General features: G+C 72.7%; 102 protein-coding genes and 1 tRNA gene. 29 read left to right on the forward strand and 74 right to left on the reverse strand.

What is annotated here, in order from left to right; translation table 11 throughout:
• Positions 1–163: 163 nt before the first annotated feature.
• Positions 164–1,741, reverse strand: coding sequence for an MDR family MFS transporter (locus ACFC0G_RS24815; RefSeq protein WP_376406795.1), 1,578 nt, complete (start codon positions 1,739–1,741; stop codon positions 164–166).
• Between the two features lie 103 nt (positions 1,742–1,844).
• Here ACFC0G_RS24815 and ACFC0G_RS24820 point away from each other — a divergent pair, with 103 nt between their 5' ends.
• Positions 1,845–2,408, forward strand: a complete 564-nt coding sequence (locus tag ACFC0G_RS24820) for a TetR/AcrR family transcriptional regulator (RefSeq protein WP_376406797.1) — start codon at positions 1,845–1,847, stop codon at positions 2,406–2,408.
• 22 nt (positions 2,409–2,430) lie between these two features.
• Here ACFC0G_RS24820 and ACFC0G_RS24825 read toward each other — a convergent pair whose 3' ends face one another.
• A complete protein-coding gene (locus tag ACFC0G_RS24825; protein ID WP_376406799.1) occupies positions 2,431–3,147 on the reverse strand; it encodes a M23 family metallopeptidase in 717 nt (238 codons plus the stop codon).
• A 476-nt stretch (positions 3,148–3,623) separates the two neighbouring features.
• On the opposite strand from ACFC0G_RS24825, the gene ACFC0G_RS24830 reads away from it, so the two are divergent.
• Complete coding sequence (locus tag ACFC0G_RS24830) at positions 3,624–6,632, forward strand: NACHT domain-containing protein (protein ID WP_376406801.1); 3,009 nt, start codon at positions 3,624–3,626, stop codon at positions 6,630–6,632.
• 76 nt (positions 6,633–6,708) lie between these two features.
• Here ACFC0G_RS24830 and ACFC0G_RS24835 read toward each other — a convergent pair whose 3' ends face one another.
• The gene (locus tag ACFC0G_RS24835) at positions 6,709–9,231 is read right to left on the reverse strand and encodes an ATP-dependent Clp protease ATP-binding subunit (RefSeq protein ID WP_376406803.1); all 2,523 of its coding nucleotides are present in this window, start codon (positions 9,229–9,231) and stop codon (positions 6,709–6,711) included.
• Positions 9,232–9,749: 518 nt separating this feature from the next.
• On the opposite strand from ACFC0G_RS24835, the gene ACFC0G_RS24840 reads away from it, so the two are divergent.
• On the forward strand, positions 9,750–10,364 hold the full coding sequence (locus ACFC0G_RS24840) for an SCO3374 family protein (RefSeq protein ID WP_376406805.1): 615 nt from the start codon (positions 9,750–9,752) through the stop codon (positions 10,362–10,364).
• Here ACFC0G_RS24840 and ACFC0G_RS24845 read toward each other — a convergent pair.
• From ACFC0G_RS24845 to ACFC0G_RS24890, 10 genes are all read right to left on the reverse strand, one after another.
• A complete protein-coding gene (locus tag ACFC0G_RS24845; RefSeq protein ID WP_017240029.1) occupies positions 10,343–10,675 on the reverse strand; it encodes an Lsr2 family protein in 333 nt (110 codons plus the stop codon). The genes ACFC0G_RS24840 and ACFC0G_RS24845 overlap by 22 nt on opposite strands.
• Before the next feature lie 189 nt (positions 10,676–10,864).
• Entirely contained in the window at positions 10,865–11,410 is a 546-nt protein-coding gene (locus ACFC0G_RS24850) for an amino-acid N-acetyltransferase (protein ID WP_376406807.1), read from the reverse strand.
• A gap of 9 nt (positions 11,411–11,419) precedes the next feature.
• Positions 11,420–11,890, reverse strand: coding sequence for a BlaI/MecI/CopY family transcriptional regulator (locus ACFC0G_RS24855; RefSeq protein ID WP_376406809.1), 471 nt, complete (start codon positions 11,888–11,890; stop codon positions 11,420–11,422).
• A 121-nt stretch (positions 11,891–12,011) separates the two neighbouring features.
• Entirely contained in the window at positions 12,012–12,191 is a 180-nt protein-coding gene (locus ACFC0G_RS24860; RefSeq protein WP_376406811.1) for a hypothetical protein, read from the reverse strand.
• A 14-nt stretch (positions 12,192–12,205) separates the two neighbouring features.
• The gene (locus tag ACFC0G_RS24865; RefSeq protein WP_376406813.1) at positions 12,206–12,805 is read right to left on the reverse strand and encodes a hypothetical protein; all 600 of its coding nucleotides are present in this window, start codon (positions 12,803–12,805) and stop codon (positions 12,206–12,208) included.
• Positions 12,806–12,946: 141 nt separating this feature from the next.
• Positions 12,947–13,753, reverse strand: a complete 807-nt coding sequence (locus ACFC0G_RS24870) for a type III pantothenate kinase (protein ID WP_376406815.1) — start codon at positions 13,751–13,753, stop codon at positions 12,947–12,949.
• The gene (gene nadC / locus ACFC0G_RS24875) at positions 13,753–14,775 is read right to left on the reverse strand and encodes a carboxylating nicotinate-nucleotide diphosphorylase (RefSeq protein WP_376406817.1); all 1,023 of its coding nucleotides are present in this window, start codon (positions 14,773–14,775) and stop codon (positions 13,753–13,755) included. Before nadC ends, ACFC0G_RS24870 begins: the two co-directional genes overlap by 1 nt.
• On the reverse strand, positions 14,776–16,470 hold the full coding sequence (locus tag ACFC0G_RS24880; protein ID WP_376406819.1) for an L-aspartate oxidase: 1,695 nt from the start codon (positions 16,468–16,470) through the stop codon (positions 14,776–14,778).
• Positions 16,467–17,402: a pantoate--beta-alanine ligase gene (gene panC, locus ACFC0G_RS24885; RefSeq protein WP_376407210.1), complete on the reverse strand. Its 936-nt coding sequence runs from the start codon at positions 17,400–17,402 to the stop codon at positions 16,467–16,469. Before panC ends, ACFC0G_RS24880 begins: the two co-directional genes overlap by 4 nt.
• 158 nt (positions 17,403–17,560) lie before the next feature.
• Positions 17,561–18,523: a Rossmann-like and DUF2520 domain-containing protein gene (locus ACFC0G_RS24890; RefSeq protein WP_376406821.1), complete on the reverse strand. Its 963-nt coding sequence runs from the start codon at positions 18,521–18,523 to the stop codon at positions 17,561–17,563.
• A gap of 125 nt (positions 18,524–18,648) precedes the next feature.
• On the opposite strand from ACFC0G_RS24890, the gene ACFC0G_RS24895 reads away from it, so the two are divergent.
• Positions 18,649–19,824: a threonine aldolase family protein gene (locus ACFC0G_RS24895; RefSeq protein ID WP_376406823.1), complete on the forward strand. Its 1,176-nt coding sequence runs from the start codon at positions 18,649–18,651 to the stop codon at positions 19,822–19,824.
• 37 nt (positions 19,825–19,861) lie between these two features.
• Here ACFC0G_RS24895 and ACFC0G_RS24900 read toward each other — a convergent pair whose 3' ends face one another.
• Entirely contained in the window at positions 19,862–20,062 is a 201-nt protein-coding gene (locus ACFC0G_RS24900) for a hypothetical protein (protein ID WP_376406825.1), read from the reverse strand.
• Between the two features lie 106 nt (positions 20,063–20,168).
• Between ACFC0G_RS24900 and ACFC0G_RS24905 the strand changes: the two genes are divergently transcribed.
• Positions 20,169–21,251 carry a DUF5937 family protein gene (locus ACFC0G_RS24905; protein ID WP_376407212.1) on the forward strand — a complete coding sequence of 361 codons (1,083 nt, stop codon included), beginning with the start codon at positions 20,169–20,171 and terminating at the stop codon, positions 21,249–21,251.
• Between the two features lie 101 nt (positions 21,252–21,352).
• Here ACFC0G_RS24905 and ACFC0G_RS24910 read toward each other — a convergent pair whose 3' ends face one another.
• Positions 21,353–22,036 (reverse strand): response regulator, encoded by a 684-nt coding sequence (locus tag ACFC0G_RS24910; protein WP_376406827.1) that lies wholly within the window; start codon positions 22,034–22,036, stop codon positions 21,353–21,355.
• Between the two features lie 55 nt (positions 22,037–22,091).
• Positions 22,092–23,294, reverse strand: a complete 1,203-nt coding sequence (locus ACFC0G_RS24915) for a sensor histidine kinase (protein WP_376406829.1) — start codon at positions 23,292–23,294, stop codon at positions 22,092–22,094.
• A gap of 97 nt (positions 23,295–23,391) precedes the next feature.
• Here ACFC0G_RS24915 and ACFC0G_RS24920 point away from each other — a divergent pair, with 97 nt between their 5' ends.
• Both ACFC0G_RS24920 and ACFC0G_RS24925 read left to right on the forward strand, forming a co-directional pair.
• Positions 23,392–24,537, forward strand: coding sequence for an SAM-dependent methyltransferase (locus ACFC0G_RS24920; protein WP_376406831.1), 1,146 nt, complete (start codon positions 23,392–23,394; stop codon positions 24,535–24,537).
• A gap of 41 nt (positions 24,538–24,578) precedes the next feature.
• Complete coding sequence (locus tag ACFC0G_RS24925; RefSeq protein ID WP_376406833.1) at positions 24,579–25,721, forward strand: NADH-quinone oxidoreductase subunit D; 1,143 nt, start codon at positions 24,579–24,581, stop codon at positions 25,719–25,721.
• Positions 25,722–25,742: 21 nt separating this feature from the next.
• On the opposite strand, the gene ACFC0G_RS24930 is transcribed toward ACFC0G_RS24925, so the two are convergent.
• From ACFC0G_RS24930 to ACFC0G_RS24950, 5 genes are all read right to left on the reverse strand, one after another.
• Positions 25,743–26,273, reverse strand: coding sequence for a GNAT family N-acetyltransferase (locus tag ACFC0G_RS24930; protein ID WP_376406835.1), 531 nt, complete (start codon positions 26,271–26,273; stop codon positions 25,743–25,745).
• On the reverse strand, positions 26,270–27,454 hold the full coding sequence (locus tag ACFC0G_RS24935; protein ID WP_376406837.1) for a hypothetical protein: 1,185 nt from the start codon (positions 27,452–27,454) through the stop codon (positions 26,270–26,272). The genes ACFC0G_RS24930 and ACFC0G_RS24935 overlap by 4 nt, the downstream gene beginning before the upstream one ends.
• Before the next feature lie 130 nt (positions 27,455–27,584).
• Positions 27,585–28,583: an ABC transporter substrate-binding protein gene (locus ACFC0G_RS24940; RefSeq protein ID WP_376406839.1), complete on the reverse strand. Its 999-nt coding sequence runs from the start codon at positions 28,581–28,583 to the stop codon at positions 27,585–27,587.
• A 26-nt stretch (positions 28,584–28,609) separates the two neighbouring features.
• Positions 28,610–29,290 carry an ABC transporter permease gene (locus ACFC0G_RS24945; RefSeq protein WP_376406840.1) on the reverse strand — a complete coding sequence of 227 codons (681 nt, stop codon included), beginning with the start codon at positions 29,288–29,290 and terminating at the stop codon, positions 28,610–28,612.
• Position 29,291: 1 nt separating this feature from the next.
• Entirely contained in the window at positions 29,292–29,978 is a 687-nt protein-coding gene (locus ACFC0G_RS24950; protein ID WP_376406842.1) for an ABC transporter permease, read from the reverse strand.
• Between the two features lie 145 nt (positions 29,979–30,123).
• Here ACFC0G_RS24950 and ACFC0G_RS24955 point away from each other — a divergent pair, with 145 nt between their 5' ends.
• A complete protein-coding gene (locus ACFC0G_RS24955; RefSeq protein WP_376406844.1) occupies positions 30,124–31,185 on the forward strand; it encodes an ABC transporter ATP-binding protein in 1,062 nt (353 codons plus the stop codon).
• Between the two features lie 3 nt (positions 31,186–31,188).
• Here ACFC0G_RS24955 and ACFC0G_RS24960 read toward each other — a convergent pair whose 3' ends face one another.
• On the reverse strand, positions 31,189–32,301 hold the full coding sequence (locus tag ACFC0G_RS24960) for an alpha/beta hydrolase (RefSeq protein ID WP_376406846.1): 1,113 nt from the start codon (positions 32,299–32,301) through the stop codon (positions 31,189–31,191).
• Positions 32,302–32,465: 164 nt separating this feature from the next.
• Between ACFC0G_RS24960 and ACFC0G_RS24965 the strand changes: the two genes are divergently transcribed.
• The 6 genes from ACFC0G_RS24965 (at position 32,466) to ACFC0G_RS24990 (ending at position 37,432) form a co-directional block, all read left to right on the forward strand.
• Complete coding sequence (locus tag ACFC0G_RS24965; protein WP_376406848.1) at positions 32,466–34,376, forward strand: phosphatidylglycerol lysyltransferase domain-containing protein; 1,911 nt, start codon at positions 32,466–32,468, stop codon at positions 34,374–34,376.
• Positions 34,377–34,404: 28 nt separating this feature from the next.
• Entirely contained in the window at positions 34,405–35,265 is an 861-nt protein-coding gene (gene folP, locus ACFC0G_RS24970) for a dihydropteroate synthase (protein ID WP_376406850.1), read from the forward strand.
• A complete protein-coding gene (locus ACFC0G_RS24975) occupies positions 35,262–35,759 on the forward strand; it encodes a nuclear transport factor 2 family protein (protein WP_376406852.1) in 498 nt (165 codons plus the stop codon). The genes folP and ACFC0G_RS24975 overlap by 4 nt, the downstream gene beginning before the upstream one ends.
• Positions 35,760–35,924: 165 nt before the next feature.
• Positions 35,925–36,284 carry a dihydroneopterin aldolase gene (gene folB / locus ACFC0G_RS24980; RefSeq protein WP_017240053.1) on the forward strand — a complete coding sequence of 120 codons (360 nt, stop codon included), beginning with the start codon at positions 35,925–35,927 and terminating at the stop codon, positions 36,282–36,284.
• The gene (gene folK / locus ACFC0G_RS24985; protein ID WP_376406854.1) at positions 36,281–36,880 is read left to right on the forward strand and encodes a 2-amino-4-hydroxy-6-hydroxymethyldihydropteridine diphosphokinase; all 600 of its coding nucleotides are present in this window, start codon (positions 36,281–36,283) and stop codon (positions 36,878–36,880) included. The genes folB and folK overlap by 4 nt, the downstream gene beginning before the upstream one ends.
• A gap of 60 nt (positions 36,881–36,940) precedes the next feature.
• A complete protein-coding gene (locus ACFC0G_RS24990) occupies positions 36,941–37,432 on the forward strand; it encodes a DUF3180 domain-containing protein (protein ID WP_376406856.1) in 492 nt (163 codons plus the stop codon).
• Between the two features lie 3 nt (positions 37,433–37,435).
• On the opposite strand, the gene ACFC0G_RS24995 is transcribed toward ACFC0G_RS24990, so the two are convergent.
• From ACFC0G_RS24995 to dacB, 7 genes are all read right to left on the reverse strand, one after another.
• Positions 37,436–37,966, reverse strand: a complete 531-nt coding sequence (locus tag ACFC0G_RS24995; protein ID WP_376406858.1) for an SMI1/KNR4 family protein — start codon at positions 37,964–37,966, stop codon at positions 37,436–37,438.
• 263 nt (positions 37,967–38,229) lie between these two features.
• Positions 38,230–38,835 (reverse strand): GTP cyclohydrolase I FolE, encoded by a 606-nt coding sequence (folE, locus tag ACFC0G_RS25000; protein ID WP_376406860.1) that lies wholly within the window; start codon positions 38,833–38,835, stop codon positions 38,230–38,232.
• Positions 38,836–38,930: 95 nt separating this feature from the next.
• The gene (gene ftsH / locus ACFC0G_RS25005) at positions 38,931–40,958 is read right to left on the reverse strand and encodes an ATP-dependent zinc metalloprotease FtsH (RefSeq protein WP_376406862.1); all 2,028 of its coding nucleotides are present in this window, start codon (positions 40,956–40,958) and stop codon (positions 38,931–38,933) included.
• Between the two features lie 194 nt (positions 40,959–41,152).
• Positions 41,153–41,692, reverse strand: a complete 540-nt coding sequence (gene hpt / locus ACFC0G_RS25010) for a hypoxanthine phosphoribosyltransferase (RefSeq protein WP_030219931.1) — start codon at positions 41,690–41,692, stop codon at positions 41,153–41,155.
• A 41-nt stretch (positions 41,693–41,733) separates the two neighbouring features.
• Positions 41,734–42,753, reverse strand: a complete 1,020-nt coding sequence (gene tilS / locus ACFC0G_RS25015) for a tRNA lysidine(34) synthetase TilS (protein ID WP_376406864.1) — start codon at positions 42,751–42,753, stop codon at positions 41,734–41,736.
• A 207-nt stretch (positions 42,754–42,960) separates the two neighbouring features.
• Positions 42,961–44,100, reverse strand: a complete 1,140-nt coding sequence (locus ACFC0G_RS25020) for a zinc-dependent metalloprotease (RefSeq protein WP_376406866.1) — start codon at positions 44,098–44,100, stop codon at positions 42,961–42,963.
• Between the two features lie 82 nt (positions 44,101–44,182).
• Positions 44,183–45,754 (reverse strand): D-alanyl-D-alanine carboxypeptidase/D-alanyl-D-alanine-endopeptidase, encoded by a 1,572-nt coding sequence (gene dacB / locus ACFC0G_RS25025; protein WP_376406868.1) that lies wholly within the window; start codon positions 45,752–45,754, stop codon positions 44,183–44,185.
• Between the two features lie 103 nt (positions 45,755–45,857).
• Between dacB and ACFC0G_RS25030 the strand changes: the two genes are divergently transcribed.
• Positions 45,858–46,349: an inorganic diphosphatase gene (locus ACFC0G_RS25030; protein WP_141300520.1), complete on the forward strand. Its 492-nt coding sequence runs from the start codon at positions 45,858–45,860 to the stop codon at positions 46,347–46,349.
• 135 nt (positions 46,350–46,484) lie between these two features.
• Positions 46,485–48,155 (forward strand): threonine/serine exporter family protein, encoded by a 1,671-nt coding sequence (locus tag ACFC0G_RS25035; protein WP_376406870.1) that lies wholly within the window; start codon positions 46,485–46,487, stop codon positions 48,153–48,155.
• Positions 48,156–48,170: 15 nt separating this feature from the next.
• On the opposite strand, the gene ACFC0G_RS25040 is transcribed toward ACFC0G_RS25035, so the two are convergent.
• Positions 48,171–48,893, reverse strand: a complete 723-nt coding sequence (locus ACFC0G_RS25040; RefSeq protein WP_376406872.1) for a DedA family protein — start codon at positions 48,891–48,893, stop codon at positions 48,171–48,173.
• A 153-nt stretch (positions 48,894–49,046) separates the two neighbouring features.
• Between ACFC0G_RS25040 and ACFC0G_RS25045 the strand changes: the two genes are divergently transcribed.
• Positions 49,047–49,415: a YbjQ family protein gene (locus tag ACFC0G_RS25045; protein ID WP_317596576.1), complete on the forward strand. Its 369-nt coding sequence runs from the start codon at positions 49,047–49,049 to the stop codon at positions 49,413–49,415.
• Between the two features lie 111 nt (positions 49,416–49,526).
• On the opposite strand, the gene ACFC0G_RS25050 is transcribed toward ACFC0G_RS25045, so the two are convergent.
• Complete coding sequence (locus tag ACFC0G_RS25050) at positions 49,527–50,288, reverse strand: MerR family transcriptional regulator (RefSeq protein WP_376406874.1); 762 nt, start codon at positions 50,286–50,288, stop codon at positions 49,527–49,529.
• Between the two features lie 135 nt (positions 50,289–50,423).
• Between ACFC0G_RS25050 and ACFC0G_RS25055 the strand changes: the two genes are divergently transcribed.
• Positions 50,424–51,713, forward strand: a complete 1,290-nt coding sequence (locus tag ACFC0G_RS25055) for an ion channel protein (protein ID WP_376406876.1) — start codon at positions 50,424–50,426, stop codon at positions 51,711–51,713.
• A 33-nt stretch (positions 51,714–51,746) separates the two neighbouring features.
• Positions 51,747–53,165, forward strand: coding sequence for a glutamate decarboxylase (locus tag ACFC0G_RS25060; RefSeq protein WP_376406878.1), 1,419 nt, complete (start codon positions 51,747–51,749; stop codon positions 53,163–53,165).
• An 82-nt stretch (positions 53,166–53,247) separates the two neighbouring features.
• Here the strand turns inward: ACFC0G_RS25060 and ACFC0G_RS25065 are convergent, their stop codons facing one another.
• From ACFC0G_RS25065 to ACFC0G_RS25090, 6 genes are all read right to left on the reverse strand, one after another.
• Positions 53,248–54,012, reverse strand: coding sequence for an ABC transporter permease (locus ACFC0G_RS25065; protein WP_376406880.1), 765 nt, complete (start codon positions 54,010–54,012; stop codon positions 53,248–53,250).
• The gene (locus tag ACFC0G_RS25070) at positions 54,009–54,971 is read right to left on the reverse strand and encodes an ATP-binding cassette domain-containing protein (RefSeq protein WP_376406882.1); all 963 of its coding nucleotides are present in this window, start codon (positions 54,969–54,971) and stop codon (positions 54,009–54,011) included. Before ACFC0G_RS25070 ends, ACFC0G_RS25065 begins: the two co-directional genes overlap by 4 nt.
• A gap of 115 nt (positions 54,972–55,086) precedes the next feature.
• Complete coding sequence (locus tag ACFC0G_RS25075; protein ID WP_376406884.1) at positions 55,087–55,737, reverse strand: PadR family transcriptional regulator; 651 nt, start codon at positions 55,735–55,737, stop codon at positions 55,087–55,089.
• Positions 55,738–55,821: 84 nt separating this feature from the next.
• Positions 55,822–56,364, reverse strand: coding sequence for a DinB family protein (locus ACFC0G_RS25080; RefSeq protein ID WP_376406886.1), 543 nt, complete (start codon positions 56,362–56,364; stop codon positions 55,822–55,824).
• A gap of 100 nt (positions 56,365–56,464) precedes the next feature.
• Positions 56,465–57,922 carry an aldehyde dehydrogenase family protein gene (locus tag ACFC0G_RS25085; protein ID WP_376406888.1) on the reverse strand — a complete coding sequence of 486 codons (1,458 nt, stop codon included), beginning with the start codon at positions 57,920–57,922 and terminating at the stop codon, positions 56,465–56,467.
• Positions 57,923–57,984: 62 nt separating this feature from the next.
• Entirely contained in the window at positions 57,985–58,875 is an 891-nt protein-coding gene (locus ACFC0G_RS25090) for a helix-turn-helix domain-containing protein (RefSeq protein ID WP_376406890.1), read from the reverse strand.
• Between the two features lie 323 nt (positions 58,876–59,198).
• On the opposite strand from ACFC0G_RS25090, the gene ACFC0G_RS25095 reads away from it, so the two are divergent.
• Complete coding sequence (locus ACFC0G_RS25095; RefSeq protein ID WP_376406892.1) at positions 59,199–59,699, forward strand: ATP-binding protein; 501 nt, start codon at positions 59,199–59,201, stop codon at positions 59,697–59,699.
• A 97-nt stretch (positions 59,700–59,796) separates the two neighbouring features.
• Here the strand turns inward: ACFC0G_RS25095 and ACFC0G_RS25100 are convergent, their stop codons facing one another.
• The 7 genes from ACFC0G_RS25100 to ACFC0G_RS25130 form a co-directional block, all read right to left on the reverse strand.
• Positions 59,797–60,009: a DUF397 domain-containing protein gene (locus ACFC0G_RS25100; protein WP_030219358.1), complete on the reverse strand. Its 213-nt coding sequence runs from the start codon at positions 60,007–60,009 to the stop codon at positions 59,797–59,799.
• Between the two features lie 386 nt (positions 60,010–60,395).
• Positions 60,396–61,199, reverse strand: coding sequence for a hypothetical protein (locus tag ACFC0G_RS25105; RefSeq protein WP_376406894.1), 804 nt, complete (start codon positions 61,197–61,199; stop codon positions 60,396–60,398).
• Complete coding sequence (locus tag ACFC0G_RS25110) at positions 61,196–61,768, reverse strand: SigE family RNA polymerase sigma factor (protein ID WP_376406896.1); 573 nt, start codon at positions 61,766–61,768, stop codon at positions 61,196–61,198. Before ACFC0G_RS25110 ends, ACFC0G_RS25105 begins: the two co-directional genes overlap by 4 nt.
• A gap of 106 nt (positions 61,769–61,874) precedes the next feature.
• On the reverse strand, positions 61,875–62,465 hold the full coding sequence (locus tag ACFC0G_RS25115) for a hypothetical protein (protein WP_376406898.1): 591 nt from the start codon (positions 62,463–62,465) through the stop codon (positions 61,875–61,877).
• Between the two features lie 133 nt (positions 62,466–62,598).
• Positions 62,599–64,665 (reverse strand): FUSC family protein, encoded by a 2,067-nt coding sequence (locus ACFC0G_RS25120; protein WP_376406900.1) that lies wholly within the window; start codon positions 64,663–64,665, stop codon positions 62,599–62,601.
• 177 nt (positions 64,666–64,842) lie between these two features.
• Positions 64,843–65,997 (reverse strand): DUF2786 domain-containing protein, encoded by a 1,155-nt coding sequence (locus ACFC0G_RS25125; RefSeq protein ID WP_376406902.1) that lies wholly within the window; start codon positions 65,995–65,997, stop codon positions 64,843–64,845.
• On the reverse strand, positions 65,976–66,413 hold the full coding sequence (locus tag ACFC0G_RS25130) for a winged helix-turn-helix transcriptional regulator (RefSeq protein ID WP_376406904.1): 438 nt from the start codon (positions 66,411–66,413) through the stop codon (positions 65,976–65,978). The genes ACFC0G_RS25125 and ACFC0G_RS25130 overlap by 22 nt, the downstream gene beginning before the upstream one ends.
• 82 nt (positions 66,414–66,495) lie before the next feature.
• On the opposite strand from ACFC0G_RS25130, the gene ACFC0G_RS25135 reads away from it, so the two are divergent.
• From ACFC0G_RS25135 to ACFC0G_RS25145, 3 genes are all read left to right on the forward strand, one after another.
• Entirely contained in the window at positions 66,496–67,374 is an 879-nt protein-coding gene (locus tag ACFC0G_RS25135; RefSeq protein WP_376406906.1) for an NAD(P)H-binding protein, read from the forward strand.
• Positions 67,375–67,444: 70 nt separating this feature from the next.
• Positions 67,445–68,242, forward strand: a complete 798-nt coding sequence (locus tag ACFC0G_RS25140) for an ABC transporter ATP-binding protein (protein WP_376406908.1) — start codon at positions 67,445–67,447, stop codon at positions 68,240–68,242.
• Complete coding sequence (locus ACFC0G_RS25145) at positions 68,236–70,353, forward strand: ABC transporter permease (protein ID WP_376406910.1); 2,118 nt, start codon at positions 68,236–68,238, stop codon at positions 70,351–70,353. The genes ACFC0G_RS25140 and ACFC0G_RS25145 overlap by 7 nt, the downstream gene beginning before the upstream one ends.
• A 76-nt stretch (positions 70,354–70,429) precedes the next feature.
• Here the strand turns inward: ACFC0G_RS25145 and ACFC0G_RS25150 are convergent, their stop codons facing one another.
• Positions 70,430–71,002, reverse strand: a complete 573-nt coding sequence (locus ACFC0G_RS25150) for a GNAT family N-acetyltransferase (protein ID WP_376407214.1) — start codon at positions 71,000–71,002, stop codon at positions 70,430–70,432.
• A gap of 92 nt (positions 71,003–71,094) precedes the next feature.
• Positions 71,095–72,024: an NADP-dependent oxidoreductase gene (locus tag ACFC0G_RS25155; RefSeq protein ID WP_376407216.1), complete on the reverse strand. Its 930-nt coding sequence runs from the start codon at positions 72,022–72,024 to the stop codon at positions 71,095–71,097.
• Positions 72,025–72,188: 164 nt separating this feature from the next.
• Between ACFC0G_RS25155 and ACFC0G_RS25160 the strand changes: the two genes are divergently transcribed.
• Complete coding sequence (locus tag ACFC0G_RS25160) at positions 72,189–73,433, forward strand: LuxR C-terminal-related transcriptional regulator (protein ID WP_376406912.1); 1,245 nt, start codon at positions 72,189–72,191, stop codon at positions 73,431–73,433.
• 160 nt (positions 73,434–73,593) lie between these two features.
• Positions 73,594–75,285, forward strand: a complete 1,692-nt coding sequence (locus ACFC0G_RS25165; RefSeq protein ID WP_376406914.1) for a bifunctional 3'-5' exonuclease/DNA polymerase — start codon at positions 73,594–73,596, stop codon at positions 75,283–75,285.
• A gap of 71 nt (positions 75,286–75,356) precedes the next feature.
• On the opposite strand, the gene ACFC0G_RS25170 is transcribed toward ACFC0G_RS25165, so the two are convergent.
• Together ACFC0G_RS25170 and ACFC0G_RS25175 are read right to left on the reverse strand one after the other, a co-directional pair.
• Positions 75,357–76,643 (reverse strand): hypothetical protein, encoded by a 1,287-nt coding sequence (locus ACFC0G_RS25170; RefSeq protein WP_376406916.1) that lies wholly within the window; start codon positions 76,641–76,643, stop codon positions 75,357–75,359.
• 78 nt (positions 76,644–76,721) lie between these two features.
• Entirely contained in the window at positions 76,722–77,231 is a 510-nt protein-coding gene (locus tag ACFC0G_RS25175; RefSeq protein WP_376406918.1) for a SigE family RNA polymerase sigma factor, read from the reverse strand.
• Positions 77,232–77,397: 166 nt separating this feature from the next.
• Between ACFC0G_RS25175 and ACFC0G_RS25180 the strand changes: the two genes are divergently transcribed.
• Together ACFC0G_RS25180 and ACFC0G_RS25185 are read left to right on the forward strand one after the other, a co-directional pair.
• Entirely contained in the window at positions 77,398–77,790 is a 393-nt protein-coding gene (locus ACFC0G_RS25180; protein WP_376406920.1) for a DUF6479 family protein, read from the forward strand.
• 101 nt (positions 77,791–77,891) lie between these two features.
• A complete protein-coding gene (locus ACFC0G_RS25185; protein ID WP_376406922.1) occupies positions 77,892–78,869 on the forward strand; it encodes a sigma factor-like helix-turn-helix DNA-binding protein in 978 nt (325 codons plus the stop codon).
• Positions 78,870–78,899: 30 nt separating this feature from the next.
• On the opposite strand, the gene ACFC0G_RS25190 is transcribed toward ACFC0G_RS25185, so the two are convergent.
• The 22 genes from ACFC0G_RS25190 to ACFC0G_RS25295 all read right to left on the reverse strand — a co-directional run bounded on the left by ACFC0G_RS25190 (position 78,900) and on the right by ACFC0G_RS25295 (position 100,648).
• Positions 78,900–79,535, reverse strand: coding sequence for a pyridoxamine 5'-phosphate oxidase family protein (locus ACFC0G_RS25190; protein WP_376407218.1), 636 nt, complete (start codon positions 79,533–79,535; stop codon positions 78,900–78,902).
• Positions 79,536–79,695: 160 nt separating this feature from the next.
• Positions 79,696–80,376 (reverse strand): 4'-phosphopantetheinyl transferase family protein, encoded by a 681-nt coding sequence (locus tag ACFC0G_RS25195; protein WP_376406924.1) that lies wholly within the window; start codon positions 80,374–80,376, stop codon positions 79,696–79,698.
• Positions 80,377–80,532: 156 nt separating this feature from the next.
• Positions 80,533–81,816, reverse strand: a complete 1,284-nt coding sequence (locus ACFC0G_RS25200) for an MFS transporter (protein WP_376406925.1) — start codon at positions 81,814–81,816, stop codon at positions 80,533–80,535.
• 35 nt (positions 81,817–81,851) lie between these two features.
• Complete coding sequence (locus ACFC0G_RS25205) at positions 81,852–82,931, reverse strand: polysaccharide deacetylase family protein (RefSeq protein WP_376406927.1); 1,080 nt, start codon at positions 82,929–82,931, stop codon at positions 81,852–81,854.
• Complete coding sequence (locus ACFC0G_RS25210; protein WP_376406929.1) at positions 82,931–84,301, reverse strand: condensation domain-containing protein; 1,371 nt, start codon at positions 84,299–84,301, stop codon at positions 82,931–82,933. Before ACFC0G_RS25210 ends, ACFC0G_RS25205 begins: the two co-directional genes overlap by 1 nt.
• A gap of 165 nt (positions 84,302–84,466) precedes the next feature.
• Positions 84,467–85,303 (reverse strand): hypothetical protein, encoded by an 837-nt coding sequence (locus ACFC0G_RS25215; RefSeq protein ID WP_376406931.1) that lies wholly within the window; start codon positions 85,301–85,303, stop codon positions 84,467–84,469.
• Positions 85,300–85,566 carry an acyl carrier protein gene (locus ACFC0G_RS25220; protein ID WP_024755834.1) on the reverse strand — a complete coding sequence of 89 codons (267 nt, stop codon included), beginning with the start codon at positions 85,564–85,566 and terminating at the stop codon, positions 85,300–85,302. The genes ACFC0G_RS25215 and ACFC0G_RS25220 overlap by 4 nt, the downstream gene beginning before the upstream one ends.
• Positions 85,566–86,555, reverse strand: a complete 990-nt coding sequence (locus ACFC0G_RS25225) for a 3-oxoacyl-[acyl-carrier-protein] synthase III C-terminal domain-containing protein (protein WP_376406933.1) — start codon at positions 86,553–86,555, stop codon at positions 85,566–85,568. The genes ACFC0G_RS25220 and ACFC0G_RS25225 overlap by 1 nt, the downstream gene beginning before the upstream one ends.
• A complete protein-coding gene (locus ACFC0G_RS25230; RefSeq protein ID WP_376406935.1) occupies positions 86,555–87,379 on the reverse strand; it encodes a class I SAM-dependent methyltransferase in 825 nt (274 codons plus the stop codon). Before ACFC0G_RS25230 ends, ACFC0G_RS25225 begins: the two co-directional genes overlap by 1 nt.
• A gap of 21 nt (positions 87,380–87,400) precedes the next feature.
• Entirely contained in the window at positions 87,401–87,634 is a 234-nt protein-coding gene (locus ACFC0G_RS25235) for a phosphopantetheine-binding protein (protein ID WP_030219305.1), read from the reverse strand.
• Positions 87,631–88,191, reverse strand: coding sequence for a holo-ACP synthase (locus tag ACFC0G_RS25240; protein ID WP_376406937.1), 561 nt, complete (start codon positions 88,189–88,191; stop codon positions 87,631–87,633). Before ACFC0G_RS25240 ends, ACFC0G_RS25235 begins: the two co-directional genes overlap by 4 nt.
• On the reverse strand, positions 88,188–89,027 hold the full coding sequence (locus ACFC0G_RS25245; RefSeq protein WP_376406939.1) for a hypothetical protein: 840 nt from the start codon (positions 89,025–89,027) through the stop codon (positions 88,188–88,190). The genes ACFC0G_RS25240 and ACFC0G_RS25245 overlap by 4 nt, the downstream gene beginning before the upstream one ends.
• Positions 89,024–89,896, reverse strand: coding sequence for a diiron oxygenase (locus tag ACFC0G_RS25250; RefSeq protein WP_024755840.1), 873 nt, complete (start codon positions 89,894–89,896; stop codon positions 89,024–89,026). Before ACFC0G_RS25250 ends, ACFC0G_RS25245 begins: the two co-directional genes overlap by 4 nt.
• Before the next feature lie 163 nt (positions 89,897–90,059).
• Positions 90,060–90,692 (reverse strand): pyridoxamine 5'-phosphate oxidase family protein, encoded by a 633-nt coding sequence (locus ACFC0G_RS25255; protein WP_376406941.1) that lies wholly within the window; start codon positions 90,690–90,692, stop codon positions 90,060–90,062.
• Positions 90,689–91,720, reverse strand: coding sequence for a LuxR C-terminal-related transcriptional regulator (locus ACFC0G_RS25260; RefSeq protein WP_376406943.1), 1,032 nt, complete (start codon positions 91,718–91,720; stop codon positions 90,689–90,691). The genes ACFC0G_RS25255 and ACFC0G_RS25260 overlap by 4 nt, the downstream gene beginning before the upstream one ends.
• Positions 91,721–92,278: 558 nt before the next feature.
• Entirely contained in the window at positions 92,279–95,011 is a 2,733-nt protein-coding gene (locus ACFC0G_RS25265; RefSeq protein ID WP_376406945.1) for a BTAD domain-containing putative transcriptional regulator, read from the reverse strand.
• 273 nt (positions 95,012–95,284) lie between these two features.
• A complete protein-coding gene (locus ACFC0G_RS25270; RefSeq protein ID WP_376406947.1) occupies positions 95,285–95,851 on the reverse strand; it encodes a Uma2 family endonuclease in 567 nt (188 codons plus the stop codon).
• A 200-nt stretch (positions 95,852–96,051) separates the two neighbouring features.
• Complete coding sequence (locus ACFC0G_RS25275) at positions 96,052–97,050, reverse strand: helix-turn-helix transcriptional regulator (RefSeq protein ID WP_376406949.1); 999 nt, start codon at positions 97,048–97,050, stop codon at positions 96,052–96,054.
• A gap of 327 nt (positions 97,051–97,377) precedes the next feature.
• Positions 97,378–97,451 (reverse strand) — tRNA-Thr (locus ACFC0G_RS25280).
• A 79-nt stretch (positions 97,452–97,530) separates the two neighbouring features.
• The gene (locus ACFC0G_RS25285) at positions 97,531–99,090 is read right to left on the reverse strand and encodes an alpha/beta hydrolase (protein ID WP_376406950.1); all 1,560 of its coding nucleotides are present in this window, start codon (positions 99,088–99,090) and stop codon (positions 97,531–97,533) included.
• 108 nt (positions 99,091–99,198) lie between these two features.
• Complete coding sequence (locus tag ACFC0G_RS25290; RefSeq protein WP_376406952.1) at positions 99,199–100,401, reverse strand: DNA polymerase III subunit delta'; 1,203 nt, start codon at positions 100,399–100,401, stop codon at positions 99,199–99,201.
• A gap of 67 nt (positions 100,402–100,468) precedes the next feature.
• Positions 100,469–100,648: a hypothetical protein gene (locus ACFC0G_RS25295; protein ID WP_376406954.1), complete on the reverse strand. Its 180-nt coding sequence runs from the start codon at positions 100,646–100,648 to the stop codon at positions 100,469–100,471.
• Positions 100,649–100,846: 198 nt separating this feature from the next.
• On the opposite strand from ACFC0G_RS25295, the gene ACFC0G_RS25300 reads away from it, so the two are divergent.
• Both ACFC0G_RS25300 and ACFC0G_RS25305 read left to right on the forward strand, forming a co-directional pair.
• The gene (locus tag ACFC0G_RS25300; protein WP_376406956.1) at positions 100,847–102,043 is read left to right on the forward strand and encodes a histidine kinase; all 1,197 of its coding nucleotides are present in this window, start codon (positions 100,847–100,849) and stop codon (positions 102,041–102,043) included.
• Positions 102,031–102,675 carry a LuxR C-terminal-related transcriptional regulator gene (locus ACFC0G_RS25305; RefSeq protein WP_376406958.1) on the forward strand — a complete coding sequence of 215 codons (645 nt, stop codon included), beginning with the start codon at positions 102,031–102,033 and terminating at the stop codon, positions 102,673–102,675. The genes ACFC0G_RS25300 and ACFC0G_RS25305 overlap by 13 nt, the downstream gene beginning before the upstream one ends.
• A gap of 15 nt (positions 102,676–102,690) precedes the next feature.
• Here the strand turns inward: ACFC0G_RS25305 and ACFC0G_RS25310 are convergent, their stop codons facing one another.
• The 4 genes from ACFC0G_RS25310 to topA form a co-directional block, all read right to left on the reverse strand.
• The gene (locus ACFC0G_RS25310) at positions 102,691–105,222 is read right to left on the reverse strand and encodes an FtsX-like permease family protein (RefSeq protein ID WP_376406960.1); all 2,532 of its coding nucleotides are present in this window, start codon (positions 105,220–105,222) and stop codon (positions 102,691–102,693) included.
• Complete coding sequence (locus ACFC0G_RS25315) at positions 105,219–106,034, reverse strand: ABC transporter ATP-binding protein (RefSeq protein WP_376406962.1); 816 nt, start codon at positions 106,032–106,034, stop codon at positions 105,219–105,221. The genes ACFC0G_RS25310 and ACFC0G_RS25315 overlap by 4 nt, the downstream gene beginning before the upstream one ends.
• A 97-nt stretch (positions 106,035–106,131) precedes the next feature.
• Positions 106,132–109,476, reverse strand: coding sequence for a dTMP kinase (tmk, locus tag ACFC0G_RS25320; protein WP_376406964.1), 3,345 nt, complete (start codon positions 109,474–109,476; stop codon positions 106,132–106,134).
• A gap of 181 nt (positions 109,477–109,657) precedes the next feature.
• Positions 109,658–112,504, reverse strand: a complete 2,847-nt coding sequence (gene topA, locus ACFC0G_RS25325; RefSeq protein WP_376406967.1) for a type I DNA topoisomerase — start codon at positions 112,502–112,504, stop codon at positions 109,658–109,660.
• Positions 112,505–112,674: the final 170 nt, after the last annotated feature.

Raw genomic sequence — 112,674 nt, forward strand, 5'->3', positions numbered from 1 at the left:
TGGGGGTGGGGGGGCGGCCCCACCCCCCCCCCACAACCCGGGTCTGCCCCCCGTGGGGGGGCTGTGGGCGCCACTGCGGGGGGCCTGTCCCGCTAGCGGGGGGGGGGGCCGCCCCTTTGGGGGCCCGCCCCCACCGCCGTACGACACGAGCGTCCGAGCTGCCTCAGACCTTCTCGGCGACCTTCGGGGCGTCGTCGCCTTCCGTCGCCTTCGGCTCCGCCGGGCCGGCGCCGCGCAGCGCGACCTCCTTGACGAAGAGGGCGAAGGCGAAGGCGAGGACGGAGACCACCGCGGCCAGCAGGAAGGCGGAGTGGGTGCCCGCGGAGACCGCGTGCTGGTAGCCCTCGCGCAGCGCCTCCGGCAGCTTGGCCAGGCTCGCCGCGTCGAGCTGGGCGGTCCGCTCCGTGAGCCCGGACCCGCCGCGTGCCGCCATCTCGTCCTGGACCCGGCTCGTGAAGAGCGCGCCCATGATCGCGACGCCGAAGGAGGAGCCGAGCGTCCGGAAGAGGGTGGTGGAGGAGGAGGCGACGCCCATGTCCTTCATCTCGACGCTGTTCTGCGCGACGAGCATGGTGATCTGCATGAGGAAGCCCATGCCGGCACCGAGGAGGGCCATGTAGACGCCGGACGTCAGCCGCGAGGTGCCGGTGTCCATCGTGGAGAGCAGGAAGAGGCCGGCCGTCATGAGGACGCCGCCGACGATCGGGAAGATCTTGTACTTGCCGGTGCTGGTGGTGAACCGGCCGACGACCAGCGAGACGACCATCATCGCCAGCAGCATCGGCAGGAGCAGCAGGCCGGAGTTGGTCGCCGAGGCGCCCTGGACGGACTGCTGGAAGATCGGCAGGTAGAGGACCGCGCCGAACATCACGAAGCCGGTGATGAAGCCGATCAGGGACATCAGGGTGAAGTTGCGGCTGCGGAAGATGTGCAGCGGCACGATCGGGTCGTCGGCCTTGGTCTCCACCCACAGGAAGGCGGCGAGGGCGGCGGCTCCGCCGACCGCGAGGCCGACGATGGTGGCCGAGCCCCAGGCGTACTCCGTGCCGCCCCACGTGGTGACGAGGACGATCGCGGTGATGCCGACGGTCAGCAGTGCGGCGCCGAGGAAGTCGATCCGGGTGCCCGTGGCGCGCTGCTTCTTCGGCAGGTGCAGGACGGTGGTGACCATGGCGAGGGCGACGGCGCCGAGCGGCAGGTTGATGTAGAACGACCAGCGCCAGCCCCAGTGGTCGGTGATGGTGCCGCCGACGAGCGGTCCGCCGATCATCGCGAGGGCCATGACACCGGCCATCATGCCCTGGTACTTGCCGCGCTCGCGGGGCGGGATCAGGTCGCCGATGATGGCCATGACGCCGACCATGAGACCGCCGGCGCCGAGGCCCTGGATCGTGCGGAAGCCGATGAGCTGGCCCATGTCCTGGGCCATGCCGCTGAGCGCCGAGCCGATCAGGAAGATCACGATCGAGGTGAGGAAGACGCCCTTGCGGCCGAACATGTCGCCGACCTTGCCCCAGAGCGGGGTGGAGGCGGCGGTGGCCAGGGTGTAGGCGGTGACGACCCAGGACAGGTGCTCCAGGCCGCCGAGCTCACCGACGATCGTCGGCATCGCGGTGCCGATGATCATGTTGTCCAGCATCGCGAGCAGCATCGCGATCATCAGGGCGAGGAGGACGACTCGGACACTGCGTGCCGGCGGTTCCTTCCCCTCGACCGCTTGCCCCGCCTCTGTGGTCGCCATCGCCATCCCCTTACTTGCCGCCCGGCTAGTTACTAGGATGGGGACGGTAGACCCGCAACTAGCCGGTCGTCAAGTAAGTAAAAGTCGGAGAGCGAGAGCAGTCATGGCCCAGGCACGAGGCAACACCCGCCAGCGCATCCAGGACGTGGCCCTCGCACTCTTCGCCGAGCAGGGCTACGAGAAGACCTCGCTGCGCGAGATCGCCGAGCACCTCGATGTCACCAAGGCCGCGCTCTACTACCACTTCAAGACCAAGGAAGACATCATCATCGGCATCTTCCAGGACCTCACCCGGCCCGTGGACGAGCTGATCGCCTGGGCGCGGGAGCAGCCGCGCACGCTGGAGGTCAGGGAGGAGATCCTGCGCCGCTACCAGGCATCCCTGATCGGCGCGTATCCGCTGTTCCGCTTCATGCAGGAGAACCAGGCGGCCGTGCGCGAGCTGAGCATCGGCATGACCTTCAAGGAGCGGATGCTGGAGCTGAGCGGCCTGGTCCAGGAGCCCGATTTCGCCGTGCTGGACCGGGTCCGCTGCGTGAGTGCGATCTTCACCCTGCACGCAGGGATGTTCTTCATGGACAACGTCGAGGGCGACTCCGAGGACAAGCGCGCGGCCGTCCTCGAAGTCGCCCTCGATCTGCTCACCCAGGCGCACGAAGCGCACTGAGGCTTTTCTCCGACCCTTCGGGTCAGATGCTCACGCCGTGCGACCGCAGGAAGGCGGCCGGGTTCACGGAGGAGCCGTAGTTCGGGGTCGTACGGATTTCGAAGTGCAGGTGCGGGCCGGAGGAGTTGCCGGTGTTGCCCGAGAGGGCGATCTGCTGACCGGCGGCGACCTTCTGGCCGACGTTGACCTTGATCTTCGACAGGTGGGCGTACTGCGAGTACGTGCCGTTGGCGTGCTTGACGACGATCGCGTTGCCGTACGCGGGGCCGTCGCCGCCGCCGTTCGGGCCGGCCTTCACGACGGTGCCCGCGCCCGCGGCCTTGACCGGGGTACCGGTCGGGACGGCGAAGTCCTGGCCGGAGTGCTTGTGGGCCCACATGGCGCCGCCCTGGTTGTAGCTGGCGCTCAGGGTGTACGAGGTGACGGGCTTGACCCAGGCCGGGGTCGCCTTCTTCGCGGCCTTCACGGGCGTCGCCTTCACGGCGACGGCCTTGGTGACGGCGGCCTTCTGGGCGGCGGCCTTCGCGGCGGCGGCCTTCACCTGGGCGGCGACGTGCGCCTGGGTCTCGGCCTGGGCCGCGACCGCGGCGGACGCGGTCGTCACGGAGACCGGGGCGACGGCCTTGCCCTCGGCGGCGAAGGCGGACCCTGCTCCGGCCACCAGCGACGCTCCGAGACCCGCGGTGGCGAGAGCGACGGCGGTGATACGGGCGGCGGGGTTCATGACGCGCTTCGACATACGGGGGAAAACCTCCGGGAAGTACGGGACCCGACGCGAACGGTGCGCTGCGCCGGGCTTGCTCATCCTTGGTAACCCGGACCCCCGCCCAGCCCAAAACACCCCATCTACGACATTGCGTCGTAGCGATCTCTGGGGGAGATCGGGTCTTGACGGCCTTGGCTTCAACCCTTGAAAGCGGACATACCGCCACAAGAGAAACGGTTTAACCGCACGTCGAGGGCGGCCGGAACTGCCCGAAAGGCCGCGCACCGCCCGGTTCGGGACCCTCCGGGACCAAAGGCCCGGCGCTTGATCCCTAAACGTCCCGAATCACTCCTAAACGTCGCCACTATTCCGGTTAGTACCCCTCGAAACGCCTGTGCGCCTTGTCACCCGGCGCCGGTCGCGAATGGGACCTGGGTCACGCAACCGAGCCACCCGGAAGGCCGTCCCGCACTACGCTGGCCGATTCGGGGATCTTCAGGGGGACAGGCATGGAACCGGCACTCATCGGCACCCGGCTCGCGTCGGCCGCGATCGGCCCGCTACTGAAGAAACTGCTGGTCAGCGACGGTCCAGGGGCGGGGCTCACGGGCAAGTCGCGCCCGATCCGGCTGTCCGGCCTCGTCTCCTTCCGCGGCGAGAAGCGCACCCTGACGGAGAAGGACGTCCGCGGGCTCGCGGCGACGCTGGTCGCGCGCTCCCTGGGCGAGGGCGGCGAGACCCCGTTCCCCGCGGACGAGACCGAGGCCGTCGCCCACACCCTGGGGACGGCCCTCCTCGCCCTCGGCGACCTCGACATGGACGACGTCCAGGCGGTCCGCCTCGGCCACCACGCCCTCGCCCGCCGCCTCCGCGCGGCGGCCCCGGCCCCCGACGGCCTCTCCACCGACTCGGTCCTCTACCTGGAGTCGATGACCGAGTGGGCCTGCCTCCACATCCTGGAGTTCTTCACCCAGCGGTCCACGTTCGTGGCGCGCAGCCTGGTCGAGCAGACCCGCGGCCAGGCGGAGCTGATCGCCAAGGTCGACGCACTTCTCACCGGGACCGCGACCACGACCGCACAGGACGCCGCCTTCGAGCGGCGGTACCTGGCGCACCTGGCGAAGAAGCACGGCAGCCTGACGATCTACGGCATCGATCTGCACCACTCGGCGAAGGAATGGCCGCTGGACGTGGCGTACCTGTCCCTTGAGGCGGCGGGCCCCGTCGAGCCGACGGTGCCCATCCCCATACGGCAGGAACTCTCCAAGTCCCACCTCCGCGCCGACCTCGCCCTCGCCCGCCACGACAAGGTCCTCCTGCGGGGCCTCGCCGGCTCGGGCAAGACCACCCTCATCCAGTGGCTGACCGTCTCCGCCGCCTCGGACGACCGCGTGGACGGCATGGCGTACCTCTACGGCCGCGTCCCCTTCGTCCTCCCCCTGCGCACCCTCACCCGCCACGGCGAGCGGCTCCCGGCCCCCGACCGCTTCCTCTCCGCCGCCGGCTGCCCGCTCACCCCGCCCGACGGCTGGGCCGACCGGGTCCTGGCCTCAGGGCGGGGGCTGGTCCTCGTCGACGGCATCGACGAGATCCCCGAGACCGAGCGCGGGCGGGCCCGCGAGTGGCTCCGCGACCTGCTCAGCGCGTACGAGGGCAACCGCTGGCTCGTGACCGCCCGCCCCACCGCCGTGGGCAACGACTGGCTGGCCCGGGACGGCTTCACCGATCTGGTCCTCTCCCCCATGTCCCGCACCGAGGTCGCCACCTTCGTACGCCGGTGGCACCGGGCCGCCGGGCCGGAGGCGGAGCCGTACGAGCAGCAGCTCCTCGACGCGCTCCACACCACCGAACACGTCGCCCAGCTCGCCACCAACCCCCTCATGTGCGGCCTCGTCTGCGCCCTGCACCTCGACCGGCGCGGCTACCTGCCCCGGGGCCGCAAGGCGCTCTACGAGTCCGCGCTCTCGATGCTCCTGTCCCGCCGCGACCGGGAGCGGGGCATGGCGAACCCGTACGGGATCGACCTGGACGCGGCCCCGCAGATCCAGCTGGTCCAGCGGCTCGCCTACTGGCTCACTCGGAACGGCCGGCTCCAGATGGACCGCGCCCACGCCGAGTCGGTCATCGCGGAGGCCGTCCCCGCCATGGTCGAGGCATCCGCCTACGCCCCTGACCGGGTCTTCGCCCACCTCCTCCACCGCAGCGGCCTGCTGCGCGAACCGACCGCCGACACCATCGACTTCGTCCACCGCACCTTCCAGGACTACCTGGCCGCCAAGGCCCTGGTGGACGTCTGGGACATCGGCGTCCTGATCCAGCACGCCGCGGACGACACCTGGGAGGACGTCATCCGCATGGCGGTGGGCCACGCCCGCCCCCACGAGTGCGCGGAGATCCTCCGCGAGCTCCTGAAGGCGGCGGACGCCGCCGAGGACCACCGGACCCAGCTCCGCCTCCTGATCCTGGCGGCGACCGCGCTGACCCACGCGACCGAGGTGACACCGGAGGTACGGGAACAGGTCCTGTCCCGTACGGCGGAACTGGTCCCGCCCCCCACGGCCGACGAGGCCCGCGAGCTGGCGACAGCGGGCCGCATGGTGCTGGACCTGCTCCCGGGCCCGGAGGGGCTGGGGGACGAGGAAGCCCTCATGGCGGTGACCACCGCGACGCACATCCCCTCGGACGCCGCCATCCCCTACCTGGCCGGCTTCGCCCGCGGATCCACGCTCGACGTCCGCGCCCAGCTCGTCTGGGGGTGGCAGCGCTTCGACACCCTCACGTACGCCGAGGCGGTCATCGCCGTCATCGACCCGACCGAGCTGCACTTCACCGTCGTGCACGACGACCAGGCGGCCGAGCTGCTGCGGCTCGGCATCACCCCGGACCGGCTGGAGATCGGCGACGGCGTCTCGGGCGGGGCGCTGGAGGAACTCCTGACCGCCTGCGACCCGCGCATGCTGTTCCTGACGCGCGAGGGCGACGACCCCGACCTCACCCCGCTCGCCGGCCTCACCCGGCTCGAAACACTGTCCCTGGAGTTCTCCGACGCCGTGTTCTGGCGCCTGAGCGGCCTCCCCTCCAGGGCTCCTCTGCGGACACTCTCCTTCGGCGGCTGGCCGGCGGAAGGCATCAAGGGCCTGCGCTCCGCCTCCCGGCTCCGCCAGCTCACGCTCTGGGATGCCCACGCGATCACCGCGGACGACTGGCGGGAGATGACCCTGCTGACGCAGCTCCGGCAGGTCGTCGTCGCGGCCGTGGATCTCGAAACACTCCCGGAGGATGTCGTCCTCCCGTGGATCAGCGAGATCGTGATCTCCGCCCACGACGAGACGCCGCGGTTCGAGCAGGCTGTGCGGGCCTTTCCCGGACTCCAGGTGTTCGCGTTCTTCTCCGACCCCGAGCGCGAGGTGGACGTGGCCCCGCTGGCGGGGCTGGCGGGCCTGGCGGAGGTCCACGCCAACGACGTGCATCTGACAGGCACCGAGCACCTCGCGCCGACGGTACGCATCCTCACCTGAGCACGCGGAAAGGGGCGGCCCCGGAACCGTTCAGGTTCCGGGGCCGCCCCTTCAGCGCTACCGGCTCAGCGGAGCGTCACGCTTCCTTCGAGAGGTTCGGGCCCGTGCCGCCCGTGGCCTCGATCGGCGGGGCGTCCGGCAGGGCCGACTTCTCCTCGCCTCGGAAGGTGAACGTCTTCTCGTCGCCCTCGCCCTCCGTGTCCACGACCACGATGTGACCGGGGCGCAGCTCGCCGAAGAGGATCTTCTCCGACAGCGTGTCCTCGATCTCGCGCTGGATCGTCCGGCGCAGCGGCCGGGCGCCCATCACGGGGTCGTAGCCCTTCTTGGACAGCAGCTCCTTCGCGGACTGGGAGAGCTCGAGGCCCATGTCCCGGTCCTTCAGGCGCTCGTCCACGCGGCCGATCATCAGGTCGACGATCTGGAGGATGTCGTCCTGCGTCAGCTGCGGGAAGACGATGATGTCGTCCACACGGTTGAGGAACTCGGGGCGGAAGTGCTGCTTCAGCTCGTCGCTGACCTTCGCCTTCATCCGCTCGTAGTTGGACTTCGTGTCGCCCTGGGCCGCGAAGCCGAGGTTGAAGCCCTTCGAGATGTCCCTGGTCCCGAGGTTGGTCGTCATGATGATGACCGTGTTCTTGAAGTCCACGACCCGGCCCTGGGAGTCGGTCAGGCGACCGTCCTCCAGGATCTGGAGAAGGGAATTGAAGATATCGGGGTGGGCCTTCTCGACCTCGTCGAAGAGGACGACGGAGAACGGCTTGCGGCGCACCTTCTCGGTGAGCTGGCCGCCCTCTTCGTAGCCGACGTATCCGGGCGGCGAACCGAAGAGACGGGAAACCGTGTGCTTCTCGCTGAACTCCGACATGTCGAGGGAGATCATCGCGTCCTCGTCGCCGAAGAGGAATTCGGCGAGGGCCTTCGAAAGCTCGGTCTTACCGACACCGGACGGACCGGCGAAGATGAACGAGCCACCGGGGCGCTTCGGGTCCTTCAGACCGGCACGCGTACGACGGATCGCCCGCGACAGGCCGATGACGGCGTCCTTCTGGCCGATGACGCGCTTGTGGAGCTCGTCCTCCATGCGGAGCAGGCGGCTGGACTCCTCCTCGGTCAGCTTGAAGACCGGGATGCCCGTGGCGGTCGCGAGGACCTCGGCGATCAGCTCGCCGTCGACCTCGGCCACGACGTCCATGTCGCCGGCCTTCCACTCCTTCTCGCGCTTGGCCTTCGCGGCGAGGAGCTGCTTCTCCTTGTCGCGGAGAGAGGCGGCCTTCTCGAAGTCCTGCGAGTCGATCGCGGACTCCTTGTCCCGGCGGACGCCGGCGATCTTCTCGTCGAACTCGCGGAGGTCCGGCGGCGCGGTCATCCGGCGGATGCGCATCCGGGAGCCGGCCTCGTCGATCAGGTCGATCGCCTTGTCCGGGAGGAAGCGGTCCGAGATGTACCGGTCGGCCAGGGTCGCGGCCTGGACGAGGGCCTCGTCGGTGATGGAGACCCGGTGGTGGGCCTCGTACCGGTCGCGCAGACCCTTGAGGATCTCGATGGTGTGCGGCAGCGACGGCTCGGCGACCTGGATGGGCTGGAAGCGGCGCTCGAGGGCCGCGTCCTTCTCCAGGTACTTGCGGTACTCGTCGAGCGTGGTGGCACCGATGGTCTGGAGCTCACCGCGGGCCAGCATCGGCTTGAGAATGCTGGCGGCGTCGATCGCGCCCTCGGCGGCACCCGCACCCACGAGGGTGTGGAGCTCGTCGATGAACAGGATGATGTCGCCGCGGGTGCGGATCTCCTTGAGGACCTTCTTCAGGCGCTCCTCGAAGTCACCGCGGTAGCGGGAGCCGGCGACCAGCGCGCCGAGGTCCAGGGTGTAGAGGTGCTTGTCCTTGAGGGTCTCGGGCACCTCGCCCTTGACGATGGCCTGCGCCAGGCCCTCGACGACGGCGGTCTTGCCGACGCCGGGCTCGCCGATGAGGACCGGGTTGTTCTTGGTGCGGCGGGACAGCACCTGCATGACCCGCTCGATCTCCTTCTCGCGCCCGATGACCGGGTCGAGCTTGGATTCGCGGGCCGCCTGGGTGAGGTTCCGGCCGAACTGGTCGAGGACCAGGGACGTCGAGGGGGTGCCCTCGGCAGGGCCGCCGGCCGTGGCGGCTTCCTTGCCCTGGTAGCCGGAGAGCAGCTGGATGACCTGCTGCCGCACCCGGTTGAGGTCGGCGCCCAGCTTCACGAGGACCTGGGCGGCGACGCCCTCGCCCTCGCGGATCAGGCCGAGCAGGATGTGCTCGGTGCCGATGTAGTTGTGGCCGAGCTGGAGGGCCTCGCGGAGCGAGAGCTCCAGGACCTTCTTGGCACGAGGAGTGAAGGGGATGTGCCCGGACGGGGCCTGCTGCCCCTGACCGATGATCTCCTCCACCTGCTGGCGGACCGCCTCGAGCGAAATCCCGAGGCTCTCCAGGGCCTTAGCGGCGACACCCTCACCCTCGTGGATAAGGCCCAGAAGGATGTGCTCGGTGCCGATGTAGTTGTGGTTGAGCATCCGGGCTTCTTCCTGAGCCAGGACGACAACCCGCCGCGCGCGGTCGGTGAACCTCTCGAACATCGTTAATCGCTCCTCAGAGCGGTCAGTCAGTTAGGGGTCGATCCCCTCCCTGTCCTTCCGCAGCTTAGTCCCGCAAGCGGGGACCGCTCATTCCAACTGCCGACATCCGTCCGGATCACCCCTCTTCCGCGGGGAGACCTGCCGCCGAACAACCGACAAATGCTCCAACCCGATGGTGCGAGACGATGTTCCCGCAGGCCAAGTAGTTACCCGCGCCTTGAGTACGCCGATGGCGAACGTGAGACGCAGAAGCCCGCGAGTCGCCCCTCTCCACTAGGAATGTCTTACCCGTAAGCACTGACACTCCATGCGGCGCACCCCGGTTCCCTCCGCTACCAGCGAACAACCTTGCGCTGCCGAATGCGCCCGTACGCCCCATCACGGACACCTTGCGCGTCCGGAGCGGGACCGTGCGTCACCGCGAACGTCGCCACGGACGTCACCGAGGACGGATCGCGGGCGGGTCGCCGACGGGTCGCGGGCGTAACCAAGAGGGCTTCGCGGGAGTTGCCCAGGGCATGGCCTTCACCGTCCCGTTCCCCCGCTCGCCGCTCGACGGCGATGGCGATGGTGTCGACGCCGGCGGTCTGGCGCGGTGGTACGAGCACGAGCTCGGCTGGGCGGCGGTGGCCGGCCCCCCGGTACAGCTGGTCACGGGGCTGCGCTTCGACGTCCTGGAGCTGCCAGCGGCGGCCGGCCGTGGCGTGCTGCGCCGGATGGGCGCCGCGACGGGTCCGGTGGCCCTGATGGGGCGCCGGATGCGGCTGCTCGTGGCCGCGGGGAGCGCGGAGGAGCTCCCTGGGCTGCTCGACTGGCTCGAGTGGGGCGGGATCTCACTGGATCTCGCGATCCTGGGCACCGACGGCCGGATGACCGCGCCCCTCCCCCCGGGGCGGGGCGGTTCCGGCGCGCCGGGTGCCGCGGTCTGGCTGCGGGCGCCCGTGCCGGGGCGCGAGGTGGAATCCTCGCTGCCGGCCCTGCGGTCCGCGCCCTGGAGCGGTGCGGACGCCCCCTGCCTGGTGCGCCTCGTGGCCGCAGCCGCCGCGGAGTGCCACCGGGCGCGGCTGCTGAGTGCCCGGACCGGTGGCCCGGCGCCTCAGCAGCTGTCGCCTCAGCGGTTCGCGTCCTCGTAGGCGGCCTTGACGGTGGCGGGCACACGACCGCGGTCGTTCACGTCGTAGCCGTTCTCCTTGGCCCACGCGCGAATCTTGGCGGTGTCGGGGCTACCGGCCGCGACACGGCCCTTTCCACGCCCACCGGTGGTGCGGCCTCCGGTACGACGACCGCCCGCGGTGTACGGCTCGAGCAGGCCGCGGAGCTTTTCCGCGTTGGCGGTGGTGAGGTCGATCTCGTAGGTCTTGCCGTCCAGCGCGAACGTCACCGTCTCGTCCGCCTCGACGCCGTCGAGGTCGTCGACAAGAAGGACCTGAACCTTCTGTGCCACCGGATTTCCTTTCATCGAAAATGCAGTACGCGGAAAGGAAACCGCTTTTCCCGGAAAAACACAAACCCCTGGGAGAGGTTCAGAACCCCGACGGCGCGGGAAACATGCGCGATTCGGACATAGGGATCCGGTTCGGGATCGCTTGGGGATCGCTTCGGGTTCGCATCGGGTTCGCCGCGGGGTTCCGGGTCACAGGTGCAGAAGCATGCGACTGTTGCCCAAGGTGTTCGGCTTCACTCGTTCGAGACCGAGGAACTCGGCGACGCCCTCGTCATAGGAACGGAGGAGCTCGCTGTAGACATCTCCGTCGACCGGGGTCTCGCCGATCTCGACGAAGCCGTGCTTCGCGAAGAAGTCGACTTCGAAGGTCAGGCAGAATACCCGCCGCACCCCGAGCCATCGGGCGGTGTGCAACAACTTGTCCAGCACCTGATGTCCGACGCCGGCTCCCTTGAAGTCGGCGTCGACGGCGAGTGTGCGGACTTCCGCGAGGTCTTCCCACATGACGTGCAGAGCGCCGCAACCGACGACCGTGGCGTCCTCGTCGCGTTCCGCGACCCAGAACTCCTGGATGGACTCGTAAAGGGTCACGGTCGCCTTGTCGAGAAGGATGCCGCGCTGGACGAAAGGATCGACGAGCCGGCGGACCGCGGCGACATCACTGGTGCGGGCCCTGCGTACGGTGACGGCTTTGGCGGAGGCCGCGGAAGCGGCCGGGGAAGCAGACGGCGACATGGGGGGACGCTATCGCTCCTGGCCCTCGGATCCGTCGGCGCCCTTGTCGGACACGGCTTCTTCGGCCTTCGCGGCCCGAGAGGTCTCCGCGGCCTCTTCGGGCGGGGCGGGGAGTGGGTTGTCGCGCTGGACGATACGGATGGCGTCGTTCAGTGCCTCGCGCTGGTCCTGCGACATCATGCCGAAGAAGGCGACGAGGGCGGCGGCGGGGTTGTCGCTCTGGGCCCAGGCCTCGTTCATCAGCGCGGCCGAGTATGCGGCCCGGGTGGAGACCGCCGTATATCGATAGGCGCGGCCGTCGACTTCCCTGCGCACCCAGCCCTTCTGATGGAGATTGTCCATGACGGTCATGACGGTGGTGTAGGCGATGGACCGTTCCTGCTGGAGGTCTTCCAGAACTTCCCGGACGGTCACCGGTCGGTTCCATTGCCAGACGCGCGTCATGACGGCGTCCTCAAGCTCTCCCAATGGACGGGGCACAGTGCCACCTTAGTTCGCAAAGGGTTGGCAAGCGGCTATTTCCGTCGAGAAACGCAACAAAAAGGACGCGCGACCTCGAAAGGTCGCACGTCCCGGTGAGGCGGTGCCTTCGGCGCGGAGCCTAGGAAGTGGCGGCGCCGTTCGTCTGGCGGGTGGCCTCGGCGCGGGCGATCGCGGCGTCGACGGCCGCGTCCTCCTTGGCCTTGTTCGGGCCGCCCTGGCTCTTGACGATCGTGACGACGAGGCCGATGAAGAAGGCGGCCATCACGACGGGGGGCAGGAGCGCGGATACGTAGTCCATGCCGTCCAGAGTAGCTATCCGGCGACCCGCTCCTCGGGCGGGGGCGGGGGTACGGGCCGTCGGCGCGGCGGGAACACCTCGGAGGGCTTGGGCACCGGGCGCTCACCGGGGGTGGGGCCGGACGGCGGGTTCGGCTTCGGCTCGTCGGCCGCCGCACGCCCGCCGGGGAGGGCGAGCAGCCGCGCGCGCGCGATCGCCGCACCGACGGGGACGGCGGGGGCGGTGGAGCCCGTCGCCTGGGAGACCCTGGCGAGCCGGGCGCGGACGGAGCGCTCGGCGAGGATCCGGCAGCGGGCGAGCAGCTCGGCGGCGGCCGGGTTGCCGCGCAGGGCGCGCAGGGCGGCGAGGTCGTCGACCCCGGGGTCGTACCCGGCGCTCAGGGCGTCCCGGAGGAGCCCCAGATAGCCGGTGAGCGACCCGGGGAGGGCCTCGCGGTAGCGGGCCAGGTCGTCGAGGAGGAAGGCGCGCAGCCGGCCGGCCTCGCGTACCGCCTCGTCCACGGATTCGGCCAGGCGCAGGCAGTCCTGGACGTCCTCGTCCTGGAGGGGGGCAGGGTGGAGGGCGATGGCAAGGGCGCGTCGGAGCACACGCAGCTCGTCCGCACTGAATGCCATGCCGCCGCGAGATCCGTATGGCGTGGGCATGGGCCGACGATACGCGCTAATCGGACAATTTTCTCTTAGCGATCATTCCGGCGCGCCGGAATGATCGCTACCGGGCGGCCGGAATGATCACCACCGGGCAGGGCTCCGCCCTCACATCCGGGAGACGTTCCGCTCGTACACCAGCCGCAGGCCGATCAGGGTCAGCCAGGGCTCGTGCTCGTCGATCTCCGCCGACTCGCCGAGGACCATCGGGGCGAGACCGCCCGTGGCGATGACGGTGACGTCGGAGGGGTCGCCCTGCGGGCCGACGAGCTCGCGCTTCATCCGCGCCACCACGCCGTCGACCTGGCCCGCGTAGCCGTAGATGATGCCCGACTGCATGGCCTCGACCGTGTTCTTGCCGATCACGTTCCGCGGGCGGGCCAGCTCGATCTTGCGGAGCATGGCCCCCTTCACGCCCAGCGCCTCGACCGAGATCTCGATGCCCGGCGCGATGGCCCCGCCCGCGTACTCGCCGCGCGCGGTGACCGCGTCGTACGTCGTCGCCGTGCCGAAGTCGACGACGATCGCCGGACCGCCGTACAGCTCGACCGCCGCGGCCGCGTTGATCACGCGGTCCGCGCCGACCTCCTTCGGGTTGTCGGTGATGACCGGGACGCCCGTCTTGACGCCCGGCTCCACCAGGACCGCCGGCACGTCCCCGTAGTACCGGCGGGTCACCTCGCGCAGCTCGTGCAGCACCGAGGGGACCGTCGCGCAGATGGCGATCCCCTCGATGCCGTCGCTCAGCTCGACGCCGAGCAGGGGGTGCATGCCCATGAGGCCCTGGAGCAGGACCGCCATCTCGTCGGCGGTCCTGCGCGGGTCCGTGGAGATCCGCCAGTGCTCGACGATCTCCTCGCCGTCGAAGAGGCCGAGGACCGTGTGCGTGTTGCCGACGTCGATGGTGAGCAGCATCAGGCCCGCACCTCGCGCAGGTCGAGGCCGATGTCGAGGATCGGGGAGGAGTGGGTGAGCCCGCCGACCGCCAGGTAGTCGACACCGGTCGCCGCGTACGCCGCCGCGTTCTCCAGGGTCAGCCGGCCGGAGGACTCCAGGACGGCGCGGCCCGCGACCAGCGCGACGGCCTCCGCGGTCTCGCCGGGGGTGAAGTTGTCGAGCAGGATCAGGTCGGCGCCCGCGTCCAGGACCTCGCCGATCTGGTCCATCGTGTCGACCTCGACCTCGATCGGCACCTCGGGGAACAGCTCCCGTACGGCCTTGAAGGCCTCGGCCACGCCGCCGGCCGCCACCACGTGGTTGTCCTTCACGAGGGCCGCGTCGGAGAGCGACATGCGGTGGTTGACGCCGCCGCCGCAGCGCACCGCGTACTTCTCCAGGGCGCGCAGCCCCGGGGTCGTCTTGCGGGTGTCGCGGACCTTGGCCTTCGTGCCCTCCAGGGCGTCCGCCCACGCGCGCGTGGCGGTGGCGATGCCGGAGAGGCGACACAGGATGTTGAGCGCGCTGCGCTCGCCGGTGAGCAGGTCGCGGGTGCGGGCGGTGACGCTGAGGAGCGTCTGCCCCGCCTCGACGCGCTCGCCGTCCTCGACGTGCCGCTCGACCTCGAACTCGTCCGTGCAGACGATCGACAGGACGGCTTCGGCGACCCGCAGCCCCGCCACGACACCGGCCTCGCGGGCGGTGAAGTCGGCGGTGGCGACGGCCTCCTCGGGGACGGTCGCCACGGTCGTCACGTCCACGCCGCCGTCGAGGTCCTCGGCGATCGCGAGGTGGGCGATGTCCTCGACCTGTACGGGGTCGAGGCCGGCGTCCGCGAGGAGCTCGGCGAGCGCGGGGTCGAGCCCGCACTCGAACTCCTCGCCCTCGCCACAGGCGCAGCCGTCGCCGCAGCCGCCGGCCTCGGGGGCCGCGGAGGGGGCGCTGATCTGGATCAGAGGGACGTCCACGGGCTCGGGACGGGCTTCCTCGGGCGTGGTCACTTACGGCTCCCTGGGGGCGTCGAGGGTCGGGGGGAAGTCGGGGGTGTCGGTGGTGCGGACGTCGAGGGTCCGCTCCGGGGTGAGACGGACGACGAGGTGCCGGTGCCAGGCCGTGTCGTCCCGGTCGGGGTGGTCCTCGCGCCAGTGGCAGCCGCGGGTCTCCTCGCGGCGGCGGGCGGCGGCGACCAGGACCCGGGCGACGCACAGCAGGTTGGTGGTCTCCCAGGACTCCACGCCGGGCTCGGCCGCCTTGGTGTCGTCGCTGCCGCCCGCCAGGGCGTCGCTGTGCAGGGCGTCGAGGGCCTCGGCGGCCTCCCGCAGGCTGCGCTCGGAGCGGAGCACCCCGGCGCCGGCCGTCATGACCCGCTGGATCCGGGTCCGGGCGCCCGCCACCGGCAGCGGCAGGGTCACCGGGGCCGGGTGCGGCACCGGGGCGCCGGGCACGCGCGGGGCGGCGGCCGTGATCTCCTCGGCGATCCGCTCGGCGAAGACCAGGCCCTCCAGGAGCGAGTTCGAGGCGAGCCGGTTGGCGCCGTGGACGCCGGTGCAGGCGACCTCGCCGCACGCGTACAGGCCGGGGACCGTGGTCCGGCCGCGCAGGTCCGTGCGGATGCCGCCGGAGGCGTAGTGCGCGGCGGGGGCGACCGGGATCGGCTCGGTCACCGGGTCGATGCCGTGGAGGCGGCAGGCGGCCAGGATCGTGGGGAAGCGCTCCGCCCACATCTCGGCGCCGAAGTGACGGGCGTCGAGGTACATGTGCTCGGTGCCCTGCTCCTGCATCCGGCGCGTGATCGCCTTGGCGACGATGTCGCGGGGCGCGAGCTCGGCCAGCTCGTGCTGCCCGAGCATGAAGCGGACCCCGTCGGCGTCGACCAGGTGCGCGCCCTCGCCCCTGACCGCCTCGGAGACCAGCGGCTGCTGGCCCTCGGAGTCGGCGCCGAGGAACAGGACCGTCGGGTGGAACTGGACGAACTCCAGGTCGGAGACCTCGGCCCCGGCGCGCAGTGCGAGCGCGACGCCGTCGCCGGTGGAGACCGCCGGGTTGGTGGTGGCGGAGAAGACCTGGCCCATGCCGCCGGTGGCGAGGACCACGGCGGGGGCGTGGACGGCTCCGACGCCGTCGTGCTGGCCCTCGCCCATGACGTGCAGGGTCACCCCGGCCGTACGGCCCTCGGCGTCGGTGAGGAGGTCCAGGACGAGGGCGTGCTCGATGAAGCGCACCCCCCGGTCCCGTATCGCCTCGACCAGGGCGCGGGAGATCTCGGCGCCGGTCGCGTCGCCGCCGGCGTGGGCGATGCGGCGGCGGTGGTGGCCGCCCTCGCGGGTCAGCGCGATCTCGCCGTCGGCGGTCTTGTCGAAGTCGGCGCCGGTCGAGATGAGACGGCGGACGGCGGCGGGGCCGTCGGTGACGAGCAGCCGCACGGCCTCCTCGTCGCAGAGCCCGGCACCGGCGACGAGGGTGTCGTCGAGGTGCTGCTCGGGGGTGTCGCCGTCGCCGAGCGCGGCGGCGATGCCGCCCTGCGCCCAGCGGGTGGAGCCGTCGTCGAGCCGGGCCTTGGTGACGACGACGGTACGGAGCCCGGCGGCGGTGCAGCGCAGGGCGGCGGTGAGGCCCGCGACGCCGGAGCCGACCACGACGACATCGGCGTCGATGGCCCAGCCCGGTGCGGGCGCGTGCAGCCGTATTCCGGTCACTTGGTGGCTCCGAAGGTCAGGGGGATGTTGTCGATGAGGCGCGTGGTCCCCACCCGCGCGGCGACGGCGAGGACCGCCTCGCCGTCGTGGTCGCCGGCGACGTCGGTGAAGTCGGCCGGGTCGACGAGGGCCAGGTAGTCGAGGCTGAGCGGCGGCTCGGCCCTCGCCGCGTCGTCGAGGACGGCGCGGGCGGCGGCCCGGACGGCTTCGGCGGCGCCGCCCTCGGCCGCCTGCGCGACCGCGTGGGCGTCGGCGGCGGCCCGGGCCTCGCCGAGCCGCGAGAGCGCCTCCGCGCGGTTCTCGGCCCGGCCCTGGGCGCCCGGCAGGGAAGCAGCACGCGCGCGCAGTGCCTCCTGGGCGGCGAGCCGCTCGCGGGCGGCGAACAGCGCGCCGGACAGCGCGAGGGCCGTACGGCGCTCCTCGGCCGACAGGTAGCGGTTGCGGCTGGAGAGGGCGAGGCCGTCGGTCTCGCGGACGGTCTCCACGCCGACGATCTCGACCGGGAAGTTCAGGTCCCGGGCCATGCGCCGGATCAGGGCCAGCTGCTGGGCGTCCTTCTGGCCGAAGAAGGCCAGATCGGGCGAGGTGAGGTGGAGGAGCTTGGCGACGACGGTCAGCATGCCGTCGAAGTGACCGGGCCGGGAGGCGCCTTCGAGGCGCTCGCCCATGGGGCCCGCGGTGATCCGGACCTGGGGCTCGCCGCCCGGGTAGACCTCGTCGGCGGAGGGCGCGAAGACGACGCTCGCACCGGCGTCGAAGGCCAGCTCCAGGTCGGCTTCGAGGGTGCGGGGGTAGCGGTCGAGGTCCTCGCCCGCGCCGAACTGGAGCGGGTTGACGAAGACGGTGACGACGACGAAGCCCTTGGCTCCGACGCGCTCGCGGGCGGCGCGGATCAGGGTGGCGTGGCCGTCGTGGAGGGCGCCCATGGTCATGACGACGGCGTTGTGGCCGGGCAGGCCGTGGTGGGCGGCCGCGTACTCCAGGTCCTCCACCGTGGGAACGAGTTCGGCCGGCTCGTGGCGAACCCGCCGGCCGCCGTCGCCGGTCCCGGTGCTCCCGGTGCTCCCGGTGCTGTTGCGGGCGAAGAGGGTCATCGGTCGTCTCCTTGCGGCCCGTCGGCGGCGGGGGTGGGGTCGGCGGCGAGCACGCCCAGGAGGTCCTCGGCCAGCTCGGGCTTGAGCAGGCCGTGCGCGAGCGCCCGGTCGGCGGTCGTGCGGGCCATCGCCAGGTAGCCGGCGACGGTGCCGGGCGCGTGCTTGCGCAGCTCGGCGACGTGGGCGGCGACCGTGCCGGCGTCGCCGCGCGCGACGGGTCCGGTCAGGGCCGCGTCCCCGGACCGCAGGGCGTTGTCCAGGGCCGCGCCGAGGAGGGGGCCCAGCATGCGGTCGGGCGCGGCGACGCCGGCCTTGCGGAGCAGCTCCATCGACTGGGCCACCAGGGTGACCAGGTGGTTCGCGCCGAGGGCCAGGGCCGCGTGGTAGAGCGGGCGGGCGTCCTCGGCGATCCACTCGGGCTCGCCGCCCATCTCGATGACCAGGGCCTCGGCCGCGAGCCGCAGCTCCTCGGGCGCCGTCACCCCGAAGGAGCAGCCGGCCAGCCGCTGGACGTCCACGGCGGTGCCGGTGAAGGTCATGGCGGGGTGCAGGGCGAGCGGGAGGGCGCCGGCCCGGCGGACCGGGTCGAGGACCCGTACGCCGTACCGCCCGGAGGTGTGCACGAGCAGCTGCCCCGGCCGTACGGCTCCGGTGTCGGCGAGGCCCTCGACGAGGCCCGGCAGGGCGTCGTCCGGGACCGTCAGGAGGACCAGGTCGGCGAGGGCGAGGACGCGGGCGGGCTCGACGACCGGGACGTCGGGCAGGAGCTCCGCGGCGCGGCGCCGGGAGCGGTCGGAGACCGCCGAGACGGCGACGGGGCGGTGGCCCGCGAGTCGGAGCGAGGCGGCGAGGGCGGGGCCCACGCGGCCCGCGCCGACGACTCCGACGGTGAGCCGAGCGGGCCGGTCCTCGGGGCGGGGCTCCGGGGCTCGGGGCTCTGGCGCTGTGGGTGCGTTCACGGTGGGGACGGCCTTCCGTTCCAGTCCTCGGCGGGTACCGGACGATTTCTGGTCATGCTACGCCAGCGTTTCGCGCTCCTCCGTGGCTGTCCACAGGGTGTGGGCGGCGGTGTGATGATCGACCCATGGAAGCGGAAATGGTGGGAGATACGGATCCCGTGGACGAGGAAGCGGCCCGGCTGTACCGGGCGAAGCTCTGGGGCGGCGCCGAGCGGAAGCTGTGGGACACCTCCGTCGACGGGACGGTCGGGCGGCGGCTGCGCGAGCTCGCCGACTGGGCGGAGCTCGCCGGCCATGGAGACGCGCCCCTCGACACGTACGGCAACGTGTTGGTGGAGGAGGTCGAGCGGCGCGTGGCCGAGGAGCTCGGGATGCCCGCCGCCGTGTTCTTCCCGACCGGCACGATGGCCCAGCAGGTCGCGCTGCGCTGCTGGGCCGGCCGCACCGGCAGTCCCGTCGTCGCCCTCCACCCGCTCGCCCACCCCGAGGTCCACGAGGGCGGGGCGCTGGGCGCGGTCTCCGGGCTCCGTACGGTCCACCCGACCGACGAGCCGCGGCTGCCGACGGCCCAGGAGGTGCGCGACCACCCGGAGCCCTTCGGGACGCTGATGCTGGAGCTGCCGCTGCGCGACGCCGGCTTCGTCCTGCCGTCCTGGGCGGAGCTGACCGAGGTCGTCGAGGCGGCCCGCGAGCGGGACGCGGTGGTCCACTTCGACGGCGCGCGCCTGTGGGAGTGCACGACGCCTTTCGGCCGCGGGCTCCCGGAGATCGCGGGGCTCGCCGACAGCGTGTACGTCTCGTTCTACAAGTCCCTCGGCGGCCTGTCCGGGGCCGCGCTCGCGGGTCCCGAGGACGTCATGGAGGAGGCACGGGTCTGGCGCCACCGGTACGGCGGGCTCCTCTTCCAGCAGTACCCGGCGGCGCTCGCCGCGCTCCGGGGCCTCGCCGTCGAGCTGCCCCGGCTGCCCTCGTACGTGCACCACGCGCGCGTGGTGGCCGAAGCGCTGCGGGAGGAGCTCGCGGAGGCGGGCGTGGGCTGGTTCCGGGTCCACCCGGAGGTTCCGCACACCCACCAGTTCCAGGTCTGGCTCCCGTACACCGCCGAGGCCCTGACGGCCGCGGCCGTCGCGCAGACCGAGGCCACCGGGACCGCCCTCTTCCGCCGCTGGTTCGCCCCGGGCGCGGGCGGCCCGCCGGGGGTCGCCCTGACGGAGCTGACGGTGACGGCACCCGGCCTGGAGTGGACGGCGGCGGACGTACGGGCGGCGGTACGGGACTTCCTGTCCCGGATCGAGAGCTGAGCGCGCGCGGCCCCGGCCGTCATCCGCCGTACAGGCCCTAGGCGGTGTGCAGCCACCGCCGGAGGGCCGTGCGGAGGGCGCCGTGCGCCGGGCGGCCGGCGACCACCCGCTCGAAGCGGCGCCGGTCGGCGATCGCCCGGAGGACGGCGACGTCGTGGGTGCCCGGCGCGGGCGGCAGGGGCTCGCCGAGTTGCTCGGCGCGGTACGTGTCGAAGAGGTACTGATGCAGCGCGTTCATGACCTCACCGTGCGCCGCGCCCCGGCGTTCCGGCGCGCCGATTGACGGCCCTCGTCAAACGACGCGACACCACCCCCGCCGCACCCCGCACCATGGGGGCGTGAGCGTGACGATCGACATCACCGGACTGCCGCAGGAGCGCATCCTCTTCTGCCCCTCGCCCCTGGCCGAACTGGGCGCCGCCCTGCACGCCCTCTCCGAGCCGGCGCACCACCCGCGGCTCCACGCCTGGACGACCACGACCGCCGCCGCCCTCAAGCCCGAGCTGGCGGACCGGCTCCACGAGGCCGACTTCATGTGGCGCTCCACGCGCTCGGACATCTTCCTGCCGCCGCGGCCCCAGGGGACCCTCGCGGAGGAGCTGGACGACCTCGACCGCATGGACGACGAGAAGTACGTGGGCGCGGCCCTGGAGATCTCCTGCGCCAGCCACTACACGCACGGCGCGCCGTCCCCGCTCGTCGACAAGCGGATGCGCTGCCGCGCCCTCGACCTGGCCGCCGCGCGCGGCCCCCGGCAGGTCGCCTTCGTGGAGCGGATGCTCGCCGACCCGCCCGGCACGCGCGCGTGGATCCGGCGGCTCCTGGAGGACTGCGACGAGGCCTTCTTCGCCGACACCTGGTGCCGCGTCGGCGTGCAGCTCGCCGCCGACGCCCGCCACAAGAACGAGCTGATGCGCCGCAAGGGCCTCGCCGAGGCCGTCACCGCCGCCTCGGCCGCGATGGTCCTGGAGGAGGACGAACAGGGCTCCCGGATCGTCGTCGACAAGCTGATCCAGGGACGGACGAGCGCCGAGGGCTCGGGCGTGACGTTCCTGCCGACCGCCTTCGGCTGGCCGCACCTCTTCGCCCTGCACACCCCCGGCTGGCAGCCGGTCGTCCAGTACCCCGTGGCCACCCGCGACCTCGGCGACGCCGCCGCGACCCAGACGGTCAAGCTGCGTCTGGAGGCGATCGCGCACCCGATGCGGATGCGGCTGTGCCGCAGCCTCGCCCGGGGCTCGTACTCGACGGGCGAGCTGGCCGACGCGTACGGCATCACCGCCCCCGAGGTCTCCCGGCACATGGCGGTCCTGAAGAAGGCCGGCCTCATCACGACCCGGCGCCGCGGCCGGTACGTGCTCCACCAGCTCGACGTGACCATCGTGGCCCGGCTCGGCAGCGACTTCCTGGAGAGCGTGCTGCGCTAGAGCACGAGGGCGCCGAGCCGCGTGGGCGCCCGGCGGCGAGGACCCCGGACCGCGAAGACCTCGGGCTGCGAGAACGCCGGGCCGCGAGGGCGCGAAGGGCGCTACGCGGCGCCGCCGCCGCCCGCGCGGACCAGGCCCGACTCGTACGCCAGGACCACGACCTGGACCCGGTCGCGCAGGCCCAGCTTGGTCAGGATCCGGCCCACGTGGGTCTTGACCGTCGCCTCCGAGAGGACGAGCCGGGCGGCGATCTCGCCGTTCGACAGGCCCTGCGCGACCAGCATCATCACCTCGCGCTCCCGGTCCGTGAGCCGCGCGAGCGCGCTGTCGACGGCCCGCGTCTCCTTGCCCGTCGACGGCAGCATCGGCGAGAAGCGGTCGAGCAGCCGGCGGGTCGTCGAGGGCGCCACCACCGCGTCGCCGCTGTGCACCGAGCGGATCGCGCCCAGCAGCTCCGCCGGCGGCACGTCCTTCAGCATGAAGCCGCTCGCGCCCGCCTTCAGCCCCGAGAACGCGTACTCGTCGAGGTCGAACGTGGTCAGGATCAGGACCTTCGGGGCGTCCGGCTGCGAGCAGATCCGCCGGGTCGTCTCCACCCCGTCCAGCTTCGGCATGCGCACGTCCATCAGGACGACGTCGACCGCCGCGGACCGCAGGACCTCCAGCGCCTCCACGCCGTCACCGGCCTCCGCCACGACCTCCATGTCCGGCTGGGCGGCGAGCACCATGCGGAAACCGGTGCGCAGCAGCACCTGGTCGTCGACGAGCATCACGCGGATGGACATGAGGTCAGTTCCTTAAGGGTCGTCAGCGGGAAGGGCGTCAGCGGCGGCAGAGCCGTCAGTGGGCCGGCTTGAGGGGGAGCAGTGCGCTGATGCGGAAACCGCCGCCGGGACGCGGGCCCGCGTCCAGCGTGCCGCCGACCATGCCGACCCGCTCGCGCATTCCGATCAGACCATGGCCGCGCCCGTCGGCGCCGCCGTCCTCGTACATCTCCTGCGGAGCGCCGCGGCCGTCGTCCTCGACGAGCAGCCCGAGGCCGTCGTCGAAGTAGACCAGCCGGACGCTCGCGCCGACGTCGGGACCGCCGTGCTTGCGCGTGTTGGTGAGGGCCTCCTGCACGATCCGGTACGCGGTGAGCTCGACGCCGCTGGGCAGCGGGCGCGGGCTCCCCTCGATCGCGAAGTCGACGGTGAGGCCGGCGCCGCGGACCTGCTCGACGAGGTCCTCGATCTGGCCCACGTCGGGCTGCGGCACGTACTCGCCGGCCTCCTGGTGCTCGCCGGTGCGCAGGATGCCGAGGAGGCGGCGCATCTCGGCGAGCGCCTGCCGGCCCGTCGTGGAGATCGTCTCCAGGGCCTGCTTGGCGGTCTCCGGGGAGGAGTCCATGACGTAGGCGGCGCCGTCGGCCTGGACCACCATCACCGACACGTTGTGCGCGACGACGTCGTGCAGCTCGCGGGCGATCCGGGCCCGCTCGGCGGCGACCGCGACCTTGGCCTGGGCCTCGCGCTCCCGCTCCAGGCGGGAGGCCCGCTCCTCCAGCTGCGCGAAGTAGGCGCGGCGGGTGCGGAGCGAGTCGCCGAGGACCCAGGCGAGCGCGAACGGCACGGTCATGATGACCGTGAAGAAGATCCGGGCCGCGACGGACTCGATGCCCTCCGTGTTCCATCTCAGCTGCGAGAGCGTGGAGGCGCTGAGTCCGCCGACGAGCGCGAGGCGGGACGCCCAGCGGGGCCCGTCGTGCGCCGCGACCGTGAAGACGATCACGAGCATGGCGAAGTCGGCCATGAACGGCATCAGGCCGAAGGCGAGCTGGACGAGGCCGAGGCCGACGGCGAGGAGCAGCATCTTCTCCGGGGCGCGTCGGCGCAGGGCCACGACCAGGGAGAAGAGGCCGGCGACGACCCCGTACGCGACGGAATGGTGGACCGCCGGGTAGGTCGTCGCCACCCACAGCAGGGAGAACCCGAGGAGGACGACGGCCCAGAAGGTGTCGACGCCCGTCGGGTGTCTGCGGATGAAGTCGTAGAGGCGCTGCACGTCACCCAGAGTAGGGAAGGTCGATAGGTGCAGGGATCAACCGTGGGGTCGATCCTTGGCGACGGGCCCGTACTCCCCGAGGTGGAGACTGGGGCACGTGACGGATGACGTGACGGGTGAGACGTGTCAGTGGCAGGGGTGGCGCGAGGCCACGGAACGGGCGCTGTACGGCCCGGGAGGCTTCTATCGGCGCCCCGAGGGTCCCGCGGGGCACTTCCGCACCTCGGTCCACGCGTCGCCGCTCTTCGCGGGGGCCGTGGCCAGGCTGCTGGGCGAGGTCGCGGAGGAGCTGGGAACGGCCGAGGTCGCGCTGGTGGACGTGGGCGCGGGGCGGGGCGAGCTGCTCACGGCGGTCCTCGCGGCGACCGCGGGGACGGACCTCGCGGTCCGGGCGTACGCGGTCGAGCGTGCCTCCCGCCCGGCGGGGCTCGACCCGCGGATCGTGTGGACGGACCGGCTGCCGGAGCCGGCGAGCGTGCGCGGGCTCCTCTTCGCGAACGAGTGGCTCGACAACGTGCCGGTGGACGTGGCCGAGGCGGACGCGGCGGGTGTCGTCCGGTACGTGGAGGTCCGCGCGGACGGTACGGAGCGGCTCGGGGCGCCCGTCGCGGGCCCGGACGCGGAGTGGCTGGCCCGCTGGTGGCCGCTGCGCGAGCCCGGCGCGCGGGCCGAGATCGGGCGGCCCCGGGACGAGGCGTGGGCGGCGGCGGTGGGCTCGCTCGCGGCGGGCCGCGCGGTGGCCGTCGACTACGCGCACGTACGGGACTCCCGGCCGCCCTTCGGCACGCTGACCGGCTTCCGGGCCGGCCGCGAGGTGCCGCCGGTCCCGGACGGCAGCTGCGACCTGACGGCCCACGTGGCCCTGGACGCGTGCGCGGAGGCGGTCGGGGGGGCCGGCGCGGAAGCAGGCGGGAAGGCCGGCAGGAGGACCGGCGCGGAGGCAGACGCCGAGGCAGGCGGGGGGACCGGCGCGGAAGCAGGCGGGAAGGCCGGCGGGCGGACCGCCACGGAGGCAGGCGCCGGGGCCGGCGGGGGTGCCGTCGTCGAGGTGGTCACCCAGCGGGAGGCCCTGCGCCGGCTCGGGGTGTCCGGGGAGCGGCCGCCGCTGTCGCTGGCCTCGACCGATCCCGCCGGCTACGTCCGCGCGCTCGCCTCCGCCGGCGAGGCCGCCGAGCTGACCGCCCGCGGCGGCCTGGGCGATTTCCACTGGCTGACCCGACGGGTCCCGCCCGCCGCCGGGTGACCCGTGGGGCGGCGGATACGGGGCGGGGGATACTGTCCCGCATGACGGAGACGACGGTCGGAATCGGCGGCGCGGCGGAGAGCACCGACATGGTGCTGAACATCGGACCGCAGCATCCCTCGACCCATGGTGTGCTCCGCCTCCGGCTCGTGCTCGACGGCGAGGTGGTCCGGCAGGCCGAGCCGGTGATCGGCTACATGCACCGCGGCGCCGAGAAGCTCTTCGAGGCGCGGGACTACCGGCAGATCATCATGCTGGCCAACCGTCACGACTGGCTCTCCGCCTTCTCCAACGAGCTCGGGGTCGTCATGGCCGTCGAGCGGATGCTGGGCATGGAGGTCCCCGAGCGGGCCGTGTGGACCCGTACGCTCCTCGCCGAGCTGAACCGGGTCCTCAACCACCTCATGTTCCTCGGCTCGTACCCCCTCGAACTGGGCGGGATCACCCCGGTCTTCCACGCCTTCCGGGAGCGCGAGGAGCTCCAGGCCGTGATGGAGGAGGTCTCCGGCGGCCGGATGCACTACATGTTCAACCGGGTCGGCGGCCTCAAGGAGGACCTGCCCGCGGGCTGGCTGGGGCGGGCGCGGCAGGCCGTCGCGGACGTGCGGTCGCGGATGGACGTGTACGACCGGCTGGTCCTCGGCAACGAGATCTTCCGGGGCCGTACGCGCGGGGTCGGCGTCCTGTCGCAGGCCGCGGTCCACGCGTACGGGGTGTCCGGGCCGATCGCCCGCGCCTCGGGCGTCGACTTCGACCTGCGCCGTGACGAGCCGTACCTCGCCTACGGGGAGCTCCAGGACACCCTGCGGGTCGCCGTGCGCGAGGAGGGCGACTGCCTGGCCCGCTTCGAGTGCCTGCTCGACCAGACGCACAATTCCCTGGACCTGGCGGACGCCTGCCTGGACCGGATGGCCGAGCTGCCGCAGGGCCCGATCAACCAGCGGCTGCCGAAGGTGCTGAAGGCGCCGGAGGGGCACACGTACGCCTGGACCGAGAACCCGCTCGGCGTCAACGGCTACTACCTGGTGTCCAAGGGCGAGAAGACGCCGTACCGGCTGAAGCTCCGCTCGGCGTCGTTCAACAACATCCAGGCGCTGGTCGAGCTGCTGCCGGGGACGCTCGTCGCCGACATGGTGGCGATCCTCGGCTCGCTGTTCTTCGTCGTCGGCGACATCGACAAGTAGGCCGCCCGCCCGCTCCTGGGATCAGGGGTGGCGCATCACGACGAAGTCGCGCTGCTCCTTGCCGGGGCGGCTGCGGTCCACGACCGTCCAGCCCCAGCGCGTGTACCGGTCCGTCAGTTCCGGGACGTCGAGGGTCATGAGCAGGGCCGGCCCGGGCGGCCCGGCCGCGAGCAGCCCGTCGTGGAGGGCGCGGCCGATGCCCTGGCCCTGGCTGCCGGGGCCGACGACCAGCTCGGCGAGTTCGAAGACGGGCTCGTCGCCGGAGAGGGCGGTATCGGTCCATCCGGCCGCGAAGCCGAGCAGGGCGGCGCCGGTGCCGTCGGAGTCACCGGCGCCACCGGAACCGTCGGTGTCATCGCCGTCGAGAGCGGCCACCGCGCGGAAGTCGTCCCTCCGCGCGGCGCTGTCGAGCAGCCGGTCCACGGTCCGTACGGCGCCGAGCGGGGGCTCGTGCCAGGGGGATCCGCCGAAGGCCTGGGCGCACAGGGCGATCAGTTCGTCGCGGCGCCGGGCCGCCTCGGCCGCGGGGAGCGGAGCGAGCCGGTACGTCACGAGCTGACTGCGCCCCGCAGTTCGGCCACGTCGATCTGCTCGGTCTCGTCGTGCGCGGTCAGGTCGATGACCTCGCCGATCGCCCGGGGCGGCGCCGGTGCCGGGAGCGGGGCGAGCGGGACGAGGAACGGGGTCTCGGCGGCCAGGGCCTCTTCGAGGACCTCCTCGCCCACGACGTCGGCGAGGTCCGTGTGCTGTACGGCCTCGATGGCCGCGGCCACCTTCTGCGCACCGAAGAAGTCGAAACCGCCCTCGGGGCGCGGGACGGGCCTGCGGGCCGCGTACGGGACGATCGCCGCGGCGGCCTGGACGGCGGGCAGGGGCGCGATCCCGGTGGGCGCGACAGGCAGGGGCGCGGAGGCGTCGGACGTCACCGCGGACTCCGACGAGGGTGCGGCGGGCCCGGCGGGCAGGGCCGCCTGTGCGGGGGAGGGCCCGAGGGCGGGGGCGGCCGTACGGCTGTGCTGCTCGGTCCCGGCGGCCGCCGCGTGCTTCCCCTGCGGCTCCTCCGTCTCGCGGGCGCGCTCGGCGAGGTCCCGCGCGCGGGCCGCCGCCGCGGTGCGACGGGCGTGCTGGGCGGCGGCGTTGCGCGGGAGGTCCTTGAGGGCCTGCGCGGCGCGGCGGTACGCCTCCGGGGTGGGCGTGGACCCGGCGGCGGGCAGGGCCTTCGCCCCGGTGCCGGCCTCGGCGTTCGCGCCGGCCGTGCCGTTCGCTCCGGCCGCGCCGGTCGCTTCCAGGGCGAGGACGCGGCGGCCCTCAAGGGCGCTGGCCCGCTCGGTCTCCGCGGTGGCGTACCGGCGGAGGAGGTCGGCGTGCTCGCTTCGCAGCCCGGCGAGTTCGACGCGCTTGGCGCGGAGCTTGGCGTCGAGCCGGGTCCGCAGGCCGCGGGACTCCTCCAGGTCGGACTCCAGCTCGGCGACCCGCTCCTCGGCCTTCCACTGGTCGGCGGTGCGGGCCCGGTTCAGCTCGGCGACCCGGGCGCCGGCGCTCCGGTCCCAATGGCGCATGAGGACGGCACCGGTGACGGCCGCCGCGGCGGCGGCGACCGCGAGCAGCCGCACGACGAGCAGATCGCCGGGCAGCCAGGCGACCGCGGCGCACACGACCGCGGCGCCTGCGACCGCGGAGGGCGGCAGCAACTTGTGCAGAGGCGGGGAATGGCGGTGGCGTCCACGTGGCATGGCCTGAAATTTACCGTGCGTAGGCGCCATGTGGGGTGTCGGCCCGGCAATCTCTTGGCCACTTCTCGCCACAAGAAGTGGCGATGAACCGTTCCGGTTCCGTTTCGAGCCGACTCCCCCCGCCTTGGACCTACTTGTTGAGCAGCCCCTTCGTCGTCAGATACTCCTTCGCGACGTCCTCGGGCTTGGCCCGCTCGGCGTCCACCTTGCGGTTGAGTTCGGCGAGATCCGCTGTGGTCAGCACCTTGGTGATCTTGTCGAGGGCGGTCGCTATCTCGGGGGCGCCGGCGTCCTTGGCGTTGACCACGGGCAGCACGTTGTCGGCGTTCTGGAGCTTCTTGTCGTCCTCCAGGAAGACGAGGCCGAAGCTGTCGATCGTGGCGTCCGTGGTGGTCGTCAGGACCAGCTGGTCCACCCCGTCCTTGACGGCCTGCTTGGCCTGCGGGGTCCCGACGCCCTTGGGATCGATGCCGGCCACGTCGATCCCGTACGCCTTCTTCAGACCGGGCGCGCAGAACGGCCGTACCGCGCATTCGTCACCGGCCGCGATCTTCACCTTGAGCTTCGAGCGGCCGAGATCGGAAAGGGTCTTCAGCTTGTTCTTCTCGGCGAATTCCTTGGTCACCGCGAAGGCGTTCTGATCGACCGCCTCACCGACCGCGAGAACCTTGAGGCCGCGCGGTTCGGCGAGCTTCCGCAGCGCCTCCACCGTGGCGGTCGCGTCACCGGAAGCGACCGGCTTGTCCTCGGGCGCCTTCGGGCCGTTCACCTTCGCGTTGAGGAATTCCGCGATCGTCGCCGCATATTCCGGTACGACGTCGATCTCGCCGCTCTCCAGAGAGGGCTCGTACAGCTCGCGATTCTTCACGGTGGTGACGGATACGGAGTATCCGGCGGCCCGCAGCGACTGGGCGTACAGCTCGGCGAGCACCTTCGCCTCGGTGAAGGCGGCCGCGCCCACGACCAGCGAGCCCTTCTCCCCGGCCGCGGGCGCGTCACCGGCGCTGCCGGACTTCTTCTCGCCCCCCTCCAGGCTTTCACCACCGCACGCGGCGAGCGCGACGGCCAGCGCCGTCGTCCCCAGCACCGCACCCGCGATACGCGAGACCCTGTTCACAAGACCACCCATCTCATTCATCGGCTTCAGTAGGTCGTTCAGTCATTCGATGCGCGCGCACGCGACGGGCCCGCCAGGAGCCGGTCCGCTCCCGCGAGCACCGCCTCCACCAGGAGGGCGAGCAGGGCCACGAGCACGGCGCCCGCGACCACCTGCGCGGTGTCGTAGAGGGCGAAGCCGGCCGTGATGATCCGGCCCAGGCCGCCCTGGCCGACCATGGCCGCGACCGTCGCCGTGGCGATCACCTGCACCGCCGCCGAGCGCACCCCGGTCATCACCACCGGCCGCGCCAGCGGCAGTTCGACGCGCAGGAAGAGCTGGCCACCCGTCATCCCCATGCCCCGCGCGGCCCGCACCGCGGCCCGGTCGACCTCCCGCATCCCCACGTACGCGTTGGTGAGGAGCGGCGGTATCGCGAACAGCACCAGGGCGACGACGGTCGGCACATAGCCGGCGTTCCGCAGGGGCGAGACCATGAACAGCGCGAGGACCGCGAAGACGGGGACCGCCCGTCCCACGTTGGACACGTTCACCGCGAGCGCCCCGCCCCGGCCGAGATGACCGAGCCACAGCCCGAGCGGCAGCGCGATCGCCGAGGCGATCAGCAGGGCCGCCCCGCTCACGTACACGTGCTCGGCGAGGCGCTGCCCGATGCCCTCCTCGCCGGTCCAGTGCGCGCCGGTGGTGAGCCAGGTCCAGGCGTCCGTCACGATGCCCATCTCACGCACCCCCCGGCGCGGTCCGTATCCGGGCCCACGGCGTCAGGAGCCGCTGGAGGCCGAGGAGCAGCAGGTCGGCGGTGACGGCGAGCAGCACGCACAGCACGGAGGCGGCGAGCACCTGCGCCTTGAAGAAGGTCGGCAGCGCGTCCTCGATGAGATTGCCGAGCCCGCCGCGGCCGACGACCGAGCCGACCGTCGTCAGGGCGATCGTGGAGACCGTCGCCATGCGTATACCGGCCATCAGCACCGGCAGCGCCAGCGGCAGTTCGACCTCCCACAGCAGCCGCCACGAGCCGTACCCCATGCCCCGGGCGGCCTCGCGCGTCTCGGCCGGGACGGCGTCGAGCCCCGCCAGGGTGTTCCGCACGAGGATCGTCAGCGCGTACAGCACGAGGCCGGTCACGACGAGCGCGGCCGAGAGCCCGAAGACGGGCAGGAGCAGCGAGAACATCGCGAGCGACGGCACCGTGTAGAGCAGGGTCGTCAGTCCGAGGACCGGGCCCGCGAAGCGCGGTCTGGCCCGCACGAGGAGTGCCAGCGGCACCGCGACGAGCAGCGCGAGGAGCACGGACACGACCGTGATTCCCACATGCTGGAGGGTCGCCTCCGTCAGTTCCTCGCTGCGCGTGCGGAGATACTCCCCGCATATCCAGTCGTTGGTGACCAGACAGTTCGGCGTGCTCATCCGCCCCTCCCCCCGGGTCGTCCGCCCGCCCCGAACGTATGTCTGACGACCCTAACCCCCGCCACCGACAATCACCGGGATCCGCCACAATGCGGCAACACGCCCTTCACACACCCCCGGTGTCCAGGGGTAAGAATGGGGAACCATGATCCGGTTCGAGAACGTGACCAAGCGGTACGAGGACGGCACCACCGCCGTGGACGACCTCTCCTTCGAGGTCGCCGAGGGCGAACTCGTCACCCTGGTGGGGCCGTCGGGCTGCGGCAAGACGACCACGATGATGATGGTCAACCGGCTCGTCGAACCGACCTCAGGCCGTGTCCTCGTCGACGGCCGCGACATCGCCGGCGTCGACCCGGTCGCCCTGCGCCGCAAGATCGGCTACGTCATCCAGCAGGTCGGGCTCTTCCCCCACCGCACGGTCCTCGACAACACCGCGACCGTCCCCGCCCTCCTCGGCTGGAAGAAGGCCGCCGCACGCGCGCGTGCCGCCGAACTCCTCGACCTCGTCGGCCTCGACCCGGCCGTCTACGGCTCCCGCTACCCCGCCCAGCTCTCCGGCGGCCAGCGCCAGCGCGTCGGCGTCGCCCGCGCCCTCGCCGCCGACCCGCCCGTCCTCCTCATGGACGAGCCCTTCGGCGCCGTCGACCCCGTCGTCCGCGAGCGCCTCCAGAACGAGTTCCTCGCGCTCCAGGCCACCGTCCGCAAGACCGTCCTCCTCGTCACCCACGACATCGAGGAGGCCGTCCGCATGGGCGACCGCATGGCCGTCTACGGGCAGGGCCGCATCGAACAGTTCGACACCCCGGCCACCGTGCTCGGCTCCCCCGCCACCCCGTACGTCGCGGACTTCGTCGGCAGCGACCGCGGGCTCAAGCGGCTCGCCGTCACACCCGTCACCGAGGCCGACCTCGACCCGCTCCCGAAGGACGCGGGCGTGGACGGGGACGGCGCCCCCGACCCCGTAACTCTCGGGTCCTCCCTCAAGGACGCCCTCGCCGTGCTGCTCCAGCACGACACCGGCCGGCTCACCGTGACCGGCGCCGACGGCCGCCCGCTCGGCGTCCTCACCCCGGAGGGAGTCCACAGCGCCCTGCGCCGGGCCACCGCGGAGTCCACGGTGTCCAAGGCGTCCTCGGAGTCCACGGAGGCCTCGGAGTCCACGGCATCCCAGGTGTCCAAGGCGTCCAAGGCGTCCACGGAGTAGGCGTCAGGCCGCGCTGAGCCGCCCCGCCATCCAGACAAGACCCGGCGGGATCTCCCGGTTCCACGTGTTGAAGTTGTGGCCGCCGCTCTCCAGCGTGATCGACGAGACCCGCGCCGGGCTCTTCACCTTCTTCACGAAGTCGAGCGTCCCCTTCAGGTTCCCCTCGCCCTGCTTCGACGTCGTCACCAGGAACGACGACTTCCCCCGCGGCAGGTGGTCCAGGCTCCACAGCAGGTCCCCCCGCTTCCGCAGCCGGTCGTCGCCGTGGAAGAGGTCGCCCGTCGTCACGTCCTCCGCCGCCCGGTAGTACGCCGAGAAACCCGCCCCCGCCGCGTACCGGTCCGGGTGGTGCAGCGCGATCTTCAGCGCGCAGTACCCGCCCGTCGAGTTCCCCATGAAGCCCCAGTTCCGGGGCTTCGTCCCCACCCGGTACGTCTCCGACACCGCCTTCGGCAGGTCCTCCGCGAAGAAGGTCTCCGTCTGCGGGCCCCCGGGGATGTCCACGCACTCGGTGTCCCGCGGCGGCGCCACCGTCGGACGCAGCATCACCAGGATCATCGGCTGCATCTTCCCGGCCTTCACCTGCGTGTACGCCGTCCTCGGGTACTTCAGCCCCTTGATCAGGTTCTCCGCCGTGCCCGGGTACCCCGTGAGGACCACCGCCGCCGGGAACGTGCTCTTCGCGTACCGCGCCTGGAAGTACTCCGGCGGCAGGTAGACGTAGGCCGGCGAGACGATCCCCGACCGGTCCCCCGCGACGACGACCTTCTGTATCTGGCCGCCGACGTCCGGCCGGGACCCGCCCGGCACGTTCAGCCCCTGCTTCTCGACCACCCGCACGTCCTTCGAGCCGGCCGCGTGGTCGACGACCACCCCCATGTCCTGCTCCTGCCCGAACAGGTCCGCCCAGGATCCGTAGAAGAGGAAGGACCGGTTCGCCGCGAGACCCACCGCCGCGAACAGCGCCACCTGGGTCACGAACAGCAACCCCACCCGCCCCAGGACCGCACGCCACCCGCGCCGCGCCAGGCGCGGCCACAGCCAGACCGTGGCGAGGAACAGCAGCACGGCCAGCACCACGGCCAGCAGAAGAACTTTGTTGCTGGTGAGCCCCATGAGACGACCGAGCCTTCTTTCCAAGAATTTCCTGTGAACCGATGAACCCGGCCCCGCACCACCCCGTCATAGAGGTCGCACAGCCGGTACGGCCCGCCGAACGCGCCGCAGGGCCCGGCCGGAGTCAGAGACCCCTCGCAGGACCACGGGAAGTACGGGAAGCCATGTCTGTCACGGTAGATGGGGACAAATCGCGATTGGTTCCGGTTCGTGTACGCCGGATTCTCCGCGGACCCCGCCCCGAGAAGGTCCCCGCCCTCGTCGGCACGGCCTGCACCCTCGGCGGCCTCATCGACATCGCCGCCGGAGTCTTCCCCCGCTTCCGCGCCAGCCGCATGCACGCCGTCGCCGAGATCCTCCCCGGCACCCTCGGCCACCTCTCCGCCGCCCTCTCCCTCAGCGCCGGCGTCCTCCTCCTGCTCCTCGCCCACGGCCTCAAGCGCCACAAGCGCCGCGCCTGGCGCGCCGCCGTCGTGCTCCTCCCCGTCGGCGCCGCCGCCCAGTTCGTCTGGCGCCACTCCGTCATCGGCGCCCTCTTCTCCCTCGCCCTCCTCGCCCTCCTGCTGCGCCACCGCGACGAGTTCGCCGCCCTCCCCGACCCGCGCAGCCGCTGGCGGGCCCTCGCCAACTTCGTCGTCATGGGCGCCGGATCCATCGCCCTCGGCCTCGTCATCGTCAGCGCCCACCCCCGCCGCGTCGTCGGCGACCCCAGCCTCACCGACCGCCTCGAACACGTCCTGTACGGACTCCTCGGCGTCGAAGGCCCCGTCGCCTACACCCGCGGCGTCGACTGGACCGTCGGCTACTCCCTCGGCGCCCTCGGCATGCTCACCGCCCTCACCACCATCTACCTCGCCTTCCGCCCCGAGCACCCCGCCGCCCGCCTCACCGCCGACGACGAGACCCGACTCCGCGCCCTCCTCGACCAGCACGGCGGCCGCGACTCCCTCGGCCACTTCGCCCTCCGCCACGACAAGGGCGTCGTCTTCTCCCCCAGCGGCAAGGCCGCCGTCTGCTACCGCGTCCTCTCCGGCGTGATGCTCGCCAGCGGCGACCCCATCGGCGACGTCGAAGCCTGGCCCGGCGCCATCGAACGCTTCATGGACGAGGCCAAGGCCCACTCCTGGACCCCCGCCGTCATGGGCTGCTCCGAGACCGGCGGCCAGGTCTGGACCCGCGAGACCGGCCTCGACGCCCTCGAACTCGGCGACGAGGCGATCGTCGACGTCGCCGACTTCTCCCTCGCCGGCCGCGCCATGCGCAACGTCCGCCAGATGGTCAAGCGCATCGAACGCAACGGCTACACCACCCAGGTCCGCCGCGTCCGCGACCTCGACGACGAGGAACTGGAACGAGTCCGCCGCGCCGCCGCCGACTGGCGCGGCACCGACACCGAACGCGGCTTCTCCATGGCCCTCGGCCGCATCGGCGCCCCCGGCGACGGAGACGCCGTCATAGCGACCGCCCACAAGAGCGACGCCGGCGAGGACCCCCACTCCCCCTACGGCGACCTCAAAGCGATCATCCACTTCGTGCCCTGGGGCCCCGACGGCATGTCGCTCGAACTCATGCGCCGCGACCGCTCCGCCGACCCCGGCATGAACGAACTCCTCATCGTCGCCGCCCTCCAGGCCTCCCCCGCCCTCGGCATCGACCGCGTCTCCCTCAACTTCGCGATGTTCCGCTCCGCCCTCGCCCGCGGCGAGAAGATCGGCGCCGGACCCGTCCTCCGCGTCTGGCGCGGACTCCTCGTCTTCCTCTCCCGCTGGTTCCAGATCGAGTCGCTCTACAAGTTCAACGCCAAGTTCCGGCCCCGCTGGGAACCCCGCTTCGTCGTCTACCGCAACAGCCGCGACCTGCCCCGCATCGGCCTCGCCGCCATGCGCGCCGAAGGATTCGTCACCGTCTCCCTCCCCCGGCTCTTCCCCCGCCGACGCCCCGCCCCGACCCCCAGGCCCTGCGCCCACATCGTCACCGCGTCCCCGCCCGCCTCCGCCCCCGCACGCTCCACGGCCTCCGCCCCCGCGCCCTCGACCGCGCCCGCGTCCGTCGCACGCGAGGTCCACGCGGCCTGATGCCACCCCTGGGCCCTACGCTGGACACATGAGTACGACGATCGACCGGGGCACGGCCCAGGGCCTGCCGGAGTGGGACCGCTGCGCGGTCATGGGCGTGGTCAACGTGACCCCCGACTCCTTCTCCGACGGCGGCCGCTGGTTCGACACCACGGCCGCCGTCAAACACGGCCTCGACCTCGTCGCCCAGGGCGCCGACCTCGTCGACGTCGGCGGCGAGTCCACCCGCCCCGGCGCCAGCCGCGTCGACGAGGAGGAAGAACTCCGCCGCGTCGTCCCCGTCGTCCGCGGACTCGCCGCCGAAGGCGTCACCGTCTCCGTCGACACCATGCGCGCCGCCGTCGCCGCCCGCGCCGTCGAGGCCGGAGCCGTCCTCGTCAACGACGTCAGCGGCGGACTCGCCGACCCCGGCATGGTCCCCGCCGTCGCCGCCGCCGAAGTCCCCTTCGTCGTCATGCACTGGCGCGGCTTCAGCCAGGACATGAACAGCCTCGCCGTGTACGACGACGTCGTCGCCGAGGTCGTCGCCGAACTCCGCACCCGCCTGGAGGCCGTCATCGACGGCGGCATCGCCCCCGAGCGCATCGTCGTCGACCCCGGCCTCGGCTTCGCCAAGCTCGCCCCCCACGACCTGGCCCTCGTCGCCCACCTCCCCGAGCTCCGCGCCCTCGGCCGGCCCCTCCTCGTCGCCGCCTCCCGCAAGCGCTTCCTCGGCCACGTCCTCACCCGCGACGGCGCCACCCCGCCCCCCGCCCGCGAGCGCGACGCCGCCACCGCCGCCGTCTCCGCCATCGCCGCCCACGAGGGCGCGTGGGCCGTCCGCGTCCACGAGGTCAGGGCCACCGCCGACGCCGTACGCGTCGCCAGGGCCGTCGAGGGAGCCGCGTGAGCCGCACCCCGGGAACGGGCCGCGCCGCCGACGAGGCGGCCGTCGAAGCCGCCAACACCGCCTTCTACGAGGCGATGGAGACCGGCGACTTCGAGGGCGTCTCCGCCCTCTGGCTCGACGACGGGGCCACCCCCATCACCTGCGTCCACCCCGGCTGGCCCGTCCTCACCGGCCGCGGCGAGGTGCTCCGCTCGTACGCCCTGATCATGGCGAACACGGAGTACATCCAGTTCTTCCTCACCGACCTCAGGATCTCCCTGGCCGGCGCCACCGCCGTCGTCACGTGCACCGAGAACATCCTCAGCGGCGGACCCGCCGAAGACGGCGCCGAGCTCGGCCCGCTCGTCGGCCAGCTCGTCGTCGCCACCAATGTGTTCCGCAGCACACCGGACGGCTGGAAGATCTGGTCCCACCACGCCTCGCCCGTCCTCACCGAGACCGACGGAACGGACACCGAGCCCCCCGGAATCGACGGCACGGAACCCCCGTCCTGACCCGCCACGGCCCCTCGTCCCGGCCCGCCGCGGACCCCCGTCCCGCCCCTCTCATGGCCCCGAGGGCAAGCGCTGTCGGTCCCCGCAGGTAGATTCGAAGTGGACACCCGGCCGTCCGCAACCGGCTGCGTGGCCACCCGAACTACGACAGCAGGAGTGATTCGCGTGGATCGTGTCGCGCTGCGCGGCCTCAAGGCCCGAGGCCACCACGGCGTCTTCCCCAAGGAGCGCGAGGAGGGCCAGACCTTCATCGTGGACCTGGTCCTCGGCCTGGACACCCGCCCGGCGGCCGCCGACGACGACCTGGCGAAGACCGTGCACTACGGCATCGTCGCCGAGGAAGTCGTCGACGTCGTCCAGGGCGAGCCCGTCGACCTCATCGAGACCCTGGCCGAGCGCATCGCCCAGCAGTGCCTCAGCCACGCCGGGGTACAGGAGGTGGAAGTCGTCGTCCACAAGCCGGACGCACCCATCACCGTGCCCTTCGACGACGTGACCATCACGATCACCCGGAGCCGACGATGAAGCCGACGCAGAGCGACCCCACCGTCCAGCCCGTACCGGCGTCCGTCGTCGCCACCGTCGACGCGGCCGACACGACCCTGTCCAACCCCCGCTGGGCCGTCCTCGCCCTCGGCGCCAACCTCGGCAACCGCCTGGAGACCCTCCAGGGGGCCGTCGACGCCCTCGCGGACACCCCGGGCCTCCGGGTCAAGGCCGTCTCCCCCGTGTACGAGACGGAGCCCTGGGGCGTCGAGCCCGGCAGCCAGCCCTCGTACCTCAACGCCGTCACGCTCGTGAAGACGACCCTGCCGCCCTCCTCCCTCCTGGAGCGGGCACACGCCGTCGAGGAGGCCTTCCACCGCGTCCGCGAGGAGCGCTGGGGCTCCCGCACCATCGACGTCGACATCATCACGTACGCGGACGTGGTCTCCGAGGACCCCGTCCTCACCCTCCCGCACCCCCGCGCCCACGAGCGGGCCTTCGTCCTCGCCCCCTGGCACGACGTGGACCCCGCCGCCCAGCTCCCCGGCCGCGGCCCGGTCGCCGAACTGCTCGCCGCCCTCGGCAGCGAAGGCGTCACGCCCCGTGTCGACCTGGAACTCCGTCTGCCCGAGTAGTCGTTACGCTTCGTGGCAGACCGCCCACGACCACGACCGACGACACGCGAAGGACATCCGGTGAAACAACTGCGGCTGAAGGTGCTCACCGGACTGTTCCTCGTGGCGGGCATCCTCTCCTGGGGCGGCGCCCGCCTGTGGGACTCCGTCGGCACCCTCCCCAGCGTGCCGATCGCCGCACCGATCGTCCTCGCCGTGATCGCGGTCGTCCTCACCGCGACCGCCCTCTCGATCCGGTCCCGCCTCAAGGCCCAGCGCGAGCGCCGCCCAGGCGCCAAGGGCGTCGAGCCCCTGATGGCGGCCCGCGCGGTGGTCTTCGGCCAGGCGAGCGCCCTGGTAGCCGCCCTCGTCGCCGGCATGTACGGCGGCACGGGCGTCTTCCTCCTCGGCTCCCTGGACGTCCCGGCCCGCCGCGACCAGGCCCTCTACGCCGCCCTCGCGGTCGCCGCGGGCATCGCCGTCATCGCCGCGGCCCTCTTCCTGGAACGCGTCTGCAAACTCCCGGAAGACCCGGACGACAACGGCGAAGGCCCGGGCAAGGCCCGGGCCTGAGGCTCAGCGACACAGTTCGTCGAGATCGTCGGAGAAGGTCCCGAACTCCGCCCGGGCCTCGGCGACGATCTCCCGGGCGGCTCGCCGCGGGGTATTCGCGTGCTGCTCGGCGAGCTCAGCCAGGGCCGGGTCCGGGCGCGGCTCCCGCTCTGGGTACAGAGCGGCCTCCATCGGCCCGAAGCCGTCGGCCAGTACCCACAGGAAGTCGGACAGATTCCCGGCGACCACGCCCCGCTCGCCCTCCGACCCCATGAACACCACGGGCTGCTCGTCGAGGGGCCGCCCCGGCCTCACACACCAGAGCGCGGCGAGACCACCCGTCCCGTCCTGACCGAAAACGCGATAGGCGCCCCCGTCGAGCGCGTGATTTCCGGTCCAGTGCCGGAGCCAGTCCGTCGTCTCCTCGACTGAGTCGAAGACGTCGTACGGCTCGAAGTCGACGCCCTCGCCCTCGTCGCCGTAGAAGAACTCCACTCGGGCGACATCGGCCAGCGCGGGGGGAAAACGGCGGTCGTCGCAGATCGTCTCCATCATCCGCGCAGGCTAGCCGTCCGCACCGACATCGCCCGGCCCCCGGGCTCCGCGCGGGACTACCAGGCCTCGCGTACGAGGTGCCCGTTCGGTTGCCGTCCAGCGTCCACATCACGTCGCCAGGAGCCACACTCTTCGCCTGGGCGCACCCCCCGAGCAGATTCACCAGCTGCTTGCTCGCAAGCCCGTACCCCATACCGGTCCCCCTCGATCAGCGATCAACCTCACCGATCCGGACGGTATGGGGCACTCTCGGCAGACCGCTACTAGCGAGCCAATATCAGGGACATTGCCTCAGCGCGTGTAGTAGCGTCACGAAGTTGGCCACGTACCGCCGAGGTGGTCGTCTTGGCGCCCGGCTTGCGGATGCCTCGTACCGACATGCACATGTGCTCGGCTTCGATCACGACGATCGCGCCACGGGCGTCGAGGATCCGCATCAGCGAATCGGCGATCTGCGTGGTGAGTCGTTCCTGCACCTGCGGACGGCGAGCGAAGACGTCGACGAGGCGTGCCAGCTTCGACAGCCCTGTGATCTTGCCCGAATCGGCCGGGATGTAGCCGATGTGAGCCACCCCGTGGAACGGCAGGAGGTGGTGCTCGCAGTGACTAACGATTTCGATGTCCTTCACAAGGACCATCTCGTCGTGTCCGAGATCGAACGTCGTGGTCAGAACGTCCTCGGGCTTCTGCCACAGCCCGGCGAACATCTCCCTGTACGCCCGCGCCACCCGCGCCGGCGTCTCCCTCAGGCCCTCGCGGTCCGGGTCCTCGCCGACCGCGATGAGGAGCTCTCGTACGGCGTTCTCGGCGCGCTTCTCGTCGAACTCGCCGATCCTGCCCTCGCCGTCCAGCGTCACCGGGTCGGTCATCTCTTTGCCTCGTTCCGTCTCTGAAGTGCGCGAAATGCCGCGCCCCCACAGGCTAAAACCTGTGGGGGCGCGGCAGCCATTCCGGGTGGGGACCGTCAGTCCTCGGGGGTTTCCACCGGGGCGATGTCGATGCCCTTGGTGGTGTCCACGGGGGCCGACGAGCCGTTCGCCGTGCCGTTCGCGCTGTTCGTCAGGGCGAGCTCCTTGGGGGAGAGCACCGGCGGACGCGTGGACGGGGTGCGGCGGGAGGAGCCGGTCCAGGCCGGGCGGGCCGGGCGCTTGACGATGGGGGCGAAGATCTCGGCGATCTCCTCCTTGCCCAGCGTCTCCTTCTCCAGCAGGGCGAGGACCAGGTTGTCGAGAAGGTCACGGTTCTCGACGAGGATCTCCCAGGCCTCGTTGTGCGCGGTCTCGATGAGCTTCTTGACCTCTTCGTCGACCAGCGCCGCGACCTCTTCCGAGTAGTCCCGCGGGTGCGACATCTCGCGACCGAGGAACGGCTCCGTGTTGTCGCCGCCGAACTTGATCGCGCCGAGACGCTCGGTCATGCCGTACTGCGTGACCATCGCGCGGGCCGTGGCCGTGGCCTTCTCGATGTCGTTCGCCGCGCCCGTGGTCGGGTCGTGGAAGACGAGCTCCTCGGCCGCGCGCCCGCCCAGCATGTAGGCGAGCTGGTCGAGCATCTCGTTGCGCGTGGTCGAGTACTTGTCCTCTTCCGGGAGCACCATCGTGTAGCCCAGGGCACGGCCGCGGGACAGGATGGTGATCTTGTGGACGGGGTCGGAGTTCGGCGAGGCCGCCGCGACCAGGGCGTGACCGCCCTCGTGGTACGCGGTGATCTTCTTCTCCCGGTCCGACATGATCCGGGTCCGCTTCTGCGGGCCCGCGACCACGCGGTCGATCGCCTCGTCGAGCGCGCTGTTGTCGATCAGCTTCTGATCGCCGCGAGCGGTGAGGAGCGCCGCCTCGTTGAGGACGTTGGAGAGGTCCGCACCGGTGAAGCCGGGGGTGCGTCGGGCGACGGCGCCGAGGTCGACGTCCGGCGCGACCGGCTTGCCCTTCTGGTGGACCTTGAGGATCTCCAGACGGCCCTGCATGTCCGGTCGGTCGACGGCGATCTGCCGGTCGAAGCGGCCCGGGCGCAGGAGGGCGGGGTCGAGGATGTCGGGACGGTTCGTGGCGGCGATCAGGATGACGCCGCCCTTGACGTCGAAGCCGTCCATCTCGACGAGCAGCTGGTTGAGCGTCTGCTCGCGCTCGTCGTGACCGCCGCCGAGGCCAGCGCCGCGGTGGCGTCCGACGGCGTCGATCTCGTCGACGAAGACGATGGCGGGCGCGTTGGCCTTGGCCTGCTCGAAGAGGTCACGGACACGGGAGGCGCCGACACCGACGAACATCTCGACGAAGTCGGAGCCGGAGATCGAGTAGAACGGCACCCCGGCCTCGCCGGCGACGGCGCGCGCGAGGAGCGTCTTGCCGGTTCCGGGCGGGCCGTAGAGCAGGACGCCCTTCGGGATCTTCGCGCCGACGGCCTGGAACTTCGCGGGCTCCTGGAGGAATTCCTTGATCTCGTGGAGTTCCTCGACGGCCTCGTCCGAGCCGGCGACGTCGGCGAAGGTGGTCTTGGGCGTGTCCTTGGTGATGAGCTTCGCCTTGGACTTGCCGAACTGCATGACGCGGGAGCCGCCGCCCTGCATCTGGTTCATCAGGAAGAGGAAGACGACCACGATGAGGACGAAGGGGAGGAGGGAGAGCAGGATCGAGACGAAGGGCGACTGCTTCGTCGGGGAGACGGTGTAGCCCTTCTCGATCTGCCCGGCCTCGAACTTCTCCTGCAGCTTGTCGGCGACGTCGACGCCCTGGGAGCCGATGTAGCTGGCCTGGACCTTGCTGCTGTTGTCGATCTTCTGACCGTCGACGAGCTCGATCTTGATGATCTGCTCGTCACCGGTGGTGACCTTTGCCTGCTTGACCTGGTTCTTGTCGATCGCCTGGACGACCTTGCCGGTGTCCACCGTCTTGTAGCCCTCGGACGAGCCGACGACCTGCATCAGCACGACCACGGCGAGGACGGCCAGCACGATCCACATGACCGGCCCACGGAAGTATCGCTTCACGTCCATCCATACGGAGCGAGAACGCCCCGTCCCTCCTGCCCGTAGGAAAATGCTGCTGTGAGAGCTGCATGAGTGCTGCTATGTGAAAAAGCTGTTCTTCGGACGGTACCTCAGCATCGTCGCCCGCGACCGCCTTCCCGTGGTTCAACGGGGGGAAGGCGGTGCGGGTTCCCCGTCCGGCCGGGTGTTGCGCCGGGTGTTCAGCCGCCGTAGACGTGCGGGGCGAGCGTGCCGACGAACGGCAGGTTCCGGTACTTCTCCGCGTAGTCGAGGCCGTAGCCGACGACGAACTCGTTGGGGATGTCGAAGCCGATCCACTTGACGTCGATCGCGACCTTGGCGGCCTCCGGCTTCCGCAGGAGGGTGCAGACCTCCAGGGAGGCGGGCTCGCGGGAGCCGAGGTTCGACAGCAGCCAGGACAGGGTCAGGCCGGAGTCGATGATGTCCTCGACGATCAGGACGTGCTTGCCCTTGATGTCGGTGTCGAGGTCCTTGAGGATCCTGACGACGCCGGAGGACTGGGTGCCGGCGCCGTAGGAGGAGACGGCCATCCAGTCCATGGTGACGGGGGTGGACAGGGCGCGAGCCAGGTCCGCCATCACCATCACCGCGCCCTTGAGGACGCCGACGATGAGCAGGTCCTTGCCCGCGTATTCCGCGTCGATCTTCGCGGCCAGCTCTGCCAGCTTGGCGTCGATCTCTTCCTTGGTGATGAGCACCGACTGGAGGTCGGTGCCCATGTCCTTCTCGTTCACCCGGGTCACTTTCGTTGCAGCGTGCGTCAGCCTTGCCGGATGACCAGTCTGCCACCCTGGCGGCGGGCTTCGACTCGTCCGGGCAGGTTGATGGCCCCTTGGCCGCGCCAGCCGGTGATGAGGCGGTCGACTTCCTCGATGTGGCGGGCGAAGAGGGAGCCCGCGGGGGCGCCCTCGGCGATGACGGCGCGGCGCAGGACGCGGCGGCGTACGGCGGAGGGCAGGCCGAAGAGCTTGGCGCACTCGAGGGCGCCCGCCTCGTCGCGTACGGAGGTCTCGGCGTCGGCTGCCCAGGTGTCGAGGGCGTCGGCGTCGTCCCGGGAGAGCTGGGCCGTCCGGGCGAGGGCTTCGACGACGCCCTTGCCGAGGGCCTTCTCCAGGGCGGGGAGGCCTTCGTGGCGGAGCCGGGAGCGGGTGTACGCGGGGTCGCTGTTGTGGGGGTCGTCCCAGACGGCGAGTTCCTGTGCGATGCAGGCCTTGCGGACGGTCTGGCGGTCGAGGTGGAGGAAGGGGCGCCGGTAGCGGCCGGCGGCGCCGGAGACGGCGGCCATGCCGGAGAGGGAGCGGATGCCGGAGCCGCGGGCGAGGCCGAGGAGGACGGTCTCCGCCTGGTCGTCGCGGGTGTGGCCGAGGAGGATCGCGGCGGCTCCGTGGCGCTCGGCGGCGGCGTCGAGGGCGGTGTAGCGCGCGTCGCGGGCCGCGGCCTCGGGTCCGCCTTCGCGGCCGACGGTGACGGTGACGGCCTCGACGGGGGTGAGGCCGAGGGCGGTCATGCGTCCGGCGACCTCGGCGGCCCGGGTGTCGGAGCCGTCCTGGAGGCCGTGGTCGACGGTGATGCCGCCGCCTCGTACGGGGAGTTTGCGGGTCTCGAAGGCGAGTGCGGAGGCGAGCGCCATCGAGTCGGCGCCTCCGGAACAGGCGACGAGGACGAGGGGTTCGCGTCCGTCGTGCGCGGTGGTGGGGTCGGTCTGGTGCTCGGTGAGGACGTCGTGGAGTACGCGGCGGACCGCCAGGCGTATCGCCGCGACCGCAGGATGGGGACCCATGTCCGGTGCCCTTCGTGATGGGGTGGGGTGCCTCGGTCGGAGTCTTAACGGTCGGAAAGGGGGTTTCGGTCACTCAGAGTGCGTCGATGGTGACAGAAACCCGGCCGTTACCCGAGCATTGCACGCCTCACCCCATGCCCAGGGTCCCTCGGATGGGTGATTGGCGGGTTGTTCTCCCGTGTTCCTGCGCCGTCCGGCGCACCTGTCTCAGGAGTCTGCCTTACGGTGCACCCTCGCGATCCAGTCGGCGGGGGCGGCGATCTCGGCCTTGGTGGGGAGCGTGTTGGGGGAGGTCCACACGCGGTTGAAGCCGTCCATGCCGACCTGGTCGACGACGGCGCGAACGAAGCGCTCGCCGTCCCGGTACTGGCGGAGTTTGGCGTCGAGGCCGAGGAGCTTGCGGAGGGCGAGGTCGAGGCGGGAGGCGCCGCGGGCGCGCCGCTGCTGGAACTTCTCGCGGATCTCGTCGACGGAGGGGACGACCTGGGGGCCGACGCCGTCCATGACGTAGTCGGCGTGGCCTTCGAGCAGGGACATGACGGCGGTGAGGCGGCCGAGGATCTCGCGCTGCTCGGGGGTCTGGACGATCTCGACGAGGGAGGGGGAGGGTTCGCCCGCCTCGCCCTCGGGGCGGCCGCCGACGAGGGCCTGGGCGGCTTCGCGGAGGCGTTCGACGACGGTGCCGGGGTCGACCTCGGTGGCGGCGAGGAAGGACTGGATCTCGCCCTGGAGGTGGTCGCGGAGCCAGGGGACGGCGGTGAACTGGGTGCGGTGGGTCTCTTCGTGGAGGCAGACCCAGAGGCGGAAGTCGTGCGGTGAGACGTCGAGTTCGCGTTCGACGTGGACGATGTTGGGGGCGACGAGGAGGAGCCGTCCGCCGCCGTTGCCGCCTGCGGGGAGTTCGCGGGTGGCGGGGGCGAAGGTCTCGTACTGGCCGAGGATGCGGGAGGCGAGGAAGGACAGGAGCATGCCGAGCTCGACGCCGGTGACCTTGCCGCCGACCGCGCCGAGGACGGCGTTTCCGGGGGTGGTCGAGCGGCGTTCCTGCATCTTGCCGAGGAGCGGGGTGAGGAGTTCGCGGAAGCCGGCGACGTTGGCCTTGATCCAGCCGGCGCGGTCGACGACGAGGACGGGGGTGTCGTGGACGTCGGCGCCCTCGGGGAGCATCCGGGTGTAGGCGCGGACGTGTTGCTCGGAGGCTTTGGCGTGCTTGCGGAGTTCGGCGACGACCTCGCGGGCCTCGTCGCGGCTGACTTCGGGTCCGGGCCGCACGAGGCGGGTCGCGGTCGCGACCGCGAGGTTCCAGTCGACCATCCCGGATGTGCCTGCGCCACCGATGCTCGTCATGCGTCAACCGTACGGTCTCGGCGCCCGATCGGTGAGGGTTCCGGGCGGGGCTGTCGGTGGTGGGGCGGGGGTGTTCCGGGGGTCAGCCCTGTCCGGCGAGGGCCGCGGAGAGTCGGTCGAGGGCGGGCTGTGCTTCGTACGGGGAGAGGGTGCGGCCGGCGAGGAACGCGAAGGCGAGGAGTCGTCCGTCGGCGGTGACGACGGTGCCGGCGAGGGTGTTGACGCCCGTGAGGGTGCCGGTCTTGGCGCGGACGAGTCCGGCGCCCGCGGTGGCGGGCGCGGTGTCGAAGCGGCCGGCGAGGGTGCCGGTGAAGCCGCCGACGGGCAGGCCGGTGAGGACCGGGCGGAGGGCGGGGCGTGCCGGGTCGGCCGCGCGGGTGAGGAGGGTGGTGAGGAGGGCGGCGGAGACGCGGTCGCGGCGGTCGAGTCCGCTGCCGTCGGCGAAGCGGGCGCCGGCGAGGGGGAGGCCGAGTTCGGCGAGCTCGTCCCGTACGGCCTTCCCCGCGCCCTCGAAGCTGGCGGGCTGCTTGCGGGCGAGGGCGGTCTGGCGGGCGAGGGCCTCGGCGAGGTCGTTGTCGCTGTGGGTGAGGGTGCGCTCGGCGAGGTCGGCGAGGGGTGCGGAGTGCGTACGGGCGAGGGGGGCGGCGGTCTTCGCGGCCGCGGTCTTCGCGGCGGCAGTCTTCGCGGCGGCGGGGGTGCCGGGGGCCTTGGTGGGTCCTCCGGGGGCCTTGGCGGGCTCTCCGGTGGTCTTGCCGGGCTCTCCGGTGGACGTGGCGGGTCCTCCGGTGGACCTGCTGGGTTCTCCGGTGGACCTGGTGGGTTCTCCGGTGACCTTGACGCCGGCGGCCGTGAGGAGGCCGGCGAAGGCCCTGGCGGTGTCGCCTGCCGGGTCGGCGGTGCGGGGCGCGGGGCCGCTGCCGCTCCTGTCGAGGCGTCCCTCGCTGGTCATGAGGGCGGTGACGGGGGCGATGTTCTCGTTGGGGCCGATGGGGTGGAGCTCGGGTCCCTGGTAGAGGCTCGTGTCGTAGGCGAGGCGTACGGAAGTGTGGCCGCGGGCCTTGAGGGCGCGGGCGGTGTCGGCGGCGAGGCGCCCCAGGCGGGCCGGGTCGAGGGTGGGGTCGCCGCCGCCCGTGAGGGTGACGGTGCGGCCGTCGGCGGAGGCGGTGACGGTGGTGGCGATGCGGTGGTCGGGGCCGAGGGCGGAGAGCGCGGCGGCGACGGTGGCGATCTTGACGGTGGAGGCGGGTGTCATGGGGGTGCCCGCGCCTTCGCCGTACAGCTGGGTGCCCGTGGCGGTGTCGACGACGGAGGCCGTGCGGAGCGGGCCGAGGCCGGGGTCGGCGAGGAGCGGTACGAGGGTGGCGGCGAGGTCCGCGGGGCGGCCGGCGGGGCGCTCGGCGGCGGCCGGGGCGTGGAGCGCGGGGAGGACGCCGGGGGCGCTGGGGGCGGGCGCGGGGCGGCGGGGCGCGGCGGGGGCCGGGGGCGGGGGCGGGGCGTGATGCGCGCCACCCGTTACGGGGGCGGCGGCGCGGGCCCGCTCGGCCGTACGCTGACCGGAGTCCCACGGGCCGGCCGTGGTCACCGCCACGGCGGCCAGGGCCAGACCGAGGGCGGCGGAGCCCGCCGTGAGCTGCCACATCCTCGGCTCCGGCATGAGATGACCAGCCCCTTTCGCGATCACGGTCGTCCGTGAGGGACACTTAATCACCGCGCGTCGTCGCGAGCATTCACTTGTGTTGATTCAGGAGGAGCCACCCGTGGAGTTCGACGTTCTCATCGAGATCCCGAAGGGATCGAGGAACAAGTACGAGGTCGACCACGAGACGGGTCGCATCCGCCTGGACCGTCGCCTGTTCACGTCGACGGCCTACCCGACCGACTACGGCTACGTCGAGAACACCCTGGGTGAGGACGGCGACCCGCTGGACGCGCTCGTCATCCTCGACGAGCCGACCTTCCCGGGCTGCCTGATCAAGTGCCGCGTCATCGGCATGTTCCGCATGACGGACGAGGCGGGCGGCGACGACAAGCTGCTGTGCGTCCCGGCCACGGACCCGCGCATGGAGCACCTGCGGGACATCCACCACGTCTCCGAGTTCGACCGCCTGGAGATCCAGCACTTCTTCGAGGTCTACAAGGACCTGGAGCCGGGCAAGTCGGTCGAGGGTGCCGACTGGGTCGGTCGCGCCGAGGCCGAGGAAGAGATCGAGAAGTCCTACGCGCGCGCCAAGGAGCAGGGCGGCCACTGAGGCCCCGCTCTTCTGAGCTTCCGGTCTTCTGATCGTGTGACAGGCGGTGCACCTCTTCGGGGTGTGCCGCCTTTCGCACATCCGTCGCACACTCATACTGGAAGCCACCGTTCCCTAGGCAGTGAGGCGGACAGAGTGGTGGCGGAGCCGGACGGCTCGAAGGGTGCTGCGGACGATGCTCCGGAGGACCGGAAGCCGCAGTCGGACGAGGCACGGAGCGCGTTCGTCCCGCCGGCCGGGGTCGAGCAGCCCGCGCCGCCGGAGGAGGAGCATCCGACCTCCGAGTTCGCGCTTCCGCCGGGGCTGACGGCCGAGCCGCCGGCCGAGCAGGAGGGTTCGGCGTTCGCGACGCCGGCGACGTACTCGGCGAAGAACTCGCCGCCGGCGTTCACCCCGGCGTACGGGCTGCCCCTGGTGCGGCTGCCGCAGAACGCGCCGTGGCAGGACCGGATGCGGACGATGCTGCGGCTGCCGGTGCACGAGCGGCCGATGCCGGAGGCGCCCGGCAAGGAGGACGAGGCGGGGCCCTCGGTGCCGCGCGTGCTCGACCTGACGCTGCGCATCGGCGAGCTGCTGCTCGCGGGCGGGGAGGGCGCGGAGGACGTCGAGGCGGCGATGTTCGTGATCTGCCGCTCGTACGGTCTTGACCGGGTCGAGCCGACGGTGACGTTCACCCTGTTGTCCGTCACGTACCAGCCGTCGCTCGTGGACGCCCCGATCACGGCGAACCGGACGGTACGGCGGCGGGGCACGGACTACACGCGGCTCGCGGCGGTCTACACGCTGCTCGCCGACATCAACGCGCGGGCGCACGAGGTGACGCCCGAGGAGGCGTACCGGCGGCTCGCGGAGATACGGCGGAACCGGCATCCGTATCCGGGGTGGGTCCTCACGGCGGCGGCGGGCGTGCTGGCCGGTGCGGCCTCGGTGCTGCTCGGCGGTGGCCTGACGGTCTTCCTGGTGGCGGCGCTGGGCGCGGTGCTGGGCGACCGGCTGGCGTGGCTGTGCGCGGGGCGCGGGCTGCCGGAGTTCTACCAGTTCCTGGTGGCGGCGATGCCGCCGGCGGCGATGGGTGTGCTCCTGACGCTGCTGCACGCGGAGCTGCGGCCGTCGGCGGTGATCACCGGTGGGCTGTTCGCGCTGATCCCGGGGCGGGCGCTCGTGGCGGCCGTGCAGGACGGTCTGACGGGTTTCTACATCACGGCCTCGGCGCGGCTCCTGGAGGTCGCGTACTTCTTCGTCGCGATCGTGGTGGGTGTGCTGTCCGTGCTGTACATCGCCGTGCAGTTCGACGCGCAGCTGAACCCCGAGGGGGCGCTGCGGGCGGTGGAGCGGCCGGTGACGCAGATCCTGGCGTCGATGGTGCTGTGCGCGACCTTCGCGATCCTGTTGCAGCAGTCGCGGGAGACGGTGCTCTTCGCGACGCTGAACGGCGGGGTGGCGTGGGTGATCTACGCGTCGATCGCGGTGACCGCGCAGGGGTCCACGGTGATGGCGACGGCCGTGGCGGCGGGTCTGGTGGGGCTCTTCGGGCAGCTGATCGCCCGGTATCACCACACGTCGTCGCTGCCGTACGTGACGGCGGCGATCGGCCCGCTGCTGCCCGGTTCCGCGACGTACTTCGGGGTGCTCGCGATCGCCCAGAACAATCTGGACCAGGGCTTCGCCTCGCTGGCGAAGGCGGCGGCCCTGGCGCTGGCGATCGCGATCGGCGTGAACCTGGGAGGCGAGCTGGCGCGCCTCTTCATGCAGGCCCCCGGTGCGGCGTCGGCCCGTCGGGCCGCGAAGCGCACCAGGGGCTTCTAGAAGCTTCCCGGGTCTCTAGCGCTTGGCGTGGCGGCCGCGGGAGGACGGGGGGTTGGGGGTGCCGGGGGCGTCGTGTCCGGTGCCGTGGCCGCCCTGGTCGCCGTTGGCCTTGGCCTTCTTGGACTGGGAGCGGGCCCGGAGGTACTCGATGACGATCGGGACGACGGAGATCAGGACGATCCCGACGAGGATCATCTCGATGTGCTTGTGGACGAAGTCGATCTTGCCGAGGGAGGCGCCGAGCAGGGTGACGCCCGCGCCCCACAGCAGGCCGCCGATGATGTTGAACGTGATGAACTGGCGGTAGTTCATCCGGCTGACGCCGGCGATGATCGGCGTGAACGTCCGCACGATGGGGACGAAGCGGGCCAGGATCAGCGACTTCGGGCCGTGCTTCTCGAAGAACTCGTGCGCCTTCTCGATGTTCTCCTGCTTGAAGAGCTTGGAGTTGGGGCGCGTGAAGAGCGCCGGGCCCACCTTCCGGCCGAAGAGATAGCCGACCTGGTCGCCGATGACCGCCGCGGCCACGATCAGCGTGCACATCAGCCACAGCGGCATGTCCAGCTTGCCGGTCGTGATCAGCAGGCCGGTGGTGAAGAGCAGCGAGTCGCCGGGCAGGAAGAACCCGATGAGAAGGCCGGACTCGGCGAAGACGATGGCCAGGACACCGATCGGACCAAAGGTCTGAATCAGATAGTCCGGGTCCAGCCAGCTCGGTCCGAGGGCAAGCGTGTTCACGGGTTCCGGGCTCCTGCGGTCGGTGGGGGCTTGGGGGGACGGCTCGCCCCAAGCTATCAACGTGGACGGGACGCGACCGGTTCCACCTGGCTCCCACGGGATGCGGAGCGTGCCGGCGGGCCCGAGGGTGGGAGGCCAGGAGGTGCATGCCGCATGGGCATCGAGGAGTACGGAGGCGGCCAGGGGCCGCACCCAGACGTGCTGGTCGTGACGACGAACGACGTGCCGGGCTTCGAGGTCCGGCAGGTCATCGGTGAGGTCTTCGGGCTCACCGTGCGCTCGCGCCATCTGGGCAGCCAGATCGGCGCGGGGCTGAAGTCGATGATCGGCGGTGAGCTGAAGGGTCTGACGAAGACGCTGGTGCAGACCCGCAACCAGGCGATGGAACGGCTGGTGGAACAGGCCCAGGCACGCGGCGCGAACGCCGTGTTGATGTTCCGCTTCGACGTGACGGAGGCGGCGGACGTGGGCACGGAGGTGTGCGCCTACGGCACGGCCGTGGTGATCGCGCCCCGCGCCTGAGCCGGCGGGACCGGCGGGACCGGCGGGACCGGCGGGGGCGGGGCAGGACCGGCGGGACCGGCGAGGGCGGCGGGACCGGCCCGCGGGCTCGGGCACCGCCGCCCCCGCGGGTCAGGCCGCCAGGCGCCGGGCGTTCGCCCGGACGGCGGCACGCAGGTGCTCGGGCAGGCCGGGGTGGATCGCGTCGTAGAAGGCGTGGAAGTTCTCGTCGGCGACGTACATCTCGGCGAGCTGCTCGTGGGTCTTCGGGTGGCACTCGAAGAACCAGGTGGTGAGGTGGGTGCGGTGGGCCTCGGCGAGGTCCATGGCCTCCTCGGACCCGGGGTCCACGCCCCGGGCCATGAGGGCGCTGTAGGCGGCGCCCCAGGCGTCCACCTCGTCCTTCATGCGCTGCCAGTCCTCCTTGGTGTACTCGGCGGCGCGGGCCTGGGCCAGCTCGTGCGAGTGGGTGCCGCCCCAGCGGCGGGCGGACTCCTCCGCGTACCGCTCGGGGTCCTTGTCCCCGAAGACCTCGAACTTCTCCTCGGGAGTGAGGTTGATGCCCATCTTCTTCGCCTCCATGGCGTGCTCGACGGCCGCCGCCATCCTCCGTAGCTCCCCGATCCGCGCGGTCAGCAGCGCGTGCTGCCGCCGCAGGTGCTCCTGCGGGTCGGCGTGCGGGTCGTCGAGGAGGGCGGCGACCTCTTCGAGGGGAAAGCCGAGCTCCCGGTAGAACAGGATCTGCTGGAGTCTGTCGAGGTCCGCGTCGTCGTAGCGGCGGTGGCCCGCCGTGCTGCGGCCGCTCGGGGAGAGCAGTCCGATCGCGTCGTAGTGGTGCAGGGTGCGCACCGTGACCCCGGCGAAGCCGGCGACCTGTCCCACGGAGTAGCCCATCGGCCGTCCGCCCCTTTCTCTGTCGGTACGCGTGTCAGCCTCGGGCCTGACGTGACGTGAGGTGCAAGCCCTCACGAGCCGGTTCCGGGCGAATCTCGGGATGTTATGCGGCTTTTGCTCACTTATGGTGGGGCGGTGGCTTCTGATCATGTTCCACCCACGCCGTCGCCCTCCCCCGCGAAGGCCCCCCGCCTGGTCCAGCTGCGGCAGATCCCGCCCGCGCTCGCGATCGGCGTCGGGTCGAGCCTGGTGCTCCTGGGGATCAGCGCCCTCGCGGACGAGTTCAAGGACGTGCTCTGGAACGACCTGCCGGACGCCCTCGGCATCGGCGGCTACTCCTCGCTCTGGATCATCGTCATGCTCACGGCGACCGGTATCGCCGTGGGCCTCGTCGTCTGGAAGGTGCCGGGACACGCCGGCCCCGACCCGGCCTCCGGCGGTCTCGGCGGGACACCGCTCTCCCCCGGGGTGGTGCCGGGCCTGCTGCTCGCGGCCACCCTCGCGCTGGCCGGCGGAGTCAGCCTCGGCCCCGAGAACCCGATCATCACCGCCAACATCGCCCTCACCTACTGGCTCGGCCGCAAGGCGGCCCCCACGGTGCCCGCCGCCGCCTGGGTCGCCCTCGCCTCGGCCGCCACCATCGGCGCCCTCTTCGGTACGCCGGTGGCCGCCGCCCTCGCCATCTCCGAGGCCCTGGCGGGGGAGCCGGGCCGCGGCTCCCTCTGGGACCGGTTGTTCGCGCCGCTCGTCGCCGCCGGCGCCGGCGCGATGACCGCGGAGCTGCTCGCCGAGCCGACCTTCGACATGGGGCTGCCGCCGCTGACCGACCCCGGCTGGGCCGACCTCCTCGCCGCCCTGACCATCGCCTCCGCCGCGGCCGTCTTCGGCCTCGCCTCCTGCTACCTCTTCCCCTACCTCCACGCCGCCTTCGGCCGGCTGCGGCACCCGATGCTGATGCTTCCCCTCGGCGGTCTCGTCCTCGGCCTCCTGGGCGCCTTCGGCGGGCAGCTGACCCTCTTCAAGGGCCTGGAGCAGGTCAAGGAGCTCACCACCTCGATCGGCAGCTGGTCCTCCGGCGAGCTGGCCAAGCTGGCCGTGGTCAAACTCTTCGCCCTCCTCATCGCCGCCTCCTGCGGCTTCCGGGGCGGCCGCATCTTCCCCGCCGTCTTCATCGGGACCGCCTTCGGGCTGCTCGCCCAGGCGCTCGTCCCCGAGGTCCACCCCGCCGTCGCCGTCTCCTCCGCGGTCCTCGGCGTCCTGCTCGCCACCACCCGACTGGGCTGGATCAGCCTCTTCACCGGGGCCATCCTCGCCCCCTCCCCCGCGATGCTCGCCGTGCTCTGCCTGGCCTCCCTCCCGGCCTGGCTGATCGTCAGCGGACGCCCCCAGCTCGAACTCGACGAACACGGCGCCCCCCTGCACTGACCCCTATCCCCACCCGGACAGAAGGAGCCCCCCATGCCGCTGCACCAGGGTCCCGACCCCTCCTCGCCCCAGCACGAGCGCCGGCTCGCGCTCAACCCCTTCTTCGGGGAGGCCGACCCGATCGGCGGCATGACCGAGGCCCCGCCGCGCCACCGGCTGCCCGACGGTCCGCTGCCCCCGATGAGCGCCTATCAGATCGTCCACGACGAGCTGATGCTCGACGGCAACTCCCGGCTCAACCTCGCCACCTTCGTCACCACCTGGATGGAGCCCCAGGCGGGGGTCCTCATGGCCGAGTGCCGCGACAAGAACATGATCGACAAGGACGAGTACCCGCGCACCGCCGAACTGGAGCGCCGCTGCGTCGCCATGCTCGCCGACCTGTGGAACGCCCCGGACCCGGCCACCGCCGTCGGCTGCTCCACCACCGGCTCCAGCGAGGCCTGCATGCTCGCCGGCATGGCACTCAAGCGCCGCTGGTCCAAGAGGAACGCCGACCGCTACGCGAACGGCGCCCGGCCCAACCTGGTGATGGGCGTCAACGTCCAGGTCTGCTGGGAGAAGTTCTGCAACTTCTGGGAGGTCGAGGCCCGGCTCGTCCCCATGGAGGGCGACCGCTTCCACCTCGACGCCGAGTCCGCCGCAGCGCTCTGCGACGAGAACACCATCGGCGTCGTCGCCGTCCTCGGCTCCACCTTCGACGGCTCCTACGAGCCGGTCGCCGAGATCTGCGCCGCCCTGGACGCCCTCCAGGAACGCACCGGCCTCGACATCCCCGTCCACGTCGACGGCGCCTCGGGTGCCATGATCGCCCCCTTCCTCGACGAGGACCTGGTGTGGGACTTCCGCCTCCCCCGCGTCTCCTCGATCAACACCTCCGGTCACAAGTACGGCCTGGTCTACCCGGGCGTCGGCTGGGCGCTGTGGCGCTCGCCCGCCGAACTCCCCGAGGACCTCGTCTTCCGGGTCAACTACCTCGGCGGCGACATGCCCACCTTCGCCCTCAACTTCTCCCGGCCGGGCGCCCAGGTCGTCGCGCAGTACTACACCTTCCTGAGGCTCGGCCGCGAGGGCTACCGGGTGGTGCAGCAGACCTCCCGGGACGTGGCCCGGGGCCTCGCCGAACGCATCGAGGCCATGGGCGACTTCCGGCTCCTCACCCGCGGCGACCAACTGCCCGTCTTCGCCTTCACCACCGCGCCCGACGTCACGTCCTTCGACGTCTTCGACGTCTCCCGGCGGCTGCGCGAACAAGGCTGGCTGGTCCCCGCCTACACCTTCCCCGCCCACCGCGAGGACCTCTCCGTCCTCCGCGTGGTCTGCCGCAACGGCTTCTCGACCGACCTCGCCGAACTGTTCGTCGAGGACCTGAAGCGCCTGCTGCCCGAACTGCGGAACCAGCCCCACCCGTTCACCCACGACAAGGGCACGGCGACCTCGTTCCACCACTGAGCCACCGGGCGCCCGGCCCTTCAGGAGCCCCCAGGGCCCCTCAGGGGCCGCTCGCCGCCTTCGGGTTCCCGCCTCCGCGCCGCTACTTTCCGAGCCGCCCGAACCTCCGTACGGCCAGCGGGAAGAAGACCGCGAGCAGCACCAGCGGCCACACCACCGCCGCCGCGACGTGCCCCGGTTCGCCGCCCGGATTGCCGAAGAGTTCACGGACCGCCGTCGCGGTCGCCGACATCGGGTTCCACTCCACGACCGTGCCGAGCCAGCCCGGCATCGAGTCCGGGGAGGCGAACGCGTTGGAGAGGAAGCCGACCGGCCAGACCAGGATCTGCACCGCCTGCACCAGCTCCGCCCGCCCCGCGACCAGGGCGAGGAAGATCCCGATCCACAGCATCGCGAACCGCAGGAGGAGCAGCAGTCCCCACGCCCCCAGAGTGCTGCCGAGTCCGCCGTGCGCCCGCCAGCCGATCGCGTACCCCACGCCGACCATCACGAGCAGCCCGGCCGCCGACTGGAGCATGTCGGCGGCCGCCCGCCCCACCAGCACCGCCCCGTCGGTCATCGGCATCGACCGGAACCGGTCGATCACGCCCTTGTTCAGGTCCTGCGTCACCGCCGTCATGGTGCCTTCGAGGCCGAAGACCATGGTCAGCGTGAGCATCCCGGGCACCAGGTAGTCGACGTAGTCGCCGTCGACGGTCCGCCCGCCGCCGACGAGGTACCCGAACATCAGCAGCATCATCACCGGGAACACGAGCCCGACCAGGACCTGGACGGGCTGCCGCGCCCAGTGGGCCAGTTCGCGGCGGGTCATCGTCCAGCAGTCGCTCACCACGTACGCGGCGCTCATACCGCCACCTCCTTCCGGGGGGACGATTCCCCGCCCGTCAGTCGCAGGAAGGCCTCGTCCAGCGTCGGCCGTCGCAGCGCGATGTCCTCCGCCTCGATCCCCGCCTCCCCGAGGGCCCGGACGGTCTCGGCGAGCGAGGCCATCCGGTCCGTCACCGGCACGCTGAGGAGCCGCCGGTCGGCGTCCACGCTCACCTCGGCCCGGGACGCCGGCAGCAGCCCGGCCGCCTCGTCGAGCCGCGCCGCGTCCCGTACGACGACGTCGATGCGGTCGGCGCCGACCCGCGCCTTGAGCTCGTCGGCCGTGCCGTCGGCGACGACCCGCCCCCGGTCCACGACCGAGATCCGGTCGGCGAGCCGGTCGGCCTCCTCCAGGTACTGCGTCGTCAGCAGGACCGTCGTGCCCCCGCCGACCAGGGAGCGCACCGACTCCCACACCTCGCCGCGGCCGCGCGGGTCGAGCCCGGTCGTCGGCTCGTCGAGGAACAGCACCTCGGGTTCGGTGATCAGCGAGGCGGCCAGGTCGAGCCGGCGCCGCATGCCGCCGCTGTACTGCTTGACGGGCTTGCGGCCGGTGTCCGTGAGGCCGAAGCGCTCCAGGAGCTCGTCGGCCCGCGCCCCGGCGCCGCGCGCGCCCAGGTGGTGGAGCCTGCCGAACATCTCCAGGTTCTGCCGGCCGCCCAGCTCCTCGTCGAGCGCGGCGTGCTGCCCGAGCAGCCCGATCCGCCGGCGCACCTCCCGCGCCTCGGTCCGTACGTCGTGGCCCGCGACGCGCACGAGGCCCTCGTCGTGGCGCAGCAGGGTGGCCAGGATCCGTACGGTCGTGGTCTTTCCCGCGCCGTTGGGGCCCAGCAGGCCGTGGACGGTGCCGCGGGCGACGGTCAGGCCGAGCCCGGCCAGGGCGTCCTTCTCCCCGTACCGCTTCCGTGCGTCCTCTACGAGGATCGCTTCCGTGTGCATTCCGATTCCTCCCGAAAACACCTTAGTCAAATTTGACCACTTGCCACCGACGAAGGAAGGTATGCCCTCGCGAGCCACTAGTCAACCTTGATTAGTCGGGAGATCGACCGGCGGATCAGTCGGCGGATCGGTCGGCGGATCGGTCGCTGGACCCCGTCGCGTACGGGTTCTCCTGACCCTCGGCGAGCACGCCCACGAAGGGATCGCCCTCACCCGCGAACACGTACGCCCCGCCCTCGATCCGCTCGATCAGGCCGAGCGTCCACTCCTTGCCGGCGTCCGCCGAGTGGACCCAGAGGTGCATGATCTCGCCGATGTGCCCGAGCTGCCCCGGGCCGCCCTCCGGCGTGTAGTACTCCGTGACCGCGTCCCGCCACTCGTCGAGCGCCCGCACCCGCCGGCGCAGCAGCTCCGCCGCCTCCGCCCTGGGGAGGTCCACGATGAAGCCGATGCCCGCCGACAGGACGTCCATCTTCTGGTCGTACGTGGTCAGGGCCTCGCGGAGCAGTGTGAAGTACTCCTCCGTGCCCTGCTCCGTCAGCTCGTACTCGACGCGCGGCGGCCCGCCGACCGCGCTCGGCGCGATCTCGTGGGCGCGCAGCAGTCCCTGCTTCGCCATCTGCTTGAGCGCGTGATAGATCGAGCCGGGCTTGGCGTTGGACCATTCGTGCGCGCCCCAGAACTCCAGGTCGTTGCGCACTTGGTAGCCGTGGGCGCGGCCGTGCTGCTTCACCGCACCCAGGACGAGCAGTCGGATCGCCGACATCCCACCCACCTCCCTAGTCAATCTTGACCAGGGTACGCAGGGCACACAGGGGGCGCGGACCGCAAGGTGGGTCCGCGCGGCGGGTCACCCCCAGCCCTGCTCCTGCTTGATCAGGTCGAAGGAGCCCTTGCCGTCCAGGGACTCGCGGACGATGTCCGCGTGCCCGGCGTGCCGCCCCGCCTCCTGGACGAGGTGCAGCAGCATCCAGCGCATCGACACCCGGCCGTCCTTCGGGAACCAGGGCGCCTCCGGCAGCGGGAAGGTGTCGTCCAGGCTCGGCACCGAGCGGACGAACTCCTCGGTCTCCTTCGCCACGCCCGCCCAGAAGTCGATGATCTGCGGGATCGTCTCGTCCCCGACGAGCCGGAAGCCCTCGCCCCAGGTCTCCTCGGTGCGCTGCTTCTCGTTCGGCCGCTGCTGCGCGAGGCGGAGCCAGTTCAGCTCCACCTCGGCGACGTGCTTGAGCAGCCCGGAGAGGGTCAGCTCGCTGGCGCTGGGGCGGCTCGCCGCCTGCTCCTCGGTGAGGCCGAGGAGCGAGCGGCGGATCGCGGCGCGCTGGGTCTCGATGAAGTTGAGGAGCGCGCCGCGCTCGTCGCCGTGGGCCTCGGTGGGAACGAGAGCAACCATAGTGTCCGCCTTCCGTACGTTCTACGCCGATGGGTGCCGGGGAGGCCTTGGCCCTTCCCGACACCCATCAAGTTACGGCCCCTTGCGGACAGCTTCTGTCCTAGAAGGGGAAACGGCTCCGGCCGTGCTGGATCGAGATCCACTTCTGCGTGGTGAACGCGTCCACCATCGCGTCGCCGTTGAGCCGCCCGATGCCCGAGTGCTTCTCGCCGCCGAAGGGCACGATCGGCTCGTCGTGCACGGTGCCGTCGTTGATGTGGATCATGCCGGTGTGGATGCGCTGGGCGATCCGCACGCCCCGCTCGACGTCCCCGGTGTGGACGGCGCCGCTCAGCCCGTACGGGCTGTCGTTGGCGATCCGTACGGCCTCCTCCTCGCCGTCGAAGGGCACGATGAGCGCGACCGGGCCGAAGATCTCCTGGCTCAGCACGGGCGAGTCGGCCGGGATGCCGGTGAGGACGGACGGGGAGACGACGTTCCCGTCGACCGCGCCGTGGAGCAGCGCCGTCGCGCCGGCCGCGACCGTCTGGTCGACGAGCGCGGAGACGGCCTCCGCCTGCTGGGAGTTGATCAGCGGGCCGATGTGCGTGGCGGGGTCGGCCGGGTCGCCGACGCGCAGGGTCTTCACCTTCGCCACGAACTTCTCGGTGAACTCCTCCTCCAGCGTGCGGTCGACCAGGATGCGGTTGGCCGCCATGCAGACCTGGCCCTGGTGCACGAAGCGGCTGAAGACGGCCGCGTCCACCGCGTAGTCGACGTCGGCGTCGTCGAGGACGATCAGCGCGCTGTTGCCGCCGAGTTCGAGGACGGCGTGCTTGAAGTTCTGCGCGCAGACCGTGGCGACGTGCCGGCCGACCCTGTCGGAGCCGGTGAAGGAGATGACCTTCGGGACGGGGTGGGTGAGGAGCGCGTCACCGATCTCGGCGATGTCGGTGACGACGACGTTCAGCAGGCCGGCCGGGAGTCCGGCCTCCTCCAGGACCTTGGCGACGAGGGTGCCGCCGCAGATCGGGGTGTTCTGGTGGGGCTTGAGGACGACCGCGTTGCCGAGGGCGAGCGCGGGCGCCACCGACTTGATCGAGAGGAGGAACGGGAAGTTGAACGGGGAGATGACACCGACGACACCGACCGGGAGGCGGTAGACGCGGTTCTCCTTGCCGTCGACCGGGGAGGGCAGGATCCGGCCCTCGGGGCGCAGCGCCAGCTGGACCGCCTCGCGCAGGAACTCCTTGGCGAGGTGCAGCTCGAAGGCGGCCTTGAGGCGGGTGCCGCCGAGCTCGGCGACGATCGTCTCCGCGATCTCCGCCTCGCGGTCCTCGACGATCCGCAGCGCGCGCTCGAAGACGAGCCGGCGCGTGTACGGGTTGGTCGCGGCCCACTCGGCCTGCGCGCGCTCGGCGGCCCGGTAGGCGCGGTCGACCTCACCCGCGGTGGCGACGGTGATCGACGCGAGCTTCTCCCCGGTGTACGGATTGAAGTCGATGATGTCCCACGAGCCGCTGCCCGGCTTCCACTCGCCGTCGATGTACTGGTGGGCCAGGTCGGTGAAGTGCGACATGGTGGAGACCCCTCTACCCGCTACCCGCGATCAGACTGATGTGGCGTCATCGTACTGATGTGTCAGGAGAGTTGAAGGAGTCCCCGAAGAAGGTCCCGGCTTTCGGCCGGATCCGGACTGTCCTTCTGGAGGCGCTCCATCACGCGCTGGTACTGGGCGACCTCCTCGCGCTTGTCGACGTAGAGGGCGCTGGTGAGCTGCTCCAGGTAGACGATGTCGGAGAGGTCCGACTCGGGGAAGCTCAGCATCGTGAAGGCGCCGCTCTCGCCGGCGTGACCGCCGAAGCTGAAGGGCATGACCTGGAGGGTGACCCCGGGGTGCTCGGAGATCTCGATCAGATGCTTCAACTGGCCCCGCATGACGGAGCGGTCGCCGTAGGGGCGGCGCAGCGCGGCCTCGTCGAGGACGGCGTGGAACTGCGGGGCCCGCTCGGAGACGAGGACCTTCTGCCGCTCCAGGCGGAGGGCGACGCGGCGGTCGATCTCGGCGCGCGGGGCCTCGGGCATGCCCCGGGTGACGACGGCCTGGGCGTACGCCTCGGTCTGCAACAGGCCGTGGATGAACTGGACTTCGTAGACGCGGATGAGGGAGGCGGCGCCTTCGAGGCCGATGTACGTGGGGAACCAGCCGGGCAGGACGTCGCCGAAGCTGTGCCACCAGCCGGTGACGTTGGCCTCGCGGGCGAGGCCCAGGAGCGCGCCGCGCTCGGTCTCGTCGCCGACGCCGTAGAGGGTGAGCAGATCCTCGATGTCCCTGGCCTTGAAGCTCACCCGTCCCAACTCCATGCGGCTGATCTTGGATTCGGACGCGCGGATCGAGTACCCGGCCGCCTCGCGGGTGATCCCGCGCGACTCGCGCAACCTCCTCAGCTGGGAGCCCAGCAGGATGCGTCGCACCACACTCCCGCTCGCTCCACCGGATTCGCCTGCGGTCACGGCTCTCAGCCTCCCCATTACGGTGTCGAGCCCCCGTCGAGCCCCGGATTCTGCCACCAAACGCTTCAGCGCGTACACATTCGATTACGGAAAGGGGGCGACTTCCGGGCATGTGCTCGACTGATCGGGGGCGGATCGGGGTCCGGGACGCGCCGAACCGTGCATCAACCCGCAGAAGATATGCACAGATTCACCACAGGGAAGGACAGGTCCGGCGCGTGCACGTGCATCTGCCCTTGCATCCAGTGGTCTCATTCGGAACCATGGACCCCGCGCAGCCGCGTACTCGTTCGTGTTGTCGTGTTGTCGCACCACAGTCGCGATTCCCGGGAGTGCCTCGCATGGGGACGAATGGATCGACCGTGCTCGAGCCGTTACGGCAGGGCCTTCCGCCGATCGATCCCGGCGCCGTCTCCACCTCCGCCTCCTGTGCCCTGCCCGCCCGGTTCGAAGCCGTGCGCGGGGCCAGGAAGTTCACCAGCGCGACGCTCGACCGGTGGGAACTGACCGAGCGCTTCGACGACGTCGCCCTGGTCGTCTCCGAGCTCGTCACCAACGCGCTGCGGCACGCGGTGCCCACCGACGCGCCCCAGGAAGACGGCCAGAACCCGCCCGTGCGACTGCATCTCATGCGCTGGGCTTCGCGCCTCGTGTGCGCCGTGCGCGACCCGAGCAGGGTGAGCCCGGAGGCGCGCTGCGGCGAGGAGGACTTCGCCGCGGAGTCGGGCCGCGGGCTCTTCCTGGTGGAGGCGTTCGCCGACAGCTGGGGATGGCACCCGCTCGCGGGGACGCTCCAGGGCAAGGTCGTGTGGGCGCTGTTCCGGGTCGGCCCGGAGCAGTAGGCGACAGATACAGGCGTAGAGGTGTACGCGTGAAGGGCCCCGGCGGAGACCGCCGGGGCCCTTCACGCGTTCATGTCTCCGGTGACACCGGGTTCGCTCACACCAGGTGGTCGAACTCCCCGTCCTTGACGCCGAGCAGGAGCGCCTCTATCTCCGCCGGCGTGTAGACGAGTGCGGGCCCGTCGGGGTGGCGCGAATTGCGTACGGCAACGTTTCCCCCCGGAAGCTTCGCGAACTCCACGCAGGAACCCTGGGAGTTGCTGTGACGGCTCTTCTGCCAGACGACGCCTCGCAGCTCCGTGGCCGCCATGCCGTTGTACGCGCGATGCGCATGATGCACTGGTAGCTCCCGAGTTGCTTGGTGCAGGTGTCAACTTCCTCGGATCATAGCTGTGTTCATATGCCAATGCATGAGCAGATGCACGTGCACGGGGGGTGGCGTAGCGGCTACGCGACGCAGCGTGCTACCAGGGAGTACGGCGGAAGCACCCTGGTCACCCTACGACTCCTGACCTTGTGACCTTTCGGTCGCCATGGAGGACGCCGTTACGGCCCCGGGGGTTGGGTCGCGGAGGACGACGGGCTCGACGGAGAGCTCCCCGGAGGGCTCTCCGGGGAGCTCAGGTCACCCGGCGCAGGCGCACGCGGGCTTCCTGCCGGGGGTGCGGAAGGCGTCGTGGTGACGGCTCCCGGCGGTCACGCCCGGCCCGGGAGCTTCGCGAGGAGCTTGCCCGCGCGGTCGTACATCGCCACGGCGGCCTCCGCGCCCTCCGGCCCGGTGTGGGCGTACCAGACGCCCCAGCCGGGCCGGCCCGGCAGTTCGAGCAGGACGGCGGCGGTCCTGGTGCCCCCGGAGTCCGTGAGCTCGACCCGGCCGACCGTGCGGGTCCCGAACCCGTAGTACAGGCCCGAGTGGAAGGCGCCCGCCGGGGACGACGACGCCTGGTCGGTCACGCCCGGCGTGGCCGTGTCGACGTTGCCGTCGGTGACGCTCCGGAAGTTCTCGATCCCGTCCGGGTCCGTCCAGTGCTTGCCCTCCGCCGTCAGCCAGAGCTTCCAGCCCTTGCCCGCGTCGACGCGGGCGCCGGACGCGACGACCCGGACCGGGGTCGGGGTGGGCTCCGCCGAGGTGGGCGTGGCCGTGGGCGTGGGGATCCGGGGGGCGACGGCGGACGGCGAGGCGGCGAGCGGGACGGGGTCCGGCAGGGACGGCCGCGCGGACATCACGCCGACGACCGCCGCCGCGGCCGTCGCCGCGCCGAGGACCGTCAGCGCCGAGAAGGTCGCCGTGCGGCGGCGCCGACGGGCCTTCCGCCCCACACGCCGGAGCGCCGCCAGCGGCACCGGGCTCGGAGTGACGTCGTAGGCCTCGCTCGCGAACACCTCGCGGATCCAGTCGGCCTCGGCCTCGGCCGCGGCCGCGGGGTCCGTGTGAGGACCGGGACCGTGACCGGGATCGTGACCGTGACCGGGGTCGGGTGCGGCTTCGGACGTGGTCATCGGCGGGCTCCGGACGGGGCGGCGGGGGCGTACGGGACGGGGGCGGCGGCGAGCCGGGGGTGGGTGCGCAGCGCCGCCAGGCCGCGGCGGGCGTGCGTCTTGACCGTGCCGATCGAGCAGTTGAGGACGCTCGCGATCTCCAGCTCGGTCAGGTCCTCCCAGTAGCGGAGCACCATCACGGCGCGCTGGCGGGCGGTCAGATCCGCTAACGCCTCCTGGAGCGCGGTGCGTTGCTCGACGGCCTCGGCATGTCCCGCGTACGTGTGCCGGAGCGATTCGGGGAGCACGGGCGTGAGGAGCAGGGCGACCCGTTTGCGGCGGATGCGGCTGAGGTTGTTGTTGACGAGGGCCCGGCGCACATAGAGGTCGATCTCGTTCCGGGGCACCCGCCGCCACCGCCCGTACACCTTGGCCAGCGTCGTCTGCACGAGGTCCTCGGCCTCGTGGAAGTCGCCGGTCAGCAGTTGGGCCGTGCGCACCAGTCGGGGCCAGGCGGCGACGGCGAACTCGGCGAAGCCGTCGTCCTCGGCGGCGCCGTTGCCCTCGGCGGCGGACTCGGGGTGCGGCACGGTGTCGGACCTCGCGATCGTCGGGTGGGGAAGGGGGAGGAAGGAGTGAAGTGGGGCGGGGCCAGCCCCGTGCCGGGCCCCGCCCCCGCTCAGGGGGGACAGCCGGTCAGAAGTCCCAGGCCGGCAGGTCGGCGAGAAGCTTGCCGGAGCGGTCGTACAGCGCGACGGCCGGGCCGCTCTTCGACGGTCCGGTGTGGACGTACCAGACGCCCCAGTCGGAGCGGCCGGGCAGCGCGACGAGGGTCGCGACGGTCTTGCGGCCGTCCGCGTCGGTCAGTTCGACGCGGCCCGCGGCACGGGTCCCGTAGTAGAGGCCGGAGTGGAAGACGCCGTCCGGGCCGCCCTCGCTCTGGTGGCTCACGCCCGGCTGCGTCCGGTCGATGTTGCCGTCGACGACGCTGCGGAAGTTCTCGAAGCCGTCCGGGCCCGACCAGTACTTGCCCTGCCGCGTCAGCCACACGGTCCAGCCCTGTCCGGCGTCGACGCGCTCACCGGGGCGGACGGTACGGACGGGGCTGGGGGCGGGGGTCGCCCTGACCGGGGTGGTCCTCGCCTCCGGGGCCACGGCGGTGACGGTGGTGGCGACGGTCGAACGGGTGGCGGCGGCGGTGGTCTCGGCGGTCGCCGTCGCCGTCGCCGGTGCGGCGATGGTCGCCGCGGCCGCCACCGCGACGACGGCCGACAGGTACTTCTTCATCCGGTTGCTCCTGGGATCATCGTGTCCGGTCGCCTGCGACCGTCTGGCTCTCCACTCCTTTCAACTCCGCCCGGCCCCCTGCCGGATGACACGATCCCGGAATTGGTGTCCCGCCCTGATCGACAGGACACCTTTAGCGCGCCGGAGTGGCATCCGGCAGCGCCGCCGTGAGCTCGTCCAGGGCGTCGAGGAGCAGCCGTGCGCTCTTGTCGAGGAGGAAGTGGTCGAGCGGGTCCGCCGACCAGGCGGCGATGGTCTCGCGCAGGTCGTCCCAGCGCGGCTGCCTGCGTTCCCGCAGGTCCTTCGCGCCCCGCTCCGTCGACCGGCGCAGGGCCTCCGCGAGGGCCGCGGCGGCGGGCAGCGGGTCGGCGCCGCGGTCCGGCAGGTGCGCCTCCAGGAGCATCGCCGCCCGGCCGAACTCCGCCAGGGCGTGCCCGGCCTCCTCCGCCGTCGCGTGCGAGAGCCCCCGGTGGCGTACCGGCTCGTGGGTCGCGCGGTCCACCGCCTCCTGCCAGGCCACCCGGGCGGCGCGGGTGGCGAGGAGCGCTTCGCGGACGTCGGGGCAGGACCGGCCGGCGGGTTCGGCGTACCGGGCGGCGACGGCGGCGGCGTACCGGCCGTCCGCCACCAGCCAGTCCGCGAGCCGGCCGCGCAGGCGGGGTGTCTCCCAGGCCGGGTAGACGGCGTACGAGAGCATCGCGAGCAGCCCGCCGAGGAGGGTCAGGAGCACGCGCTCCCGGACCGTCTGGGTGAGTCCGGCGCCGTCCATGCCGAGCAGGAAGACGACGTACCCGGCGACGCAGACCTGGCTGACGGCGTACCCCGTGCGCATCAGCAGGTACATGCCGAAGGCGCAGAGGACGGCGAGCGCGGCGGACAGGTACATGTCCGGGTGGGCCGTCTGGACGACCGCCGTCGCGAGCGCCACGCCGACGAGGGTGCCGCCGAAGCGGGCCACCGAGCGGGCGTACGTCTGCGTGAAGTCCGGCCGCATCACCATGACGGAGGCCATCGGCGCCCAGTAGCCGTGGCCGAAGGGGAGGGCGGTGCCGAGGAGGTAGCCGGCGGCCGTGACCACCGAGACGCGGACGGCGTGGCGCAGGATCGGGGAGTCGGGGCGCAGCTCGGCGCGCATCTTCGCGAGGACGATCGGTGCGAGCCGGACCATCGTGGGGCGGGTGCGGGCCTCGTCCGCGGTCGTCGTCTCCGTACGGGGCTCCGCCGTCTCGACGACGTCGCCGAGCAGGGCGGCGAGCCGGTGGGCGGCGCGGCGGGGCGGGCCGGAGAGGATCGCGCCCGTGTCGGGGGTGCGGAGGGCGGCGAGCGCCGCCGGGGGGAGGGTGACCGGCTCGCCGTGCCGGATCGCGTGCGCGGCGGCGTCGAGGACGGCGCCCGCGGCGGCGAGCAGCTCGCGCACGCGGTCCCGCTGCGGCCCCTCCTCGGGCACGCCGACGGCCGGGTCGGCGAGCGAGGCGAGGACCGGGCGGATCCGCTCGGCGAGGCCCCGCGCGCCGTGCAGCTCCGCCGGGCGGCTGCGGGCCTGGCGGGGGGTCACGGCGGCGGCGTTGCGGGCCGTCATGAGCGGTACGGGGTCGAAGGGGGCGACCGGGTCGTGGCGGAGGCGGCGGGCGTAGTCCGCCTCGGCGGCGAGGGCGTCGGCGAGGGCGTCGCGCTGGGCGCCCCAGCGGCGGACGGGGAGGAGGACGACGAGGGCGGCCTGGACGACACCGCCGGCGAAGATCATGGCGGCGTGGCCGGCGGCGGTGGCGACGGAGGTGGGGAGGGTGACCGTCACGAGCATCATCGCCACGTTGGAGGAGGCGATGATGCCGGCGGTGGGGCCGGCGGCCCAGGCGAGCCCCGAGAGGAACGTCCAGAGCAGGAGCAGGCCGAGGAAGAGGACCGGATGGTCGCCGGCGCCGGTCACGTAGCCGAGGAACGTCGACAGGGCGAGGCTGGCGCCGGAGGCGAGGGCGAGGGTGGGGCGGGGGCGCCAGGAGCGCTGGAAGGTGGCGATGGCGGCCTGGAAGGCGCCGAAGGCGGAGGAGGCGGCGACGGACGGGCCGAAGAGGGCGAGGGAGAAGCCGATGACGAGGGCGAGTCCGAGGGCGCCGCGGGCGGCGATGACGGGTTCGAGCCGCCGCCGCTCGACGGTGAGCCCCGAGCGGGCGGTCTCCTTCAGGGCCCGGAGCCAACTCATGGCCCTGAGCGTATCCGCGAACCGCCATCAAACGGGCATTTCCCGCACCCCGCCCTGGGGACGGGGTGCGGGTCCTCGGGCAGGGTGCGCGGGCCCTGGGGGCGGGGTGCGCGCCCTTGAGCGGGGTGCGGGCCCTTGAGCGAGGTGCGGGCCCTTGAGCGAGGTGCGGGCCCGGTCCTACGGCAAGGGGCGGCGGTTCGGGTGGAGGCCCGCCCTGTCCGCCGCCGTGGCGCCGTGGTTCCAGCCCTCCTCGTCCCAGGCCGCGCGGACCCTCGTCGACCGGGTCTCCGGGAAGAGCTCGTCCGTGCGGTTCGTGACCGCGAGGTCGCGGGACGCGAGGGCCGGGAGGAGTGTCGGGGCCTCGGCGGCGACCCGGCGGGACGTCGTCGCGAGGCGGGCGCCGAGGCGGTTGGCGTAGGCGAGGAGGAAGGACTGGCGGAACGACTTCGTACGTTTGCGGCCGCCCGCCCGCTGCTCCGCCTCCGCCCGCGTCATCGCCGCCGTCCCCTGCACGAGCAGCGACGTGTACAGCAGCTCCACCGGATCGAGGTCCGCCTCGAAGCCGACCACCGTCGAGAAGCCGTACGCCTCGTTCCACACCGCCCGGCAGTGGTTCGCCGTCGCCACCGCGTCCAGCAGGATCGCCTTCGCCTGTTCGTACGGCGGCTCCACCCCGATCCGGATCGCGCCCGGCGTCTCCGGCGACGGCGCGCCCGCCGCGAGCGTCGCCTCGTCCAGGCTGTGCCGCGCCATCAGCTCCTGGGCCTTCGCGGTGAGCGCCTCCGCCTCCTCCGGGTATCCGGTCGCCTCCGCCTTCGCGAGCAGCGCGCGGATCCGGGTGAGCATGCGGGGCTCCCCCGCGGCAGCCGGCGGCAGCGTCTCGCCCGGGACCGGGCCGACCGCGTCGAGCCTCGGCAGCCGGACCAGGATCCGGTACAGCTCCAGGACGGTCGTCGCGTACGAGAAGCGGTCCGGGCGGCCCGTCGGCCGGAGGGGCCCGGAGTCCGGTGCGTCGAGTTCGTCGAGCTGCGCCTGCCAGCGGTGGGGCAGGCGCTCGTAGCCCGCCGTCTCCGTCCTGATCAGGGCGGCGAGGACGCGGACGTGTTCGTCCGCGAGGTCGCGGCGGGCCGTGCGGAGCAGGTCCGCCGGCTGCCAGCCCCTCCCCCACAGCGTCCGTACGAACTCCTCGCCGCGCCGCGCCAGTTCCGCGTCCGCGCCCCGGTCGGCGGCGAGCAGCGACGCCGCCGTGTCGAGCGAGGCGTCGTCGCTCGCGTACAGCGCCTCGAAGGCCTTGTCGATGGTGGTGGTACTCACGCCGTCCTCGTGTCCCATTCCTCGCGCGACCGGGCGATCACCGCACGGTGGTCGAGCGACCAGTCGACCAGCTGTTTGATCAGGTGGGTCATGCTGTGGCCGGTCTCGGTCAGCGCGTACTCCACCTGCGGCGGGGTCGTCGGGTAGACCGTCCGCGAGACGAGTCCGTCCCGTTCGAGGCGGCGCAGCGTCAGGGTCAGCATCCGCTGCGAGATGCCCGCGACCAGCCGCTGGAGATCCCGGAAGCGCTGTGGGCCCGGGGCGAGTTCGACGACCACGTGCACGGTCCACTTGTCGCCGAGCCGGTCCTGGACGTCCCGTACCCCGCACTCGTCGGCGCAGGTCACCACCGGTCCGGCAACCGGCTCGGCGGTTACCTCCACGGCCGCCTCCGCGGTCGCCCCCGTGGTTACCTCCGTGTGCCCTTCGGACATCAAAGTGCCTCCTTCCGCGATCTCCGCCGTCCCCCCACGATGGTCTCAGCGGTCTCAGCCGTCACCACCCCAGGGGGAACACATGCTGCTCGTCACCGGCGTCTCCGGCGCCCTCGGCTCTCTCGTCGCCGCCCGTCTCGCCGGCCGCGACGACGTCGTCCTCGGCACGCGCACGGCCGACGCCGCCCGCGCCGGAGTGCCCGGCACCCGTGCCGGACTGCCCTCCGGCCCCACCGGCCTGCCCTCCACCCGCCGCGTCGACTTCGACGCGCCCGAGACCCTGCCGGAGGCCTTCGCCGGGGTCGACACCCTGCTCCTCGTCTCCGCCGGGTACGGGGAGGACGACACGGTCGCCGCCCGCCACGGCGCCGCGATCTCCGCCGCCGAGCACGCGGGCGTCCGGCACGTCGTCTACACGAGCCTCTCCGGCGACGGCGACCACCTCGCGTACGCCCTCGCCCACCGCTGGACCGAGCGGCGGCTCCAGCGGTCCGCCACCCTCGACTGGACCATCCTCCGCAACGGCCTCTACGCGGAGCTCCTCGCCGGGATCGCCGCCCCCGACGCCGAGAACCGCATCACCGGGCCCCTCGGCGAGGGCCGGCTCGCCGCCGTCGCCCGCGAGGACCTCGCCGATGTCGCGGTCGCCGTCGCCACGGACCCCGCCGCCCACCGCAACCGCGTCTACGAGCTCGTCGGCGAGCGTCCCCTCGGCGGCGCCGAGCTCGCGGAGGCCCTGGGCGCCACGTACGCCCCGGGCACGCTCGCGGACGCCCGCACCGCCGTCGCCGCCTCCGGGGCCGCGCCCTTCCAGGTGCCGATGGTGGCGAGCACGTACTCGGCGATCGCGCACGGCTTCCTGGACGGAACGGGCGTCGAGAGCGACCTGCGCGCGCTGCTCGGCGGGCGCGAACCCCTCGACGCGCTCGACGTGTTCGTGAAGGCCGTACGCGAGGGGTAGGCCTGGCCCTACCCCCGGGACGCCCGGCAGTGGTCGTGATCGGCGGGGGCGGAAACGGTTCGCTTGAGCCATGACCACGACGACGACCACGACGACCACGGCCACGGCCACGACCACCGCCACGGACACCGCCGCCGTACGGCTCCGGGGGCTCGCCCGCCACCACCGTGACGTCCGCGCCCTCGACGGCGTCGACCTCGACTTCGCCTCCGGCACCTTCACCGCCGTCATGGGCCCCTCGGGCTCCGGCAAGTCCACGCTGCTCCAGTGCGCCGCCGGGCTCGACCGGCCCACGTCCGGGAGCGTGGAGGTCGGCGGGACCGCCCTGGAGGGGCTGAGCGAGCGGCGTCTGACCCTGCTGCGGCGGGACCGGATCGGCTTCGTCTTCCAGTCGTTCAACCTGCTGCCCAGCCTGACGGCCGCGCAGAACGTCGCCCTGCCGCTCCGCCTCGCCGGCCGCCGCCCCTCCCGTACGGAGGTGCGGGAGGCCCTCGCGCGCGTCGGGCTCGCCGGCCGGGAGCGGCACCGGCCCGGGGAGCTGTCCGGCGGGCAGCAGCAACGGGTCGCGATCGCCCGGGCGTTGATCACCCGGCCCGCCGTCCTCTTCGGCGACGAGCCGACGGGCGCGCTGGACTCGACGACGAGCCGCGAGGTCCTGGCCATGCTGCGCCGGCTGGTCGACGAGGACGGTCAGACGATCGTCATGGTCACCCACGATCCGGTGGCGGCGGCCCGCGCGGACCGGGTGGTGTTCCTGGTCGACGGCCGTCTGGCGGGCGAACTGGCGGCGCCGACGGTGGAGTCGGTCGCGGCCCGGATGGCGGGTCTCGAAACGTCGGGCGCCCCCGTGGGGAGCCTCGCATGCTGACCGTCGTCCTCTCCGGCCTCCGCACCCGCTGGTCCTCCTTCCTCGGCGGTTTCCTCGCCCTCGCCCTCGGCGTCGGGCTGCTCGTCACCATGGGCCTCGGGCTCTCCGCGACCTTTCACGCGCCCGAGCGTTCTCCCCAGCGGTTCGCCTCGTCGCCCGTCGTCGTCCAGGGCCAGGACCGGCTGACGCTCGACGTGCGGCGCGGGCCCGACACCGTTTCCGTGGCGCAGCGACTCGACCGTCCACAGCCTGTGGACAAAGAACTCGTACGCGAACTCCGCGCCCGCTGGACCGTCAGCACGTCGGGCGGCCCCGACGCCGTCGGCGTCGACGCCCCCGCCGCCGAGGTCCGGGCCCTGGTCGGCGACCGCGCCCAGGTCCTCACCGGCGACGAACGGCGGAACGCCGACCCCGATCCCGAGCGGGACGCCCAGGCCCTCGTCGGCCTCAACGCCCTCCTCGGCACCACCGGCGGCGTCACCGCCTTCGTCTCCGTCTTCGTCGTCGCCTCCACCTTCGCCTTCGCCGTCGCCCTGCGGCGCCGCGAGTTCGGCCTGCTCCGCACCGCCGGAGCCACCCCCGGGCAGGTCCGCCGGATGCTCCTCGCCGAGGCGACGGCGCTCGGCGTGGTCGCCTCCGCCGCAGGCTGCGCGCTCGGCGCCGCCGGTGCGCCGCTGCTGGCCCGGGCGCTGGTCGACGGCGGCCTCGCCCCCGAGTGGTTCGCGGTCGGCGACGCCGTCTGGCCCTTCCACCTCGCCTTCTGGACGGGCCTGACCGTCGCGCTCGCCGGGGCCGTCGCCGCGTCCCGCAGGGCCGGGAAGGTCGGCCCGACGGCCGCGCTGCGCGAGGCGGACGTCGACACCGACGTCCTGCCGCTCGGCCGGGCCCTGCTCGGCACCGGGCTGCTTCTCACGGGGCTCGGGCTGCTCGTCTGGACGTGCGTCACCGAACCGTCGGAGCTGCTGAAGCGGAAGACGTACACGACCCTCCCGATGCTCCTGACCGGCGGCGTCGCCCTGCTGTCCCCGCTCCTGGTCCGGCCCGTGGCACGGCTGCTGCGGCTGCGCGGGGCCGTGGGGACGCTCGTACGGGAGAACAGCGCCGCCTCCGTGCGCCGGACGGCCGCCGTGGCCGCGCCGGTCCTCGTGACCGTGGCGCTCGCCGGGACGCTCTTCGGCTCGGCGGCGAGCGTCACGCGGACGCGGGGCGTCGAGGCGCGGGAGCAGACGGCCGCTCAGTACGTGGTGAGCGGACCGGAGTTGAGGCCGGTGGCGGGTGTCGTGCCGGACGGGGCGGTCGTCTCCTCCACGGCGTCGACCTCGCTCTTCGTACGGGACGGGGCCGAGGCCGTCGTGAAGTACGGGGCGCGGGCGGTCGCCGACCCGGCGGCGTTCGCGGAGCTCGCGCGGCTGCCCGTCGTCGCGGGGGACCTGCGGGACCTCGACGACCGGTCGATCGTCGTCAACGAGGAGTTCGAGCGGCGCCGGATCGGCGAGACCGTCGAGGTCTGGCGCGCGGACGGGAGCGGTCCCGTACGGCTCCGGGTCGTGGCCGTCCTCGCGCTCGGGACCGGCGACAACGGGCCGTACGTCACCCGGGCGAACGCACCCGGCGCCGCCCTCGACCGGATCGAGGCGCGCGGCGGCGGCGCGGCCACGGCGCGGGCCCTGGAGGCGAGCGGCGGGACCGTCAGGACCGCCGACGCGTGGGCCTCGGCCGGCCACCCGGCGAGCAGTCCGCAGACCCGGCTCGGCATGATCCTGGTCCTCGGCATCGCCCTCGTCTACACGGTGATCGGCCTCGCCAACACGCTCCTCATGGCGACCTCCGTACGCGGCGGGGAACTGGCGTCCCTCCGGCTGGCCGGCGCCACCCGGGCCCAGATCCTGCGGGTGGTCACGGGCGAGGCGCTCCTCGCCACCGCGATCGGGACGCTCCTCGGCCTCGCCGTGACGGCGGCCGTCCTCGGCACCCTGGGGGCGGGCCTGGCCTCGCTCTCGGCGCCGGTGGCCCTGGTCCTCCCGTGGGGCACGGCCGGCGCCGCGGCGGCGGTCTGCGCGGCGGTCGCGGTCGCCGCGTCGGCCCTCCCCGCGTGGCGGCTCACGCGCTGAGCGGCGATGGTGGGACACGGGGCGGCGACAAGGGTCGGAGCCGGGTCGCCGCCCCTCCACGCGCGCGCGTGGAGCCCTACGAAGAGGCCTCGGCCTTCTTCGCGGCCCGCCACTCCGGCGCGAGGACCGACCAGACCTCCTCGTCGTGGATCTCGCCCCGGTAGGCGTAGCTCTCGCGCAGGACGCCGTCCCGCTTCATGCCGAGGCGCCGGGCCACCGCGATGCTGGGCTCGTTGCCGGAGGAGACCACCCACTCCACGCGGCGGATCCCCCGCACCTCGATCGCCCAGTCGACGAGCGCCCGGGCGGCCCGGGTCACCAGGCCCTTGCCGACCCCCGCCGGCTCCAGCCAGCAGCCCGCCTCGGCCCGGCCGCTCGCGACGTCGAACGTCCGGAGGATGACGGCGCCGACGAGCGTGCCGTCCGCCGACCAGATGCCGCAGATCCGGCCGGTGTCGGCCGCCACCTTCTCCGCGTACAGGCGGAGGAACGCCCGGCTCGACTCCAGGTCGGTCACGACGTCGGGGAGGCCGTTGCGGGCGCCGATGAACTCCCGCCCCCGGTCCATGTGCGCCAGGAACTCCTCGGCCTGCCACGGTTCGAGCGGCCGCAGCTCCGCGCCGTCGTCCCCCAGGGGTATCGCGTACATCATCGTCGTCGCCTTCCACGGCCGGTCGGTCCGGGCCTCGCAGCGGAGGATCCTCTCACCCTCGGCCGACGACCTCCACCGACTTCCCGGTCCTACGGGACCAGGATCAACTTGCCCCGCACGTGGCCCGATTCGCTCAGCTCCTGGGCGCGGGCCGCCTCCTTCAGGGGGAGCGTGTCGGCGAGCCGGACCGCGAGGGTGCCCTCGACGGCCTGCCGGGCCTGGGCCGTGAGCGCGGCGCGGACGACGTCCGGGGCGGCCGAGACGCCGGAGAAGGTGATCCCGTACTCCGCCGCGTCCGTCGCCGCGATCGTCGCGATCCGCCGCTTGTCGGCCGTCCCCTCCCCGCCCAGGAGCTCGATCGCGACCGGCAGCACGCCGTGCCCCGCCGCGTCGAAGACCGCGTCGACGCCGCCCGGCGCGGCCGCCCGCACCCGCTCGGCCAGGCCTTCCCCGTACGCCACCGGAACCGCGCCGAGCTCCCGCAGGTACGCGTGGTTGGACTCCGAGGCGCTGCCGACGACCGTGATCCCGGCCGCGACGGCCAGCTGGACGGCCACCGAGCCGACGACGCCCGCCGCCCCGTGCAGGAAGAGCGTCTCGCCCGCCCGCACCCCGATCAGGTCCAGGACCCGCTGGGCCGTCTCCCCGGCCACCGGCAGGCTCGCGGCGGCCTCCCAGGAGAGCCCGACGGGCTTGGGCGCGACGGTGCCGGCGATGGCGTACTCGGCGTACGCGCCGGTCTTCGTCCAGCCGAGGACCTGATCGCCGACGGCCAGGTCGGTGACGCCCTCGCCGAGCGCGTCGACGGTACCGGCGAACTCCAGGCCCGGGACGGCGGGGAAGGTCGTCGGGTAGAACTCCTCGACCCAGCCGTAACGGCGCTTCCAGTCCACCGGGTTGACGCCCACCGCCGCCACCTTGACCCGGACCTCGCCGGGGCCGGGCTCCGGCAGGGCGACACCCGTCGCGTGGCGCAGCACCTCGGGGCCGCCGAACTCCTCGTACACGATCGCTTCCATCTGCGCCGCCATCTCAGCCTCCACCGCTGCCCGTTCGGGTCTCTCGCTCTTCGTCGTGCTCCAGCCTGCGCCCCGCCCCCTCCCGGCCCCGCCCTCCCAACGGCCAGTCCCACCTGTCCGAAAGACCGGCCGGACCCCGCCCCTCCGCGATTACGCTGCACCGCATGGACGCGCTCACCCTGACCTCCGCGTACGAGATCCTCCGGCAGCCGCTCGGCGAGATCCTCCCCAAGGTCTCGGCCGCCCTCGCCCCGCTGATCCCGCACGTGGACGCCGCCGAACTCTCCACCCACTGCGCCCACTCCCCCTTCAAGGCCCTCGGCGGTACGGAGCTGCTGACCGCCGCCGAACTGACGCCGCTGCTCCTGGCGGGCGTCCCCGGCAACCCCTGGCAGGGCGTCGCGACGATCGGCGGCCGGGCGCGCGAGGTCGTCGCCGTGAAGAGCGACGCGACCCGGCGCGGGGCGGTCCTCGTGCTCGTACGGGAGGACGGCGCCGACCCGGCCGGTGCGGCCGAGCTGACCGTGGCGCAGGCCCTGTGGAACCTGGTGACCAGCCACTTCGACCGGTTCGCCACGGAGGCGATGCCGGGCGCCCTGGCCCGGTCGCGCGCGGCGGCCGACACCCGGGCCCGGGTCATCGCCGAGCTGTCGACCGCGCACGCGGCGGCGCTCTCCGGCGTCCTCGGGGTGCTGCGCAGCCGGGCCCTCGACGACACGACGGCCCGGGCGACCGCGACCGACCTGGCCGCCACGGCGCTCATCGACATGCGGGCCGAGCAGCGGCGGGACCGGGAGCTCGCGGAGGAGCCCGCGCGGGACGCCTTCGAGCGGCTCGCCGGGGAGCTGCGGCCGATGCTGCGGCACAGCGCGGTCCGGCTCGACCTGGGCGCGCCCGACACGGACCGCTCCCTCGCGGCGGACGTGGCGCACAGTGCGCGGGCGATCGTCCGGGCCCTGCTCCTGATCGTCCTGGAGCAGGACTCGGTGCGCCGCGTCCACGTCGGCTGGCAGCTGACCGAGCACGAGCTGAGGGCCTCGGTGCGGGACGACGGGGCGGGCGCCCTGGCCCCGTGCGACCTGGGGGCGGGCAGCATCCGGGACCGCCTCGACGTGCTCGGCGGGCGGCTCGACATGGACGCGGTGCCGGGCTGGGGCACGACGATCACGGCGGCGCTCCCGCTGGCGACCCCGGAGGCGCCGGTCGAGGCGGCGCACCCGCTGACCGGGCTCGGCGAGCGGGAGGTGGAGGTGCTGCGGCACCTGGCGCTCGGGCACCGGAACCGGCGGATCGCGGAGGAGCTGCACATCAGCGAGTCGACGGTGAAGTTCCACGTGGCGAACATCCTGAACAAGCTGGGCGTCGACTCGCGCGGCGAGGCCGCCGCGCTCTTCCACGCGGCGGCGTAGGCGTGTCCGTGGGCCTGTCCGCAGGCCTGTCCATAGGCCCGTCCGCAGGCCCGTCCGGCGGTCTCTCCGGCGGGCCTCCGCAGGCCGTCCGCAGACCCGTCCGGCGGTCGGGTGATGTCGCGACCCGGCACTGTCAGTGGCGGGTGCCAGACTCGCATCCATGAGCGAGAGGTGGGCGCTGGCCGCCGAGGCGGAGGGGGACGGAGCGCTGCTCGTGCCCCTCGGCCAGGACGGGCTGCCCGCCGGGGACGTGCGGCGTGAGCCGGACCTGGCGGCGGCCGTGCGCGCCCGCCCCGACGTGGCCCGCTGGGTGTGGCGGTCGACGGCCGAGGTGTATCCGCGGCTGCTCGCCGCCGGGGTCCGGGTCGAGCGGTGCTACGACGTGGAGGACGCCGAGCAGCTCCTCCTCGGGCACGAGGGTCGGCTCGGGGAGCCCCGTTCGGCGGCGGCGGCCTGGGCGCGCCTGCGGGACGCTCCCGTACCGCCCGATCCGCCGCAGCGCAGCGCCGAGCCCGGTTCACAGGACTCGCTCTTCGAGCCCCGGCCCGTCGTCTCCGTGCCCTTCGACGGGCTCCTCGCGGTCTACGCGGAGCAGCTCCGCCGCCACGACCGGGCCGAGCACCCGGGCAGGATGCGGCTGCTCACCGCCGCCGAGTCGGCGGGAATGCTGGTCGCCGCCGAGATGCACCGGGCCGGGCTGCCGTGGCGGGCGGACGTGCACCGGGACCTGCTGCACGAGCTGCTCGGCGAGCGGTACGCGGGCGGGGGCGAGCCGCGCCGGCTCGCCGAGCTCGCGGACGAGGTGTCGGCGGCCTTCGGGCGCCGGGTCCGGCCGGATCTCCCCGCCGACGTCGTGAAGGCCTTCCAGCAGGCCGGGATCAGGCTGAAGTCCACGCGCCGCTGGGAGCTGGAGGAGGTCGACCACCCGGCGGTGGAGCCGCTCATCGCGTACAAGAAGCTGTACCGGATCTGGACGGCGCACGGCTGGTCGTGGCTGGCCGACTGGGTGCGCGACGGCCGCTTCCGCCCCGAGTACCTGCCGGGCGGCACGGTCAGCGGACGCTGGACGACCAACGGCGGCGGGGCGCTCCAGATCCCGAAGGTGATCCGGCGGGCGGTGGTCGCCGACGAGGGCTGGCGGCTCGTCGTCGCCGACGCCGACCAGATGGAGCCGCGCGTCCTCGCCGCGATCTCCCGGGACCCGGGCCTGATGGAGGTCGCGGGGCACCCCGACGACCTGTACACCCGCCTCTCCGACCGGGCCTTCTCCGGCGACCGCGACCACGCCAAGATCGCGCTCCTGGGCGCGATCTACGGGCAGACCAGCGGCGACGGCCTGAAGAACCTGGCGGCGCTGCGGCGCCGCTTCCCGCACGCGGTGGCCTACGTCGACGACGCGGCGAAGGCGGGCGAGGAGGGTCGGCTCGTCCGGACCTGGCTCGGCAGGACCAGCCCGAAGGCGGTCGGCGCGGGCGACGACGACGAGGCCGGGCTGCCCCAGGAGGGCGGCGAACCGGCGGCGGACGAGGGCGAGTTCGTTCCCGGGTACGCCTCGGGGAACGCCCGGGCGCGCGGCCGGTTCACCCGGAACTTCGTCGTGCAGGGAAGCGCCGCCGACTGGGCGCTCCTGATGCTGGCGGCGCTGCGGCGCTCCCTCGCGGGGATGCGGGCGGAGCTGGTCTTCTTCCAGCACGACGAGGTGATCGTGCACTGCCCGGCGGAGGAGGCGGAGGCGGTCACGGCCGCGATCAGCGCGGCCGGGGACGAGGCGGGGCGGATCGCGTTCGGGGAGACGCCGGTGCGGTTCCCGTTCACGACGGCGACGGTCGAGCGGTACGCGGACGCCAAGTAGGCGTACGGGGAGACGGACGAGGGGTGGCGGGCCGATGCCCACCGCCCCTCGCTCCCCCGTTCGTTCAGGTCCTACTTCGTGGGCAGCTTCTGCCACTTGGGGCTCAGCGCGATCGCCTTCAGCTGCGCCACGGTCAGCGCGGGCTCGGCGCGCGTGGCGTCCTGGTGGTACCCACCGGTGTTCAGGGCGGAGACGACGACCCGGAAGCCCTCGGGCGTCATGGTGTCGACGCTCCACGAGACGGCACCGGAGCCGCCCTTCTCCGCGGGCTGCTGGGTGACCTTGACCCGGCGACCGTCGGGCAGGACGGTGATGTCGCCGCCGCGGAAGATGTCGCCGGCCGCGTCCGCCATGTCGGGCTGGACGTTGATCTCGACGAAGCTCTTGCCCTCGCCGTCGTCGACGACCAGGAAGCCGTAGCCGTAGTCCCCGCCCTTGTCCTTCACCTGGAGGCCCTTGGGCAGGAGCGAACGCAGGGTGGACCGGATGGCCGGGCCGCTCGCCTCACCGGGCGCCTGGTGCGCCCCCGGGGAGACCTCCGTCTTCGGGTTCGCGGGCAGCTTCTTCAGCAGCGCGCGCCAGTCGCCGGACGTGACGAGGGCCTTCAGCTGGGTGGCGGTGAAGGGCGGGGTGTCGCGGGTGATCGCGGCGCCCTTCTCCCCGGCGGCGTTGTACTCGCTCGCGTCGACGAGGAAGCCGTCCTTGGTGAGCAGGACCGCCCGCCAGTTCTTGGTCTCCTCGCGCTTGTCGGGGTACACGTACCCCTGGATGACCATCAGCCGGTCACCGCCCGGCAGCCGCTCGCTGGCGCACCTGTCGAAGGGGACGTGGGCCCTGCTCGGGCACTCGACCTGCCCCGAGCCCGCCTCGCCGGCGCCCGCGCGGTAGAGGCCGACCGAGACGGCCGCCTCGCCGTCGCCGTCGTCGTAGACGCCGAGGGCCGACTGGCCCTTGCCGTCCAGGTTCTCGAACCGCCACTGCCCGGCAGGGGTGTTGGCCTGGATGACGGCCGCGATGTCCTTGACCGGGATCTGCGCCTGACCCGGCAGCCCGGGCGCGGCCTTGCCGGACTCGTTCTTCGGCTGGGGCTTGGGGGCCGCCACGCCGGCGTTCGTCGCCTTGCCGGTGGGGCTGAGCACCGACCCGCCGTACACGCCGCCGATGCCGACGGCGGCGAGCGCGAGGGCGCCGCCGGTCACCGCGAGGCGGCGGCGCACGAGGCGGCGCCGGCCGCGGGTGAGTCCGCCCTCGACCAGCTCGCGCCGGCCGTCCACGGAGAAGCCTTCGCCCGTGCTGCGCAGGACCGCGCCGAGCTCTTCCTCGAAGCCCTCGTGCGGGGATCCTTCGTTCTGGGACATGCCGAAACCACCGTTTCCGGTTCGTGGGTGAGAAGTCTGTGGGGTGTGAGTGGGTCGGTTCGTGAGCGGGTCAGCGGGTCAGCGGGTGGCGAACTCGGCGATGTTGCCGCCGAGCCGTTCCCGCAGCTTGGCGAGCGCCCGTACGGAGCGGGTGCGGACGGCCGCGGAGCTGACGTGCAGGGAGTCGGCGGTCTCCTCGATGCTGCGGTCCTCCCAGTACCGCAGCACGACGACCGCCCGGTCCTTGGGCGCCAGTCCGGCCAGTGCGTCGAGCAACGCGATCCGGAGTGCCGGGTCCTCGCCGTTCTCGGGTGCGCGGTCGGGCAGCTCGCCGAGGGGGCGCTCGGTCGCGGAGCGGCGCCGCTGGTGGCTGAGGAACGTACGGACGAGGACGGTCTGGGCGTACGCGGCGGGGTTGCCGATCCGTGCCATGCGGCCCCACTGGGCGTACATCCGGCCGAGCGTCTCCTGCGTGAGGTCCTCGGCGAGATGGGTGTCGCCGCTGGTCAGCAGGCATGCGGAACGGAACAGGTGCCCCGTGCGTGCGGAGGCGAACTCCAGGAACTCGTCCGCGCGGGACTTTCTCATGCCCCTCCTTTCCCTCGCGGTCACGTGGTGTGGTCGCCGTACACCTCATTGACGCGACGGGGGTGGGGAAATGTTTCAGGGAAAGTTCGACGACATCGTCGAGGAAATCTTCGACGTGGGCCTCGCCCGACGGGTCCAAAGAAGCGGAATCGGGTAATCCTGAAGTATGAACACTCTCAGCGCAGCAGAGAGCCTGGCCGCTGGGGTCTGGCAGTCAGGCCTGGGACAGGTTCTCGGCGGGCTCGTCATCGTCGCCGTCCTCGTCGCGGCCGTCTGGCTCGGCTTCCGGGTCCGCGACCGCGAGTCCGCGACACCCAAACCGGAGGATCAGCCGCACCGGCCGGAGACCGACCAGCTGCCGGGCGAGGTCTCCGAGTACCGGAGGCCTGCGGAGATGCCGCAGAACGACGGCGAGCACCGCCTCATGCCGTACGAGCTCAAGGGCCCCGGCACGTCGGGCACCGAGACCTCTCCGGATCCGCCGAGCGAGGAGAAGCGCAAGTGGGGCGGAATCTCCAGCGGCGGCTTCGGCAGCGGAGGCACCGGCCACGGCGACTGACGCCGGGCGAACCCCCGGTCGCGCCGGGGCGTCCCGGAGGACGCCCCGACGACGGCCGTTCCCTGCCTCGCCACAGCCTCGCCACACGGAGGTCACGACCTGTGGATGACGACGACGTCCCCGCCGCCCACGACGGCCACGAGCACGTGCACGAGCCGCGCCTGAAGGCCATGGCGTACCGGCTGCTCGGCTCGTTCGACGAGGCCGAGGAGGCGGTGGAACAGGCGATGGAGCAGGCCGGAGAGCAGCCGCGAGAGCAGCCGGCGGATCAGCCCGCGGATCAGTCGGTGGATCAGTCGGTGGATCAGCCGGCGGAGCAGTCGGTGGCGGAGGAGGCCCGGGAGACGGCCGCGACGGCCGAGACGGCCGAGACGGCCACCCGCGACACCGCCGACGAACGGCCGCTCGACGCCCTGGCCCGGAACTGCCTGGACCGGCTCCGCTCGCGCGAGACCCACCGGACCGCCCCCTGGGACCCGTGGGACCCCTGGGACACCGACCGGAGCGGACCGGCGGGCCGCGCCCTCCTGACGACCCTGGACGCCCTCACCCCGCCCGAGCGGCTCGCCTTCGTCCTCCACGACCTGTTCGACGTCCCGTACGAGGAGATCGCCCCCGTTCTGGAACGCAGCACCGCCGCCGCCCGCCACCTGGCCGGCCGGGCCCGGCACCGGATGGAGGGCACCGAGGAGATGCCGGAACCCGACCCGGCACGCCAGCGGAAGGTCGTCGCCGCCTTCCTGGCGGCCTCGCGGACCGGGGACTCCCAGGCGCTGCTCGCGCTCCTCGACCCGGACGTGGCGCTGCGGGCCGACCCCACCGCCGTACGGACCGGGGTGCGGCCCGCGCACGGGGCGGTGGCCGTGGCCCTGGCCCTCGCCGGGCGGACCCGGGAGGCCCGCCAGGCCCTGGTGGACGGGTCGGCGGGCCTGCTCCTGTCACGCGACGGGCGGCCCCGCACGGTCTTCGCCTTCACCGTGCTCGACGGCAGGATCACCTCGGTCGACGTCCTGGCGGACGAGGGCCACCTCGACCGCCTGACCGTGCGGCTCCTCGCGGAGAACTCGACCCGGTCCTGAGCCCGGCCACTTCTCCGAGTACTCCCCCGGTCACTCCCCGGGGATCTCCCCCAGCACGCGTCCCGCGCACGAGGCGACGTGCGCGGGCGGAGCGAGGTCCTCGGGCAGGACGGGGTCGGTGACCGGCTCGCCGAAGGTGGTCACGACGGGCAGGACACCCGCCCACAGCCCGAGCGCCGCGTCCTCGGAGTCGCCGTCGTCCGGCGGGCCGCTGCGGGTCTTCACCGAGGCCTCGGTGAGGTCGAGCGCGAGGACGGCGGTCGCGGCGAGCTCCTTGCGGCTGGGCTGCCGCACGTACTCCCACTGCCCCGGCGAGCTCTGCTCGGTGAGGGCCCGCAGCCCGCGCAGCTTCTCCTCCGGGTCGGTCACGATCCGCGGTACGCCGTAGACCATCGCGCAGCGGTAGTTGACGCCGTGCTCGAAGACGGAACGGGCGAGGACGAGACCGTCGACATGGGTGACCGTGACGCAGACGGTGGTGTCGGGGGCCTGGACCAGGCTCCGGCTGGCGACCGAGCCGTGGAGGTACAGCCGATCGCCGTCCACGCCGTACACGGTGGGGACGACCATCGTCGTCCCGTCGACGGGCACCCCGAGGTGGCAGAGGAAGCCCGCCGCGAGGACCGCGTCCAGGTCGGCCCGCCGGTGGCTGCCCTTCTCCCGCATGCGCCGCAGCCGGGTCCGATCGGTGAAGGGCAGGTCCCCGCCGTCCGTCGGCTCCCCGCCACCCGTCGGTTCGCCGCTGGCTTCTGTCGTGGCGCTCATGCTGCCCTCTCGTTCCCCGTACCGGTTGCCGGTCGCCGGTCGCTGGTGGTGTTCTACGGGCTCACGGCCCGCCACCGCCACCGCCGCCCACCTGTCGGAACACCCGCGGCCCGGTCCAGGCACAGCCGACCGGCAGCGGCCGGCCGGCGCGTGGCGCGGACCAGCGGACGCCGTCCCAGACGCCCGTCTGCTGTCCGCGTGCCACCGGCACGCTCCAGGGACGGCCGGCGAAGCCCGCGCCGACGGCCTTCACACAGGCCTCCTTGACCGTGAAGATCCACGCGAACTCGCGTCTGCGGCCGGCCTCGGGCAGGGCGGACAGCGCGTCCGCGTCCTCGGGCGAGCAGCAGAACCGCAGCAGCCGGTCGCCGACGGGGGACGGGGACTGTACGTCGACGCCGACGTCCCGGTTCCGTCCGACGGCCGCGGCGACCCAGCCGGCGGAGTGCGAGAGGCTCACCCCCAGATCGGGCCGGTCCGGCAGGAACGGCCGGCCGCCCGGGCGGGCGGCGACCGGGCCGCCCCGGAGGTCCTCGCCGAGCTCCCGCAGCAGGGCCCGCAGCAGGGTGCGGGAAGCGGTGTGCTCCAGGGCCCGCCACGGCGCCAGGTCCGCGGCGGCCGCCCGGTCCGGCGCGGCGACGGGCAGCGCGCCGAGGACGTCCTCGCTCCGGGCGACCAGGTAGTGCACGCCCTCGGCGGGCGTGTGCGGCCGCGCTCTCCACAGCGCCGCCGCCGCGCTCACCGGGCCCCCTCTCCGGCACCTCGCCGGCCGGGGCCCTCCGCGCCGGCACCTCGCCGGCCAGGGCCTCCCGTTCCGGCACCTCGCCGGCCAAGGCATCGCTTTCCGGCACCTCGCCGGCCAGGGCCCCCCGTCGGCCCCGGTCCGGTCAGGTGGTGGTCAGGCGCGGTCCGGGACACGCTGGAGGGTGCGGATCGGTCGGGCGGCCAGGAGGGCGGCCGTGGTGAGGAAGCCGACCACGACCCCCACGATGAGCACCGCGTCGGTGCCGAACGCGCCGACGGCGGGTCCGGCCAGCGCGCTGCCGATCGGGTACATGCCGACGGAGCCCGCGACCTCGTAGGCGTGGACGCGGTTGAGCACCTCGCCCGGCACCTGGGTCTGCACGCTGGTGGCCCACATGACGCCCCAGACGCCGATCCCGACGCCGACCAGGACCTGGGCGACGCAGAGCAGCCAGACCGGCCAGCCCAGCACGATGCCGAGCGGGTACAGCGGGTACGCCATCATCGCCACGGCCCCTGCGGCGAGCGGCCGTTGGGGCTTGTAGCGGATCGCGAGGAGACCGCCGGCCACGGTGCCGGCGCCCAGTGCGGCGTTGACCAGACCGAAGGCGCTCGCGCCGTGCTCGGGCACGATCACACCGGCGGCCAGCGACAGCTGCGGCCCCCAGGAGAGCACCGCGTAGAACATCCAGATGAGGATCACGCCCCAGAGCCAGCTGCGGGAGCTGAACTCCTGCCAGCCGACGGCCAGGTTGCGCCACAGGCTCTGGCCGGCCGGCGGGGCGGGGACCACGCCGAGCCGGAGCACGAACAGGCAGATCGCGCTGGTCCCGTAGGCGACGGCGGATATCACCATCACCCAGCCGGTGGACCCGAACCCGACGAGGACACCGGCGAGCGCCGGGCCGCCGAGGCCGGTGATCGCCTCGGAGGTGCGCAGGACGCCGTTGGCGCCCTGCACGTCCCGGGAGACCAGCGGAACGGTCGAGGATGCGCCCGGCTGGAACAGCGCGTTGGCCGTACCGGCCACCACCAACAGCGCGTACAGCTGCCAGAGATGGTCGATGCCGTGGATGAACAGGAGGGCCAGCAGGACGTGGGCGGTGAGGTTGGCCAGGTCCGCGATGATCATCATCCGGCGGGCGGTGAACCGGTCGGCGAGGACCCCGCCGAACAGCACCAGGCCGGCGAACGGGGCGACCAGGAAGGCCATCGAGTAGCCCGCGGTGTCCAGCCCGTACCCGCCGCTGAGCAGACCGGCCGAGACCGCGACCGGCAGCATCGCCCAGCTGAGCAGGCCCGCGCTGCGGGCGGTGAAGTAGTACCGGAAGTTACGGGACCAGATCGCCGGCTCACCTGAGGAGGGCCCGTCCTTCGTCGGCGGGGGCGCGCCCGCCGCGGTGCGGTCCGCGGTGTGATCCGCGAGGCGTTCTTCCATGACTGTTCAAACCCTTCGGTCGTTGATCGTGGTCTTCATCGGGCGGGCGGGCGCGGGCCGTCGGGTCCGGGAGGCGCGGCCAGTTCCCCCACCGTGACCAGCTCCAGGCCGCGTTCGAGCAGGCCCTCGACGATCGCCGGAAGGGCCTGCACGGTCTGGGCGCGATCGCCGGCGCCCTCGTGCATCAGCACCACCGAGCCCGGCCCCGCGGACTCCAGGACGGTCGCCGCGATCCGCTCCGGACCCGGCCTCGCCCAGTCGCGGGTGTCCACGTCCCACATCGTCAGCGTGGTCGGGTACCCCTCGAGGGCGGCCAGCACCTCAGGGCTCAGCGCGCCGTACGGCGGCCGGAACCGGGTCGGCGCCTCCTCCCCGGTCACCTTCGCCACGATCTCCGCCGTCCGGTCGAGCTGCTCGCGCAGCTGCTCGGGCGTGAGGTCGGGCAGGTAGGGGTGCGACCAGGAGTGGTTGCCCACCTCGTGGCCCGCGGCGGCGATCCGGCGCACCAGGTCGGGCAGCGCCGCGACGTGGTGGCCGACGCAGAAGAACGTCGCCCGGGCCCCGTAGCGGTCCAGGATGTCGAGGACCTGGCGGGTGTGCACCGGATCGGGTCCGTCGTCGAAGGTGAGCGCGACCCGCGGGGTGTCCCGGCTGCCGTGCTCGAAGCAGCGTCCGGCCGCCGTCAGCGCCGCCACGATCGGCTCGCCGCGCCGCACGCCGTCGAAGTACTCCTCGGCGCGGCCGGTCAGGGTGCCGCCCTCGGCGGTCACCCGGGCCAGCTCGCCGGGCGCGCTCCGGGCCCGTTCCGCCAGCTCCCGGGCCGTGACGGAGCCGAAGCCGGGCCGCGGCGGCAGCAGCCAGGGATCCGCGCGGTACACCTCGAGGCCGGCCGCCGTCATGGGGCCGTCGAGGAGGCCGTTGGTGCTGTCCAGGACGACGGCGGGTGCCCGCCCGCCGTCGAAGTCCCGGAGCCAGGCGATGAGTTCGGCGGCCTGGGCGCCGCTCCAGCCGCTCGGCTCCACCAGCCGGCGTCCCGCGCCGTCCAGGACCTCGACCTCGTACCCCTCGCCCGTCCAGGCGATTCCCGCGTACCGCTCGGGTGTCAGCGCGCCCATCAGTCCCCCAGCGCGATCGCCTCGGCGACGATCAGCCGCTCGACCCCGCGGAGGAACTGCTCCATCCCCTCACGGCTGAGCACCGCCGGGTCGGCGGTCATGGCGAGGTCCAGGGCGCCCGGGGCGGTGAGCACGTCCACGGCCACCGAGACGTTCTTGCGGGGCAGGAACTCCGTCGGCCAGCTCAGCTCGGTCCGGCCGATCAGCTCGCTCAGCGCGGCCCGCGGCTTCTCGACGGAGTCGAAGGGCCCGACGCCCGGGTCGCGGGTGTCGTTCCACCAGTACGAGTGGTCGGCCGCCTCGCCCTTCTCGACGAGCAGCGCGACCTCACGGTCCAGCGCCCACTTGTCGTACGAGGCGTGGCGGAACGCGCTGAACGCGACGGACCGCGTCCGCCGCACCGCGTCCTCGAAGTCCCGGTCGGCGTCCGTGAGCCGGAACAGGGCCTCCTGCGCGACCGTGCTGACCGCCGCGGCGGCGGCCGGCTGGAAGCGGTTGCCCACGACGACCTGGAACAGCACGTCGCTGCTCCCGGACATCCTGGCCAGCTGGTGGGAGGCCGCGCCGAGCAGCACCGCGGCGTCGCTCACCTCCAGCTCGGCCGCCACCCGTCCGACGGCGATCGCCAGCGCGGGCGAGCGCAGCAGCGCGTTGGGGAACATCCGCGTCGGATCGTCCGCGATCTCCGGCGCCGCGGGCTCCTGGAAGAGCTGCCGGGGGCCCGCGGTCAGCTGCTCGATCCAGTAGCGGCGGGCCGCCTCGTCCCGGCGGCGGCCGAGCGGCGAGGCCTGCACCTCGGCGGCGTCCAGGGGCTGGAGGGAGGGGCGTGCCTGTCGCAGCGACGCGGCGGTCTCCCCCGAGACGACCGCCTCCAGGTCGCGGAGGAGGATGCCGAGACCCCAGTAGTCCATGCCGGTGTGCGCGCCGACCAGCACGAGCCGGTGGACGAGGCCCTCGGACTCCACCAGGCCGACCCGCAGGGGCCACTCCCGGGTGTGGTCGAAGGAGCGTCCGGCGAGCTCCTTGCGCAGGTCGGCGCCGACCTCGGCGGCGCGCGCCGCCGCGCACGTACGGATCTCCACCGGAAGCTCGCCGCTGCCGTCCACGACCTGCTCCAGGCCGTCCTCGCCGTTCGCCAGGAACCGGGTGTGCAGGCTGTCGTGGAGCCGGAGCAGCTCGGTCACGTCCGCGAGGACGCGGGACGCGGGGCGGGGCGGGCTGACGGGGAGGTCGACCGGCACGTTGTACCGGGGGGCGTCGTCGCCGAGCCGGGTGACGACACCCCAGATCGCCCGCTGCCCCCAGGTCGCAGGGCCGGTCCCGGCCCTCGCGGAGTCCAGTCTGATGGTCCGGGTCTCAGCCGTGGTCATCGTGTTCCGACCTTCCCTTCGGTTGCCTTGTCCGATGTCTGTCGAGGCCGGGCCGGGCCCGGCCGAAACGCCCCTACGGGGGCGCGTACGGCCAACCGGGAGCGAGCCCGTCCACCACGGCGGGGACGTGGTGGACGAGCTCACCCCCTGGGGGCCGCGCGGGAGTCACCCCTCGCCGTGGGCGAAGAGCGCCACGTGGCTGCGGCCGGAGCGCGGGTCCGTGTCGCACAGGACGACGCGCCGGTACGTGTCCCGCCACTCCTGCCAGTGGTCGGCCAGCTCCAGCCAGAGGCTGGTGCAGTAGCTGCCGGGGGCCACCCGGCGCACGGCGGAGCGCTCCGGGAGGTCCTCGGTGACCCAGGGCCCGAGCACGAGGAGCGTGCCGTCCTCCCCGAGGTCCGCGCCCAGGGCGTCCTCGCCGAGGGCGTCCGCCGCCGAACCGGCCGAGTGCGCCCGGACGAACCGCAGGCCGGAATCGTCACCGGCCCCGGCCCCGGGGGACGCCCCCAAGACCAGCGCCGCGGCCGAGTCGATCAGCGGGGTCTCCTGGACCAGCGGGAAGGGCGTCGGCAGGGTCGTCTGTTCGAGGACCGCGAGCACGACCTCCGCGGCCCGCCCCGCGCGGTGGTACGCCGAGGCGATCCGCAGCGCGGTGAAGGGTGCGGCCAGACCCTGCTCGGCGATCGCGAAGTTGGCCGCCCGGCCGCCGAGGCGACCGGTCAGGTGCGGCGCGACCGCCGTGAACGGCACCACGTCCGGAAGGGCGTGGGTGACGATCAGCAGCTCCGGGCGGCTCCGGCCGACGCCCTCGTCGGCGACGAGCAGGTCCGCGAGGTCCCGGTGGTAGACGTGCGCACCCCGGTTCAGCAGCTCCTCGTCCGGCTTCTCCCCGAAGGGGGTGAGCAGGTCGCGGTAGTAGTCGAGCGCGGCCGGGCGGTCGGCCGGCGCCCGGCCCCGCGGCGAGCGCACCGCCGCGGCGGCCCGGACGGCGAGTCCGCTCATGACGTCCCCTCTGCTTCGCGGAGTGCGGCCTCGACGTAGTCGGCGAAGGACCGCATGGTCCGCAGGTGGTCGATGTCGAGCTCGTCCGGGTCGACCGCGATCCCGGTCGCCTCCTCGACGGTCATCAGGAGACCCAGGACGGCGATGGATTCGAGCTGGAGCTCGTCGAAGAGCGCGGTCTCCTCCGTGAGGCCGCTGATCGGCCGCTCCAGGACCTCGCTGAGCGCCTTCTCGATGACGAGCAGGATTTCCTGACGGTTCATCACTTCTCGCCCCCCGCGCGGTGGGTGATCACCATCGCGCCGAAGGTGGCGCCCAGGCCGACGGAGACAAGCAGGTAGTGGGCGCCGTCCACGAGACGGCCGGCGTCCCGCAGGGTGGTGTAGTTGACGAAGACGTCCGACGCGAAGGTGTGGCTGTAGCGCGGGACGTTGTCCAGGAACACCTTCTCCGGAGCCACCCCCAGCTCCTTGATGGTCTGCCGCCACGCCAGCTTGTTGACGTTGTGCGGGATCACCAGGTCGACGTCGTCGAGGGTCAGTCCCGCCTCCGTCAGGGCCTGGTGGATGACCTCGGAGATCCGCTTGCCGTACTGCTCGCCGAACTCGGTGTTCTGCTCGGCGGTCAGCTCCAGCCACTGCGCGTACTCGCCCAGCGTCCGGGTGGCGAAGGAGCGGACGACATCGCCCTCCCCGTCCAGGGTGATCAGACAGGAGGCGGCGGCGTCGGCCATGATCGAGGTGTTGGGGACGAGCTGGACCATCGGCGAGTACGCCTGCTCACCGGTGACCATCAGGGCGTACGCGCCCTCGGCGCCCTCCGCCCGCAGCAGCTCGCCGAGCACCTCGATGGCGCCGAGGCTGCTGACGCAGGCCTGGTGACTGAGGCCGAAGGCCTCGGTGCCGGCGAGACCGAGGTCGTCGCTGACCACCTGGGCCATGTCCACGTCGGCCGGGGCCACGGCCTGGGTGACGTGGGCGTAGGCCAGGTAGTCCACCCTGCCGCCCTCCGGCAGGGCGGCCAGGGCGCCCTGCGCGGCGGGCCGCAGGAGGTCGAGCAGCGGGAGCTCGGGGTCGAAGCGGAGCGTGTCCAGGCCGTAGAACTTCCGGAACACCCCGAGTTCGGCCCGGCGCAGCCCCAGCCGCTCGCCCAGCTCCTCGATCCGCACGCTGCGCTCGGGCAGGTACGACTCGATCCGCTCCAGGGTGATCAGGCGGTCCGCGGCCGGGGTGGCCGTGGTCGGCTGACCCATCAGGCCGTCGCTATCTCGGCGCGGATCAGCCACAGCCGGTTCGCACCGCGGCGGTCCCTCGGCTGGACCTCGTACGGCCAGCGGCCCTCGCCGGCGCCGGGCTGGCCCGGCTCGCGCAGGTCGGTGGTCTTCCAGCCGTTCGCCGTGAGGAACTCCTCGGGCTCGTCGCTGCCGAAGATCCACGGCGTGCCGTCGGCGGCGAGGGTGTCCAGCCAGCGCTTCGAGAACGGGCTGCGCAGCAGGGCGCGGCCGAGGATGTCGAAGGCCAGGTGGCTGCCGGGCGCCGAGGCGGAGGCGAGCAGCTGGAGCAGCCCGGCGGCCTGCTCCTCGGTGAGGAAGAAGGTCAGCGCCTCGGCGACCCACAGGGTCGGGCGGTTGCGGTCGAAGCCGGCGGCCTCCAGGTCGGGCAGCCACTCCTTGGTGAGGTCGGCGGAGACCTCGCGCCGGTCGGTGCGCGGCGTGGCCCCGAGGGCGTCGAGCCGGCGGCGCTTCTCGGCGATCAGCAGGGCGTGGTCGACCTCGTAGAGCTCGGTGCCCTCGGGCCAGTCGAGGCGGAACGCCCGGGTGTCCATGCCCGCCGCGATCAGCACGACCTGCTGGATCCCGCCCTCGGCGAGGACGTCGCGGATGGCGTCGTCCAGGAACCGGGTCCGGATGGAGATGAACGGCAGCAGACCGCCGCCGGCGTAGCGCTCGATCAGTTCGAAGCCCCTGGGCGCGGCCAGGTCCTTGGCCAGCGGGTCGACGAACAGCGCGTCCTCCCGCTCGGACTCCTGCGCGCGGGCCGCGGCCATCCACTGTGCGGTGTACGAGACTGCATCCATGGTGAAGATCCCTCCTCGGGATCAGGCGAAGAACGCCTTCTCGATGGTCGCGAGGGTCTGGAAGTCCTCGATGTCGATGTTGTCGAAGTCGATCTCGACGCCCGCGGCGTCCTCGATGGTGTAGACGAGCTCGACGAAGGCGAGCGAGTCGACGAGCCGGCTCTCGATGAGGTCGACGTCGGAGGCGAGCTCGGTGCGCTCGGGGTGACGGCCGAGGATCCAGTCCCGGACCTTGTCGATACCTGCGGAACTCATGGCATTCCCTTCGGAGTCGCTGACTGCTGCGAGATGGGGTGGTCGGGAGAGAGGGAGTGGGCGTGCGCGAGGGGCTCGACGCGCGGGCGGGCCTGATCACGCGAGACGGGCTCGTCGCGCGGGCGGGCCTGATCACGCGAGACGGGCTCGACGTGCGAGCGAGGGTGATCGAGCACGGTGGAGGAGGCCGCGACGGCGATGGCGAAGCCGGCGTCGTGGCTGATGCTGACGTCGATCGGGCCGAGTCCGGCATCCCGGGCCAACTCGGCGGCCCTGCCGGAGAGTCGGATCCCGGGCCGGCCGCCGGGGCCGCGCAGGACCTCGATGCCCTGCCAGGGAACCGGCCGCCCCACGGCGCCGAGGAGCTTGAAGACGGCCTCCTTGGCGGCCAGCCTTCCCGCGATCCTGGCCTGGTCGGGCGCTCCGTCCGGGGTCCGGGAGACGCTCAGCTCCTCGGCGGAGAGGTACCGCCTGAGCAGCGGCCCGATGCCGGGATCGAGGAGCTCGCGGACCCGGGCGAACGGCACGAGGTCGACGCCGATCAGCGGCTGGGTCACGACGACGGCGCGGCGACGGCGCGCACGGCGGCCAGCGCGGCGTCGAGGTCTTCCTCGAAGTGCTCGGTCAGGACGGCGATCCAGCGCTCGAGCCCGAAGGCCACGCAGGAGGTGTAGGCGTGCTCGCCGGACTCCAGCCGGATGTCGCAGCGCTCGCCGAAGAAGTTGCGGTGGGTGTTGACGGAGGCGATCGCCAGGTCGCCGTACTGGAACTCGTACTTGACCGGGCTGAGCTTCTGCATCAGGGCGCGGCCGTTGTCGTTGCGGAAGAACGGGTCTCCCGCCGGCACCTTGCCCAGGTCGATGCCGAGCGCGCCGACGAAGGCCTGGATCCGCTCGGTGAAGCGGGCGATGACCTGCTGGGTGTGGTCGAAGGTGCCGAGCGCGACGATCTCGCGCATCTGGAAGCTGGCGAGGCGGCGCAGCCCGCCGTAGTGGTCCTCGTTGCGGAAGCAGCGGTTGACCAGGGTCACCAGGGAGTCGTCGGCGACCCGGTCGCCCTCGTGGAAGAGGTACGCGCCGTAGCAGGTGGCGTGCGGCAGCCCGTACCGCGCCTCGGTGACGGCGCCGGGGCCGAACTTCCCCTCCACCGGCTTGTGCTGATCGTCGTTCAGATCGAGCGAGCCGGCCACCCAGGCGAGCTGGGGGAAGTTGGTGTAGACGTCGAACTTCTCCAGGTCGGTCACCGGGAAGAGCGGCGGGGCGCTGATCTCCTCGGCGCCGGCCGTGACTCCCCAGCCGGCGAAGATCCCGTCGAGCTCCTTGACGAGCCGGGTGGCCTGCGGGCCGAGGATGGCGAGTGCGGGTGCGCCGTCGCTCCCGGTCAGGCGGTTCATCGGATGAGTCCCGTCTTCTCGAGGTACTTGGCGGTCTTGCGGAAGGTGCGCAGCTCGGCCTCGGCGCGGGCCGGCGACTCCATCAGGGACCGGCGCAGCTCGTGCGGGTTCTCCAGGCCGGCGTCGCGGTAGACCTGCGGGTGGTAGAGCGAGTCGAAGCTGTGCTTCAGGTAGCGGCGCAGATAGGTGGAGATCTCGTCCAGTTCCTGCTCGGTGGCGGTCTCCTTGAGGTCCTGGTGGAGCAGGCTGACCAGTTCGCGGCCGAAGGCGATGTGCCGGGACTCGTCCTGGTGGTGGATCCGGTTGATGCCGCGGATCGTCTCGTGCAGCCGCTCGTCCTCGGCCATCGCCGAGTTGAAGTGGTCGACCAGCTCCTCGAAGATCAGGATGCGGGTGAACACCAGCAGGCTCTGGATCTTGGCCGAGGAGCCGGCCACCTCCGCGCCGCCGGCGGGCTGCTTGTAGATCTTCCCGCCGTAGCGGAGGCAGAATTCGGCAAAGAACCACATGTGCTCGTTCTCTTCGCCGATGAAGTGGTGGAAGAACTCCGAAGGCGTTTCAAAACCGGCGGTGTGAATCCGGGCGACCACTTCGATGAGCAGTTCCCGGATGCCGTGCACATTGAGGCTGTAGAAATTGATGCTCTCGTGCTTGGAAAGCGTGTGGAGCTGCTGCGGAGTGAGTTTCTCAGCCCATTCCGTCCCGTACGTGGTGGTGAGCTCGGGGCTCATCCACCACATGTCCTCGGGCAGTCGGTCCGGCCACTCGAACAGCCGGTACGGGTTGTAGTAGTCATCGATCGACTTCGTGGCGAGCCGGTCCAGGATTCCCCGGAACCGGTCGTTTCGGTCGATCACTTCGCTGACCATCGCGCGATGTCTCCGTTCGCTTCGAGGGCTCTTTGCTGAATCCAGAATGGGATTCCGACGGGTGTTCCCTCAAGGACCGAAACCGGCTGCCGAATTCGGTCAGCGGGCCGGGCCGCCGGCGGGCATGCCGGTCAGCGGGCCGGTCCGTCACCGGGCATGCCGGTCATCGGGCCGGCCGGTCCGCCAGTTCCGCGCGCAGGGCGGCGTTCTCCTGCTCCAGCCGTGCGAGACGCTCACGGACCGGTGCCAGGGCTTCGGAGACCTCGCGCTGGCTGAAGCGCGGGGTGATGTGGTTGGGGCAGTTCCAGGCGAAGGCCTCGACCCGGATGGTGACGAGCTGTTCGACGGTGCCGTCGGTACGCGGCGAGTCCAGGCGCTCGACGAGCGCGGGGTTCTCACCGGCCGAGACGGCGGTCGCGCGGCCGTACACCTTGAGGCGGGTCTGCCGGGCGTGGTCGATGAAGAAGAGCGCGACCCGGTCGTTGCCGCGCACGTTGCCGGTGGTGATGTACTGCCGGTTGCCCCGGACGTCCAGATACCCCAGGGTGTGCTCGTCCAGGACGTGCACGAACCCCGGCGGACCGCCCCGGAACTGGATGTACGGCCAGCCGGTCTCGCCCACGCTGGCGAACAGGAAGCCGTCGAGGCTCCGGATGAACTCGACCTCGGCGCCGGTGAGCGGATCGGCCTCCCCGACCGGCTCCCGCAGACGGCGGTCGGTCGCCGTGGCGCTGCCCATCTCCTCCTGGACCCGGCGCACCGACGGGGTGTACGCGAGTCGGTCGTAGCGGCTCATGCGGCACCCCGCAGGGCCAGGTCGACCAGGCCGGTACGGGCGGCCAGCACGCCGGCCTGGAAGCGGCTGGAGGCCGACAGGTCCTGCATGATCGTGGCGACATGGCGGCGGAGGGTCCGTTCGGACATGCCGACCCGGCGCGCGATCACCTCGTCCTTGGCCCCGGAGGCCAGCAGGTCGAGCAGGGTCGCCTTGAGGTCCCCCATCGTCCCGGCGTAGCCGGCCGCGCCGGAGTCGAAGTCGAACGCGGACTCCCAGACCCGGGCGTGCAGTCCGGCCAGGAAGGCCGCGACGGCGCCGTCGTAGACGACGGCGATCGCGTCGCCCTCGCCGGCCGGGATGAACGCCGTCTTCCGGTCGAAGACCAGGAAGCGGTCGGGCACCTCGTTGGCCGTGCGCACCTGCCCGCCCGCGGGCAGGAGTTCGCCGAGGTGCGCGCGGGTGTCGGAGTCGCCGCGGGCGGTGTGGGGGTAGAGGATCCGTCCCTGCGCCCCGCGTCGTACGGCTTCCAGGACCAGCGGACGGGCCAGCCGGAACTCGGGGGTCTCGCGGGCCACACAGGGCTGCATCACGAGGACCTCGGCGGTGCAGCCCTGGGCGGCCTCCAGGAGACGCAGCTCGATCTCCTCCCGGTCGTCGGTGATCACCACGGGCTCGGCGCGACGGGTCCTGGCCTGCTTCTGGAAGGCCGCCACGAAGGAGTTCAACTGCCCCTTGAATCCTTCGAGTCGGTCGCGGCTGTCGAGGATCTCCCGCTCCAGGGGGATCAGCAGCTCCATCTGGGCGGCCTCCGGGCTGACCGCGACCAGCCGGTCCGCGTCGCCCTCCGACGGCTTGACCAGACGTAATTCACGCAGCACGCCGACCGCCTGCTCGGCGTGCTGCCGCGGGACGCCGAGCTCTTCGGCGATCCCGGACGGACTGAAGTCGGCACGTCCGATGGTGCGTTCGTAGAACGCGACCACGAACTCGTTCACCTCGGCTGCGCGCCGGGCTTCCTGACGTGGGGTCTGTGCCGGGGATTCCATCGTCACCTTTCTGAACGCGCGGATGGTGCGGGCTGTGGGCATGACCGAAAGGAGAGGGTCCCGGAACGCGCTGGGCACGGGTGGCCGCGGAGGCCAACGTGAGCTGTGGCAACGTGTCACCTCATGAATCGGCACGGGGAACGGCCTTCCGGTGCGGCCACCGTACGGTTCCGGCCTGGGCGGGCTCCTACAGCCGGACCAGAGGAACGGAGGCCCCCGGAAGGCCGCGCGCACCGGTGCTGACCTACGGTTCTGCCGGTCGCGGGCGAGCGACCCCCGGGTAACCGGCAGAACCGGGGCAACTGCCGGAGTCCTGGTCCTGCCGCCGGAAGCGGACGGGGACGGGACGGGGACCTGACCGGGACCGGACGGGGACCGGACCGGACGGGGACCGGACCGGACGGGGACCGGACCGGACGGGGACCGGACCGGCCCGGACCGAGCCACACCAGGACCGAACCGAGCCGCACCAGGACCGAACCCGCACCGACCCCGCACCGGACCGGACCGCACCGGACCGACCGACCGACGTTCAGCACACCGACCGGAGCCGGGCGGTCAGCCGAGCGGGCCCCCGTCCGTCTCCGCCCCGGTGCCGCAGCGGGTGAGTTCACGGGCCCGGGAGAGGTGGTCGCAGGCCGGCCGCACCGCGCCGTCGCTCTGGTGGGCGGCGCCGATGCGGCGCAGAGCGAGCGCCTGCCCCTCGGGCCAGTCGGCCTGCCGCGCGAGCTCCAGCGCACTGCAGAACAGCTCCATGGCCTGCGCGTTGTTGGCCAGGACCCAGTGGCATTCGGCGCGCCGCAACTGGGCGGCGGCCTGGGCCCGCAGCTCGCCGTCGGCGACGGCGGCGAACAGGCTGGCGGTCGCGACCTTGAGGCAGTCGCCCGTGTACATCCCCACCGACAGATAGTCGTGCAGGCTCTCCGCCAGCCGCCAGGCGATGGCGGTGAAGCCGACGCCGGAGGCCTGGAGGACGGCGCCGGCCAGGTTCTCCCGCTCGCTGTCCAGCCACTCCGAGGCCTGCCCCCGGTCCGCGAAGACGAGCGCGCCCGCGGGCGCCGTGGCGGCGGACGGCTCCATGACCGACTCCGCCGCCTCCGCCGGGTACAGCAGCCGGGCGGCCGCGTCCGTGTGGTGGAGGTACCAGTCGAAGAGCCGCTGCCGGGCGGCGTGCGCCTCGTCCCGGCTGACCAGCTCGCGGCCGTAGGAGCGCAGCAGGTCGTGCAGCCCGAACCGGCCGGGGGCCCGTTCCCGTACGAGATGGGCGTTGGTCAGGCTGACGAGCAGTCCGGCCGCCGCGGCCGGGGTGGCGTCCGTGAGCGCCGCGGCGCCGGCGACGGTGACGTCGGGGCCGGGTATCAGGCTGAGGAGGCGGAACATCCGCTGGGCCGCGGCGGGGAGTTCGCGGTACGAGAGGTCGAAGGCGGCCCGCACCGTGGAGCGCCGGTCCCCTTCGATGCGCAGCCGGCTGAGCATGTCGTCGCCGGCTAACTCGGCGCAGTAGTCGGCGATGCCGGCGTCGCGGGCGAGGAGGTTGGCGCCGGCGATCCGGATGGCCAGCGGCAGGCCGCCGCAGACCCGTACGAGCCTGCGGGCCGCTTCCTCCTCGGCCGCGACCCGGCTCTCGCCGATGGTGCTGCCGAGGAGCTGCCGGGCCTCGTCGGGATCGAGGACGTCGAGGACGAGCTGGCGGGCGCCGTCGCTGGCGACGAGACCGGCGAGCCGGCTGCGGCTGGTGATGACCACCGCGCAGCCCTGGGCGCCGGGGATGAGCGGTCTGACCTGCTCGGCGTCGCGCGCGTTGTCCAGGACGATCAGCATCTGCTTGTCGGCGAGCAGCGTGCGGTACAGCGCGGCGGCCTCGTCCTCGTCGGCGGGCAGCTGGTCGGGCGGGGCGCCCAGGGCGCGGAGGAACTGCGCCAGGACGTCGCCGGGGCGCATGGTCGGGAGCGGGGAGTGGCCGCGCAGGTCGACGAAGAGCTGCCCGTCCTCGAAGTGTTCGCGCCGCGCGTGCGCCCAGTGCTTGGCGAGGGCCGTCTTGCCGACGCCGGGCGCGCCGACGACCGCCACCATGTGCGTGCGTCTGGCCGGGTCGGGCGAGACGAGGGCGTCCAGCTCCCGCATCTGCCGCCGCCGTCCGACGTACGAGCCGGCCCGGGCGGGCAGTTGGGCCGGGAGGGGGCCGGCGGGGGGCGTGCGGTCGGGCGGCGGCGCGGGGCGGTCGGGGCGGCGGAGCGCGTGGGGCAGTTGCTGGCGCAGCACGCGCAGCTGTGCGTCGCGGACCTCCGCGCTGGGCGCGATGCCCAGTTCCTCGTCGAGCCGGTCGCGGAGCCGGTTGAACACGTTGAGGGCGGCGGCCTGTTCGCCGCAGCTGGCGAGGGTGAGGATGAGCCGGGCGTGCAGACCCTCGTGCAGGGGCTCGGCGTTCACCATGTCCCAGAGCACCGGGACGGTCTCCTCGGGCCGGCCGAGGAGCAGCGCCGTATCCGCGTGCAGGAGCACGGCCGTGACCCGCCGCTCGTTGGCGACGACGGCGGCGGGGTGCTGGCGCAGCACCGGGTCCGCGTCGGCGAGCACGGGTCCGCGCCACCACTGCAGGGCCTGCGTCAGCGACTCGTACGCGGCCGCGGGGTCGCGGGAGCGGAGCAGGCGCTTCGCCCGGGTGAGGAGTTCGTCGAAGTGGCCGAGGTCGATCTGGTTCCGGGCGGCCTCAAGGAGGTAGCCGGTGGGCGTCCGGACGACGGTCGGCGGCGGGACGGTCCGCAGCGCGCCCTGTTCGAGGAGGCGGCGGACCTGGCTGACGTAGGTGTGGACGAGGCTCTGGTGGGAGCTGGGCGGCCCGGACGGCCAGAGGGTGTCGGTGATCTCCTGCTGGGTGGAGGGCTCGGGGTGCTTGAGCGCGAGGAGTCCGAGCAGGCGGCGCAGCATGGGGCTGGTGACGGGGACGGGGGTCTGGCCGCGCTGGAGGGAGAGCGGGCCGAGGATCAGCAGGCGCGGCCGGACGGCGTCGCGCGGCGGCCCGGTGCGGGCGGCGGTCAGCAGGTCCGTCATCTCGCCGACGGTCAGCCCGAGCGCCTCGGCCAGCCGCTGGAGGGTGCGCGACTGGGGCCGCCGGACCCGGCCGCGCTCGATGTCGCGCAGCGCCCTGGTACTGATCCCGGCCCGCGCCGCGGCCACTTCCTGACTCAGTCCGGCCCGTCTGCGGAACGACTGGAGCCGTGCGCCGAACGGCCCCGCCTCGCCTGCCGGACCTCCCCGGGGAAGCCCCGTGGCCGCCGTCCTCTCTGACATGGCATCCCCCTCATCCGATGACCGCGACCTGTCGATCATGACCGGGGCGGCGTTGCGGGCGTGCGTGGCCGACTCTGCAGAGGCTTCGTCAATCGATCAGTTTGGACTAGACCAATGGGCCAAGCAAGGGGTCCACTCCCCGACCCGGGGGCCGCAGCCGCACCCGGGCATGAAAAAACCCCAGGTCACGGCGAGTGAGTCCTGGGGTGTGACCGCGCCTGAGCTTCCCTGGTATGCGACAACGCGCCCGCCCTGCGGATGGCCGGCACGACCTCAGATCTGGCCGAGGTCGACCTCTACCGGGAAGGGAGCCGAAACCTTGACGACACCGGTGAACACGTCCCCGTCCCGGTAGGCCCTGGTCGCGGGGTCGAGAACATAGGTGTACACCAGGGGGACGCCTGTCACGGCCTGCTCGACCCGCCAGTAGAAGGCGATGCCGGACTTGGCGTACTGGTCCGTCTTCACAATCCGATCGGTGGTCTCCGACCCCGGCGAGACAACCTCCACGACCAGCAGCACGTGCTCGGGACGGGTGGGCGTGATGTCGATCGTGTCCGCGCGGTACACCACGACGTCGGGACGACGGTTGGTGAGCGGGACGTCCTGAAGCCGGACATCGAAGTCGGTATCGGCGTTCCAGTCCGGCCCCGCAGCGGCCTCAAGGGCATTCGCCATGATCCGAGCCAGCCTATTGTGGCGCTTGGACGCGCTGGGACTCACGACGACCATCCCGTCCACGATCTCGATCCCCGCACACTGCTCCTCGGACCAGGAGTCGTACTGCTCTGCGGTGATCTGCTCGTGCATCCACGCAGGGGCTGCCATCTCGGCAGTCATGACGCACCTCCCGGACACCATGCGAGCGGGCCCGATCCCGCTGGACTCAGCGTACTGTCCCGGCTTCCGCGGCACGTCGGATACCGGAGCGCCGACGTAAGCACCTCGGCCCACTCGGCAGCCGCCGCGAGCACGGAGCGTTTCCGCGCTTTCGACCTGCGCTGGTATCTCCAATTCGTCACCACGGGTCACTAAGCGACCTACCGCACGCCGCCGTTCGCATGGAAGGCGCCGTTCTCAATATCGTCGACATGAACGATGGTGTCCGGAATATCCTTGAAGTGCATGAGGGCCCTGACGGAGACCCTGTAACTCCGACCCACCCTCGCCACAGGGAAGGGGAACTGCCCTGCCCTGATGAGTCGATGGGCTGCGGATTCGGCGATCCCTATCACTCCTGCGGCTTCACGGAGGCCAATGAACGAAGGGTAGAGGTCCGAGGCGTAATAGTAGAGGTTCGGGTTAGAAATGCCGGATCGAGGCAGCCCCGAGGTTTTCACAGCCTGACTGATCGACCCCGAACGGCGACCGTTGCGAAGTTCGTCATGAAAACCCCGCACGCTATCGAAGCAATCCAGCCCTTGAAGCAGCGCCCCGAAACGCTCACCTCTGATCTGTTCTGCGACAGCCGCGTCACGGATGCCATTGACGTCGATGATCGACGCCGCCCTCAACGCAGAGTCCTGGTCAGCCACTTCTGACGAGAAGATCACTTCGGCGTCACCCGTCAAGGTTTCCGGCGAGGAGGCGTTCCCGCGCCGGAAGGCCGATTCGAAGGCCGCTTTCACCATTCGATCCCTGACGCTGCACGGCGGAACCCCCATGACAGTGTCCGCCCAGACCTCCAAGGCGGCTTCCACCATGCCCGAGCGGATCTCATCACGCTCGACTTGAAAATCACGGGAGATTCTCGAAGACAGCGAACGGAAACAGGGAACAATGCAGTCGAGGATGACCAGTCTCCACGTGTCTCCACCCTTCAGGTCACACAGCCTCCCCATGGCAATCAAAGACTCCCACAGGCGAGAACTCGGAGCCGATCGGACACCGGACGCGATCGCCTCGGCACGGAACTTCGAATAAGCATAATGCCGCTTGATGTCACACTCCTTCACATTTCCAACATGTACGCAAATCGGATCCTCCCCAAAAATTTCCCGCACATTCCATTCGATCTGATCGAAGACATCCGGCATCATCCACATCCCATGTTCACCGACTATCTACGCTCAAGGATGGCTCCCCGAGAAGAACGCGGAATGCCTTCCCAACCCGGGCCACTCAATCGTGTGGGGAATGTTTATATTCAGATCCCTCAGGCTTCACAACGGCCCCAGCAGAGCTGCTCGGAGCATTCGCACCACCAGCCTCACTGACACAGCGTGCTGACCGGGCGGCCGTTCATGGGCGCAGTCGGGCGGGCAGGGCGAAGACTCCCCACACCAGGAACCCGACCCGGGGGCCGCAGCCGCACCCGGGCATGAAAAAACCCCAGGTCACGGCGAGTGAGTCCTGGGGTAATTCCGAGCCGCCTTCGGGATTCGAACCCGAGACCTACGCATTACGAGTGCGTTGCTCTGGCCAGCTGAGCTAAGGCGGCTTGCCGTGCAGACCCATGTTGGGTGCAGCAGCGCCGCCAAGTCTACACAGTTTCCCGGGGTGCTCCGACCACCCCTGGATCACGCCTGTGAGCAGCGCTTTCCGTCCTGTGGAGGAGTGCCTTCCAGGAGGTAGGCGTTGATGGCCGCGTCGATGCAGTCGCTGCTCCGGCCGTACGCCGTGTGGCCGTCGCCCTCGTAGGTCAGGAGGGTGCCGGAGGAGAGCTGGCCGGCCAGGGCCTCGGCCCACTTGTAGGGGGTGGCCGGGTCGCGGGTGGTGCCGACGACGAGGATCGGGGCGGCTCCTTCGGCGGCGATGCGGTGCGGGGTGCCGGTGGGCCGCGTGGGCCAGTAGGTACAGTTGAGGGCCGCCCAGGCGAGGCCCTCGCCGAAGACCGGGGACGCCTTCTCGAAGGACGGGACCGCCTTCTCCGCGTCGGCGGGCCCGGCGTAGGCGGCCGGCAGGTCGAGGCAGTTCACGGCGGCGTTGGCGTCCATCAGGTTGGCGTACGTGCCGTCCGCCTCCCGCTCGTAGTAGCTGTCGGCCAGGGCCAGCAGGCCCGAGCCCTCGCCGCCGATCGCCCGGGTGAGGGCCTCCCGCAGCTGCGGCCAGGCCCCCTCGTCGTACATCGCCGCGATCACGCCCGTCGTCGCGAGGGACTCGCCGAGCTCGCGGCTCTCGCCCGTCGGCACCGGCTTCGCGTCCACGTCGCGGAAGAACGCCCGCAGCGCCTCGCCGGCCGCCGCGACCGACTCCGTGCCGAGCGGGCAGTCCGCCGTGCGGATGCAGTCGGCGGCGAAGGCCCGGAAGGCGGTCTCGAAGCCGGCGGTCTGGTCTCGGTTGAGGTCGAGCGCCGACAGGGACGGGTCCATGGCCCCGTCGAGGACCAGGCGGCCGACCCGGTCGGGGAAGAGCTCGGCGTACGTGGCGCCGAGGAACGTGCCGTACGAGGCCCCCACGTACGAGAGCTTCTCGTCGCCGAGCACCGCCCGCAGGATGTCCATGTCACGCGCCGTCTCGACCGTGGAGACGTGCGCCAGGACCTTCCCCGAGCGCTTCTCGCAGCCCGCCGAGAACTCCTTGAACGCCGCGCTCAGCGCGTTGGTCTCCGCCGCGTCGTCGGGCGTCTGGTCCACCTGCGTGTACGCGTCCATCCGCGGGCCCGTCAGGCACTCGACCGGCTCGCTGCGGGCGACCCCGCGCGGGTCGACGGCCACCATGTCGTAGCGGGCGCGGACGGGGGCGGGGTAGCCGATGCCCGCGTACCCCTGGAGGTATCCGACGGCCGAGCCGCCGGGCCCGCCCGGGTTGACCAGGAGCGAACCGAGCCGCTTCCCCGGGCCGGTGGCCCGGACCCGCGAGACCGCCAGCTCGACGTCGCCGCCGTCCGGCTTCGCGTAGTCGAGCGGGGCCAGCAGCGTCGCGCACTGGAAGCCCGGCACACCGCAGTCGCGCCACGTCGGCTTCTGCCCGTAGTACTTCTTCAGCGCCTCGCTCCCGGCCGAGGCGGAGGCCCGGGCGGCGGCCGATGTCGTCGTACGGGACGCGGCGGCGTCGCTTCCGCCCGTGCAGCCGGAGAGGATCAGTCCGGCGGCCGCGAGGGCCGTAGCGGACGTACGGAGCAAACGCCTGGAGTCCATTCCCGGAGCGTATCCGGACGAGTACGGACCGTGTCCAATCGCGTGGGACGCCTGTGGACAGGCCCCCGGTCGCGCTCGCGACCCCGGCCATGATCCGCCGGACACGGCCTAGTCGCGGAGCGCCATCGTCATCGCCTCCACCGCCAGCAGCGGTGCCACGTTCCGGTCGAGGGCGTCCCGGCAGGCCAGGATCGCCTCGATGCGGCGCAGGGTCCGCTCCGGGGTGGTGTCCCCGGCGATCCGCTCCAGCGCGTCCCGCACGTCCACGTTGGCGATGGCCGAGCGCGAGCGGAGCTGGAGCGCCAGCACGTCGCGGTAGAAGCCGGTCAGATCGGTGAGCGCGAGGTCCAGGCTGTCGCGCTGGGTGCGCGTCCTGCGGCGCTTCTGCCGCTCCTCCAGCTCCTTCATCACGCCGGCCGTGCCACGGGGCATCCGGCCGCCCTGTGCGGCGCCGAGCGCCGCCTTCATGTCCTCGGTCTCCTTGACGTCGACCTCTTCCGCGACCTGCTTCGCGTCCTCCGCCGCCGCGTCGACCAGCTCCTGGGCGGCCTTGAGGCAGCCGCCGATGTCCGCGACCCGCAGCGGCAGCTTGAGGACGACGGCCCTGCGCGCCCGGGCCCGCTCGTCCGTGGCCAGCCGCCGCGCCCGGTCGATGTGCCCCTGGGTCGCGCGGGCCGCGGCGTACGCCGCCTCCGGCTCGATGCCGTCGCGCCGCACGAGCACGTCGGCCACCGCCTCCACCGGCGGCGTCCGCAGGGTCAGATGCCGGCAGCGGGAACGGATCGTCGGCAGCACGTCCTCGAGGGACGGCGCGCAGAGCAGCCAGACCGTGCGCGGCGCGGGCTCCTCGACGGCCTTCAGCAGCACGTTCCCCGCGCCCTCGGTGAGCCGGTCGGCGTCCTCCAGGACGATGACCTGCCAGCGGCCGCCCGCCGGGGAGAGCTGGGCGCGCCGGACGAGCGCGCGGGTCTCCTTCACACCGATGGACAGCAGGTCCGTACGGACGATCTCCACGTCCGCGTGGGTGCCGACGAGGGTCGTGTGGCAGCCGTCGCAGAATCCGCAGCCCGGGACCCCGCCCATCGCCCGGTCGGGGCTCACGCACTGCAGCGCGGCGGCGAACGCCCGCGCCGCGGTCGCCCGCCCGGACCCCGGCGGGCCGGTGAACAGCCAGGCGTGGGTCATCTTCGACGCCTCGGGGGCGGGCTCTCCGGCGGCATGGGCGGTCACGAGCGCGTCGGCGTCGCGCGCGGCGGCGGCCAGCTGCTCCTCGACCTTCGCCTGTCCGACCAGGTCGTCCCATACGGCCATGTCTGCCCCTCCTCAGGTACGCCCCCCATTGTGGGGCAGCGCTCTGACAACCCCTGCCGACCGGCCGTCAGACCGCGCCGCGGGCCCGGGCACGGGTCAGCCACAGGCCGACCGCCGAGCCGAGCACGAACACCCCCGAGCAGATGCTCGCCGCGACGTGCGCGGCGCCGGTCCAGCCGGAGAAGGTGTTGACGTAGAGGTTGACGAGGACGCCCGCCGTGAGCAGCAGCCAGAGCAGGAATCGCATAAGAATCTCCAGAGGTGTGGGTGTGGGCATGGGGGTGCGGGGGTTCGGGGGTCCGGAAGGCCGGGGGGATTTCACGTCGTGGCGGGTGGTGATTCGATCTTCGTCGCGTCCCCGTCCCCGCACAGCGGAGCCCGCCCCCGGACCGATGGTGGAGCCTGCACCACCGTCCTCGTCATCAGCGCCGCCTACCCTTGCGGAATGCGCGAGGCGATCAAGGAAGCGGCCCGGGCCTGGCTCCATCTCCTCACCGGGGCCGCGCTCGCGGTCCTCTGTCAGCTGATGGCCGCCGTCGTCCTCTTCACCGCCGTCCTCACCCTCACCGTCATCGGCGCCGGAGTCCTCCCCGAGACCGTCCTGCTGCTGCGCCTGCTCGCGGGCCGGGAGCGGAGCCGTACCGCCGCCAGGACCGGTACGCCCGTCCCGGAGGCGTACCTGCCGCTCGAAGGGCCCCTCCCCGCGCGCGTGCGGACCGCCGTCACCGACCCCGGCACGCACGGGGATCTGATCTGGGCCGCCGCGCACGCCGTCTACGGCGTGCTGCTGTGGTGCGCCTCGCTCATCGTGTGGGTGTGCGCGGTGGTGGTCGACGGCGTCTGGGCGGGGCTCGCGGGGCACCGCCCCCTGGTGCTTCCGCTGATCGGCCGGCTCGCCGCTCTGGAGGCCGACTGGTCGCGCGCGCTGCTCACCCCCGCCCCGTCCGCCGCCCGGGACGCCGCGCTCGCCGCCCGTATCGAGCAGCTGACCGCCACCCGGGCCGGCGCGGTCGCCGCGCACGGCGCCGAGCTGCGCCGGATCGAACGCGACCTGCACGACGGCGCGCAGGCCCGGCTGGTCGCGCTCTCCATGCGGATCGGCCTGGCCAGGCGGGCGTACGACTCCGATCCCGCGGCCGCGCGCAGACTCCTCGACGACGCGCAGGAGCAGGCCGAGGAGGCCCTGGCCGAGCTGCGGCACGTCGTGCGCGGCATCCACCCGCCGATCCTCACCGACCGCGGCCTGACCGGCGCGGTCCGGGCGCTCGCCGCGAGCAGCGGGCTGGAGGTGGCGGTGTCGGTGACGGGCCTCGCCGGAGACGCGGTCCCCGACGCCGCCGACGGCCCCCGTGCCCCCGCCGCCGTCGAGGCCGCCGCGTACTTCGTCGTCGCCGAGGCCCTCACCAACGCCGCCAAGCACAGCGGCGCCGCCCGCGCCTCCGTCGCCCTCGCCCGCCGGCCCGCCGGCCTGCGCGTCCTCGTCAAGGACGAGGGCCACGGCGGGGCGGAGGCCGGCGAGCGCGGCGGCTCCGGCCTGACGGGCATGCGCCGCCGGGTCGCCGCACTCGACGGCACCGTACGACTGACCAGCCCCCAAGGGGGCCCGACCGTGATCGAAGTGGAGCTTCCGTGCGTGTGGTGATCGCCGAGGACAACGCCCTCCTCAGAGAGGGCCTGGTGCTGCTGCTGTCCTCCTCCGGCCACGAGGTCGCCGGGGTCGCGGCCACCGGCCCCGAGATCCTGCCGCTGCTCCTGGAGCACCGCCCGGACGTCGCCGTCCTCGACGTACGGCTGCCGCCCGGCTTCCGCGACGAGGGGCTGCGGGCGGCGCTCGCGGCCCGCGAGCAGCTGCCCGGGCTGCCCGTGCTCGTCCTCTCCCAGTACGTGGAGGAGACGTACGCGGCCGAGCTCCTCGGCGGCGGCGCCCGCGGCGTCGGCTACCTCCTGAAGGACCGGGTCGGGCGGGTCGACGAGTTCCTGGACGCCCTGGAGCGGGTCGCGGCCGGCGGTACGGCGCTGGACCCGGAGGTCGTCGCCGAGCTGCTCGCCCGCCGCCGCGACGACCCGCTGGACTCCCTCACGCCGCGCGAGCGCGAGGTCCTCGAACTGATGGCCCAGGGGCACGACAACAGCACGATCGCCCGCTCGATGGTGGTGACCGAGCGGGCCGTGCACAAGCACATCGGCAACGTCTTCGCGAAGCTCGGCCTGCCGCCGAGTGACAGCGGCGGCCACCGCCGGGTCCTCGCCGTGCTCGCGTACCTCAAGGTCTGAGGCCCCCGAGGGTGCTCAGGCCCCCGACCGCCGCCCCGAGACCGGCAGGAACACGCCCGCCACGACCGTGACGACCACCGTCCCCGCGATCAGCGCGGCCTGCGTGGGCGGCAGGTACGGCAGGCCGCCCGTCAGGGCCCAGGCGAAGGCGGTCAGCGGCAGCGCGGCCACCGCCACCCCGAGGAGCAGCCCCGTGGCCGTCAGGAACCCGGCCTCCAGGCCGAGCATCCGGCGCACCTGACCGGCCGATGCGCCCACCTGGCGCAGCAGCGCGAGCTCGCCGCGCCGCCCGGCGCCGATCAGGGCGAGGGTGCTCAGGACGGCGAGGACGGTGAGCGCGCCGATCGCGGTGACGACCGCCGCCGAGACGATCCCGTTCAGCTCGGCCCCGGGCGTCGCCACCTGCTCCGGTACGACGGCGGTGGAGGCGGCGGCCGCCTGCCTGTCCTCCGTCGCCGCCAGCACGCGCGCGGGGTACGGGTCGGTCATGTGCGGCGCCAGTTCGGCCTTCGGCAGCAGGAACGCGCCGAGGGCGAGCGAGCGCGTGTACACCGCCACCACCCGCAGCCGCTTCTCCGTGCCGTCGCCAAGCCGCAGGGCCACCGTCGAACCGGGCCGCACGTCCAGCGCGTCGGCCGTGTCCGCGCCGACCGCGACCGTCCCGCGCCCCGCGAGTCCGGCCAGATCGCCCGCGACCACGCCCGGGTCGAGCGTGCCCTCCAGACCGTCGGCGTCCACGCCGAGGACCGGGAGCCGGTCGATGCGCGGCGAACCGGCCTCCGTACGGGCGAGGACGACCGTCGAGCGCAGCACGTCCGTCGCCGCGGTCACGCCCGGCAGCTTCCGCACCTGCTCCGCCGTCGTCCCCGTGACCGCGAGGTCGGCGGTGGTCGCGGACCTCGCCTGCGCCTCGGCCTCACGGCCCATCGTCGAGCCGGCGGTGAGCTGCACCAGCGCGAAGGCGGTGACGAGGACGACCGGGGTGAGGGCCGCCCCCAGCCGCCGCGAGTGCGCTGCCGCCCCGGCCGCCGTGAGCCGCCCGGGCGCCCCGCCGAGCCGGCGGAACGGCCCGTCCAGGATCCGCATCGCGCCCCGCGCGATCCACGGCCCGAGCAGCGCGCACCCGGTAACGAGCGTCACCGTGGCCGCGCCCGCCGCGGCGCCGGCCGCCTCGCCGCCCTGCGTGGTGGCCGTCACGGCGGCGGCCGCGCCGAGGACGAGCAGGACGAGCCCGCTGACACGGCGCACGGCCCCCGTCCCCTGACGGTCCGCCCGGCGGGTCGAGAAGAGGACGACGAACCGGGCGAGTCCCACCACGACGGCGGCGACGACGAGCGAGCCGGCGAACAGCCAGGGCGGCGTGGGCAGGACCAGCCCCTCCGGTACGACTCCGGTTCGGGCCCGCAGCGTCGACCACGCGGCCAGGAACGTCGGTACGGCCGCGAGCGCGCCGAGCACCGCCGCCGCACCCGCCACCCGGGTCACTTCCCGTCCGGCGGCGGCCCGCAGCTGACGGGGTGTCGCGCCGACCGCGAGCAGCAGGTCCCGCTCGGCGCCGCGCTGGCCGAGCGCCTGCGCGACGAGCGAGGACAGGACGAGGACGGCGATGAGGAGGACGGTTCCGGAGACGGCGGCGAGGAGTGCGAGCAGTTCGGCGCGCGCGGGCGGTGCGGCGAGGTGCTCGGCGCCGCCCCTGCCGTCGCCGGTGAGCGCCCGGAGGGGCTGCCCCGACGCGGTGTCCTTGAGCTCGGCACGGTCCAGAGCGGCCCGCACGCGCGCGTGGAGGGTGTCCACGGGGACGCCGGACTCGGCGAGGACCCCGACGGCGTCGACCACGCCCGGATGCCCGGCGAGCCGCCGCGCCTCCTGCGCCGTGACGTAGAGCGCGGCCGGGCCGTCGGCCACCCCGACGACCGTTCGCCCGGCCACGGTCTCCCCGACCCGGACCCCGGCACCGGAACGGGTTCCGTCGCCGATGTCCGCCCCCACTCCCGCCCCGATGCCCGCCCCGATTTCCGCCCCGACTCCCGCCCCGACCACGACCTCTCCGGCCTTACGGGGCTCCCGCCCGTCGAGCAGCGTGTACGGCGCGAGCGCGGCGGCCTCCCAGGACCGCCCGGTGTACGTCTCGGATCCCTTGCCGGCACCCGTCCCCGGCTCCCGTACGACGAAGGTGTCGTCCGGCACCGCGGCCCGGACGCCCGGGACCTCGCGCAGGACGTCGACGGCCGCGCTCGGGATCCGTACCCGCTCGGTCAGGCCCGTCGAGACGGTCGTCGGCTCGCTCCCCCACGGATCGGTCGTCCAGCTGATCTCCTGGTCGCCCGCCACGACGACGGGCGCCGCCGCGTACCGCTCCACGCGCGCGTGCCCGAGTCCGACCGACCCGACGGCGAGGGCCAGGGCGCCGAGCAGCGCCGAGGTGACGGCGACGGCCGCGAACACGGCCGCCCACGCCTTGCGGTGCGTCCGCAGCGACCGGGCGGCGAGCAACCGCACCGCCGGGTTCCCGACCGGGTTCCCGGCCCCGCTTCCGACCCGCTTCACCGTGCCACCGCCAGGTGCCGGCCGGCCGGCGCGCCGAGGGCCGCGCGGACCCCGGCCTCGTCCGGCCGGTCGAGGCGGCCGACCAGCCGGCCGCGCTCCAGGAACACCGCCTCGTCCGTCCACGCCGCCGCCACCGGGTCGTGCGTGACGAGGACGACGGTCCGGCCGCGCTCGTCCACCGCGCGCCGCAGCAGGGCGAGGACCCCGGCGGCCGTGACCGGGTCGAGGGCGGCGGTCGGCTCGTCGGCGAAGACGACCTCGGGTTCGTTGACGAGGGCCCGGGCGATCGCCACCCGCTGCCGCTGGCCGCCGGAGAGGTTCTCCGGCACGTCCTCGGCCCGGTCGGCGAGGCCGACGGCCGCGAGACCGGCCAGGGCCCGCTCGTCGAGCTCCCGGCCCGCGCGGGCGCCGGCGAGCAGCAGCGGCAGGGTGACGTTCTCCCGCACGTTCAGGGCGGACACGAGGTTCAGCGACTGGAAGACGAACCCGACGCGGTCGCGCCGCAGCCGGGTGAGCCCGGCCGCCTTCAGCGTGGCGAGGTCGGTGCCCCCGATGCGTACCGTGCCCGCCGTGGGCCGTTCGAGGCCCGCCGCGCAGCGCAGCAGCGTGGACTTCCCGGAACCCGACCGGCCCATCACCGCCACGAACCGCCCGCGCGGCACGACGAGGTGCACGCCGTCGAGCGCGGGCACGCCGCCGTGGGATCCACGGGACCCGTCGGCCCCACGGGACCGCTTGGCCGGTCCGTACGTCCGACTCACCCCTTCCAGGGCGAGTGCGGCACCGCTCTCCGTCGCTGCTGTCGTCATCATGCCGACAACGGTAGAAAACCGCAGGTCACGGCGGTATGGAGCTGGCTTCCGGGTCGAGGGTGGAGCTGGCTACACCCTCGACCCGGACCCTCGACGCTCAGCGGCGACGGCGGCGGTCGTTCTCGTCGTCGTCGTGCGGGCCGAACAGCTCGTCCGCGAGGGTCGGCAGATCGTCGAGCGGGGTCTCCTCGGCCCAGTCCGAGCGGCGGCGCGGCTGCCCGTTCTCGTCGAGCTGGGGCAGCTCACGGGTCCGGTCGTTCGCGCCGTGCGCCTCCGGGGCCGGCCGGGGCTGCTGCCGCTCGTCACGGAAGATGCCCTGCGGCACCCGGTCGGCGGGGTCGGCCGTCCGGGGATCCCGTACGGGAGGCAGGACGGCGGTCTCGTCGACGGCGCGCGGGTCCCGGATCTGCGGCAGGACGGCCGTCTCGGCCTCCGGCAGCTTCACGATCGGCGTGGCCACGGTGACCTCGTCGGGCGCCACCGTGGGCGCCTCGGTCCCGGCGACCGGCTTGGCGTCCGTCGAGCCGGCATCCGCCCTGGCGTCCGGCTTCACGACCGGCGTCGGCACGGTGACCTCGTTCGCGGACACCTCGGTGGCCCGGGCGGCCCGCTCGGCCGCCGCACGCTGCTCGGCCACCGCACGCCGCTCCGCCGCGGCCCGCTTCTCCTCGGCGGCCTTCGCCGCGGCCGCCTCCGCCGCCGCCGCACGCTGGGCGGCGGCCTTCTCCGCGGCGGCCCGTTCGGCAGCGGCCTTCTCCGTGGCGGCCTTCGCGGCCGCCTCCGCGGCGACCTTCTCCGCGGCCGCCTTCAGCGCGGCTTCCTCCGCCGCCTTCGCGGCGGCGGCGGCCTCGGCCATCCGGCGGGCCTCCTCGGCCCGGAGCAGGGCCTCCTCGGCCTTGCGCTGCTTCTCCAGGCGGCGCTCCTCCGCCTCGGCCCGCAGCCGCTCCGCTTCCTCGGCCTCCTTGCGGAGCCGCTCCTGCTCCTCCAGGCGGGCCTTCTCCTCGGCGGCGAGGCGCTTGCGCTCCTCCTCGGCGGCGAGCTCGGCGGCGACCCGGGCCTCCTCGGCCTTCCGGCGGGCCTCCTCCGCCTGCCGCTCGGCCTCCAGACGGCGCGCCTCTTCCTCCTCGCGCCGCTTGCGCTCCTCCTCCTCGGCACGGAGCTTGGCGAGCTGCTCCTGCCGCTCGCGCTCCAGGCGCTCCTCCTCGGCCTTGCGGGCGGCCTCTTCCTCGGCGAGGCGCCGCGCCTCCTCCTCGGCCTTCCGGCGGGCCTCCTCTGCGGCCTTCACCTCGGCCTCGGAGAGGGGCAGCATCCGGTCGAGCCGGTGGCGTACGACGGTGGTGACGGCCTCGGGCTCCTGGCCGGCGTCGACGACGAGGTAGCGGCTGGGGTCGGCGGCCGCGAGGGCGAGGAAACCGGCCCGCACGCGCGCGTGGAACGCCGGCGGCTCGGACTCCAGCCGGTCGGGCGCCTCGGTGAAGCGCTCCCGGGCCGTCTCCGGGGAGACGTCGAGGACGACGGTGAGGTGCGGGACGAGCCCGTCCGTCGCCCAGCGGGAGATGCGGGCGATCTCGGTCGGGGACAGGTCGCGGCCGGCGCCCTGGTAGGCCACGGACGAGTCGATGTACCGGTCGGAGAGGACGATCGCGCCCCGCTCCAGGGCGGGCCGGACCAGGGAGTCGACGTGCTCGGCGCGGTCGGCCGCGTACAGCAGGGCCTCGGCGCGGTTCGAGAGCCCCGCCGACGACACGTCGAGGAGGATCGAGCGGAGCCGCTTGCCGATCGGGGTGGCACCGGGCTCGCGGGTGACGACGACCTCGTGGCCCTTCGCGCGGATCCACTCGGCGAGCGCCTGGACCTGCGTGGACTTCCCGGCGCCGTCGCCGCCCTCCAGGGCGATGAAGAAGCCGGTCGGGGAGGCCGCCTGGGCGGGGTCGGAGCCGCGCAGCGCGTCGCGCAGGTCGCGGCGGAGCGGGACACCGGCGCGGTCGTCGGTCTTCGCGAGGACGAGCGCGGCGACCGGCAGCAGCAGGGCGCCGACCAGGGCGAGCGTCAGGGCCGCGCCGCCGTGCGCGAAGACGCCGCCCTCCGAGGCGAGCCGGTACTGCCCGATGGCGGCGGCGAGCAGCGGCGCGGCGAGCGCGCCGACGGCCATGCCGACGCGGGCGTTGGCCTGGAGGTGCTCGGTGGTGCGGGCCCGGCGCGGCTCCTCGGTCTCCTGGTCGACGAGGGTGTGGCCGGTGTTGGCCGCGACACCGGCCGCGTACCCGGCCAGGACGGCGAGGAACAGCACGGTCGCCGTGTCCGGGACCAGGCCCATGGCGATCAGCGCGACGCCGGTGACGGCGGTCGCGAGCGCGAGCAGCCGGCGCCGGGACAGGACGGGCAGGACCGAGCGGGCGGTGCGGATGCCGACGGCGGTGGCGCCGCTCAGCGCGAGGATCAGCAGCGCGTACGTGACGGGGCCGCCGCCCAGGTCGTACGCGTGGAGGACGGCGAGGGACGCGGCCGCGGCGATCGCCCCGGCGACGGTGGCGCAGGTCAGGACCAGCAGGGGCAGGACGCCGGTGCGGCCCTTCGCGGCCGCGGCACCCTCCGCGCCGCCCTTCTCTGCCGACGGGCGGCGCAGCCCCTCCAGGGGCGAGCGGGGCCTCGGGGTCTTCCCGCCGGGCAGCGCCATCGCGTACAGGCCGGTGACGGAGGCGGCGAAGAGTCCGGCGGCCACGTACGAGCCGAGGGCCGCCTGGTGCAGCGAGAACCAGTCGAGTCCGGTGCCGAGCAGTTCGCCGACGAGCGTGGCGACGAGCAGGACGCCGGCCGCGGCCGGCACGACGAGGAAGCCGGTGCGCTGGGACAGCCGGCGCAGCGCGCCGAGGTGGTCGGGCAGCGGCCGTACGGCGTCGCCCTCCAGCGGCGGGGCGGGGAGCAGCGCGGGCGCGGCGCCCTCGCGGCAGATGGTCCACAGCCGCTCGGCGGCGCCCGTGACGAAGACGGTGCCGAGGAGGTACCAGAGCGCGCTGCCGGGGAGCCAGTCGATCCACAGGGGCGCGATGACGAGGAGCGCGATGCGCAGTCCGTCGGCGCCGATCATGGTCCAGCGGCGGTCGAGCGGGCCGTCGGGCCCGGTGAGCGCGGTGAGCGGCCCGAGGAGGACGGCCCCGAAGAGGACCGAGGCCAGCAGGCGCGTACCGACGACGGCGGCCACGGCGAACGCGGCGCCCCGGTATCCGCCCCCGAGAGCGCCCTCGACGACGGCCGCCTGGAGGCTCAGGAGCACGAGGACGAGGAGGGCGAGGGCGTCACCGACGCCGCCGGCCACCTGGGCGCCCCACAGCCGGCGCAAGGGCTGATGGTGCAGGAGGGCCCGTACGGCACGCTCCTGGGAATCCGCGACGAGTGCGGCGTCGGAATCGCCGAGGCGGTCTGGCTGCTCTGCTCGCGTCATCCGTCCACCCTATCCGGACGTCCTTGCTCCCTGCGGCCTCCGACCGAACATCCGGACGACCCTGTGACGGGACCGACGCGAGACGGCGAACACTAGAGCCGACAGGGCCCCCGACCCGGCCAAACGCCGGAGGGGCGGAGGCCATCGGCCCCCGCCCCTCCCGCTCTCTCACGTTCCGCGTCTACTCCGGCTGCGACGCCGCCGTCTTCTTGGCGGCGGTCGTCTTCTTCGCCGTCGTGGTCTTCTTCGCGGCGGTCTTCTTGGCGGCCGTGGTCTTGGCGGCGGTGGTCTTCTTCGCCGCCGTCTTCGTGGCCGTCTTCTTCGCCGGGGCCTTCTTCGCCGGGGCCTTCTTGGCGACCTTCTTCGCCGGTCCCTTGGCCCGCTTCTCCGCGAGGAGCTCGTAACCGCGCTCCGGCGTGATCGTCTCCACGCTGTCGTCGGTGCGCAGGGTGGCGTTGGTCTCGCCGTCCGTCACGTACGGGCCGAAGCGCCCGTCCTTGACGACGACCGGCTTCTCGCTGACCGGGTCGGTGCCCAGCTCCTTCAGCGGCGGCTTGGCCGCGGCCCGGCCCCGCTGCTTCGGCTGCGCGTAGATCGCGAGGGCCTCGTCGAGCGTGATCGAGAAGAGCTGCTCCTCGTCGGTGAGCGACCGCGAGTCCGTGCCCTTCTTCAGGTACGGGCCGTAGCGGCCGTTCTGCGCGGTGATCTCGACGCCCTCGGCGTCGGCGCCGACGACCCGCGGCAGGGACATCAGCCGGAGCGCGTCCTCCAGGGTGACGGTGTCGAGCGCCATCGACTTGAAGAGGGAGGCCGTGCGCGGCTTCACCGCGTTCTTGCCGGTCTTCGGGGTGCCCTCGGGCAGGATCTCCGTGACGTACGGGCCGTAGCGGCCGTCCTTCGCGACGATCTGGTTGCCGCTGACCGGGTCGGTGCCCAGCTCGAAGTCGCCGCTCGGCTTGGCGAGCAGCTCCTCGGCGTGCTCGACGGTCAGCTCGTCGGGCGCGAGGTCCTCGGGGACGTCGGCGCGCTGGTGGCCCTCCGCGTCCTTCTCGCCGCGCTCGACGTACGGGCCGTAGCGGCCGACGCGGAGCACGATGCCGTTGCCGACGGGGAACGAGGAGATCTCGCGCGCGTCGATCGCGCCGAGGTCGGTGACGAGCTCCTTGAGACCGCCGAGGTGGTCGCCGTCGCCGTTCCCGGCGTCCGCGGCGCCGCCCTGGCCCGTGCCGTCGCCCTCGCCGAAGTAGAAGCGCTTCAGCCACGGCACGGACTTGGCCTCGCCCCGCGCGATGCGGTCGAGGTCGTCCTCCATCCGGGCGGTGAAGTCGTAGTCGACGAGCCGCCCGAAGTGCGTCTCCAGGAGGTTGACGACGGCGAAGCTCAGGAAGGACGGCACGAGGGCCGTGCCCTTCTTGAAGACGTAGCCGCGGTCGAGGATGGTGCCGATGATCGACGCGTACGTCGACGGGCGGCCGATCTCGCGCTCTTCGAGCTCCTTGACCAGCGAGGCCTCGGTGTAGCGGGCCGGCGGCTTCGTCGCGTGGCCGTCCACCGTGATCTCGTCGGCGGTGAGCGCGTCGCCCTGGGCGACCTGCGGCAGGCGCCGCTCGCGGTCGTCGAGCTCCGCGTTCGGGTCGTCGGCGCCTTCGACGTAGGCCTTCATGAAGCCGTGGAAGGTGATCGTCTTGCCGGACGCGCTGAACTCGGCGTCGCGGCCGTCGGAGGCCCGGCCGCCGATCTTCACGGTGACCGAGTTGCCGGTCGCGTCCTTCATCTGGGAGGCGACGGTCCGCTTCCAGATCAGCTCGTAGAGCCGGAACTGGTCGCCGCTGAGGCCGGTCTCCGCCGGGGTGCGGAAACGATCACCCGAAGGACGAATCGCCTCGTGCGCCTCCTGCGCGTTCTTGACCTTGCCCGCGTAGACGCGCGGCTTCTCCGGCAGGTAGTCGGCGCCGTACAACTGCGTGACCTGCGCCCGGGCCGCCGAGACGGCGGTGTCGGACAGGGTCGTGGAGTCCGTACGCATGTAGGTGATGAAGCCGTTCTCGTACAGCTTCTGTGCCACCTGCATGGTCGCCTTCGCACCGAAGCCCAGCTTGCGGCTCGCCTCCTGCTGGAGGGTCGTGGTGCGGAAGGGGGCGTACGGGGAGCGGCGGTACGGCTTCGACTCGACCGAGCGCACGGCGAACGCGGTGTCGGCGAGCGCGGCGGCGAGCGCCCGGGCCTTCTCCTCGTCCAGGTGGAGCACGGCGTCGGACTTCAGCCGCCCGTCGGCGCCGAAGTCACGGCCCTGCGCGACGCGCTTGCCGTCGACCGCCGCGAGGCGTGCGACCAGCGAGGACGGGTCGGAGGCGTCACCGGTGCGGCCGGTGCCGAAGGTGCCGGTGAGGTCCCAGTACTCGGCGGAGCGGAAGGCGATGCGCTCGCGCTCCCGCTCGACGACGAGCCGGGTGGCGACGGACTGCACGCGGCCGGCGGACAGCCGCGGCATGACCTTCTTCCACAGGACCGGCGAGACCTCGTAGCCGTACAGCCGGTCGAGGATGCGGCGGGTCTCCTGGGCGTCGACCATGCGCTGGTTGAGCTCGCGCGGGTTGGCGACGGCTTCCCGGATCGCGTCCTTGGTGATCTCGTGGAAGACCATCCGGTGGACCGGGACCTTGGGCTTCAGGACTTCCTGGAGGTGCCACGCGATGGCCTCGCCCTCGCGGTCCTCATCGGTGGCGAGGTAGAGCTCGTCGGACTCGGCGAGCAGCTCCTTGAGCTTCCTGACCTGCGCCTTCTTGTCGGCGTTGACGACATAGATGGGCTGGAAGTCATGCTCGACGTCGACTCCGAGCCGGCGCACCTCGCCGGTGTACTTCTCCGGCACCTCGGCGGCGCCGCTGGGGAGGTCGCGGATGTGCCCGACGCTCGCCTCGACGACATAGCCAGGGCCGAGGTAGCCCTTGATCGTCTTCGCCTTGGCAGGCGACTCGACGATGACGAGTCGGCGGCCGCCGTGTGCGGTCTCGCTGGTCGGGGACAACTTCGCTCTTCTCTCCGGATCGACACTCTCTGGCACGTACGGCACTGGCACGCACGGCAGCGGCACGGACGGTGACGCTCCCGTCGCTGCGGAGTGTGACGGTACAACCCGCCCCCGTGTCAAACGGCGAAAGCCCGCAACGGCCACTCGAACGGTAACCCGAGTCCTGG

This window comes from Streptomyces sp. NPDC056169 (genome assembly GCF_042268445.1).
Taxonomy (GTDB): domain Bacteria; phylum Actinomycetota; class Actinomycetes; order Streptomycetales; family Streptomycetaceae; genus Streptomyces.

Coding starts and splice junctions, on each gene's coding strand:
- ACFC0G_RS25250 (WP_024755840.1), bottom strand. CDS start 89,896: ATGGTCAGCGAAGTGATCGACCGAAACGACCGGTTCCGGGGAATCCTG.
- ACFC0G_RS25105 (WP_376406894.1), bottom strand. CDS start 61,199: ATGACCACGTCCGAAGCCGCACCCGACCCCGGTCACGGTCACGATCCC.
- ACFC0G_RS24935 (WP_376406837.1), bottom strand. CDS start 27,454: ATGCCACGTGGACGCCACCGCCATTCCCCGCCTCTGCACAAGTTGCTG.
- ACFC0G_RS25020 (WP_376406866.1), bottom strand. CDS start 44,100: ATGACGAGCATCGGTGGCGCAGGCACATCCGGGATGGTCGACTGGAAC.
- ACFC0G_RS25230 (WP_376406935.1), bottom strand. CDS start 87,379: ATGGATGCAGTCTCGTACACCGCACAGTGGATGGCCGCGGCCCGCGCG.
- ACFC0G_RS25155 (WP_376407216.1), bottom strand. CDS start 72,024: ATGGAAGCGATCGTGTACGAGGAGTTCGGCGGCCCCGAGGTGCTGCGC.
- ACFC0G_RS25080 (WP_376406886.1), bottom strand. CDS start 56,364: ATGGTTGCTCTCGTTCCCACCGAGGCCCACGGCGACGAGCGCGGCGCG.
- ACFC0G_RS24840 (WP_376406805.1), top strand. CDS start 9,750: ATGGCCTTCACCGTCCCGTTCCCCCGCTCGCCGCTCGACGGCGATGGC.
- ACFC0G_RS24865 (WP_376406813.1), bottom strand. CDS start 12,805: ATGGCATTCAGTGCGGACGAGCTGCGTGTGCTCCGACGCGCCCTTGCC.
- ACFC0G_RS25085 (WP_376406888.1), bottom strand. CDS start 57,922: ATGTCGCACTTCACCGACCTGGCCCACCAGTACATCGACGGCGAGTGG.
- ACFC0G_RS25165 (WP_376406914.1), top strand. CDS start 73,594: ATGAGCGAGAGGTGGGCGCTGGCCGCCGAGGCGGAGGGGGACGGAGCG.
- ftsH (WP_376406862.1), bottom strand. CDS start 40,958: ATGGACGTGAAGCGATACTTCCGTGGGCCGGTCATGTGGATCGTGCTG.
- ACFC0G_RS25070 (WP_376406882.1), bottom strand. CDS start 54,971: ATGCACACGGAAGCGATCCTCGTAGAGGACGCACGGAAGCGGTACGGG.
- ACFC0G_RS25270 (WP_376406947.1), bottom strand. CDS start 95,851: ATGACTGCCGAGATGGCAGCCCCTGCGTGGATGCACGAGCAGATCACC.
- ACFC0G_RS25120 (WP_376406900.1), bottom strand. CDS start 64,665: ATGAGTTGGCTCCGGGCCCTGAAGGAGACCGCCCGCTCGGGGCTCACC.
- ACFC0G_RS25225 (WP_376406933.1), bottom strand. CDS start 86,555: ATGGGTCAGCCGACCACGGCCACCCCGGCCGCGGACCGCCTGATCACC.
- ACFC0G_RS25245 (WP_376406939.1), bottom strand. CDS start 89,027: ATGAACCGCCTGACCGGGAGCGACGGCGCACCCGCACTCGCCATCCTC.
- ACFC0G_RS25170 (WP_376406916.1), bottom strand. CDS start 76,643: ATGTCCCAGAACGAAGGATCCCCGCACGAGGGCTTCGAGGAAGAGCTC.
- ACFC0G_RS24950 (WP_376406842.1), bottom strand. CDS start 29,978: ATGAGCACGCCGAACTGTCTGGTCACCAACGACTGGATATGCGGGGAG.
- ACFC0G_RS25260 (WP_376406943.1), bottom strand. CDS start 91,720: ATGGAATCCCCGGCACAGACCCCACGTCAGGAAGCCCGGCGCGCAGCC.
- ACFC0G_RS25255 (WP_376406941.1), bottom strand. CDS start 90,692: ATGAGCCGCTACGACCGACTCGCGTACACCCCGTCGGTGCGCCGGGTC.
- ACFC0G_RS25135 (WP_376406906.1), top strand. CDS start 66,496: ATGCTGCTCGTCACCGGCGTCTCCGGCGCCCTCGGCTCTCTCGTCGCC.
- ACFC0G_RS25285 (WP_376406950.1), bottom strand. CDS start 99,090: ATGGACTCCAGGCGTTTGCTCCGTACGTCCGCTACGGCCCTCGCGGCC.
- ACFC0G_RS24860 (WP_376406811.1), bottom strand. CDS start 12,191: ATGGACTACGTATCCGCGCTCCTGCCCCCCGTCGTGATGGCCGCCTTC.
- ACFC0G_RS24870 (WP_376406815.1), bottom strand. CDS start 13,753: ATGCTGCTCACCATCGACGTCGGCAACACGCACACGGTCCTCGGCCTC.
- ACFC0G_RS25205 (WP_376406927.1), bottom strand. CDS start 82,931: ATGGGCGCGCTGACACCCGAGCGGTACGCGGGAATCGCCTGGACGGGC.
- ACFC0G_RS25150 (WP_376407214.1), bottom strand. CDS start 71,002: ATGTACGCGATACCCCTGGGGGACGACGGCGCGGAGCTGCGGCCGCTC.
- ACFC0G_RS25095 (WP_376406892.1), top strand. CDS start 59,199: ATGGGGACGAATGGATCGACCGTGCTCGAGCCGTTACGGCAGGGCCTT.
- ACFC0G_RS24925 (WP_376406833.1), top strand. CDS start 24,579: ATGACGGAGACGACGGTCGGAATCGGCGGCGCGGCGGAGAGCACCGAC.
- ACFC0G_RS25265 (WP_376406945.1), bottom strand. CDS start 95,011: ATGTCAGAGAGGACGGCGGCCACGGGGCTTCCCCGGGGAGGTCCGGCA.
- tmk (WP_376406964.1), bottom strand. CDS start 109,476: ATGACGCGAGCAGAGCAGCCAGACCGCCTCGGCGATTCCGACGCCGCA.
- ACFC0G_RS25100 (WP_030219358.1), bottom strand. CDS start 60,009: ATGGCGGCCACGGAGCTGCGAGGCGTCGTCTGGCAGAAGAGCCGTCAC.
- ACFC0G_RS24945 (WP_376406840.1), bottom strand. CDS start 29,290: ATGGGCATCGTGACGGACGCCTGGACCTGGCTCACCACCGGCGCGCAC.
- ACFC0G_RS25235 (WP_030219305.1), bottom strand. CDS start 87,634: ATGAGTTCCGCAGGTATCGACAAGGTCCGGGACTGGATCCTCGGCCGT.
- folE (WP_376406860.1), bottom strand. CDS start 38,835: ATGACCGACCCGGTGACGCTGGACGGCGAGGGCAGGATCGGCGAGTTC.
- ACFC0G_RS25275 (WP_376406949.1), bottom strand. CDS start 97,050: ATGATGCCGGATGTCTTCGATCAGATCGAATGGAATGTGCGGGAAATT.
- ACFC0G_RS24910 (WP_376406827.1), bottom strand. CDS start 22,036: ATGTCCATCCGCGTGATGCTCGTCGACGACCAGGTGCTGCTGCGCACC.
- ACFC0G_RS25210 (WP_376406929.1), bottom strand. CDS start 84,301: ATGACCACGGCTGAGACCCGGACCATCAGACTGGACTCCGCGAGGGCC.
- ACFC0G_RS25160 (WP_376406912.1), top strand. CDS start 72,189: ATGGACGCGCTCACCCTGACCTCCGCGTACGAGATCCTCCGGCAGCCG.
- ACFC0G_RS24940 (WP_376406839.1), bottom strand. CDS start 28,583: ATGGGTGGTCTTGTGAACAGGGTCTCGCGTATCGCGGGTGCGGTGCTG.
- ACFC0G_RS25295 (WP_376406954.1), bottom strand. CDS start 100,648: ATGCGATTCCTGCTCTGGCTGCTGCTCACGGCGGGCGTCCTCGTCAAC.
- ACFC0G_RS25125 (WP_376406902.1), bottom strand. CDS start 65,997: ATGGGACACGAGGACGGCGTGAGTACCACCACCATCGACAAGGCCTTC.
- ACFC0G_RS24835 (WP_376406803.1), bottom strand. CDS start 9,231: ATGTTCGAGAGGTTCACCGACCGCGCGCGGCGGGTTGTCGTCCTGGCT.
- ACFC0G_RS24965 (WP_376406848.1), top strand. CDS start 32,466: ATGTCTGTCACGGTAGATGGGGACAAATCGCGATTGGTTCCGGTTCGT.
- ACFC0G_RS25075 (WP_376406884.1), bottom strand. CDS start 55,737: ATGTCGGCGATCCGACTGCTCGTCCTGGGTGCGGTGAAGCAGCACGGC.
- ACFC0G_RS25200 (WP_376406925.1), bottom strand. CDS start 81,816: ATGGAAGAACGCCTCGCGGATCACACCGCGGACCGCACCGCGGCGGGC.
- ACFC0G_RS25060 (WP_376406878.1), top strand. CDS start 51,747: ATGCCGCTGCACCAGGGTCCCGACCCCTCCTCGCCCCAGCACGAGCGC.
- panC (WP_376407210.1), bottom strand. CDS start 17,402: ATGACCATGGGCGCCCTCCACGACGGCCACGCCACCCTGATCCGCGCC.
- ACFC0G_RS24850 (WP_376406807.1), bottom strand. CDS start 11,410: ATGTCGCCGTCTGCTTCCCCGGCCGCTTCCGCGGCCTCCGCCAAAGCC.
- ACFC0G_RS25220 (WP_024755834.1), bottom strand. CDS start 85,566: ATGAACCGTCAGGAAATCCTGCTCGTCATCGAGAAGGCGCTCAGCGAG.
- ACFC0G_RS25115 (WP_376406898.1), bottom strand. CDS start 62,465: ATGAAGAAGTACCTGTCGGCCGTCGTCGCGGTGGCGGCCGCGGCGACC.
- folK (WP_376406854.1), top strand. CDS start 36,281: ATGAAGCCGACGCAGAGCGACCCCACCGTCCAGCCCGTACCGGCGTCC.
- ACFC0G_RS25190 (WP_376407218.1), bottom strand. CDS start 79,535: ATGCGGGAGAAGGGCAGCCACCGGCGGGCCGACCTGGACGCGGTCCTC.
- ACFC0G_RS25175 (WP_376406918.1), bottom strand. CDS start 77,231: ATGAGAAAGTCCCGCGCGGACGAGTTCCTGGAGTTCGCCTCCGCACGC.
- ACFC0G_RS25140 (WP_376406908.1), top strand. CDS start 67,445: ATGACCACGACGACGACCACGACGACCACGGCCACGGCCACGACCACC.
- ACFC0G_RS24900 (WP_376406825.1), bottom strand. CDS start 20,062: ATGAACGCGCTGCATCAGTACCTCTTCGACACGTACCGCGCCGAGCAA.
- ACFC0G_RS24995 (WP_376406858.1), bottom strand. CDS start 37,966: ATGATGGAGACGATCTGCGACGACCGCCGTTTTCCCCCCGCGCTGGCC.
- ACFC0G_RS25045 (WP_317596576.1), top strand. CDS start 49,047: ATGGGCATCGAGGAGTACGGAGGCGGCCAGGGGCCGCACCCAGACGTG.
- ACFC0G_RS25145 (WP_376406910.1), top strand. CDS start 68,236: ATGCTGACCGTCGTCCTCTCCGGCCTCCGCACCCGCTGGTCCTCCTTC.
- ACFC0G_RS25315 (WP_376406962.1), bottom strand. CDS start 106,034: ATGATGACGACAGCAGCGACGGAGAGCGGTGCCGCACTCGCCCTGGAA.
- ACFC0G_RS25050 (WP_376406874.1), bottom strand. CDS start 50,288: ATGGGCTACTCCGTGGGACAGGTCGCCGGCTTCGCCGGGGTCACGGTG.
- ACFC0G_RS24895 (WP_376406823.1), top strand. CDS start 18,649: ATGGAAGCGGAAATGGTGGGAGATACGGATCCCGTGGACGAGGAAGCG.
- ACFC0G_RS25090 (WP_376406890.1), bottom strand. CDS start 58,875: ATGGGGAGGCTGAGAGCCGTGACCGCAGGCGAATCCGGTGGAGCGAGC.
- ACFC0G_RS25215 (WP_376406931.1), bottom strand. CDS start 85,303: ATGAGCGGACTCGCCGTCCGGGCCGCCGCGGCGGTGCGCTCGCCGCGG.
- ACFC0G_RS25180 (WP_376406920.1), top strand. CDS start 77,398: ATGAACACTCTCAGCGCAGCAGAGAGCCTGGCCGCTGGGGTCTGGCAG.
- dacB (WP_376406868.1), bottom strand. CDS start 45,754: ATGCCGGAGCCGAGGATGTGGCAGCTCACGGCGGGCTCCGCCGCCCTC.
- ACFC0G_RS25065 (WP_376406880.1), bottom strand. CDS start 54,012: ATGAGCGCCGCGTACGTGGTGAGCGACTGCTGGACGATGACCCGCCGC.
- ACFC0G_RS24820 (WP_376406797.1), top strand. CDS start 1,845: ATGGCCCAGGCACGAGGCAACACCCGCCAGCGCATCCAGGACGTGGCC.
- tilS (WP_376406864.1), bottom strand. CDS start 42,753: ATGGGTCCCCATCCTGCGGTCGCGGCGATACGCCTGGCGGTCCGCCGC.
- ACFC0G_RS24825 (WP_376406799.1), bottom strand. CDS start 3,147: ATGTCGAAGCGCGTCATGAACCCCGCCGCCCGTATCACCGCCGTCGCT.
- hpt (WP_030219931.1), bottom strand. CDS start 41,692: ATGGGCACCGACCTCCAGTCGGTGCTCATCACCAAGGAAGAGATCGAC.
- ACFC0G_RS24960 (WP_376406846.1), bottom strand. CDS start 32,301: ATGGGGCTCACCAGCAACAAAGTTCTTCTGCTGGCCGTGGTGCTGGCC.
- ACFC0G_RS24955 (WP_376406844.1), top strand. CDS start 30,124: ATGATCCGGTTCGAGAACGTGACCAAGCGGTACGAGGACGGCACCACC.
- ACFC0G_RS24830 (WP_376406801.1), top strand. CDS start 3,624: ATGGAACCGGCACTCATCGGCACCCGGCTCGCGTCGGCCGCGATCGGC.
- ACFC0G_RS25300 (WP_376406956.1), top strand. CDS start 100,847: ATGCGCGAGGCGATCAAGGAAGCGGCCCGGGCCTGGCTCCATCTCCTC.
- ACFC0G_RS24815 (WP_376406795.1), bottom strand. CDS start 1,741: ATGGCGACCACAGAGGCGGGGCAAGCGGTCGAGGGGAAGGAACCGCCG.
- ACFC0G_RS25130 (WP_376406904.1), bottom strand. CDS start 66,413: ATGTCCGAAGGGCACACGGAGGTAACCACGGGGGCGACCGCGGAGGCG.
- folP (WP_376406850.1), top strand. CDS start 34,405: ATGAGTACGACGATCGACCGGGGCACGGCCCAGGGCCTGCCGGAGTGG.
- ACFC0G_RS25290 (WP_376406952.1), bottom strand. CDS start 100,401: ATGGCCGTATGGGACGACCTGGTCGGACAGGCGAAGGTCGAGGAGCAG.